The 106,097-nt window shown below is 48.2% G+C and carries 120 protein-coding genes, 1 tRNA gene and 1 pseudogene (1 of these 122 only partly in view); 81 read left to right on the top strand and 41 right to left on the bottom strand.

The annotated features are described in order from the left end of the window. The 3 genes in view from HAL07_RS05660 to HAL07_RS05670 are tightly spaced (at most 56 nt apart) and all read left to right on the top strand, a layout consistent with a single transcriptional unit that may run on beyond the window. Nucleotides 1–1,028: the 3' portion of a YifB family Mg chelatase-like AAA ATPase gene (locus tag HAL07_RS05660; protein ID WP_053945660.1), read on the top strand. 484 nt of this gene lie to the left of the window's left edge; 1,028 of the gene's 1,512 nt are visible here — the last part of the coding sequence; the start codon falls outside the window, past its left edge; its stop codon occupies nt 1,026–1,028. Nucleotides 1,029–1,030: 2 nt separating this feature from the next. Continuing rightward, entirely contained in the window at nt 1,031–3,082 is a 2,052-nt protein-coding gene (locus tag HAL07_RS05665) for a heavy metal translocating P-type ATPase (protein ID WP_053945421.1), read from the top strand. A gap of 56 nt (nt 3,083–3,138) precedes the next feature. Further along, nucleotides 3,139–3,603: a DUF1104 domain-containing protein gene (locus HAL07_RS05670; protein WP_053941259.1), complete on the top strand. Its 465-nt coding sequence runs from the start codon at nt 3,139–3,141 to the stop codon at nt 3,601–3,603. A gap of 15 nt (nt 3,604–3,618) precedes the next feature. Here the strand turns inward: HAL07_RS05670 and HAL07_RS05675 are convergent, their stop codons facing one another. Further along, nucleotides 3,619–4,068 (bottom strand): N6-threonylcarbamoyl adenosine t(6)A37 modification in tRNA, encoded by a 450-nt coding sequence (locus HAL07_RS05675; protein WP_202903483.1) that lies wholly within the window; start codon nt 4,066–4,068, stop codon nt 3,619–3,621. A gap of 109 nt (nt 4,069–4,177) precedes the next feature. Between HAL07_RS05675 and HAL07_RS05680 the strand changes: the two genes are divergently transcribed. From HAL07_RS05680 to gyrB, 4 genes are all read left to right on the top strand, one after another. Beyond that, on the top strand, nt 4,178–5,854 hold the full coding sequence (locus tag HAL07_RS05680) for a methyl-accepting chemotaxis protein (RefSeq protein WP_053945422.1): 1,677 nt from the start codon (nt 4,178–4,180) through the stop codon (nt 5,852–5,854). Between the two features lie 3 nt (nt 5,855–5,857). Then, nucleotides 5,858–6,319 carry a crossover junction endodeoxyribonuclease RuvC gene (gene ruvC / locus HAL07_RS05685; RefSeq protein ID WP_202903484.1) on the top strand — a complete coding sequence of 154 codons (462 nt, stop codon included), beginning with the start codon at nt 5,858–5,860 and terminating at the stop codon, nt 6,317–6,319. A gap of 2 nt (nt 6,320–6,321) precedes the next feature. Beyond that, nucleotides 6,322–7,623: a chromosomal replication initiator protein DnaA gene (gene dnaA, locus HAL07_RS05690; protein WP_053945424.1), complete on the top strand. Its 1,302-nt coding sequence runs from the start codon at nt 6,322–6,324 to the stop codon at nt 7,621–7,623. Between the two features lie 63 nt (nt 7,624–7,686). After that, complete coding sequence (gene gyrB, locus HAL07_RS05695; protein ID WP_197271590.1) at nt 7,687–9,990, top strand: DNA topoisomerase (ATP-hydrolyzing) subunit B; 2,304 nt, start codon at nt 7,687–7,689, stop codon at nt 9,988–9,990. 81 nt (nt 9,991–10,071) lie between these two features. On the opposite strand, the gene HAL07_RS05700 is transcribed toward gyrB, so the two are convergent. Together HAL07_RS05700 and HAL07_RS05705 are read right to left on the bottom strand one after the other, a co-directional pair. Continuing rightward, complete coding sequence (locus tag HAL07_RS05700; RefSeq protein WP_053941254.1) at nt 10,072–10,710, bottom strand: ABC transporter ATP-binding protein; 639 nt, start codon at nt 10,708–10,710, stop codon at nt 10,072–10,074. A 6-nt stretch (nt 10,711–10,716) separates the two neighbouring features. Then, a complete protein-coding gene (locus HAL07_RS05705) occupies nt 10,717–11,952 on the bottom strand; it encodes an apolipoprotein N-acyltransferase (RefSeq protein ID WP_231624706.1) in 1,236 nt (411 codons plus the stop codon). Nucleotides 11,953–12,095: 143 nt separating this feature from the next. Between HAL07_RS05705 and HAL07_RS05710 the strand changes: the two genes are divergently transcribed. The 10 genes from HAL07_RS05710 (at nt 12,096) to HAL07_RS05755 (ending at nt 21,701) form a co-directional block, all read left to right on the top strand. After that, nucleotides 12,096–12,680, top strand: a complete 585-nt coding sequence (locus tag HAL07_RS05710; protein WP_053941295.1) for a CvpA family protein — start codon at nt 12,096–12,098, stop codon at nt 12,678–12,680. A gap of 11 nt (nt 12,681–12,691) precedes the next feature. Further along, on the top strand, nt 12,692–14,188 hold the full coding sequence (gene lysS / locus HAL07_RS05715) for a lysine--tRNA ligase (RefSeq protein WP_053945425.1): 1,497 nt from the start codon (nt 12,692–12,694) through the stop codon (nt 14,186–14,188). Then, nucleotides 14,181–15,422 (top strand): serine hydroxymethyltransferase, encoded by a 1,242-nt coding sequence (locus HAL07_RS05720; RefSeq protein ID WP_053945426.1) that lies wholly within the window; start codon nt 14,181–14,183, stop codon nt 15,420–15,422. Before lysS ends, HAL07_RS05720 begins: the two co-directional genes overlap by 8 nt. 9 nt (nt 15,423–15,431) lie before the next feature. Next, the gene (locus HAL07_RS05725; protein ID WP_053941251.1) at nt 15,432–15,974 is read left to right on the top strand and encodes a DUF1882 domain-containing protein; all 543 of its coding nucleotides are present in this window, start codon (nt 15,432–15,434) and stop codon (nt 15,972–15,974) included. A 12-nt stretch (nt 15,975–15,986) separates the two neighbouring features. Next, entirely contained in the window at nt 15,987–16,922 is a 936-nt protein-coding gene (locus HAL07_RS05730; RefSeq protein ID WP_053945427.1) for an SPOR domain-containing protein, read from the top strand. Between the two features lie 80 nt (nt 16,923–17,002). Continuing rightward, nucleotides 17,003–17,380, top strand: coding sequence for a RidA family protein (locus tag HAL07_RS05735; RefSeq protein WP_197271589.1), 378 nt, complete (start codon nt 17,003–17,005; stop codon nt 17,378–17,380). A gap of 9 nt (nt 17,381–17,389) precedes the next feature. Next, on the top strand, nt 17,390–18,634 hold the full coding sequence (locus HAL07_RS05740; RefSeq protein ID WP_053941248.1) for an NAD(P)/FAD-dependent oxidoreductase: 1,245 nt from the start codon (nt 17,390–17,392) through the stop codon (nt 18,632–18,634). Nucleotides 18,635–18,657: 23 nt separating this feature from the next. Continuing rightward, nucleotides 18,658–20,019: an alanine/glycine:cation symporter family protein gene (locus HAL07_RS05745; protein WP_053941247.1), complete on the top strand. Its 1,362-nt coding sequence runs from the start codon at nt 18,658–18,660 to the stop codon at nt 20,017–20,019. Beyond that, nucleotides 19,994–21,127 (top strand): alanine racemase, encoded by a 1,134-nt coding sequence (gene alr / locus HAL07_RS05750; protein WP_104741377.1) that lies wholly within the window; start codon nt 19,994–19,996, stop codon nt 21,125–21,127. The genes HAL07_RS05745 and alr overlap by 26 nt, the downstream gene beginning before the upstream one ends. A gap of 346 nt (nt 21,128–21,473) precedes the next feature. Beyond that, a complete protein-coding gene (locus HAL07_RS05755) occupies nt 21,474–21,701 on the top strand; it encodes a GmrSD restriction endonuclease domain-containing protein (RefSeq protein WP_267892749.1) in 228 nt (75 codons plus the stop codon). Nucleotides 21,702–21,712: 11 nt separating this feature from the next. Here HAL07_RS05755 and HAL07_RS05760 read toward each other — a convergent pair whose 3' ends face one another. After that, the gene (locus HAL07_RS05760; protein WP_053945429.1) at nt 21,713–22,759 is read right to left on the bottom strand and encodes a YeiH family protein; all 1,047 of its coding nucleotides are present in this window, start codon (nt 22,757–22,759) and stop codon (nt 21,713–21,715) included. A gap of 19 nt (nt 22,760–22,778) precedes the next feature. Then, nucleotides 22,779–23,591 (bottom strand): glycosyltransferase family 25 protein, encoded by an 813-nt coding sequence (locus HAL07_RS05765; protein WP_053945663.1) that lies wholly within the window; start codon nt 23,589–23,591, stop codon nt 22,779–22,781. Between the two features lie 83 nt (nt 23,592–23,674). Here HAL07_RS05765 and HAL07_RS05770 point away from each other — a divergent pair, with 83 nt between their 5' ends. The 4 genes from HAL07_RS05770 to HAL07_RS05785 all read left to right on the top strand — a co-directional run bounded on the left by HAL07_RS05770 (nt 23,675) and on the right by HAL07_RS05785 (nt 26,836). Then, nucleotides 23,675–24,148, top strand: coding sequence for a KdsC family phosphatase (locus HAL07_RS05770; RefSeq protein ID WP_082346397.1), 474 nt, complete (start codon nt 23,675–23,677; stop codon nt 24,146–24,148). 6 nt (nt 24,149–24,154) lie between these two features. Next, nucleotides 24,155–25,177, top strand: coding sequence for a glycosyltransferase family 4 protein (locus tag HAL07_RS05775; RefSeq protein WP_053945430.1), 1,023 nt, complete (start codon nt 24,155–24,157; stop codon nt 25,175–25,177). Nucleotides 25,178–25,284: 107 nt separating this feature from the next. Beyond that, entirely contained in the window at nt 25,285–26,091 is an 807-nt protein-coding gene (locus HAL07_RS05780; protein WP_053941244.1) for a PIN domain-containing protein, read from the top strand. Continuing rightward, the gene (locus HAL07_RS05785) at nt 26,087–26,836 is read left to right on the top strand and encodes a glycosyltransferase family 2 protein (RefSeq protein ID WP_053945431.1); all 750 of its coding nucleotides are present in this window, start codon (nt 26,087–26,089) and stop codon (nt 26,834–26,836) included. The genes HAL07_RS05780 and HAL07_RS05785 overlap by 5 nt, the downstream gene beginning before the upstream one ends. A 13-nt stretch (nt 26,837–26,849) precedes the next feature. Here HAL07_RS05785 and HAL07_RS07970 read toward each other — a convergent pair whose 3' ends face one another. The 6 genes from HAL07_RS07970 to HAL07_RS05815 form a co-directional block, all read right to left on the bottom strand. After that, on the bottom strand, nt 26,850–27,686 hold the full coding sequence (locus HAL07_RS07970) for a tetratricopeptide repeat protein (protein ID WP_053945432.1): 837 nt from the start codon (nt 27,684–27,686) through the stop codon (nt 26,850–26,852). Beyond that, nucleotides 27,676–27,804 carry a hypothetical protein gene (locus HAL07_RS08310; protein WP_264828323.1) on the bottom strand — a complete coding sequence of 43 codons (129 nt, stop codon included), beginning with the start codon at nt 27,802–27,804 and terminating at the stop codon, nt 27,676–27,678. Before HAL07_RS08310 ends, HAL07_RS07970 begins: the two co-directional genes overlap by 11 nt. Before the next feature lie 282 nt (nt 27,805–28,086). After that, the gene (locus HAL07_RS05800) at nt 28,087–29,265 is read right to left on the bottom strand and encodes an SEL1-like repeat protein (RefSeq protein WP_053945434.1); all 1,179 of its coding nucleotides are present in this window, start codon (nt 29,263–29,265) and stop codon (nt 28,087–28,089) included. A 157-nt stretch (nt 29,266–29,422) separates the two neighbouring features. Then, nucleotides 29,423–30,331: a PDC sensor domain-containing protein gene (locus HAL07_RS05805; RefSeq protein ID WP_053945435.1), complete on the bottom strand. Its 909-nt coding sequence runs from the start codon at nt 30,329–30,331 to the stop codon at nt 29,423–29,425. Between the two features lie 8 nt (nt 30,332–30,339). Further along, nucleotides 30,340–30,981 carry a hypothetical protein gene (locus HAL07_RS05810; protein ID WP_053941237.1) on the bottom strand — a complete coding sequence of 214 codons (642 nt, stop codon included), beginning with the start codon at nt 30,979–30,981 and terminating at the stop codon, nt 30,340–30,342. A gap of 411 nt (nt 30,982–31,392) precedes the next feature. Next, nucleotides 31,393–31,740, bottom strand: a complete 348-nt coding sequence (locus tag HAL07_RS05815) for a winged helix-turn-helix transcriptional regulator (protein ID WP_053945436.1) — start codon at nt 31,738–31,740, stop codon at nt 31,393–31,395. Nucleotides 31,741–31,860: 120 nt separating this feature from the next. Between HAL07_RS05815 and HAL07_RS05820 the strand changes: the two genes are divergently transcribed. Then, nucleotides 31,861–32,850, top strand: a complete 990-nt coding sequence (locus tag HAL07_RS05820) for a zinc-dependent alcohol dehydrogenase family protein (protein ID WP_053945437.1) — start codon at nt 31,861–31,863, stop codon at nt 32,848–32,850. Nucleotides 32,851–32,864: 14 nt separating this feature from the next. Here the strand turns inward: HAL07_RS05820 and HAL07_RS05825 are convergent, their stop codons facing one another. The 4 genes from HAL07_RS05825 to HAL07_RS05840 are packed head-to-tail and all read right to left on the bottom strand — an operon-like array spanning nt 32,865 to nt 37,403. Beyond that, nucleotides 32,865–34,421, bottom strand: a complete 1,557-nt coding sequence (locus HAL07_RS05825) for a phospholipase D family protein (RefSeq protein ID WP_053945438.1) — start codon at nt 34,419–34,421, stop codon at nt 32,865–32,867. Nucleotides 34,422–34,429: 8 nt separating this feature from the next. Beyond that, the gene (locus tag HAL07_RS05830; RefSeq protein WP_202903485.1) at nt 34,430–35,677 is read right to left on the bottom strand and encodes an MFS transporter; all 1,248 of its coding nucleotides are present in this window, start codon (nt 35,675–35,677) and stop codon (nt 34,430–34,432) included. Then, a complete protein-coding gene (gene lpxD, locus HAL07_RS05835) occupies nt 35,677–36,693 on the bottom strand; it encodes a UDP-3-O-(3-hydroxymyristoyl)glucosamine N-acyltransferase (RefSeq protein WP_053941232.1) in 1,017 nt (338 codons plus the stop codon). The genes HAL07_RS05830 and lpxD overlap by 1 nt, the downstream gene beginning before the upstream one ends. Next, complete coding sequence (locus HAL07_RS05840) at nt 36,690–37,403, bottom strand: triose-phosphate isomerase (RefSeq protein ID WP_053941291.1); 714 nt, start codon at nt 37,401–37,403, stop codon at nt 36,690–36,692. Before HAL07_RS05840 ends, lpxD begins: the two co-directional genes overlap by 4 nt. A gap of 110 nt (nt 37,404–37,513) precedes the next feature. Between HAL07_RS05840 and HAL07_RS05845 the strand changes: the two genes are divergently transcribed. From HAL07_RS05845 to HAL07_RS05855, 3 genes are read left to right on the top strand one after another with little or no spacing between them, the layout of a single operon-like run. Next, nucleotides 37,514–38,281, top strand: coding sequence for a fumarate reductase cytochrome b subunit (locus tag HAL07_RS05845; RefSeq protein WP_053945440.1), 768 nt, complete (start codon nt 37,514–37,516; stop codon nt 38,279–38,281). A 9-nt stretch (nt 38,282–38,290) separates the two neighbouring features. Further along, nucleotides 38,291–40,354, top strand: a complete 2,064-nt coding sequence (locus HAL07_RS05850; protein WP_053945441.1) for a fumarate reductase flavoprotein subunit — start codon at nt 38,291–38,293, stop codon at nt 40,352–40,354. Next, on the top strand, nt 40,355–41,083 hold the full coding sequence (locus HAL07_RS05855; protein WP_053945442.1) for a fumarate reductase iron-sulfur subunit: 729 nt from the start codon (nt 40,355–40,357) through the stop codon (nt 41,081–41,083). It begins immediately after the preceding gene. On the opposite strand, the gene HAL07_RS05860 is transcribed toward HAL07_RS05855, so the two are convergent. Together HAL07_RS05860 and rpsO are read right to left on the bottom strand one after the other, a co-directional pair. After that, nucleotides 41,080–42,339: an O-antigen ligase family protein gene (locus HAL07_RS05860; protein ID WP_082355897.1), complete on the bottom strand. Its 1,260-nt coding sequence runs from the start codon at nt 42,337–42,339 to the stop codon at nt 41,080–41,082. The two genes, HAL07_RS05855 and HAL07_RS05860, sit on opposite strands and share 4 nt — an antisense overlap. A gap of 7 nt (nt 42,340–42,346) precedes the next feature. Further along, nucleotides 42,347–42,619, bottom strand: coding sequence for a 30S ribosomal protein S15 (gene rpsO / locus HAL07_RS05865; protein WP_053945443.1), 273 nt, complete (start codon nt 42,617–42,619; stop codon nt 42,347–42,349). A 105-nt stretch (nt 42,620–42,724) separates the two neighbouring features. Here rpsO and flhA point away from each other — a divergent pair, with 105 nt between their 5' ends. The 7 genes from flhA to HAL07_RS05900 are packed head-to-tail and all read left to right on the top strand — an operon-like array spanning nt 42,725 to nt 52,169. Then, the gene (gene flhA / locus HAL07_RS05870; protein ID WP_053941227.1) at nt 42,725–44,923 is read left to right on the top strand and encodes a flagellar biosynthesis protein FlhA; all 2,199 of its coding nucleotides are present in this window, start codon (nt 42,725–42,727) and stop codon (nt 44,921–44,923) included. A 9-nt stretch (nt 44,924–44,932) separates the two neighbouring features. Continuing rightward, nucleotides 44,933–46,018 carry a DHH family phosphoesterase gene (locus HAL07_RS05875; RefSeq protein WP_053945444.1) on the top strand — a complete coding sequence of 362 codons (1,086 nt, stop codon included), beginning with the start codon at nt 44,933–44,935 and terminating at the stop codon, nt 46,016–46,018. Between the two features lie 33 nt (nt 46,019–46,051). Continuing rightward, nucleotides 46,052–46,741 (top strand): hypothetical protein, encoded by a 690-nt coding sequence (locus HAL07_RS05880; protein WP_053941225.1) that lies wholly within the window; start codon nt 46,052–46,054, stop codon nt 46,739–46,741. Between the two features lie 10 nt (nt 46,742–46,751). Further along, nucleotides 46,752–47,744 carry a phenylalanine--tRNA ligase subunit alpha gene (pheS, locus tag HAL07_RS05885; RefSeq protein WP_053941224.1) on the top strand — a complete coding sequence of 331 codons (993 nt, stop codon included), beginning with the start codon at nt 46,752–46,754 and terminating at the stop codon, nt 47,742–47,744. Beyond that, nucleotides 47,744–50,032 carry a YtpR family tRNA-binding protein gene (ytpR, locus tag HAL07_RS05890; RefSeq protein ID WP_202903486.1) on the top strand — a complete coding sequence of 763 codons (2,289 nt, stop codon included), beginning with the start codon at nt 47,744–47,746 and terminating at the stop codon, nt 50,030–50,032. Before pheS ends, ytpR begins: the two co-directional genes overlap by 1 nt. After that, nucleotides 50,029–51,336 carry a 3-phosphoshikimate 1-carboxyvinyltransferase gene (gene aroA / locus HAL07_RS05895; RefSeq protein ID WP_053945445.1) on the top strand — a complete coding sequence of 436 codons (1,308 nt, stop codon included), beginning with the start codon at nt 50,029–50,031 and terminating at the stop codon, nt 51,334–51,336. Before ytpR ends, aroA begins: the two co-directional genes overlap by 4 nt. Before the next feature lie 8 nt (nt 51,337–51,344). After that, complete coding sequence (locus HAL07_RS05900) at nt 51,345–52,169, top strand: 4-hydroxy-3-methylbut-2-enyl diphosphate reductase (protein ID WP_053945446.1); 825 nt, start codon at nt 51,345–51,347, stop codon at nt 52,167–52,169. Nucleotides 52,170–52,332: 163 nt separating this feature from the next. On the opposite strand, the gene HAL07_RS05905 is transcribed toward HAL07_RS05900, so the two are convergent. Then, nucleotides 52,333–52,423 (bottom strand) — tRNA-Ser (locus tag HAL07_RS05905). 86 nt (nt 52,424–52,509) lie between these two features. Between HAL07_RS05905 and HAL07_RS05910 the strand changes: the two genes are divergently transcribed. Beyond that, nucleotides 52,510–53,226 (top strand): 5'-methylthioadenosine/adenosylhomocysteine nucleosidase, encoded by a 717-nt coding sequence (locus HAL07_RS05910; RefSeq protein ID WP_053945447.1) that lies wholly within the window; start codon nt 52,510–52,512, stop codon nt 53,224–53,226. A gap of 11 nt (nt 53,227–53,237) precedes the next feature. Here the strand turns inward: HAL07_RS05910 and HAL07_RS05915 are convergent, their stop codons facing one another. From HAL07_RS05915 to HAL07_RS05965, 11 genes are all read right to left on the bottom strand, one after another. Further along, complete coding sequence (locus HAL07_RS05915; RefSeq protein ID WP_053945448.1) at nt 53,238–54,389, bottom strand: glycosyltransferase family 10 domain-containing protein; 1,152 nt, start codon at nt 54,387–54,389, stop codon at nt 53,238–53,240. Between the two features lie 9 nt (nt 54,390–54,398). Next, the gene (locus tag HAL07_RS05920) at nt 54,399–55,775 is read right to left on the bottom strand and encodes a 4Fe-4S binding protein (protein WP_053945449.1); all 1,377 of its coding nucleotides are present in this window, start codon (nt 55,773–55,775) and stop codon (nt 54,399–54,401) included. Nucleotides 55,776–55,779: 4 nt separating this feature from the next. Next, nucleotides 55,780–56,784, bottom strand: coding sequence for a L,D-transpeptidase family protein (locus HAL07_RS05925; RefSeq protein ID WP_202903487.1), 1,005 nt, complete (start codon nt 56,782–56,784; stop codon nt 55,780–55,782). A gap of 36 nt (nt 56,785–56,820) precedes the next feature. Continuing rightward, the gene (gene era, locus HAL07_RS05930; RefSeq protein WP_053945450.1) at nt 56,821–57,714 is read right to left on the bottom strand and encodes a GTPase Era; all 894 of its coding nucleotides are present in this window, start codon (nt 57,712–57,714) and stop codon (nt 56,821–56,823) included. Then, entirely contained in the window at nt 57,711–59,051 is a 1,341-nt protein-coding gene (hslU, locus tag HAL07_RS05935; protein WP_053945451.1) for an ATP-dependent protease ATPase subunit HslU, read from the bottom strand. Before hslU ends, era begins: the two co-directional genes overlap by 4 nt. Continuing rightward, nucleotides 59,051–59,593, bottom strand: a complete 543-nt coding sequence (gene hslV / locus HAL07_RS05940; protein ID WP_053945452.1) for an ATP-dependent protease subunit HslV — start codon at nt 59,591–59,593, stop codon at nt 59,051–59,053. The genes hslU and hslV overlap by 1 nt, the downstream gene beginning before the upstream one ends. An 8-nt stretch (nt 59,594–59,601) precedes the next feature. After that, nucleotides 59,602–60,048, bottom strand: a complete 447-nt coding sequence (gene rplI / locus HAL07_RS05945; RefSeq protein ID WP_053941814.1) for a 50S ribosomal protein L9 — start codon at nt 60,046–60,048, stop codon at nt 59,602–59,604. A 62-nt stretch (nt 60,049–60,110) separates the two neighbouring features. Further along, entirely contained in the window at nt 60,111–61,196 is a 1,086-nt protein-coding gene (locus HAL07_RS05950; RefSeq protein WP_053945453.1) for a tetratricopeptide repeat protein, read from the bottom strand. A gap of 8 nt (nt 61,197–61,204) precedes the next feature. Beyond that, nucleotides 61,205–62,404 carry a 2,3,4,5-tetrahydropyridine-2,6-carboxylate N-succinyltransferase gene (locus tag HAL07_RS05955; protein WP_053945454.1) on the bottom strand — a complete coding sequence of 400 codons (1,200 nt, stop codon included), beginning with the start codon at nt 62,402–62,404 and terminating at the stop codon, nt 61,205–61,207. Continuing rightward, entirely contained in the window at nt 62,391–63,476 is a 1,086-nt protein-coding gene (ispG, locus tag HAL07_RS05960; protein ID WP_053945455.1) for a flavodoxin-dependent (E)-4-hydroxy-3-methylbut-2-enyl-diphosphate synthase, read from the bottom strand. The genes HAL07_RS05955 and ispG overlap by 14 nt, the downstream gene beginning before the upstream one ends. 52 nt (nt 63,477–63,528) lie before the next feature. Beyond that, nucleotides 63,529–64,596, bottom strand: coding sequence for an ATP-binding protein (locus tag HAL07_RS05965; RefSeq protein ID WP_053945667.1), 1,068 nt, complete (start codon nt 64,594–64,596; stop codon nt 63,529–63,531). A 128-nt stretch (nt 64,597–64,724) separates the two neighbouring features. Here HAL07_RS05965 and rpsJ point away from each other — a divergent pair, with 128 nt between their 5' ends. From rpsJ to HAL07_RS06120, 32 genes are all read left to right on the top strand, one after another. Continuing rightward, entirely contained in the window at nt 64,725–65,039 is a 315-nt protein-coding gene (gene rpsJ / locus HAL07_RS05970; protein WP_015106554.1) for a 30S ribosomal protein S10, read from the top strand. Nucleotides 65,040–65,070: 31 nt separating this feature from the next. Further along, nucleotides 65,071–65,655: a 50S ribosomal protein L3 gene (gene rplC, locus HAL07_RS05975; RefSeq protein WP_053945456.1), complete on the top strand. Its 585-nt coding sequence runs from the start codon at nt 65,071–65,073 to the stop codon at nt 65,653–65,655. Next, nucleotides 65,655–66,275, top strand: coding sequence for a 50S ribosomal protein L4 (gene rplD / locus HAL07_RS05980; RefSeq protein WP_053945457.1), 621 nt, complete (start codon nt 65,655–65,657; stop codon nt 66,273–66,275). Before rplC ends, rplD begins: the two co-directional genes overlap by 1 nt. Nucleotides 66,276–66,277: 2 nt before the next feature. After that, complete coding sequence (locus HAL07_RS05985; RefSeq protein WP_053829164.1) at nt 66,278–66,559, top strand: 50S ribosomal protein L23; 282 nt, start codon at nt 66,278–66,280, stop codon at nt 66,557–66,559. A gap of 9 nt (nt 66,560–66,568) precedes the next feature. Continuing rightward, entirely contained in the window at nt 66,569–67,399 is an 831-nt protein-coding gene (gene rplB / locus HAL07_RS05990; RefSeq protein WP_053941808.1) for a 50S ribosomal protein L2, read from the top strand. Then, nucleotides 67,399–67,680, top strand: coding sequence for a 30S ribosomal protein S19 (rpsS, locus tag HAL07_RS05995; protein ID WP_053941807.1), 282 nt, complete (start codon nt 67,399–67,401; stop codon nt 67,678–67,680). Before rplB ends, rpsS begins: the two co-directional genes overlap by 1 nt. 30 nt (nt 67,681–67,710) lie before the next feature. Next, complete coding sequence (gene rplV, locus HAL07_RS06000) at nt 67,711–68,037, top strand: 50S ribosomal protein L22 (protein ID WP_053830718.1); 327 nt, start codon at nt 67,711–67,713, stop codon at nt 68,035–68,037. Then, nucleotides 68,038–68,742: a 30S ribosomal protein S3 gene (gene rpsC / locus HAL07_RS06005; protein WP_053830719.1), complete on the top strand. Its 705-nt coding sequence runs from the start codon at nt 68,038–68,040 to the stop codon at nt 68,740–68,742. Nucleotides 68,743–68,744: 2 nt separating this feature from the next. Next, nucleotides 68,745–69,170, top strand: a complete 426-nt coding sequence (gene rplP / locus HAL07_RS06010) for a 50S ribosomal protein L16 (protein WP_053827986.1) — start codon at nt 68,745–68,747, stop codon at nt 69,168–69,170. Beyond that, nucleotides 69,157–69,345, top strand: coding sequence for a 50S ribosomal protein L29 (gene rpmC / locus HAL07_RS06015; protein ID WP_053945458.1), 189 nt, complete (start codon nt 69,157–69,159; stop codon nt 69,343–69,345). Before rplP ends, rpmC begins: the two co-directional genes overlap by 14 nt. Before the next feature lie 2 nt (nt 69,346–69,347). After that, nucleotides 69,348–69,608 (top strand): 30S ribosomal protein S17, encoded by a 261-nt coding sequence (gene rpsQ, locus HAL07_RS06020; protein WP_053945459.1) that lies wholly within the window; start codon nt 69,348–69,350, stop codon nt 69,606–69,608. Then, nucleotides 69,609–69,977 (top strand): 50S ribosomal protein L14, encoded by a 369-nt coding sequence (rplN, locus tag HAL07_RS06025; protein ID WP_015106543.1) that lies wholly within the window; start codon nt 69,609–69,611, stop codon nt 69,975–69,977. Beyond that, nucleotides 69,977–70,198, top strand: coding sequence for a 50S ribosomal protein L24 (rplX, locus tag HAL07_RS06030; RefSeq protein ID WP_053945460.1), 222 nt, complete (start codon nt 69,977–69,979; stop codon nt 70,196–70,198). Before rplN ends, rplX begins: the two co-directional genes overlap by 1 nt. 4 nt (nt 70,199–70,202) lie before the next feature. Next, on the top strand, nt 70,203–70,748 hold the full coding sequence (gene rplE, locus HAL07_RS06035) for a 50S ribosomal protein L5 (RefSeq protein ID WP_053941802.1): 546 nt from the start codon (nt 70,203–70,205) through the stop codon (nt 70,746–70,748). Next, nucleotides 70,748–70,933 (top strand): type Z 30S ribosomal protein S14, encoded by a 186-nt coding sequence (locus HAL07_RS06040; RefSeq protein ID WP_053827981.1) that lies wholly within the window; start codon nt 70,748–70,750, stop codon nt 70,931–70,933. Before rplE ends, HAL07_RS06040 begins: the two co-directional genes overlap by 1 nt. Nucleotides 70,934–70,942: 9 nt before the next feature. Continuing rightward, complete coding sequence (rpsH, locus tag HAL07_RS06045; RefSeq protein ID WP_053941801.1) at nt 70,943–71,338, top strand: 30S ribosomal protein S8; 396 nt, start codon at nt 70,943–70,945, stop codon at nt 71,336–71,338. A gap of 9 nt (nt 71,339–71,347) precedes the next feature. Further along, the gene (rplF, locus tag HAL07_RS06050; RefSeq protein WP_053945461.1) at nt 71,348–71,884 is read left to right on the top strand and encodes a 50S ribosomal protein L6; all 537 of its coding nucleotides are present in this window, start codon (nt 71,348–71,350) and stop codon (nt 71,882–71,884) included. Nucleotides 71,885–71,892: 8 nt separating this feature from the next. Continuing rightward, a complete protein-coding gene (rplR, locus tag HAL07_RS06055) occupies nt 71,893–72,249 on the top strand; it encodes a 50S ribosomal protein L18 (protein WP_053941799.1) in 357 nt (118 codons plus the stop codon). A 9-nt stretch (nt 72,250–72,258) separates the two neighbouring features. Beyond that, nucleotides 72,259–72,699 carry a 30S ribosomal protein S5 gene (rpsE, locus tag HAL07_RS06060; protein ID WP_015106535.1) on the top strand — a complete coding sequence of 147 codons (441 nt, stop codon included), beginning with the start codon at nt 72,259–72,261 and terminating at the stop codon, nt 72,697–72,699. Nucleotides 72,700–72,708: 9 nt separating this feature from the next. Beyond that, nucleotides 72,709–73,113, top strand: a complete 405-nt coding sequence (gene rplO / locus HAL07_RS06065; protein WP_053945462.1) for a 50S ribosomal protein L15 — start codon at nt 72,709–72,711, stop codon at nt 73,111–73,113. Beyond that, nucleotides 73,113–74,372, top strand: a complete 1,260-nt coding sequence (secY, locus tag HAL07_RS06070) for a preprotein translocase subunit SecY (RefSeq protein WP_053941797.1) — start codon at nt 73,113–73,115, stop codon at nt 74,370–74,372. The genes rplO and secY overlap by 1 nt, the downstream gene beginning before the upstream one ends. Next, on the top strand, nt 74,372–75,133 hold the full coding sequence (gene map, locus HAL07_RS06075; protein ID WP_053945463.1) for a type I methionyl aminopeptidase: 762 nt from the start codon (nt 74,372–74,374) through the stop codon (nt 75,131–75,133). Before secY ends, map begins: the two co-directional genes overlap by 1 nt. Before the next feature lies 1 nt (nt 75,134). Continuing rightward, nucleotides 75,135–75,353: a translation initiation factor IF-1 gene (gene infA, locus HAL07_RS06080; protein ID WP_013890401.1), complete on the top strand. Its 219-nt coding sequence runs from the start codon at nt 75,135–75,137 to the stop codon at nt 75,351–75,353. A gap of 57 nt (nt 75,354–75,410) precedes the next feature. After that, a complete protein-coding gene (gene rpmJ / locus HAL07_RS06085; protein WP_006016749.1) occupies nt 75,411–75,524 on the top strand; it encodes a 50S ribosomal protein L36 in 114 nt (37 codons plus the stop codon). A 3-nt stretch (nt 75,525–75,527) separates the two neighbouring features. Continuing rightward, complete coding sequence (gene rpsM / locus HAL07_RS06090) at nt 75,528–75,890, top strand: 30S ribosomal protein S13 (RefSeq protein WP_053829179.1); 363 nt, start codon at nt 75,528–75,530, stop codon at nt 75,888–75,890. 10 nt (nt 75,891–75,900) lie between these two features. After that, nucleotides 75,901–76,293, top strand: a complete 393-nt coding sequence (gene rpsK, locus HAL07_RS06095; protein ID WP_053941795.1) for a 30S ribosomal protein S11 — start codon at nt 75,901–75,903, stop codon at nt 76,291–76,293. 9 nt (nt 76,294–76,302) lie between these two features. Beyond that, entirely contained in the window at nt 76,303–76,929 is a 627-nt protein-coding gene (rpsD, locus tag HAL07_RS06100) for a 30S ribosomal protein S4 (RefSeq protein ID WP_053945464.1), read from the top strand. 8 nt (nt 76,930–76,937) lie between these two features. Beyond that, nucleotides 76,938–77,942: a DNA-directed RNA polymerase subunit alpha gene (locus tag HAL07_RS06105; RefSeq protein WP_053945465.1), complete on the top strand. Its 1,005-nt coding sequence runs from the start codon at nt 76,938–76,940 to the stop codon at nt 77,940–77,942. Further along, nucleotides 77,942–78,292 carry a 50S ribosomal protein L17 gene (rplQ, locus tag HAL07_RS06110; RefSeq protein ID WP_053941792.1) on the top strand — a complete coding sequence of 117 codons (351 nt, stop codon included), beginning with the start codon at nt 77,942–77,944 and terminating at the stop codon, nt 78,290–78,292. Before HAL07_RS06105 ends, rplQ begins: the two co-directional genes overlap by 1 nt. Beyond that, entirely contained in the window at nt 78,292–78,456 is a 165-nt protein-coding gene (locus HAL07_RS08080) for a hypothetical protein (protein WP_197271629.1), read from the top strand. The genes rplQ and HAL07_RS08080 overlap by 1 nt, the downstream gene beginning before the upstream one ends. Nucleotides 78,457–78,497: 41 nt before the next feature. After that, nucleotides 78,498–81,263 (top strand): hypothetical protein, encoded by a 2,766-nt coding sequence (locus HAL07_RS06115; protein WP_238374499.1) that lies wholly within the window; start codon nt 78,498–78,500, stop codon nt 81,261–81,263. Nucleotides 81,264–81,359: 96 nt separating this feature from the next. Continuing rightward, nucleotides 81,360–81,737 (top strand): hypothetical protein, encoded by a 378-nt coding sequence (locus HAL07_RS06120; protein ID WP_053945466.1) that lies wholly within the window; start codon nt 81,360–81,362, stop codon nt 81,735–81,737. 18 nt (nt 81,738–81,755) lie between these two features. On the opposite strand, the gene flgK is transcribed toward HAL07_RS06120, so the two are convergent. The 4 genes from flgK to HAL07_RS06140 form a co-directional block, all read right to left on the bottom strand. Beyond that, on the bottom strand, nt 81,756–83,579 hold the full coding sequence (flgK, locus tag HAL07_RS06125) for a flagellar hook-associated protein FlgK (protein WP_053945467.1): 1,824 nt from the start codon (nt 83,577–83,579) through the stop codon (nt 81,756–81,758). Between the two features lie 9 nt (nt 83,580–83,588). Beyond that, complete coding sequence (locus HAL07_RS06130; RefSeq protein WP_053941789.1) at nt 83,589–84,017, bottom strand: hypothetical protein; 429 nt, start codon at nt 84,015–84,017, stop codon at nt 83,589–83,591. 60 nt (nt 84,018–84,077) lie between these two features. Then, nucleotides 84,078–84,278, bottom strand: coding sequence for a flagellar biosynthesis anti-sigma factor FlgM (locus HAL07_RS06135; RefSeq protein ID WP_053941788.1), 201 nt, complete (start codon nt 84,276–84,278; stop codon nt 84,078–84,080). A 63-nt stretch (nt 84,279–84,341) separates the two neighbouring features. Next, entirely contained in the window at nt 84,342–84,539 is a 198-nt protein-coding gene (locus HAL07_RS06140; protein WP_053941787.1) for a hypothetical protein, read from the bottom strand. Between the two features lie 76 nt (nt 84,540–84,615). Here HAL07_RS06140 and HAL07_RS06145 point away from each other — a divergent pair, with 76 nt between their 5' ends. Genes HAL07_RS06145 through HAL07_RS06165 form a run of 5 tightly spaced genes read left to right on the top strand, consistent with a single transcriptional unit; the run spans nt 84,616 to nt 89,295 of the window. Beyond that, complete coding sequence (locus HAL07_RS06145; RefSeq protein ID WP_053945468.1) at nt 84,616–85,767, top strand: peptidoglycan DD-metalloendopeptidase family protein; 1,152 nt, start codon at nt 84,616–84,618, stop codon at nt 85,765–85,767. Beyond that, on the top strand, nt 85,767–86,366 hold the full coding sequence (locus HAL07_RS06150) for an NUDIX hydrolase (RefSeq protein WP_053941785.1): 600 nt from the start codon (nt 85,767–85,769) through the stop codon (nt 86,364–86,366). Before HAL07_RS06145 ends, HAL07_RS06150 begins: the two co-directional genes overlap by 1 nt. Then, entirely contained in the window at nt 86,359–87,438 is a 1,080-nt protein-coding gene (locus HAL07_RS06155; protein WP_053945469.1) for a plasminogen-binding N-terminal domain-containing protein, read from the top strand. The genes HAL07_RS06150 and HAL07_RS06155 overlap by 8 nt, the downstream gene beginning before the upstream one ends. Nucleotides 87,439–87,448: 10 nt before the next feature. Then, nucleotides 87,449–88,828 (top strand): glycolate oxidase subunit GlcD, encoded by a 1,380-nt coding sequence (gene glcD / locus HAL07_RS06160; protein ID WP_053945470.1) that lies wholly within the window; start codon nt 87,449–87,451, stop codon nt 88,826–88,828. Next, nucleotides 88,825–89,295 carry a methylated-DNA--[protein]-cysteine S-methyltransferase gene (locus HAL07_RS06165; RefSeq protein ID WP_053945471.1) on the top strand — a complete coding sequence of 157 codons (471 nt, stop codon included), beginning with the start codon at nt 88,825–88,827 and terminating at the stop codon, nt 89,293–89,295. Before glcD ends, HAL07_RS06165 begins: the two co-directional genes overlap by 4 nt. Nucleotides 89,296–89,472: 177 nt before the next feature. Here HAL07_RS06165 and purB read toward each other — a convergent pair. From purB to HAL07_RS06190, 5 genes and pseudogenes are all read right to left on the bottom strand, one after another. After that, nucleotides 89,473–90,785 (bottom strand): annotated as a pseudogene (gene purB, locus HAL07_RS06170) (adenylosuccinate lyase). Next, a complete protein-coding gene (locus tag HAL07_RS06175; RefSeq protein WP_053940834.1) occupies nt 90,785–91,729 on the bottom strand; it encodes a thiamine pyrophosphate-dependent enzyme in 945 nt (314 codons plus the stop codon). Before HAL07_RS06175 ends, purB begins: the two are co-directional and overlap by 1 nt. A 9-nt stretch (nt 91,730–91,738) precedes the next feature. Further along, entirely contained in the window at nt 91,739–92,962 is a 1,224-nt protein-coding gene (locus tag HAL07_RS06180; RefSeq protein WP_053940835.1) for a 2-oxoacid:ferredoxin oxidoreductase subunit alpha, read from the bottom strand. Beyond that, entirely contained in the window at nt 92,952–93,380 is a 429-nt protein-coding gene (locus tag HAL07_RS06185; RefSeq protein ID WP_053940836.1) for a 4Fe-4S dicluster-binding protein, read from the bottom strand. Before HAL07_RS06185 ends, HAL07_RS06180 begins: the two co-directional genes overlap by 11 nt. A 9-nt stretch (nt 93,381–93,389) precedes the next feature. Beyond that, nucleotides 93,390–93,950, bottom strand: coding sequence for a pyruvate flavodoxin oxidoreductase subunit gamma (locus HAL07_RS06190; RefSeq protein WP_053945472.1), 561 nt, complete (start codon nt 93,948–93,950; stop codon nt 93,390–93,392). Nucleotides 93,951–94,056: 106 nt separating this feature from the next. Here HAL07_RS06190 and HAL07_RS06195 point away from each other — a divergent pair, with 106 nt between their 5' ends. Further along, nucleotides 94,057–95,043, top strand: a complete 987-nt coding sequence (locus HAL07_RS06195) for a glycosyl transferase family 90 (RefSeq protein WP_053940838.1) — start codon at nt 94,057–94,059, stop codon at nt 95,041–95,043. A gap of 16 nt (nt 95,044–95,059) precedes the next feature. On the opposite strand, the gene HAL07_RS06200 is transcribed toward HAL07_RS06195, so the two are convergent. Further along, complete coding sequence (locus HAL07_RS06200; RefSeq protein WP_053940839.1) at nt 95,060–95,326, bottom strand: EscU/YscU/HrcU family type III secretion system export apparatus switch protein; 267 nt, start codon at nt 95,324–95,326, stop codon at nt 95,060–95,062. After that, nucleotides 95,326–95,940, bottom strand: coding sequence for a riboflavin synthase (gene ribE / locus HAL07_RS06205; protein ID WP_053940840.1), 615 nt, complete (start codon nt 95,938–95,940; stop codon nt 95,326–95,328). The genes HAL07_RS06200 and ribE overlap by 1 nt, the downstream gene beginning before the upstream one ends. Nucleotides 95,941–96,027: 87 nt before the next feature. On the opposite strand from ribE, the gene HAL07_RS06210 reads away from it, so the two are divergent. From HAL07_RS06210 to HAL07_RS06255, 10 genes are all read left to right on the top strand, one after another. Continuing rightward, complete coding sequence (locus tag HAL07_RS06210) at nt 96,028–96,792, top strand: TatD family hydrolase (protein WP_053940841.1); 765 nt, start codon at nt 96,028–96,030, stop codon at nt 96,790–96,792. Beyond that, a complete protein-coding gene (locus HAL07_RS06215) occupies nt 96,792–97,889 on the top strand; it encodes a lytic transglycosylase domain-containing protein (protein ID WP_082355902.1) in 1,098 nt (365 codons plus the stop codon). Before HAL07_RS06210 ends, HAL07_RS06215 begins: the two co-directional genes overlap by 1 nt. A 38-nt stretch (nt 97,890–97,927) precedes the next feature. After that, entirely contained in the window at nt 97,928–98,857 is a 930-nt protein-coding gene (locus HAL07_RS06220) for a septal ring lytic transglycosylase RlpA family protein (protein WP_053940851.1), read from the top strand. Then, nucleotides 98,858–99,430, top strand: coding sequence for a hypothetical protein (locus HAL07_RS06225; protein ID WP_053940842.1), 573 nt, complete (start codon nt 98,858–98,860; stop codon nt 99,428–99,430). Further along, nucleotides 99,427–99,951, top strand: coding sequence for a lipopolysaccharide transport periplasmic protein LptA (gene lptA / locus HAL07_RS06230; protein ID WP_370695965.1), 525 nt, complete (start codon nt 99,427–99,429; stop codon nt 99,949–99,951). The genes HAL07_RS06225 and lptA overlap by 4 nt, the downstream gene beginning before the upstream one ends. Beyond that, nucleotides 99,926–100,558, top strand: coding sequence for a ribosome biogenesis GTP-binding protein YihA/YsxC (gene yihA / locus HAL07_RS06235; RefSeq protein ID WP_082355905.1), 633 nt, complete (start codon nt 99,926–99,928; stop codon nt 100,556–100,558). Before lptA ends, yihA begins: the two co-directional genes overlap by 26 nt. Then, nucleotides 100,555–100,992: a hypothetical protein gene (locus tag HAL07_RS06240; RefSeq protein ID WP_053940845.1), complete on the top strand. Its 438-nt coding sequence runs from the start codon at nt 100,555–100,557 to the stop codon at nt 100,990–100,992. The genes yihA and HAL07_RS06240 overlap by 4 nt, the downstream gene beginning before the upstream one ends. Continuing rightward, on the top strand, nt 100,979–102,751 hold the full coding sequence (gene mrdA, locus HAL07_RS06245; RefSeq protein WP_053940846.1) for a penicillin-binding protein 2: 1,773 nt from the start codon (nt 100,979–100,981) through the stop codon (nt 102,749–102,751). The genes HAL07_RS06240 and mrdA overlap by 14 nt, the downstream gene beginning before the upstream one ends. 61 nt (nt 102,752–102,812) lie before the next feature. Continuing rightward, entirely contained in the window at nt 102,813–104,177 is a 1,365-nt protein-coding gene (locus HAL07_RS06250; protein ID WP_053945475.1) for a radical SAM/SPASM domain-containing protein, read from the top strand. Next, nucleotides 104,161–105,018 carry a DUF4097 family beta strand repeat-containing protein gene (locus tag HAL07_RS06255; RefSeq protein WP_053945476.1) on the top strand — a complete coding sequence of 286 codons (858 nt, stop codon included), beginning with the start codon at nt 104,161–104,163 and terminating at the stop codon, nt 105,016–105,018. The genes HAL07_RS06250 and HAL07_RS06255 overlap by 17 nt, the downstream gene beginning before the upstream one ends. Before the next feature lie 298 nt (nt 105,019–105,316). On the opposite strand, the gene serB is transcribed toward HAL07_RS06255, so the two are convergent. Further along, complete coding sequence (gene serB, locus HAL07_RS06260) at nt 105,317–105,937, bottom strand: phosphoserine phosphatase SerB (RefSeq protein ID WP_053945477.1); 621 nt, start codon at nt 105,935–105,937, stop codon at nt 105,317–105,319. Nucleotides 105,938–106,097 lie beyond the last annotated feature (160 nt).

The raw sequence follows: 106,097 nt of genomic DNA on the forward strand, positions 1-106,097 counted from the left end.
AAGTGCTAAAAAACCCGGCCACCATCCCTGCAAGACCCCCTTTAAACTTGCCCTTTGCTAGCCTAGAGCTTAACGGGCAACGTTACTACTACACCACAGATTTTGCCCTAGACTTTAAAGAGGTGCGGGGGCAAGAGGTGGCTAAAGAAGCGGCACTCGTTGCGGCAGCAGGGTTACACAATATTTTATTTGAGGGCAGTCCGGGCTGTGGCAAGAGCATGATCGCTAAACGCTTGCGCTACATTTTACCCCCAAGCACTCTAGCCGAAATGATCGAAGCGGTGAAGCTTAGAATTTTGAGCCAACAGGAGGGCAATTATAGCCCGCTAAGAAGCTTTAGAAGCCCGCACCAAAGCGCATCCAAGTCGAGTATTTTAGGCTCTACGCAGGGCAATGCCCCTAGCCCGGGTGAAATCGCGCTTGCGCACAATGGGGTTTTGTTCTTTGATGAGTTGCCCCACTTTAAAAGAGAGGTTTTAGAGGGCTTGAGAGAGCCGATGGAGAATCATAAATTGGTGATCTCAAGGGTGCATAGCAAGATCGAGTACAACACTTCGTTTTTGTTCGTGGGGGCGATGAACCCCTGCCCTTGTGGGAATTTAATGGATGTGTCTAAAGTCTGCCGCTGCCAAGAGAGAGAAATTTTGGCCTATAAAAACCGCCTAAGTGCGCCCTTTTTAGACCGCATCGATTTATTCGTGCAAATGGCCGTGATCCAAGAGGACGCAAAAAGCACGCTTAACTCAAAGGCCATGCACGAACAAGTGCTAGAGGCGTTTAAAATGCAAAAAATGCGCGGACAAGAAGTGCTCAATGGCAAATTGCAAGAGAGCGACATCACCACCTTTTGTCCGCTCGAGCCTGAGGCGCGGCATTTATTAGAGCAAGCCACCTTGCGCTTTGGCTTGTCTGAGCGGGCAGTGAGTAAGAGTAAAAAAGTCGCCCGCAGCATTGCGGATTTACAAAGGTGCGCTACCATCAACAAACGACACATGCTTAAAGCGTTGCAATTTAGAAAAGTGGGGTGAAAATGCAAAAATATTACTTCAAGGGGCTAGATTGCCCCGATTGCGCCAACAAATTAGAGGCGGAATTAAACAAACAAAGCTATGTCAAGGCGGCGCAGGTGTCTTTCAACACAAACACCCTGTATTTAGACTGCCAAGACTTTTCTAAAGCTTTGGCGTTGATCAAGCGTTTAGAGCCTGAAATGGTGCTCTTGACAGAGCAGGCTAAGGAGGAGCAGGTTTTAAGCCCCATACCCCTTGTGGCTTGCATTGTTTTATTTGTGCTGTCTGTGGGGGTGCTGCACTTTGTGGCAAGCCCCATTGTAAGGGATTTAGCCTATGTCCTTTTGGCGGGGGTGTATCTCTTTGCCGGTAAGGATGTGTTCTTAGGGGCGTTTAATGGCCTTAAAAATAAACGCTTTTTTGATGAGAACACGCTGATGCTCAGTGCCACCATTGCCGCCTTTTGCGTGGGGGCGTATGAAGAATCCGTGTCTGTGATGGTCTTTTACTCAGCGGGCGAGTTTTTACAAAAATTAGCCATCAAGCGGTCTAAAAAGTCCTTGCAGACTCTCTTAGATGTCGCTCCCAATTTAGCCTTCATCAAAAGAGAACATGGCCTAGAGCAGGTGCGCCCTGAGGAGCTAAAGATCGGCGACATTGTCGTGGTGAAGGTGGGCGAGAAAGTCCCCACAGATGGGGTCGTTTTGAGTGGAGAGAGCCTATTGGATCAAAAGCCCTTAACGGGTGAGTCCCTGCCGGTCAATGTGCGCGAAAACAGCCCCATTTTAGGCGGCAGCATCAACTTAAAAGCCGTGTTGGAGGTGAAGGTCAGCAAGATTTACAGCGACTCTTCTGTCGCTAAAATCGTGGATTTAGTGAGCAACGCCGTGAGCCAAAAATCCCAAACCGAAAAATTCATCACCACCTTTGCCAAATACTACACCCCCGCCGTCTTTGCCATCGCTCTAGCCATCGCCACAATCCCCCCCCTCTTAGGGCATGGCAGCTTTGACGAGTGGATTTATCGGGGGCTCATCGCTTTGATGGTGTCTTGCCCTTGTGCGCTGGTGATCTCTATCCCGCTGGGCTACTTTGGGGGCGTGGGGGCAGCAAGTCGGCTGGGGGTGTTGATTAAAAGCGTGCATACCTTAGAAACGCTCATCAAGGTTAAAAACATTGCCTTTGACAAAACGGGGACTTTAAGCAAGGGGGAATTTGAGGTCGTGGATGTGGTGAGCCAGCCTAATTTTAGCCGTGAAGATGTCTTGCGCTTTGCCAGCTGTGCGCAGATTTTATCCACCCACCCCATCGCTAAATCCATACAAAAGGCTTGCCAAAATCTATGCGAGCACCAAATCGAGGAATTTAACGAGATCGGCGGTATGGGCGTGCAGGCTAAATGCCACGCAAATTTAATCATAGCGGGCAACGAACAAATCTTGCATAAATACAACATCCCCCACCCTTGTTGCTCTTTAGAGGGGACCATTGTACATGTGGCGACAAATGGGGAATATGTCGGGTATATCGTGGTCGCCGACACGCTCAAAGAGGACGCTAAAGAGTGCCTACAAGCCCTTAAAAAAGAGGGGCTAGAGCACTTTTGCATCCTAAGCGGGGACAACGAATACGCCACAAAGAGTGTCGCCAAATCTCTAGATTGTACCTACAATGCCGGGTTATTACCCGAGCAAAAGGTGGTGGCTTTCCAAGATTTTAAAGCCAAGCACAGAGGGTTAAGTGCGTTTATCGGCGATGGAATCAACGATGCGCCCACTTTGGCAATGGCAGATGTGGGCGTGGGCATGGGCAGTGCCAGCCAAGTGAGCAAAGAGAGCGCGGACATTGTGATCACCAACAACGCCCTAAACTCCATTGTGCAGGTTTTTAAAATCGCCAAGAAAACACGGGGTATTGTGGTGCAAAACATCGTTTTTGCGCTCGGCATCAAAGCCATGTTTTTAATTTTAGGGGTTTTTGGGGAGGCGAGTCTTTGGGAAGCGGTCTTTGGGGATGTGGGTGTAACTTTGATTGCCCTAGCCAATTCTATGCGCACCATGCGCATTAAGTAATTGTTAGGTTTTTAAGGCTAGAATGAAGGCCTTTTATTTTTATACAAAGGATGCTTATGAAATTGTTACGCTTATTTGCCATGTCAGGGGTGCTTGTGGCCGCCCTCAATGCCCAAACCATTGGGCTTAATGTCTTCCCTGAATACCAAGCTAAACCCGACCAAGAAATGCTAGACATGGCGGGCAAAGTGGAGGCCAAAAAGGTGATCATCTATTTGAGCGAAATGAAAAACCGCTACAATAAAATGACTCCCAAGCACAAAGCGGAGTTTCAAAAACACTTCCAAGATGTGTTGGCCAAAAACATCTCTAAAATGAGCCCCTCTCAGCGCAAAAAAGAGCTCAACATGATTGAAAAGGCCTTGGTCACACGCGAGAACAACATCAAAAACCTAGAGTCAGAAATCCAAGAGGAGTATAGCTACATCGATCACTGGAAAAAGGTCTTGCAATCCGGCACTTTTTACGATGATCTGCAAAAAAACGGCTTTAATCTCCCCGCCGGTGCCAAGAAACACTAAGGGCGTGTGCGTTGGCTAGCGCAAACGCCTTTTATAGCTGCGCCCCAGCTTAATGATCTTGGAGGGGGAGCGGGCGGCAAGCCCGCGCCGATCTTCTATGATGGTGTCTGCTAAAGCGAAGGCGATCTTGGGGTCGTGGCTTTGTCCGCTTAAATTTGCCGAAGTGCTAAAGACGATCCCCAATCTTTTTAAAAAGACCAAAGTTTCAGGGTCTTGCACCACTCTAAAGGCTTGGCCTTTATAAATAAAGGTGGCTTTAAGTCGGCGCACCAAGCGGCGGTGTTTTGGTGGCACTCTAGGCAAGTCTTTAAAGCAGGCACCCACCCGCAAAAGGGGTTTGTTTTTAGGGCTGTTTTTGGCGCGGTTCAGCCGATCTTGATCGTGGCTAAAAAAGCCTACGGTGGTGTCGCTTTGGGCTAAAAGCACGCCTAAACGCGCGCTTAAATTTTCTTTGCTAGCTTGCATGTTGGTGCCCCTTTTTTCCCATTTTAGCTAAATCCCTTTTTAAAACTTTCAAAAAATTCATGTTAGAATGCAAGCTTGTTTATTTACCCCAACATTGGCGAGGAAGACCATGAATCTTGGAGCGAAGATTATAGGCGTTATTTTTTTGTCCCTCTTGATTTTGGGGAGCGCCGTGATATTGATCGCAAACCACAAGCAAAACAAGCTGATTCTTTCGATTTTAGACAGCCAAAAACGGGGGGATACCATCAGCCGCCAAAACGATTTGCGCTACATCACCCACTTACTAGAGCAGGGCATTTCTGGCTTTTATAAGGCCTTCCCTAAAGAGCAGGCGCAAAAAATGGCGTTGGAATACTTTGGAAAAATCAACGCCGATAAGGGCATGGTCTATATGGTTGTGGTGGATATGGAGGGCAAGGTGCTTTTCGATCCGGTCAATCCCACCACCGTAGGCAAGAGCGGGCTACACTTAATGAGTGTGGATAATGTCTGCTATGTGTGCGGTTACATCAAGCAAGCCAAGCTAGGAGGGGGCTACACCTACTATAAAATGCCTAAGTTTAATGGTGGCGTGCCTGAACCCAAGGTTGCTTATAGCCATTATGACCCTGTGAGCGATATGGTGATCGTATCCACGACCTACTTTAGCGACATTTTAAGCGCTTCCTTAAAAACACGCCAAGAAGTGCAGACAAAGGTGGTGAAAAACTCTAGTGTTTTGACGATGTGGATCGCCACGATCATGGCGATTTTAATTGTACTCACCACGATTTTCACTTTCTACACCATCGTCCGCCGCTTGAACCGGCTTGTGCAAAAGGTGCATGACTTTAGTCTAGGCGATCGGGACTTGACACAGCGCATCCGTGTCAGCCGCAGCAATGACGAGATAGGTAAAATCGGAAAGGGGATCAACCACTTTGTGGAGAATATCCAAGAGTTTTTTAACAACATCAAGTCAAACAGCCACAACAACAGCGAGGTCGTCCAGACCTTGCACTCTAACATCAATAGCGCCTTAGTGAGCATGCAAAGGCGCACAGAGATGCTAAAACAAATCCAAAACAGAAGCAACGACATTGGCATGGTTGTGAGCCAAACCGCTGAAGAGGCGGAAGAAAGCAAGAAAAGCCTAGCTGAAGTGCAAGAATCTATCCGCACTTCAGACAAGGCGGTGACTAATTTATTTGACCAAATCACGGAGGCTAGCCACACCGAAGAGGACTTGGCCAGCAAGGTCGAGCAACTCAGCAAAAACGCCGACAGCGTGAAGAGCATTTTACACATCATCAACGACATCGCCGATCAAACAAATTTATTGGCTTTAAACGCCGCCATTGAAGCGGCTAGAGCCGGGGAACACGGACGGGGCTTTGCGGTGGTGGCCGATGAAGTGCGTAACCTAGCCGCACGCACACAAAAAAGCCTAGCCGAGATCAACAGCACGATCGGGGTGATTGTGCAAGAGATCAACGATGTCAGCAGCCAAATGAACTTAAATTCTAAAAAGATCGAGCAACTTAGTGGTGTGAGCCTAGAGGTGCAGCAGCAATTTAAGGGCATGAGCGAGAACTTAGATGGGGTGATTGGGCGAGTCAATGCTTCGATTGAGCGCATCATTGAGACAAAAAAAGACATAGACAACATCAACAAAGACTTTGTAGAAATTGAGGCTATCAACAAAAAAACAACCCATGGAGCGAGCTTGATCATCGAGGCAGCCAACTCTCTTAGCAGTGCCACAGCCGAGCTGAACGACAAAATTAGGCAATTTAAATCCTAGGTGTTGGTCTTAGGCATCGATCCGGGGAGTCGCAAGTGCGGGTATGGAGTGATCGATTCGCACAAATCTAAGCTTGTGGGGGCGGGGTTTATCAAGGTGCAAAACGCGCCTTTACAAGAGCAAATTTTAGAGGTGGTGGCCGGCTTAGAGCTGGTCTTTAAGACCTATCCCATTGTTGAAGTGGCGATGGAGGATATTTTTTACGCCTACAACCCTAAAAGCGTGTTGAAGTTGGCGCAATTTCGCGGGGCGCTGGGGCTTAAAATCTTGCAAGAAAAGGGGCATTTTAGCGAATACACCCCCTTACAAATCAAAAAAGCGATCACAGGGCATGGCAAGGCGAGCAAGGAGCAAGTGGCGTTCATGGTAAAAAAAATCCTAGGCATTAAAAGCTCCCTAAAACCCCTAGACATCACGGACGCGATCGCCATTGCCCTAACCCACGCCCAACAGCGCAAAATTTAGGGATGTTAGAGGATTTGTTAGAAACGCTAAAGGGGCAAGTGAGTGCCTACGAGTACAAAACCTATATGCAAAACTTGCGCTTTGATGCGCATGCCTCAAAGGCGGATTTGGTTGTATTTTATGCTCCCAATATTTGGGTGTGTAATTACATTAAAACCCGCTACGGCGCGCTTTTAGAGCAAATTTTAAGCTCTAAGAAAAATTGTCCCGTGCAGGTGCAAATTGTCCCCCCCCAAGAAAAGCCCAAAGCCCCTCCAAAACCCTTAATAAGAGCCCATAAGAACCCGTCTTTAAACCCCGCTTTCACCTTTGACACCCTAGTCGTGGGGGCATGCAACCACATGGCCATCAAGGTCGCCTCCCAAGTGGCGCAAAAAAGCGGAGTGTATAACCCTGTGCTCTTCTTTGGGGGCGTGGGGCTTGGCAAAACCCACATTTTAAACGCCATCGGCAACTTGGCTTGTGATCGTTTGCAAAGCGTGCTCTATGTGACTGCCGAGCAGTTTTTAAACGACTATATTTTTCGCCTCGGCAACCACAGCATGGACAAATTCCAAGAAAAGTACCGCTCTTGCGATTATCTCTTGATCGATGATGTGCAGTTTTTTGGCGGTAAAGAGATGGTGCAAGAGGAGTTTTTCCACACTTTTAACACCTTGCACGCGCAGGGCAAACAAATTGTGATGAGTTCAGACAGACCCCCTAAACACATCAAAGGGCTAGCCGATCGCTTGCTCTCGCGTTTTGAAATGGGCATGATCGCCAGCATCCAAGCCCCTATGTTAGACACCAAGATCGCCATCATCACGCAAAAATGCCAACTCAACCACATTTGCATGGATAAAGAAGTTGTGGAATATCTAGCCAGCCACATCCACGAAAACATCCGTCAGCTCGAGGGCGCGCTCTTGCGGCTAAACGCCACAGCGACTTTAAGCGGGGAGGAGATCAGCCTGCGCATGGCGCAAGAAATCTTAAAAGACACCACCAAAGAGTGCTTGCACGAAGTGGGCCTAGAGGATATTTTAAGGGTCGTGGCGCAAACTTTAAATGTCAAACCCACGGACATCCGCAACAACTCGAGAAATCGCCAAGTCGCCCTCGCTAGAAAGATCATCATCTACCTAGCCCGCACTTTAACAGACCTATCCACGACCGCTTTAGCGCAATTTTTGGGCTTGAAAGATCACAGCGGGGTGAGCAAGGCGAGCAAGACCATTGCCCAAAGCATGGCCAAAGAAAACCACACCAAATTATTGGTCGAGGAAATGCAGGCCAAGATCAACAGCCCCAAGCCCGTTTAATCTAGTTTGTAGTATAATCCTTAAGGAAACTCCATACATTAAATCATGAAAAAAGAGGAAGCGATGCAGTCTTACATGGGCGATAAAATTAAAGTACTCAAGGGTTTAGAGGGGGTGCGCAAACGCCCGGGGATGTATATTGGGGACACCAACATTAATGGCCTGCACCACATGGTTTATGAAGTGGTGGATAACTCCATTGATGAAAGCATGGCAGGTTTTTGCACGCAAATTAAGATCACTTTAACGCAGTACGGCTCGTGCATTGTAGAGGACAATGGGCGGGGCATCCCTGTGGATATCCACTCCACAGAGGGCATCCCCGCTGCCACAGTCGCGCTCACGGTGCTGCACGCCGGTGGCAAGTTTGACAAAGAAACTTATAAAGTTTCAGGCGGGTTGCATGGCGTGGGGGTGAGTGTTGTCAATGCTTTATCTAAGAAGCTTTTAATGACCATTAAAAGAGAGGGCAAGATTTACACCCAAGAATTTGAAAAGGGCGTGCCCGTAGCCCCGCTTGCAGAAGTGGGCGACACCAAAGAGAGGGGGACCACCATTGAGTTTTTCCCCGATGAGAGCATCATGGAAGTTGTGGCCTTTGATGCGAAGATTTTAAAAAAACGCTTCCAAGAGATGGCGTATTTAAACCACAGCGTTACGATCACTTTCCACGACCAACCGGGCAACCTAAAAGAAGTCTATCATTACAAAGACGGCTTAAAGCAATTTATTTTAGACACCAACAAAGCCCCTTTAATCTCTAATGTCATCACCTTTGGTGGTGAGGGAGAGGACATGGAAGTGGAGATCGCCCTAGCTTACAATGAGGGTTACAGCGAGCAAATGTTTAGCTTTGTCAATAACATCCGCACGCCCGAGGGGGGCACGCACGAAACGGGTTTTCGCATGGGACTTAGCCGTGCCATTTTAAACTACATCCAAGAAAACGCCAATGCCAGAGAAAAAGAGGCGGGGGTGATCCAAGAGGACATTAAAGAGGGCTTGGTGGCGGTGGTGTCGGCTAAGGTTTTAGAGCCACAATTTGAGGGGCAGACCAAGGCAAAGCTTGGCAGCTCTTTTGTCCGCCCCATTGTGGCAAAGCTGGTGTATGAAAAAATGGCAAAATTCTTTGAGGAAAACCCCAGCGTGGCTAAGGCGATCATGCAAAAGGCGCTCTTGGCGGCTAGGGGCAGAGAGGCGGCTAAAAAGGCAAAAGAGCTCACCCGTAAAAAGGACAATTTGAGCGTGGGGACTTTGCCGGGCAAGCTAGCCGATTGCCAAAGCAAAGACCCCAAAGAGTGCGAAATCTATTTAGTGGAGGGAGATAGTGCGGGCGGCTCGGCCAAGCAGGGCAGGGACCGCGCCTTTCAAGCCATTTTGCCCTTAAGGGGCAAGATTTTAAATGTAGAGAAGTCGCATTTAAGTAAGATTTTAAAGTCTGAAGAGATCAAGAACATGATCACCGCTTTTGGGTGCGGCGTGGGCGAGGAGTTTAACCTAGAGAAACTGCGCTACCATAAAATCATCATCATGACCGATGCCGATGTGGATGGCAGCCACATCCAAACCCTATTGATGACCTTTTTTTACCGCTATTTAAAGCCTTTGATCAGCAACGGGCATGTCTATATCGCCCAACCCCCCCTTTATCGCTTTAAGAAAAAGAAGATTGAAAAATACTTAAAAGATGAAAAAGAGCTCAACCACTTTTTAATCGAGCATGGGATTGATAGCACTTCTATTGAGGGCATTGGGCGGGCGGATTTGCTCGCCTTGTTAAAGACTTTGAGTGCTTACCGATCGGTGTTGAAGGAATTAGAAAAACGCCCCTTGCTGTTTGAGGTGTTGCGCTATTTAGTGGAGTTGGCCGCCCGCCCCGCCTTTGAAACCCTAGCCAAAGATTTACGCACCTTTTTAGAAAGCATCTCTTGTCAGGTGTTGAGCCAAGAGATGATGGAGGGCGGCGTGCATTTCTTTGTGCGCACAAAATTAGGCCTAGCCGAGCTCTTGGTCGATGAAGCCTTGTTTAACGACCCCCTTTTTAAAGAAGCCCAAGATTTGGCAAACAAGATCAAAGAGTTTGACCTAAGCGTGTTGGGCATGGATGGCTTGGACTTTTTAGCCGACATCGAGGGGCGGGCCAAGCAGGGAGCCTACATCCAGCGCTACAAGGGACTAGGAGAGATGAACCCCGAGCAACTTTGGGAAACCACGATGTTTGCGAGCAACCGCAACTTGTTAAGGGTGGCCTTAGAAGATGAAGAGAGCGCGGATGCGGCGTTTAATTTACTCATGGGCGATGAAGTCGAGCCGCGCCGGGTATATATCCAAACCCACGCCAAGGATGTGAAAAATTTAGACATTTAAACGGCAGGTCTTGGCTTGTGGTTTAAGGCCCGCGCACCTCGCGCGTGGGTCAGTGTTTTGTGTCGGCGTTTTTAAAGCCAGCTAAAGTAAGCGCAAAGTTTGGTTTTCTAAAAGATAGGTGCGGGTGCAACCTCTGGCGATCTTTTCATCGTGGGTGGCTAGGATCAAAACCCCTTGTTGCTGGCAGATATAATCTTGCAACACCGCCATCACGGCTAGGGCGGTGGCGCTATCAAGGTTGCCCGTAGGCTCATCGGCAAAGATGATTTTAGGCTTCTTGGTTAAGACCCTTGCGATAGACAGCCTTTGTTGTTGCCCGCCACTGAGCTCCCCGATTTGTTGTTTTAAGGTGTGGGCAATGCCTAGTTGCTCTAAAAGTTTAGGATTGAGGGGCTGGCTGGTAAGGATCGAGGCCACTTGTAAATTCTCCAAAGCGTTAAAGCCTCTAAAGAGGTAGTGCGCTTGGAAAATGATCCCGATATCGTGCCGTCTAATGGCTAAAAGGGTCGTTAGGGGCAGGGCGTAAATGTCGGGGTGTTTAAATAGACGCACTTGCCCCTGCAAGGGTTTTAGCATGGTCGAGAGGTTGTTTAATAAACTTGACTTCCCGCTCCCGCTCACCCCCAAAAGCGCAATGGACTCGCCGGGGGTGGCGTGTAGGTGCAAGTCTTGATATAACCAGTTGTCAAATTTATGGCTTAAATGGGTGGCTTCTAGCATAGTACTTCACTGAAAAATTTGATCGCCAAAGAGCGTGGGGCTTAGGATATAGGCGGGGGATTGGTTGGTGCTGTGGATGATGGTTTTATGAAAGCGCCGCGCGTAGTACTTTAAAAGCGTGCGCTGTAAAAACGGCTCAATGCTGGGCACAAACCACGCATTGTTGCTTAGAACCACTAAATAAGGCGGGCTGTCTTTGTAGGCTTTGGCAGAAGTGCCCTCATAGCACACAAGGGGGCGGAAAGCTAGGGCGCTGGTGTGTGTGTCTGTAAAGTGGGTGGCATGCCCTAGCTTAAACACCTCAGCCCCAAAGAAAAAGCGATCTAGGGCGTTGGCGATGAAGTCTGGAAAAGGCATGCTCTCGCCAAAGGGGGCTAAAATGACCTTGTGGGCGTAGCTGTAACGCCCCTTGTCAAAAATATAAGTCGAATTGTAAATCGTGTTGCCCTCTTCATAGAGCGCGCCCGCAACGATGGTGATTTGTTGGCTTAGTTGCAAGAGCGGGAGGATTAAAGAGCTTTTGTTTAGAGCAATGGGGAAAGCGGTTTCAGGTAAAATCACGGCTTTTTGGTGTTTGCCAATCGCCTCATTAATGCGGGCAAAATTCGCATCAATGTTTAACTTCAGCTCGGCATTGCTCCACTTGTCTGCTTGATTAATGTGGGTGCTAATGGGCGTGATGTCTTTTAGTGGCAAAGTGGCTCTAGGCATTTGCAAACTGGATAAGAGCAACACTCCGGCAAAAATGCGGGCATAAAGGGGGCTTAAATGCCTCTCTAACAGGAGTGCAAGCGCACACAAAATGATCAAAAAGCTGAGTTTATCCACCCTAAAAAAAGAGTAGGCAAAGAAAGCGTCTGGCACAAACCAATCAAAACCAAAGGGGTGTATGTAGCTAGACAGCCACAAGGCGGGCACTCTATAAAGCAAAGATTGCCAAAAAAGCAAGAGATAAAACAACACGGCATAACAAAGCGCCACTAAAAGGGCAATAAGAGGGATCAAAAAGGGGTAGGGGTTGTAGCGAAAACTCAAAGCGCACCAATAAAACATGCCAAGACCCACAAACAGCCCGAATAAAAAGCGTTGTTTGGCTTTTAGGCGCAAACAGGCCCATAGACTTAAGGGAGCTAAAAAACTCTGTATGGTGGCTAAAACTTTAGGCGCACCGCTTAAAATTGCCCCCACATACAGAGGGGATAAAAACAGCACAGCCCAAAGAATCGGGGATCTGAGGGGCAAAAAAAGCGGGTGCTTCAGACTTAAGAAAAACAAAGAAACCTCTGATGTCGGCTATATTTTAAGTTTTGCATTGTAAAATACCTTATCTTAAAGATTGGATTATCCTTAGGGCTTCTGTTGAATTTTTTAAAAGATGGGTGTTGATGGGTTCTTATATCGACATTGCTTTATTGGTGTTTGTGGTTTTGGTTGGGATTCGGGGGTTTTATAATGGCTTTGTCGATGAAGTGGCCGGGTTGTTGGGCATCGTGGCGGGGGTGTTTTTAGCCTCCAGATGGGCACAGGCTGTGGGGACAAGCTTTGCAAACCACATCCACGCTTTTAAAGATTCTTCGATAAATGACTTGGTCGGCTTTGTGGTGGTGTTGGCGGGGGTGTGGATCGCCTTTTTAATCGTGGGGATTGTGGTGAGTAAGGCCATCACCCTTAGCAATTTGGGCGTGCTGGATAAAATTTTAGGCTTCATCTTTGCCTGCGCTAAGATGTTTTTAATCTTGTCTTTCTTGCTTTATGCCATCTCCCGCCTCGCCTTTATGAAAACCATAGACACTTACCTACACACCCATAGCCAAGTTTATCCTTACATGCACCGCGTGGCTTCGCACATTTTGCAAATTAAAGAAGTGCAAGAATTTGGAGAGATGATCCAGCAAAAAGCCCAAAACGCGAAAAAAGAGAGCACCCAACTTTTAGAAAAAGCGCAAAAAAACCTTGAACCAACCCATTAAAAGCGAAATTTATGTTTGACACCCCCTATATCCAACAACGCTTACAAAAAGCCCAAGCCCTGCGCCAAGCGCATAAAAACCCCTACGACAACCAAGTACAGCGCACCCTAGACAACGCCCACTTTTTAGACAAATTCAGCGACCTACACACCAAAGACGAACCCAAAGACCCAAATAGCACCCACGCTTTAGTGGGACGGGTGCGCTTTATCCGCCTGATGGGCAAGGCGTGCTTCATTAAGATTGAGGATCAAAGCGCCTTAGTGCAAGTGTATTTGTCGCAAAACGACTTAGGCAAAGAGAGCTTTGAGGATTTTAAAAAGTGCGTGGAGGTGGGCGACATTGTCAATGTCATCGGTTACCCCTTTGTCACCAAAACGGGGGAATTGAGCCTACATGCCAGTGCTTACAAAATCTTGACAAAGGCGATTGTGCCCTTGCCTGAGAAGTTCCATGGCTTAAGCGATATAGAGCTGCGCTACCGGCAACGCTATGTGGATTTAATCGCCAACCCCGAGGTCAAAGAGGTGTTTAAGACCCGCAGCAAAATTGTCGCGACCATCCGCCGTTTCTTTGAAGACAAGGGCTTTTTAGAGGTGGAAACCCCCATGATGCACCCCATCGCCGGCGGGGCCAATGCCCGCCCTTTCATCACCTACCACAACGCCCTAGAGGTACAGCGCTACCTAAGAATCGCCCCCGAATTGTATTTAAAACGCCTTGTGGTGGGCGGGTTTGAGGCAGTGTTTGAGATCAACCGCAATTTTAGAAACGAGGGGATGGACCACTCCCACAACCCCGAATTCACGATGTTAGAGTTTTATTGGGCGTACAAGACTTATGAGGATTTGATCACGCTCACCAAAGAGCTTTTTAGCACGCTCTTACACGCCCTAAATTTACCCACCATCATCTCCTATCAAGAACACCAAATTGATTTTAACACCGTGCGGGTGCTGGGCTTTAAAGAAGCGCTAGAGCAAGTGGGCGGGCTAGACAAAGACACCATCGACGACCCCGCTAAATTGCAAGCTTACTTAGAGAGTCAAGGCGTGCGCTTAGAGGGTTTAATCAGCCATGGCAAACTCTTGGCCGAAGCTTTTGATTTGTGTGTGGAGCATAAGCTCATCAACCCGACTTTTATCACAGAGTACCCCATTGAAATCAGCCCCCTAGCAAGGCGGAGCGACTCTAACCCTAAGATTGCCGATCGCTTTGAGCTGTTTATCGCCGGTAAAGAAATCGCCAATGGCTTTAGTGAGCTCAACGACCCCATCGACCAATACGGGCGCTTTGAGGAGCAGGTCAAAGCTAAAGAGAGCGGGGATGAAGAGGCGCAATTCATGGATACGGACTATGTGTGGGCTTTAGGGCATGGCATGCCTCCCACCGCCGGCGAGGGGATCGGCATCGATCGGCTCGTGATGTTGCTCACCAACTCTAAGACGATTAAAGATGTGATTTTATTCCCGGCGATGAAGCCTGAAAACAAGGACAGCCATGCCTGATTACTTTTTAGAGCAGAGCGACCCCGAGCTGTTTGGGCTGATTAAGGACGAGTGGGCGCGCCAAAACACCCATTTAGAAATGATTGCCAGCGAGAATTACACCTTTGAAAGTGTCATGGAGGCGATGGGAAGCGTTTTGACGAATAAATACGCTGAGGGCTACCCCCATAAGCGCTACTATGGGGGCTGTGAGGTGGTGGACAAAATTGAAAGCCTAGCCATTGAGCGGGCCAAGAAATTGTTTAATTGCGCCTTTGTCAATGTGCAACCCCACTCGGGCTCTCAGGCAAATATGGCGATCTACCACGCCTTGCTAAAACCCTACGACAAGATGTTGAGCATGGAACTTAGCAGTGGGGGGCATCTAACCCACGCTTCAAAAGCGAGCATGAGCGGGCAACACTTTCAGGGGTTTCATTATCAAGTCAATGCCAAGGGGTGGATCGATTACGAGGAAGTGGAAAAAATCGCCCAAATTGTGCGCCCTAAGCTCATCGTCTGTGGGTATTCGGCTTACCCTAGAGAGATCGATTTTAAGCGTTTTAGAGAAATTGCCGACTCGGTGGGGGCGTATTTAATGGGCGACATCGCCCACATCGCCGGACTGGTGGTGGCCGGTGAGCACCCCCACCCCCTGCCCCACTGCCACATCGTCAGCAGCACCACGCACAAGACCTTAAGAGGGCCTAGGGGCGGGTTGGTTTTCACCAACGATGAAGAAATCGCCGCTAAAGTCAATAAAGCCCTGTTTCCGGGCACGCAGGGCGGGCCCTTAATGCATGTCATCGCCGGCAAAGCAGCTGGATTTTTAGAAAACTTGAAGCCAGAGTGGCAAGCTTACGCCAAAGCCGTGAAAGCCAACGCGCAGGTTTTGGTGCAAGGGCTGTTGGAGCGGGGGTTTGATTTGGTGAGCGGGGGGAGCGATAATCATTTGCTGATGATGCGCTTTGAAGACTTTAGCGGCAAAGAGGCAGAAGAGGCACTAGGTAGGGCGGGGATCATTGTCAATAAAAACACGGTGCCCAATGAAAAGCGCAGCCCCTTTATCACAAGCGGGATCAGGCTAGGTACAGCCGCCCTGACAAGTAGGGGGCTGGATGCTAAGGCTTTTGCTTTTATCGCTGAAAAAATAGCCCAAGTGTTGCAAAACATCAAGGGCGATCAAAGTGTTGTTTGTAGAGAAATTGAAGCGTTTGCGCAAGGGTATAAAACTTATGCACACCCCATTTTTTAAGGAACACGCATGGTTGAAATGGATTTAAAATTAATCAAAATGCAAACAGGTTTTTACTACTCCCTAAAACCGGGCTTAGGGCAGAGAGTGACTCACATGGGGCGTTGCTATTACGATAAATTCGAAAGAGTCGAAGCCCCCCTCACTTCCATGCTCATCCAAAAGCACTGGAAAAAAGAGATCACCATCGCCCACGCTTTGGTGCTGCCTAACAACAAAGTTGAAAACATCGTGTTTGATTACAACGGGCGCAATCCCGAGCGCTTTTACCACAAGGCGCAGCTGCTCTTAAGAGAGGAGGGCTTTATCAATTTTACCGCCTACGAGAGCAAGACCCCCGGGCATTTGCACCTTTACATCCACAAGGGGCACACCCAGCTTAGTGAGGGGCAACACCTAGCCCGCACCCTGTCTATGAAGCTTGCGCAAAGCTTACCCAATGAGTGGCGCACTTTTCCAAACAACGATCTACCTCTTTACTTCAATATCTTGGTTTTGCCCTATAGAGTTTATGCCAAAGAGAGGGGCGCAAGCTGGGCACGGCATCTATAAGAAAGGATTACAATGGAAGACAAAAATAGATTTAATGAGCTCGAGCAGGGCTTGAATAAAAGGCTCAATGAAGTGGTGGAAGAGGAGCAAAAAAGTTCAGGGTTTAAAAAAATCTTACTCATTGTGGCCATCGCTCTCATCATCTTAGTGGTGGTGGTTGTGGTGTTTTACAAGAGCACAAGGGAGCCGGCCAAGAGCGCGTCTTTGCCCCCTGATAAAAACATGCAAAAAATTGGCAATGCCCGCGATTTTGAAAGCTTGACTTTAGAGCCGGCGGTGAAAAAGCCCGAGGAAGATCGCTTTGACAAAATCGTCAAAGACATCCAAAGCAAGCAAAACCAACCCCCCCTAGATACACAGAACAACCCAGAAAACAAACAACTAAACGCTTTGCCTGTAAGCCCTTTGGATAAGACCCGCGCGCCAAAAGACATTCCCGCAGAGCCCGCCCCCACACCCCCTCAACACCAAGCGCGCAAAGCAGAGCACCCCATCCACCAAGAAACCCACCAAGAGGCGCACAAAGCAGAGCATAAAGAGCGCAAGCAAGCGCATAAAGAAGCCCACGAAAAGAGCGCAAAAACCCACCAAGAGGCGCACAAAGCAGAGCATAAAGTTGCCCCCCACGCAGCGCACAAAACAGAACACCGCGAGGCCCCCAAGCCCCACACAGCACACAAAGCAGAGCACCCTGCCCCCTCTGCTAAGGCCAAACATCCGGCTAAAGCAGGTCTGCCTAAGGGCTTTTATTTGCAAGTGGGTGTGTTTAGCAAAACCCCAAATCCCAAGTTTTTAGAAGCCATTAAAGCTTATCCGCACAAGGTCCAAGACTTCCACGGGCAGAAACGCTACTTGATCGGCCCCTTTGAGAGCCAAGAAAAAGCCAATGAAGAGTTAGAAAAAGTGAGTCAGGATGTGGCTAAACCCGTGCATGTGCAGATTAAGTAGCCCCCCTATCAGCTCAAACACAGCTTGCATAGGGTATAGTCGCTAGTCTTTTTATTTTTTAATCTAAACAAAGGATGAGCATGAACGCTGTGCATTCTGAAAAGGCCCCTAAGGCCATTGGCCCTTATTCTCAAGCGATCGCCACGCAAAACCTTGTGTTTGTGTCCGGACAATTAGGCATCAACCCTGCGACAGGTGAGTTTGCCGGTGCAGACATCAAGGCGCAGACCACGCAGGCGATGGAAAACATCAAAGCCATTTTACACGCCGCCGGCCTTGGCATGGAATCCATTGCCAAAACCACCATTCTTTTAAAAAGTTTGGACGACTTTGCAGTGGTGAATGAGATTTACGGGAGCTACTTTAAAGAGCCCTACCCCGCGCGCGCCACTTTTCAAGTCGCAAAACTTCCTAAAGATGGCTTGGTAGAAATCGAAGCCATCGCCCAAAAAAAATAGGAGAGGTCTATGCAAAAAGATGCCGTTGTCATCGGCGGGGGCATAGTCGGCCTTAGTTGTGCCTATTCCTTACATAAGTTGGGCCGCAAGGTTACGGTGATTGAAAAGGGAGATGGAAGCAATGGGACATCCTTTGGCAATGCCGGATTAATATCCGCCTTTAAAAAATCTCCGCTCTCATGCCCGGGTGTGGTGAGCGATACGCTAAATCTCATGTTAAAGGGCCAAGCCCCTTTAAGCATCCACTGGGGCTTAAATGCCCAGCTTTACAAGTGGCTGTGTAAGTTCGTGAGAAGTGCAAACGCCAAAGCAACCATGCGCACGATGGCGCTTTTTGAGCGTTATGGGTGGTTAAGCATCGATGTTTATCACGAAATGCTGGCCGATGGCATGGATTTTTGGTATAAGGAAGACGGACTTTTGATGATCTACACCCTGCAAAGCAACTTCGAAAAAAAGGTCAAGTTGTGCCAAGATCACTACGACCCCAAGACCTACGAAGTCTTTGATGCCAAAAAAACCCTAGAGTACATGCCCGTGGCTAAAGAGGAAAACATCGCTGGGAGTGTTCTTTTGACCGAAAATGCCCATGTAGATGCTAGGGAAGTGATGGAGCACTTGCAAACTTATTTGCAAAATGTGGGCGTGGAGTTTTATTACAATGAGGAGGTGTTGGACTTTGAATTTAGCGGAAATAAAATCAATGGCATCATCACCACCGCTAACCGCATCCAAGCCGACACGATTGTTTTATCCACCGGCGCAAACCCTCACCTCATTAAAAAAACCGACAACGACTTTTTAATGATGGGCGCAAAGGGTTATAGCATCACCTTTGAAATGGAAGAGGAGCTCAAACCCAAAACCTCTTCTCTCTTTGCCGACATCTTCTTGGCAATGACTCCTAGAAGAAACACCGTGCGCATCACCTCTAAGTTGGAGTTAAACACCCTCGATCCGAGCATCACACCCGCGCAGATCGCCAACATGAAGAAAAACTTCACCACCTTTACCAAGCCCTTTGTGATGCGTAATCCCGTAGAGTGGAGCGGCTTTAGGCCCCTAACCCCTAATGACATCCCCTACTTAGGCTATGATAAAAAATATAAAAACCTCATCCACGCCACAGGGCTAGGCTGGTTAGGGATCACCTTTGGCCCCGCCGTTGGCCGTGTCATCGCCAATTTAACCACCAAGGGCACAAACGAGAAAAGCGCGGATATTATGCTTTTCTCTGCCTTTTTTAGGGATTAACATGCGCAACTCAAAGGAAAGCCATGGGTTATTTAAACTCTCTTTTAGACCTCATCAAGGAGTGGGTGTGGGGGTTGCCTCTGCTCATTTTGTTGGTGGGTACGGGTTTATTCTACACCGTGGTACTCAAGGGCTTACAATTTTCTAAAACTTTCCACGCCTTTAAAGTGCTTTGCACCCGCGACAAGCACTCTAAGGGCGACATTTCCCAGTTTTCTAGTTTAATGCTCTCCATCGGGGCGACTGTGGGCATTGGCAGCATCATCGGCGTGAGCGTGGCGATTGTCTCGGGCGGTCCGGGGAGCATTTTTTGGATGTGGGTGACGGGCATTGTGGGGATGGCGACTAAGTATGCCGAGGGTGTGCTCTCGCTCAAGTACCGCGAAGTGGGGCAGTTTGGCTACAAGGGTGGCCCGATGTATTACATCAAAAACGGCCTACACATGCCAAGACTTGCCTATTTCTTTGCCATTTTTACTTTGATCGCCTCTTTTGGCATCGGCAGCATGACCCAAGCCAACGCCGTGTCCTCGATCCTCTTGCACCACGCCTCCATGCCCGCCTGGCTTTCAGGGCTCATCATCTCAGGGATCACGGGGATCATTTTAATGGGCGGGATCAAATCCATCAGCAAGTTTAGCGACTACTTCGCCCCCTTTATGGTGTTGTTGTACGTCCTCACCACCCTTTACATCGTGGCGGCCCACTTTAGCCAGGCATGCAATGCCATTAAACTCATTGTGAACAGTGCCTTTGGCCCCAAAGAGGCGATCAGCGGGACAGCGGGGGGCGTGGCGCTTTTAACGATCGTGCAAATTGGGGTGTCTAAGGGGCTCTTTTCTAACGAGGCGGGCATGGGCTCTGCGGCCATTGTGGCCGCCGCCTCTAAAAGCGCGCACCCGGTCAAACAAGCCCTCATCACCATGCTCCAGCCTCTCATCATCACCTTAGTGGTTTGCACCTCCACCGCCTTGTTGGTGCTCATGGCCCCCGTGCATGAGACTTTTCACGATGCGAGTTTGCTCACCTATGAGAGTGTGCGCTATTTCTACCCCAATGGGGGTTGGATTGTCTTTGCCTCCACGATCTTTTTTGCCTACTCGACCATGGTGGGTTGGGCCTACTATGGGGAGCGCAGCATTGAATTTACCTTTGGCGGGGATTATATTTTCTACTACCGCATTTTGTATTTGGTGGGGATTTTTGTCGGCTCTGTAACGAAGTTAGACTTTGTGTGGAATTTCTCCGACATTGCCAACGCTTTAATGGCCATCCCTAATCTCATCGCCCTTTTATTGCTCTACAAAGTTGTTGTGGCCGAAACAAGGTCTTATTTTAACCCACCCAAAGAAGTCCGCCATGCCCAACCTACCCACGCGCGCTAGTTTTGTAGAGGTCAGCACCGCTGCCCTCGCGCATAATTTTTCTCTCATCCAAGAAGTTTGCGAAATGCCCTTAATGGCTGTGGTGAAAGCCAATGCCTATGGAGCAGGTGCGCTCGGGGCCAGCCGCGTGTTTATTGAGCAGGGTGCCATTTACCTAGGCGTGGCCACTTTGGATGAAGCCCTAGAATTGCGCCAAGAGTTTAAAGAGATTCCCATTTTGATCTTGGGATTTACCCCCGATCACATGGCAAGAACCTTAGTTGAGCAGCGCATCACCCAAACCATCTTTTCACACAAACAAGCCGAGCACTTTTCAAATGTGGCTTTGTCTTTAAACCAAAAACTCAAAGTACATATCAAAGTCGATACGGGCATGAGCCGTTTAGGCTTTTTACCCACTAAAGAAAACGCCCACGAGGTCGTGAAAATTGCCAAGCTTAAGGGGCTAGAAGTGGAGGGGATTTTCACCCACCACAGCAACGCCGATGCCTTGTTTAAAAACTACGCCCTAGGGCAAGCTGGGCGTTTTATGGACTTCTTAGATGAGCTCAAAAATTTAGGACTAGAGTTTAAATACCGCCACATGGCCAACAGCGCGTGCGCTCTATCTATGGATAATTATGGGCTGGATCTGGCCCGCGCCGGGCTTGCCCTTTATGGCCTACACCCCTCCATTTACACGCAAGATGCCTTGAATCAAAAGGGCCTAGAGTTGCAACACGCCATCACCCTGAAGGCCCAAATTGTGAGTTTAAAGACCATTGAGGCGGGACAGTTGGTGGGCTATGGAGAGGGGTATTATTGTTTAGAGCCTACAAGAGTGGGGGTTTTGCCCTTGGGCTATGGGGACGGGTGGTCTAAGATTTTAGGCAACAAGGCTTGGGGGCTTTTGCACGGGCAAAAAGTGCCCGTGATCGGGGGGGTGTGTATGGATCAATGCTTTGTGGATGTGGGGGGTGTGCCAACACAAGAGGGCGATGAGGTCATTTTGCTAGGCGATCCAAAGAGCGGGACAATGGGGGCTGGGGATGTCGCCAAAATCTTAGGCATCATCAATTACGAGGCGATCACCATGCTCACCCGCCGCCTGCCAAGGGTATATGTATAGGGGTTAGCAAGTCTTTATCTTTTTGTTAAATTTGGCTTTATTTTAATAAAGAATCGAACACATGGATTGCAACGGGTGCTCCTATGCCATTAAAAACGACACACTCTATAAACAAAACCACCTTAGACCCCAAACAAAAATATTTAAGGATGACCTAAAAACTCGAGAAAATACAAAACCCTAAGAAGCGGCTAAAAAAGAGAAGGCCAAAATTCCAGAAGTGGCAAGAAGCGAGCTTGTTGGCCATGTAAATACCCAAATACAGGCCAAAGGCGCTAGGCTGCAAGAGCTCATCAAAAACAGCCTAGAAAGCCACCTTGGCTAGCAAAGCATCGATGTCTTCACCTTGATTTGCCAAATAGGCAATATGGCATTGCTTGAAAAAGATTTAAATGCAGCCATGCGCAACAAAGCGTGGATAGATCAAAAGGAATGCTTGCGCAGTGAGCAAGATAACCTTCCTTGCACAACACAAGAAGTCTTGGATAGAGGACTTTGGGGTGCAGAAGAGATTGAGAAGCGGACAGAACGATTGACTCAAGAGTTTTTAGGCATTGTGCGCACCCTCTCTTAAGCTTTAGGGGGCTAACCTGCCAGCACCTTAACCAGCCCAAAGCCCCCAAAAACTAAGACCACAAACAGCACAAGGGCCAGCCCAAAAGCCCGCCCTCCTAGACTTAAAAACTTCTTTAGCTCCACTTGTAAGCCCAAAGCCCCCATCGCACACACCAAGCACACCACAGACCCAAAGCGCAAAATTTCTACCCCATGTTTTAGCGTATCGGGGGGCACAAAGCCGCCCAATAAAGGCTGCAGGTAGGAATGCACCACCACCATCCCTAAGAAAATAAAGGCAAACCAAGGCACTTGTAATTTGACCTTGTGCTTGTGCGCAGTGTTTGTACTTTTTAAATAAAAGGACACGGCTAAGAGCAGGGGGATGAGCATGATCACGCGCACCATTTTAATGGTTACGGCGACTTTCTCGGCTTCTAGTGAAATTCCACTAGCAGCTCCGGCGACATTGGCCACCTCGTGCAAAGTCGCCCCGATATACACGCCCTCAGAAAGCGGGCTTAAGGGCACTAGCCCTAAATGATAGACAAAGGGGTAAGCAAACATCGCCACAAGCCCAAAGACGATCACCGTGCCCACCGCCACCACGCCCTTAAAGGGAGGGGATTTAAGGACACTCTCTAAGGCCAAGACCGCCGCCGCCCCGCACACCGCGCTCCCACACGCCACGAGCATGCTTAAATCCCGATCTAGCCCCATCTTGCCCCCCAGCCACACCCCAAGCAAAAACACCCCCACGACCACGACCAAAGCGATGAATAGGGGGGTGTAGCCGTAGTGCAAAATGTCGTTGATCGTTACATTAAAGCCGTAAAGGATGATGCCTAAACGCAGAAGCTTTTTAGCGCTAAAATGCACGCCATAGTGTATCCATTGGGCGATTTTAGGGTAAATAAACGAACCTAAGAGCCCGAGCAAAACCGCCACTAAAAGGGGCGAAATGTGGTGCGTGGTTAAAAAGGGCAGGTGGGCGATTTGCAGCGACATAAAAGCTAAACCGCTGATGACACAAAGCCCTAAGAGGGTTCCTAATGCTAGGTTTTGGTGGTGGCGCATGTGTTTCCTTATCTTGGGATCACTTCCTAAATTTTTGCGCTAAACGCACATAATACGGGTGCAAGCGTCTAAAAATGCGTAAAAGCAAGGGATAGCTCACATCGCGATCCCTAGAAATATTGCCCTTTAAAGCGTTTTCAACATGCTCGCTGATGGCAAAGGGTTTAAAGACATAGTTTTTTACCCCATGTAAATAGGTGTTCTCCATCACAAAATCTACAGGCATCACCCAGTGTTTGCTCGCCTTGATAAACGCTTTGGCAGCGGTTGGGTCGATGATGTAGCCTTGTGTTCCGCTGCCCCAAGTGGGGTGGGGGATGGTAGAAATTTTAGGGGTTTGGGTTTGTGTGGCGTGGATTTGTTCGGGGAATAAATGCATTAAACGCACCCAGTGCAAGCTGTTTATGTGTTTTTCAATGTTCTCAAGGCTGTCAAAAAAATGGGATTCTAACAAAATGTCGTCTTCTAAAACGCAGATGGGCTCTTGCAAGTCTAAGCAGCGTTGCCACAACAAATAGTGGCTGGCAAAACACCCCAGCTCGCCAAGGCTCATGGGCATGCCCATTTGTTTGAGGGCATAGCAACAGGCTTGCAAATAGGTTTTTAATCTTTTGCGTACAGAGGTTTTTATGCTTGGATGGATAAAAAAGGGGGAGAGGTGGGCGGACACGAGGGGGTGCAAGCCCTCTTTAGTTCTAGAATAGATCGCCTCAAAAACCTCAACCGGGTGCTTGCCTTTGTCTAAGTCTTGGAGCAACGCCTCAATGTTGCGCTCTTTAAGCCCCCACTCTACACAAGTGGCTTTAGATAAATGGATCACAAAAATACGCATGCTCTCTCCCACAAGGCGCATTATAAGGGATTGTGCCTCAAGCTGTGCTAAAATGGGCCTTTAGTCCTAAAATAAGGATGGTGATGGCTGTAATTAAGGTCTTTTTGTGCGATTGTGATGGTACTTTAACAGATGGGGGGATGTATTATTTGGAAAGCGGGCAACAATTTAAAAAGTTCAGCGTGGCCGATGGAATCGGTTTTGAGCTCTTAAAAGAGGCGGGGATCAAAACGGGCATTTTAACGGGCGAGGTTACACCCATAGTCGAGCACCGCGCCAAGAGGTTAAAAATGGATTATTTGTATCAGGGGTGCAGACCGCAGGGCAAGCTAGAGGCCGTAAAAGAAATTTGCGCCAAAGAGCACATCAGCCTAGAAAATGTGGCCTATGTGGGCGATGACATCAACGATTTGCCCGTGCTAGAGTGTGTGGGCTTTAAGGGCTGCGTGGCCAACGCCCACCCCCGCTTAAAAGCCTTGAGCGGGATTGTGGTTTCATCTAACAAGGGCGGGGAGGGGGGCGTGCGCGCGCTCATTGATTTGATTTTAGGCAAGTGAGCTAGAGTGCTAGATTATTTCATTGTGTCGCCCGTGCCCTCCTTTTATAAGGTCAATCTCTACAATGCCCTAGCCGGGCGTTTAAAAATCTTTGTGGTGTTTCTTGCCAAGGACACTAAAGAAACCCGCGCGGGCGACTTCATCAGCTTAGAGGGGGCTAAGTTTGGCTATGCCCTGCTCTTTCACGGGGCTTTGCAAGTGCGCCCCACTTTTTCTAATGTGCTTAAACTTTCTAAATTACTGAAACAACACCCCCATAAGCGTTTGTTGCTTGGGGGATGGGATTGCGTGGAGTTTTGGGCGGGGTGGGCTTTAAGCGCTCGGGCTAAAAATGCGGTGGTTGTGGAGTCTAGCATTATGGAGAGCAAAACAAAGGGGCTCAAGGCTAGCTTAAAAAGGCTGTTTTTAAAGCGGGTGTCGATCGCCTTTGTGTGTGGGGATTTGCACGCCAAGCTCTTACACGCTTTGCACTTTAAGGGGGTGATAAAGACCATGTACGGGGTGGGAATCATCAATCCCCCCACTGCTAAAAGAGAGCCCAGGCCTTATAGCAAAAAGTTTATTTGCATCGCCCGCCTAACGGCGGTAAAAAATTTAGAGTTTTTGCTAGAAATCTTTAAAGAGTTGCCCCATTTAAGTTTGAGCCTTGTGGGCACGGGGGAGTTAGAATCCCAGTTAAAACAAATGGCTAGTGCTAATGTGTCTTTTTTAGGGGCGATGCCAAACGCGCAATTAAACGCCCTCTTATGCGCTCACGATGTGCTGATTTTGCCAAGCATTGCCGAGCCTTGGGGTTTGGTGGTGGAGGAAGCCTTAGCGGTGGGTTTGGTCGTTTTGGTGAGCCAAGCGTGTGGGGCGCGGGTGTTGGTGGAAAATGGGGTCAATGGGTTTGTGTTTGAGCCCACAGATGGGGGGGCTTTCAAAAGGCTTTTAGAGGGCCTAGAGAGCACTTACCCCACACTTTTGAAGGGGGCTCTTGCGTGGGATTTAGAGGCTAAAGATTCTAAGCAAGTGGAGGCGTATTTATGATTGTCCTTAACCTTGCGTTAGGAGGTTACAATAGTGCGTTTATGAAATGATTAAGGATAGAGTGTTAAAAGGGATAAGCCCATATTTATTTATTTTAAGGAGAGATCGTGCCTTTTACAGACAAAACAAAGCTGATTGTTTTTGTGGATTGGGAGTGTTTGCGGGGAGATTTTGAGTATTTGCAAAAGTTTTGCCCCGAGTTCAAGCCCCCGTATTTCAACTACAACAACATGCACCAGCTCATGGCGTTTTTTAAAGCCTTTATCCAACCCGATGAGGTGCTTTATCGCATGTACATTTATGTATCCGAGCCCTTTGTGGAGGCAGCCGCTAGGGCACGAGATGAGCTAAAGGCGCAAATTGAGGATTACAAGCGCGATTATCCCAAAGACTACGAGGGTAAGATAAGAAGGTCTAACAATGTGCAAGAGTTTAATCGCAATTTGACGCTATTTACCGACATGCCCAAAGAAGTGCGGGTGGGTAAGGCAAAGATCCTCTTTGAATATGTGCCTCGCATTGAAGAGGTGGATAAAATTAAAATGGAGAGCACGCGCAAGCAAATGTTCGTGCGCCAAAAGCAGGTGGATTTGCTTTTAGGGCTGGACATGGCGCATTTAGTGGATAATTTTTACCAAACTAACCAACACGGGCACATTTTGCTCTTTAGCCGCGATAGCGACTTTGTGCCCGCCCTAGAGTTTGCCAGAGGCCAACATGTCTTTAAAGCTTTCATTGGACGCATGGAGAAGTTTCCCCCCTTTCCTGATGAGCTTAAGGGGGCGTGCGATGGCGTGCGGACACTGAGCGTGGCGCAAGTTTTAGAAACCATCCCCCAACCCAAAGCCAAAGCCTATAAGCCCTACACCCCCCTAAATAACCCTTTTGAGAGCCTAAAGGGGGGGCATTATTAATATTTCTCTCATCACCCCCGTTTTAAACGGGGCCAAAACGATAGAAAAGAGCGTCAAGTCTGTGCTCGCGCAAAGCACGCCCCCAATGGAGCATTTGATCCTAGATGGGGGGAGTGTGGATGGCACGCTTGAAATATTAAAAACTTATCCGCATTTACAGGTTTTTAGTGGCCCAGATGAGGGGCTTTATGACGCGATGAATAAGGGCATTGCTTTAGCTAAGGGCGAGATCATAGGGATACTCAATAGCGATGATTGTTACACGGATTCTAGTGTGCTGGTGCAAGTGTGCGAGGCGTTTAAGGCGCACCCACAGGCGGACATGGTGTATGCCGACTTGGTGTATGTCAAAAACTCTAAGATCGTGCGCCACTATGTGAGCGGGCATTTTAGCAAGAGAGGGTTTTTTTATGGCAAAGTCCCGGCGCATCCAACCTTGTTCGTGCGTAGGGAAGTTTATGCCCGCTTTGGGGGTTATAAAATGGATTATAAAATTGCCGCCGATTATGAGTTTTTGTTGCGCACTCTCTATGTGGCCGGCTTAAAAGCGGTGTATGTGCCCTGCGTGTGGGTGCAAATGGGCGTGGGGGGGGTGAGCACTAGGGGGTTAAAGAGTTTGTGGCTTGCAAACAAAGAGAACTTAAGGGCGTGCAGAGAAAATGGCATTAAAGCCAACATGGCAACCATGCTTTTGAGGTATCCGTATAAAATTTGGGGGGTGTTAAAAAGCCGCTTAAGGGTTTAAACGCCCTTTAAAGCTACTGCCCCCCTGTCTTTTGCTGGTCTAAAAGGTGTTTGTAATGGGTGTAGTTCTTTTCATCTTTGAGGGCTTTGTAGGCGTTGGCTAAGTTTTCTAATAAAATGTCCGTGTAGGTGGCTTGCTCTTTGATTTTTAAACTTTGCTCGTAAAATTTAATGGCTTCTTGGTAGTGCTCTTCTTTATAAGCGCACTGCCCGGCCATATAAGAGCTAAAAGCGGGGCGGTATTTGATTTGAGCCAACCACTCAAAGCGCTCTTTAGCTTGCTTGTAGTTTTGTGCTGTGAAGAGCTCCATCGCATCGTGGAAGACTTGAACAGGATGTGCCCTGCGTTCTTCTTCTGCTTTTGCTTGGTTAAAGCTAACCCAACGCGCAATAAAGGAAAGAGCACCACACACAACAAACACTGTCACAAGCCAACCAAAACACCCCATAGATTTTTCGGGCTTTTCAGGCTCGGGTTCATTAATAATGACATTGGGATTCACTACATCGCCATAAGGATTAATCTCACATATTTGTTCCCCTTGTTTAACACGCACATAATCACTCGAAAAGCTCCACAACTCCCCGGACTTCTTAAAAAGTTCATTGCCCTCTTCATCATAAACACATACTTTGTTTCCCTTTTGCTCCACATGACCGATTTGTAAAATAAAATTAGGGTCCAATATATACCCGTAAGTATCAATTTTACATATCTTATTCCCCCGCCTTACGAGCACATAATTATCCACAAAGAACACCAACTCCCCGGACTTCTTAAAAAGTTCATTGCCCTCTTCATCATAGGCATGGACTTTAGTGCCCTTTTGTTCTACATGCTCAATTTGCATGAAATTCCTCCTCAAACTTCATCATGAATTTGTTGCAAAATCTCATGTTGATGTAATTTTGCAAAATCCCCTTGTCTAACACGCTATCAAAGGCTTGAAAGTTTGTTTGTTCGCTCATGCCTACACATGCCTTTGGGCAATATGAACGGGTGCATCAGCCACTTTCACAAAAGCAAGTCTTTTATTCTTTGAGGCTAACCGCATGGTGCAATAGGTCTTGCATTTAGTGGCACTAAAGTATTCGCCCATCTTTTGTAGTTCTTGGGCTTTGCTGTAAAAGCGCGCGGATAGACATGGAGGCTTTGAAACATTCTTCAAAATACCCACCCAAACCCAACACAAAAACTGCGACTTTAATTCCTGTTGTCATAGATCATATTTGACCTATTTTTCCTCATTTTTATTTGCTTAGTGTGGTGCAAGCTTTCTCATAGCCTTTATCGCAAGCCAATTGATAATATTTTGCAGCTTGTGCTTTATCCACCAACACACCCAATCCTTTAGCATACATGACCCCTAAATCCCAAAAAACCCTACCCCCCTCATCTGTTGCCTTCTCCAAGTACTCTCGGGCTTTGTCGTAGTCTTTGGGTACGCCCTCTCCATTGAGATACAATTCTCCCAAACTGGCATAAGCCCGATCATCCCCCCCATCGCTGGCTTTTTTAAAGAACTCTACGGCTTTGGCTAAGTCCTTAACCACGCCCTCCCCCTTGTAATACATGGTGCCCAAATAATAAGAAGCTTCAGCATCCCCTCCATCGCTGGCTTTTTGGAAATATTCTTTAGCCTTAGCGAAGTCTTTAGGCACGCCTTGTCCTCTAAAATACATTTTGCCTAGGACATCAAGGGCCATAGGATACCCCTTGTCGGCAGCTTTTTGGAAATATTCTTTAGCCTTAGCGAAGTCTTTAGGCACGCCCAGACCCTTAGCATAAAGGGCTCCAGCATCGTAAGCCCCCAGTGCGCTCCCCTTGCTCGCCGCCTTTTGGAAGTAGTCCATCGCTTTAGCGTAGTCTTTGGGGACACCACCGAAAAAATCTATTCCGCTTTTCCCGCGCAAATACATTTCACCTAAATTAGCAAGAGCTTCAACACTCCCCTTTTCCGCAGCGGTTTGGAAGTAGCCTATTGCATCGCTACGCCTATCTTCATCGCGACTCATAATGCCCATATAACGATAAGCCTCTGCACTGCCTTTTTTAGCGGCATCTTCGAATAAATTATAAACCTTATCTGGATCAATATAGGCATGGACGACATGATTTTTGTCTATATAAGATTTAGACAGTGCTGCCGAAGAAGGTTGATGGAGCATCTCTTGATACTTTTGAAACGCGAATTGGAAGAGATCGTCTGCCTTTTCAGATTTTGGCTTTTGCGCTTGCAGCCGTGCTTTTTCTTTTTGGGCCTGCTCTTGGGACGCTTTTTGTGATATAGCTCGTTGTTGTGCAACAAATTTGTCAAAAGCATCCGGCTGCTTTTTGGAGCTTAAACTTGAGAGCAAGCTTTCCCCACATCCACTAAACAAACACGCACACAAAGCCAACGACAAAGGTTTCATTAAAGAGAGGCTCATGAGATTCCCCCTAAAACGGGGATTAGAGAAGCAAGAGAATTAGAGAGTGTTACCCCCCCCCCCGCACAGGGTGCACAAGGTTAGAGACATAGTTGTCCTTTCTACAAAAAATAAAAGGTGCATTCTAGCGCATTAGGGTAAAAACAAGCTGAAGGGTTTAATTCTTGCCCCCCGACTCGTTGGCCGCCCCGTAGGCGAATTTGACATAAATGGCTAGGCTGATGAGCAAAGCCGACACCGCGCCGGCCAAATACACGGCATAAATGATTTTATTGGGCGCGCTGATACTAAATTTAAAGACCAACATCAAAGCCTCAATGGCTAAGGCGATGATGATCGAGCCTAAAAAGCGGATCATCGTGCGGTGGATGGCATGGTGGCTATCCCCGCTGTTCTTGCCTAGCACTTCCTCCTCAAAAATCGCTTTGACTAGATCCACGGTGGCTAAGGCTAAGGTCAAAAGCACAATGGGGTGAAAGACCTCTTTGACATCAAAACTGCTGAAGTGGGTTAAGGCACGATACAAACTAGACAAGCTCTTCACAAACAAGAGCAAGGACACGAGAGCTAGGGTTAAAGAAATGCCAAAATACATCACCACGCTGCCCTCTGCAAAGGTGGTGTAATGCTTGGACGAGGAGCTTAAAGCGATGGCGACTTTGAGCGGGATATGCATGCACACCACATAAAACAACTCGTCTTTATCGTTGTAGATGGGGTAAGCCGCTGTAACGACCAGCCCCCGATTGCTGCGCGTGGGGTAGGGGTTGGTCAAAACACAACGTCGCTCGGCGATGGCCTCATAAAAGTAGCCACGCTCCAAAGAGTTTTGCGCAAAAGAGTTTTTGACATTGCCCTCCCCATCGATTAAATTCCCATTAATGTCTAAAATAAAAATATCCTCTTTAATGCGGACTTCTTGTTTAATGCGCTCCATCGCTAGCTGTATGTATTTTAGGGTGGGTTCTTTGAGGTAGTTTTTAATGTTTTGGGTCAGCAGATAGGACACATAGGCGTAAAGCTCGCTTTTGACTTTGGAGTATTCGGTCACATCTTTGGATAGCATACACTCTCCTATTGGTTCAGTATAAAGGTTTGCCCCCCCGCTAAATCGTTTTGCAAAGCCTGCATGCTCTTGGTGAATAATTTATTGAGGGCGAGGTTTAGGGCGTGGTTGTAGTTGGCGTTGGGTCCGCTGCGCTCATTAGGGTCGCTATCCAGCGGGTTGGCGCGCAAAATGGGTTGTTTAATTTGTACACTGATGTGGCTTAGGCACTTTGGCGTGTCCTTAGCACATAGGCGCAAAGTAAGATCGCTCTTGGCCTCGAGCATTTGCAACACCCTAGAGGGGTCTAAAGAGTCGTTGTGGCTCTCTTTAAGCATTTTGGCGATGTCTTTTAAATCTTTGGGGGTGTTTTTAAAAGCTAGGCCGATTTGGGCTTGTAGGTTGGTGTTGTAGCCTTGTGGGCTTAGAGGGTAGCCTAGGTGCTGTAAGATCCCTATGGTTGCCTTTTGTAGGGCTTTAGTGAATTGCGCTTGGTCATATGCGGGCACAAACTCGGCGTTAAAGACGACATCCGGCGGGCTTAAAAAGAGGGGCTTTAAAGCGGGGTTTGGCTTAGAGGGGCTTAAAGGGTAGCTCAAATTGAGGCTAAAGGGCGAAAAAACGCTGTTGCATCCGCAAAAAAGCCCGATCAAAAACACCCAACGCCACATACAAACCCCTTTAAAAAATGGAGTTATTATAGCCTAAGAAGGGTTAATTGGTGGGTCATAAAAGCTCTATTTTAGCACAAAATGCACTCAAGGGGAGGTTGATTTATTTAGGCAAATCATAAATAATAGCGATGACAATAATATTTAACCAAAAAAAATAGGAATAACTAAAATGACAGCCGCCCTTAGTCAGGATACACGCCGCATTAATGATTGTGGATACACCCTTGTATGCAAGAACCCCCTTGTTAAACACAAATTGAATAACCAGCATGGATCAAACAAGAAACACGGCATGGCAAATGTTGCCAGTGAGTGTCTTAAGTTATAATAATCATCATCAAAGATTAAGGAATTTCGTGCTTTTAAAGCTCGCTTTTTCTAAGCTTAAGCCCACACGGGAAAACCCACTCAAGGTTTAAGCGTTACTGCCCACTGGTAAAGCGCATTGAGAGCGGGGATTAGGGTTTTGCCATTTTCATGGAGCGAGTATTCCACTGTCGGGGGGATTGTGGGGGTGTGTTTTCTAATGATGAGCTTATCGGCTTCTAGCTCACGCAGACACTTTGTTAGCATGGTTGCCGTGATGCCCACAACCTTTCGTTGCAATTCGTTGTAACGGATGGTTTGCATGGGTGCATCGGCAATGTACCATAAAATAGGCAACTTCCACTTTTGCCCTAGAATTTGCATGGCACGCAAAATGGGACACTCAGTTTCGTAGATATTTTGGTCTTTGGGTAAATTTAAATCTTGCATAGACACTCCTAAATAGCGTAATTATAGCAAAAATATATTAACTAAGAAAAAACTTCATACTTGTAAAAATATTGCGATTGGGCTATAATCCGCAACCTATCAAAATTTTAGGAGGTTCAAATGAGCAAACAAGTCCAAATTAACCGCGTGGGCGATTCGGATGTGTTGGAAATCGTGGATGTAGATGTACCCGCACCCAGCGCAAACGAGGTGCAAATTGCTTTTCAAGTGTTGGGTTTAAACCGCGCGGAGATCATGTACCGTCGTGGGCGTTATATCTACGCGCCACAATTCCCGTCTAAATTGGGTTATGAAGGGGCGGGCGTGGTGCGTGCTGTGGGTGCAAGCGTTCAAGGCATTCAGGTGGGCGATGCCGTGAGCGTGATCCCCAGCTTTTTACTCACCCAGTATGGCACTTACGCTGAGGTGGCAAACCTGCCCGCCCACGCCGTTGTCAAACACCCCAAAAATCTTTCTTTTGAAGAGGCGGCGGCAAGTTGGATGGCGTTTATTACAGTCTATGGCGCATTTGTGGAGTTGTGCCAAGTCAAGGCGGGGGATTTCGTGGTCTTGGGAGCCGCCACGAGCAGTGTAGGCCTGGCGGCGATCCAGTTTGCCAAAATGTTAGGTGCAACTGCCATCGCGCTCACACGCTCACACGCCAAAGGGGATATTTTAGTGGAGAAAGGCGCGGATTTTGTGCTCGCCACCCAAGAAGACGATCTAAGCGCCCGTTTAAAAGAGATCACAAACGGACGGGGTGTCAATCTCGTGTTTGATCCTGTGGGTGGTCCGGTGGCAAACACTCTTGTAAAAGCGATGGCCGACGATGCCTATTACAATCTTTATGGCGCACTCAACCACGAGGATATGGCTGTGCCTGTGGGGGACATGCTCTTTAAAAGACTCACTTTGCGCGGCTATCAATTGTTTGAACTCACAACAAACCCCGCAAGGCTAGAGAAGGCAAAGGCTTATGTCTATGAAGCCCTAGCCAGCCAAAAATTGCGCCCAGAGATCGATCGCGTTTTTGATTTTAAAGACATCGCCAAAGCCCACGACTACATGGAGGAGGGCACACAAATTGGTAAGGTGCTGATTAAGATTTAAAGGATTTTGTGTTTTTAAAGCTCACTCTCAGGCAAGATCTTAGACCAATTCTTAATGAAGCGCAAAAAGGGGGAAGTGTCGGGGGGTTTGCTGTAGCGCACCACCTGCCCATCTTCCACGCCCTCCCAAATCAATTGGGAGCGCAAAGCGTGCTTTTCTAAAATCAAGTGCCAGCTATCGCGCATTTGCTCTTGCATGCGGTGTTGCAAGTAAAGGGCGAAAGCGGGGTTGTCAAAGACCACCACCGACTCGGTGTTGATTTGCGCCGAGCGGGCATCTAAATTAAAGCTGCCAATCCAAGTTTTTTGACTATCAAAAATTAAAATCTTGCTGTGCAGTGAGTTTTTAAACCGCCCCTTGATTTTAAAGCGCACCCCCTTGCGGGTGTATTTGATGTAGCGGGACAAATCACTTTTGGTTTCATAGACATTGGCCCCCGCCTTGACGAGCTTTTTAGCGTATCTCTCCCACGCCCCATAAACCACAATCGCATCCGTGGAGGCGAGCGAATTTGTCAAAATGCTTAACTCTAGCCCTTCGCCCAGCTTTTTAATGAAGGTTTTTAATAGCGTGGGGCCGGGGATTAAATAGGAGGAGGCGATGTAGAGCGCATTTGTGGTTTGCTTTAAAATCTCTTGTAGGGCTTTGTTGATGGGAGAAGTCGGGCTTATAGCGTAGATTTTTTCAGGGCTATCGGCGATGAAAACAGCGTGCCCTAAGTAGGCTTTGTTTTGTCTGTTTAAGAATTTTTGGATAAAGGCTTGTACTTCTTTGTCGTAAGTGCTTTGGTCGTTTAATAAAAGTTTGGACAGGCTTTTTTCATAGGTTTTGGCGTATCTCTTTAATTTTCTATGGCTTGGAAGTAAATTAGCCGGGATGGCGCTTTTAAAGTTCCAATATTGTAAAAAACTCTTTTTGGCATCTAGACTCACCGCCCCCAAAAAGAGTGCATCAGTGTCTAAAAAGTTCTCTTCTAAATCGTTGTCAAAATAAACATCAGCGATGTTGCGCCCCCCAATGACAAGTGCCACATTATCCACAATGAATAATTTATTGTGCATGCGTTTTTTAATGCGGTCGTAACTTGCCATCATCTCCAAATAGCGTAGTCCCTTATTGCGGACATGGTATGGGTTAAAAATTTTGACATCAATATTAGGATGGGTGTTTAGCATGATGATGTCTGACATGTCCGAATCCAAGCCGTTATCATCGATCAAAAGGCGCACCTTCACCCCCCGATTGGCCGCTTTGTAAAGCTCAAACATCATCACCCGCGCGGAGATGTCGTTTTGGTATAGGTAGGTTTGGATGTCTATGTTGTGCGTGGCTAGGCGGATTAAAGCGATTCGTTGCAACAGGGCCTTATCCCCATCTTGCAAAATAAAGCCCAAACTTTGTTTGGGGTCTTTTGTGAGCGCGGGGGCATAAACCCGCCCTAGTGGGGTGTCTAGGGGTTGGTAGCTTTCTAAAATGTGGATGTGATCGGGGCGTTTTTTAGCGATTGTGGCTAAACAACCACTGAATAAAAGCACCAAAAGGGGCAGGCACGCACACAAAAAGCGTTGCAAAAAGCCCCCTAGTCAAGTACAGGTTTTTTAGGCAAACACATGGCAGCGATGAACATAAAGGCCATCATCACAGCTACATAAACAAAAAAGCCGTTTTCAAGGTTGGCGTGCTTAAATTGCAACGCCACATAGGGGGTAGATCCACCAAAAATGGCATTGCCTAGCGCAAAGCTAAAGCCTGTGCCAAGCGCGCGCACATGCTCGGGAAAGAGCGAGGCTTTAAAAATTCCAGACACCGAAGTGTAGAAGCTAAGGATTAAAAAGAGGGCGAGCACCGCTAAAAAGGCAATGGTGGTGTTGTGGGCATGCGTTGACATCACCCTAAAGAGCGGGGCAATGCCAAAGAAGGCGAGGACGCTAAAAGTGATGACTGCCCGCCTGTGGCTGATTTTATCGCCGATGTAGCCAAAAAGTGGCTGGACCAACATTAAAATCAACAGCGCAAAGACAAAAACATCATTCACCACAGGTTTAGCCATGCCGGCGTTTTCTAGGTAGGTCTTGGCGTAGGTGGTGATGGTGTAAAAGGCGAGCGACCCACCCGCACTGATGACAAATACGATGAAACAAGTCTTAAAGTGGGGCAAGAGTGCTTTCAAAGTCCCCCGATCTTGATGCTCTTCTAACTCGCTAGAGCTTTCATCCATTAAACGCCGTGCCAGCAAAGACCCAAGCGCTAAAACTCCGCCCAGCACAAATAAAATCCGCCACGCAAAGGCACTCACCTGTGCTAGGCTAAAGAACATCATCAAGACGCTGATGCTCGCCACCGCCAAGAACTGCCCCCCGATCAGCGTGCTGTATTGAAAGGAGCTGTAAAACCCCCGATTGCCCTTAGAACTGAGCTCAGATAAATAAGTTGCCACAATGCCATATTCCCCACCCACACTAAGCCCCTGCACCATGCGCGCAAGCAGCAAAAATAAAATTGCCAAGTCCCCCACGCTCTCTTTAGTCGGCAGGGCGGCGATCATAAAAGAGCCCATTGCCATTAAAACCACAGATAAAACCATGGACTTTTTGCGCCCGACTTTATCGGCCAGCGAGCCAAAAATCCAAGAGCCCAAAGGGCGCATGAAAAAACCCACCGCAAAAACCCCAAAAACCTGAATCTGCTGGATAATGGGGTTGCTCGACTCGCTAAAAGAGTGAGCAAAGTAAGTTGCACTGAAAGCGTAAATGTAAAAGTCAAACCATTCGACTAGATTCCCGCTTGCAGCGGCGATGATGGAGCGGATTTTTTTAGGCTGTTTCATTAGCGTTTCCACAAGCCTTTAGCTTTGTCGATCAAACTCGGCTTTTGCTTTTTCACAAACCGCCTAAGCGTGGCTAAAAAGTGGTGCCACTCGTGGATTTCCATCGCCGGGATTGCTCCAGCGTAGTTTGTGTGTGGGGGTAAATCTTTGCCCACCGCCCCCTTGCCCCCGATTTGGCTAAACTCCCCGATGTGCATATGCCCGCCTGTGCCCACCTGTCCGCCCAAAACCACATTGCGCCCCATAGTTGTAGAGCCAGACAACCCCACTTGTGAAACGATGATGGAGTGCTCGCCCAACACACAATTATGCCCCACCTGCACGAGGTTATCGATTTTCACGCCCTGTTTGATGTGAGTCTCCCCAAAGACTGCCCGATCGATTGTGGTGCTTGCCCCGATTTCTACAAAATCCTCGATGCGCACAATGCCCGTGTGCTCGATTTTAATGTGTGCGCCCAGCTCCGTGTGCGCGTAGCCAAAACCATCGCTGCCGATGACGCTATTGGCGTGGATGATCACTTCGTTGCCAATGATTGTGTTTTGGTAAATGGTCACATTGGGGTAAATCTTGCAATTTTGCCCGATTTTCACCCCATCGCCTAGCACCACATTGGCCATGATGGTGGTGTTGTCCCCAATTTCCACGCCTTCGCCCACCACGACATGGGGCATTAAAACCACATTCGCGCCCAGTTTTGGAGGGGTTTTGGTGCTAGGGGCTTTAAACATGTCAATTTTAAAGGCGTGCGAGATGCGGGCAAAGGCTAGGTGCGGGTTTGGTGTGATCAACGCTTGGCTTGTGGCAGGGACTTTGCTCGCATATTCGGCACGGATGAACACCCCTCCCGCTTTGGTGTCTTTGAGCTTCTTTAAATAAGATTTTTGATCCACATAGCTTAAGTGGTTGGGCGTGGCTAGCTCTAAAGGCGCGACCCCGACAATCTCAAAATCTTTAAAATTAGGCGGTAAGGTGGTGTCGATAGAATAGGTTTCTTTTAAGGCATTAAAGGTCATGCAAACTCCTTTGTACTGCTGATTCTAATGATGTCTAATAAGGCTTGTGGGTCTAGGCACGCCTTGCCGATAAGCACGCCATCGACTTCTTTGAGGCTTAAGATCGCATCGGCATTATCCACCTGCACGCTCCCCCCATAGACCACCCGCACGGGTGCTTTCAGGCTTGTTTTTAGCCCCCCTATGGTGCTGGCAATGTCGGCAATTTGAGCGCTCACCCCCGTGCCAATCGCCCAAATAGGCTCGTAAGCTAGAATGAGCTTAGGGTAATTTAAATCCAGCCCCTCAACTTGATCTAATAAATGATCTAGCACGGCTGACGCGCCTAAATCCCGCGTGGCTAAAGGCTCACCGATACAAAAGACGATTTGAAAGCCCTGATCCTTAAAAAATTCAAACTTTGCAAGGCAACATTTAGGGTCTTCTCCCAGCAACAAACGCCTTTCGCTATGCCCGATTAAAATGGATTGGATGCCCCGATCTTGCAAGGCTTGCAAAGTGATCTCGCCTGTAAAAGCCCCTTGTTTAGCGGGGTAGGCATTTTGTGCACCCAAAGCCACGCGAGAAGATTTGCACGCCCCAAGCTCAAGTAAGGGAGGAAAAAGGGTGAGAAAAGGGGCTAATTCTTTAGGTAAATTTTTTTCTAAATGCTCTAAATAGAGCAACAAATCAAGTGCGTAGGATTTAAAATTAGCCAATACAAATTTCACGCGAGCGCTCCAAAAGTTTCCCATATCTTAGCAAAACATGGCAAAAATCGCTAAAAAGTTACCATAATTTTGCTATCATTTTTCGATCGGATTACATTTAGGAGTGTTGGATGCAACAAGAGGAGATCATCGAGGGTTATTATGGTGTGGGGACAGAGCATAGGAAAAGCGGGATTTACGCCAAGCTGGACTTTTTACAGAGCGCAACCGGGCTTGTTTTGGCTTTGTTTATGATCGCGCACATGTTTTTAGTCAGCAGTATTTTAATCAGCGATAGGGCGATGTATGCCGTCACAAAATTCTTTGAGGGCAGTTTGTTTATCAAGGCGGGTGAGCCGGCCATTGTGAGCGCGGTGGCGGCTGCGGTGATCATTATCCTAGTCGCCCACGCCTTTTTAGCCTTGCGTAAATTCCCCATCAATTACCGGCAGTATAAGATTTTCCAAACCCATAAATACTTGATGAAGCACGGCGACACCAGTCTATGGATGGTGCAAGTGGGTACAGGTTTTGCGATGTTTTTCTTAGCCAGTGTGCATTTGTTTGTGATGCTCACCGCCCCGCACAGCATAGGGCCACACGCCTCCTCTTACCGCTTTGTGAGCCAACATTTTTGGTTGCTCTATATTTTCTTACTGATCGCTGTGGAGTTGCACGGCTCGATTGGGCTTTACCGCCTAGCCATTAAGTGGGGTTGGTTTAAAGACATGGGCATTGAGCAACTACGCAAAATCAAATGGGGGATGAGTGTATTTTTTATCGTGTTGGGCTTGCTCACGTATGGAGCCTACATTAAAAAGGGCATCACACAAAAAAATGCAGGCATTATGACCATGCAACAAGCCGTGCAAGCAGACGAACAACTCCATAAAGACTAAAGGATAACGATGAAAGTGGTTTATTGTGACGCGTTGGTTGTGGGTGGGGGGCTGGCGGGGTTACGCGCCAGCATCGCCTGCCGGCAGATGGGCTTAGATGTGATTGTGCTCTCTTTAGTGCCTGTTAGGCGCAGCCACTCTGCCGCCGCACAAGGGGGGATGCAGGCCAGCCTTGGCAATGCCAAAATGAGCGAGGGCGATAACGAGGATCTGCACTTTTTAGACACGGTGAAGGGCAGCGACTGGGGTTGCGACCAGCAAGTCGCGCGCATGTTTGTCACAACTGCCCCTAAAGCGATCCGCGAGCTTGCCAGCTGGGGCGTGCCCTGGACGCGCATTAAAAAGGGCGATCGCCCTGCGGTGATCAATGGCGAGCATGTCACGATCACCGAGAGAGAGGACAGACATGGCTATATCCTCAGCCGCGACTTTGGAGGGACGAAAAAATGGCGCACCTGTTTTACAGCGGACGCGACCGGGCACACCATGCTTTATGCTGTGGCTAATGAAGCCTTGCACCACAAGGTCAAAATTGAGGATCGCAAAGAGGTGATTGCTTTGATCCACCATGGCGGTAAATGTTACGGCGCGGTGGTGCGGGATTTAATCACCGGCGAGATTGCCGGCTATGTGGCTAAGGGCACGCTTTTAGCCACCGGGGGCTATGGGCGGGTGTATAAGCACACCACCAACGCCGTGATTTGCGATGGAGTGGGGATTGCCACCGCTTTAGAAACGGGCGTGGCAAAACTAGGCAACATGGAAGCCGTGCAATTCCACCCCACTGCCTTAGTGCCTAGTGGGATTTTGATGACAGAAGGCTGTCGAGGCGATGGAGGGATTTTGCGCGATAAATTTGGGCGCAGATTCATGCCCGCTTATGAGCCTGAGAAAAAAGAATTGGCTAGCCGTGATGTAGTGAGTCGCCGCATTTTAGAGCACATTAAAAAGGGCTATGGGGCTAATTCGCCCTATGGCGACCATGTGTGGCTAGACATTGCGATCTTAGGGCGTGCGCATGTGGAGAAAAACCTACGCGATGTCCACGACATCGCCCATACCTTTGCTGGTGTCGATGCGGCGGATGATAGCGTAGAAACGGAAGAAAACATGAAAGGCATGCCCACGGACGAGCCTGATTTTGGGCCCGGCGCGCCCAAACAAAAAGGCTGGGTGCCTATTAAACCCATGCAGCACTACTCTATGGGGGGTCTGCGCACCGACTACAAGGGGCATAGCCACCTAAAAGGGCTCTTTTGTGCAGGCGAGGCGGCGTGTTGGGATTTGCACGGCTTTAACCGCTTGGGGGGCAACTCCGTGAGCGAGGCGGTCGTGGCGGGCATGATCATTGGGGATTACTTCGCCGAGTATTGCAAGGGCGCAGAGTTAGACATTAGCACCCACATTGTGGAGCAATTCATCCAAAAAAGCCAGGAACATATCCAAAATTTATTACACAATGATGGGCAAGAAAATGTCTATGAAATCCGCGAGCGCATGCGCGAGATCATGGACGAGAAAGTGGGCGTGTTTAGAGATGGCAAAACCCTAGAGGAGGCTTTAAGCGAGCTAGAGGAGCTTTACAAACGCTCTAAAAATATCCATGTGAAAAACAAAAAAATACACAACAACCCCGAGCTCGAGGACGCTTACCGCACCCAAAGGATGCTTAAAATTGCCCTGTGTGTGACCAAAGGCGCGCTCGATCGCACCGAAAGCCGCGGCGCACACATGCGCACCGACCACCCTAAGCGCGACGATGCCAACTGGTTAAACCGCACCCTTGCGTCATGGCCAGATCCTAACCAAACTCTACCCACCTTAGAGTACGAGCCTTTAGACATCATGAAAATGGAGCTAAGTCCAGACTTTAGGGGTTATGGCGCGAAAGGTAACTTTATCCCACACCCACTCAAAGAACAAAGGGATGCCCAAATCAAAGAGATCACAGAGCAGGTACAAGCCCAAGGGGGGGATCGCTATGCTTTGCAAGAAGCACTGATGCCCTTTGATTTACAACCCAAATACAAGGCGCGCAATGTCCGCCTAGATGATCAAAGACAAGGAGAATAAATGGGACGGCAAATCACCATCCGCGCCTTAAAATTTGACCCCCAAAGCGCGGTTTCTAAACCCCACTTTAAAGACTACCAACTAGAGGAAATCCCATCGATGACTCTATTCATCGCTTTGGGGATGATCCGCGAACAATTAGATCCGGATTTAAGTTTTGACTTTGTGTGTCGGGCAGGTATTTGTGGCAGCTGTGCCATGATGGTCAATGGGAGGCCCCGTTTGGCGTGCAAAACCTTAACCTCGAGTTTTAGCGAAAATGTCATCACGCTCATGCCCATGCCCTCCTTCCCCTTAATCAAGGATTTAAGCGTGAATACGGGCGAGTGGTTTGCCGGCATGAATGCACGGGTGGAAAGCTGGGCGCATCATAAAAAGGAAGTGGACATCACCAAGCCTGAAGAGCGCATCGACCCGGATGAGGCGCAAAATGTTTTTGAGCTCGATCGTTGCATTGAGTGCGGGTGCTGCATTGCAGCTTGTGGGACGAAATTGATGCGTGAAAACTTCATTGGGGCGGCGGGAATGAATCGCGCCATGCGCTTTTTGATCGACTCACACGATGAGCGCAGCGATGACGATTTTTACGAATTGGTGGGCGATGACGATGGGGTCTTTGGGTGCATGAGTCTGATTGGTTGCCACGACACCTGCCCTAAACAAATCCCTTTACAAGGCACTTTAGCCGACTTACGCAATAAAATGGTGAAGGTGGGTAAAGCCCGCTAGATCGGGTCTTTGCTCGTTGTGGTGGGCGGTTGTGTTGTGGGCAATCGCTCTGCGATTGCTCCCATAACCACCATCCCCACAAGAAAACTCCCCTCAATAAAAAAATCAAAAGGATCAAAGCCGATTCCCACACTCACATAAAAGACCAGCATGGAGAGCATGAACACCCCGATGATGTCCTTTCGTTTAGCAAAAAAGCGCCACAGCACGCATAAAAACCACGCCAACGCCGCTAGCCCCAAGACTCCCCTATGCGCTAGGGTGTTGAAAAACTCATTGTCGTATTTCTCGGCACAATTGATTTGATCGGCCTTCCTATAAGAGTGCGATAGGGCTAAGATCTCATCTAGCCGCCGACACTTGGTGCTAAGACTCATGCCAATGAGAGGTGAAAGTTTAGCGATGGCTAGGGCTTCTTGCCAGCGAGCAAGGCGCAGACCAATGCTCGAATCGGGGTTTTTTTGGGCAAAGAGTCGCAGGTCTTGACTAAAGCTCTCGTCTTTAGTCCTTGCCGCGTGTAAAAGGGCGTGCTGCTCTAGAGTTTGATTTAAGGCAAACAGCCCACCAAAGCACAGCGCCATAAGTCCCATGTAACGCCATTGTTTCGTGCGCCTTAAAAACACACACAGAGCTAAAAAGGTGATGGCAAAGGCGATGGACGCGCTTCTTGTGGCGCTAAAGAGCACCACTAAAAACCCTGTCAGCATCGCCACGCTAAAGAGCCATTTTTCTTGGCGTTTGTCTGTGTGTAAGGCGTAGATAAAACACCCAAAGAGCGCCATAGAAGTGAGCGTAACAAAGCCCACAACCGTGCTAAAGCCCACCACCCGTCCCACGCCCAAAAACACCCTTTGCACAAAAGCCAACCCGCCATTAAAGAAACAAGCAAAAGCCATGCTGTAAAACAAAAAACGGGCATTGAGGCGGAAGGGCACATTGTGTAGGCACAAAAGCGCAACCACACCCAGCACATACACCGAGGGCATGTTGAGCGAGCGCAAATTGTAGTGCCACGCGTCCAAATCCCCTCCCACAAATAAATTTGGCCACACCACTAAAAACATCGCAAACATGGAGGCAATGAGCCATTTAAAGGGGGATAAGTGCATGGGGGGTTTGTGGGCTTTGTAGTAAAGCAGTCCCCCTAAAGCCAAGATCACCATTAAAATTTGCGCGCTAGGCTTTTTAAAAGAGAGGACAAAAAAAAGGGCAAAAAAGAGGGTTAAAACCTTGTGGCGATCGATCGAGAGCCACATAGAGGGCTTAACGATTCTTGATGCCTAACGCTTCAATGAGCTCGACATAGCGGTCGTGCTGTGTGTTTTTTAGGTATTTGAGTAGGTTTTTGCGATGCCCCACCAATTTTAACAACCCTAGACGGCTGGAGTGATCTTTGGGGTTGTCTTTTAAATGGACGGTCAAGTCCGCAATCCTTTGGCTCAAAAGGGCGATTTGCACCTCACATGAACCCGTGTCGTTATCTTGTCTGGCGAAGCGCTTAACGATCTCTTGCTTCTTCTCCGTACTTAAAGCCATAAAGACCTCCTAATAGGAAATTTACATAAGCCCGCATTATAACCTAAAAAGTCAAATTTTACATGAAAGATTGTAAAATGCAAAGACTTTAACGCAAGGTAGTTAGTGGCGCGCAACAAGCAAAAGAGCATTTTAAAACGGACTTTTCCCTTTTTAAGACAACTCACCCAGTCTAAAGACTTGACCGTTGTCGCCTTTGTGATCGCGATTTTAGCGATCATCATTGTGCCCTTGCCCCCCTTTTTACTCGACTTCTTGCTCACCATCTCTATTGCCTTGTCGGTGCTTATCATCTTGATCGGGCTTTACATCACTAAGCCCACAGATTTTAGCGCTTTCCCCACCTTGCTTTTGATCGTAACGCTTTATCGCCTTGCACTCAATGTCGCCACGACTCGTATGATTTTAACGCAAGGCTACAAGGGTCCTAGTGCGGTCAGCGACATCATCAGTGCTTTCGGCGAATTTACGGTGAGCGGCAACTATGTGATCGGGACGATCATTTTTAGCATTTTGGTTTTGGTGAATTTATTGGTGGTTACCAATGGCTCGACTCGTGTGACTGAAGTGCGCGCGCGTTTTGCTTTGGATGCCATGCCCGGTAAGCAAATGGCGATCGATGCGGATTTAAACTCGGGGCTGATCGACAATGAAGAAGCCAAAAAAAGGCGCGCCGCCCTAAGCCAAGAGGCGGATTTTTACGGCGCGATGGACGGGGCGAGCAAATTTGTCAAAGGCGATGCGATCGCCTCCATCATCATCACTTTAATCAACATCATCGGGGGGTTTTTAGTCGGGGTGTTTCAAAGGGACATGACGATGGCCTACAGCGCCTCGACTTTCACGGTTTTAACGATCGGCGATGGGCTGGTGAGCCAAATCCCGGCTCTCATCATCGCCACCGCTACGGGCATTGTCGCCACCCGCACCACCCAGCACGAGGAAGAAAACTTCGCCAGCAAACTCATTACGCAACTCACCGACAAGAGCAAAACCTTAATCATTGTGGGTTTTATTCTCTTGCTCTTTGCCAGCGTGCCCGGGCTGCCCACCTTTTCGCTCGCTTTTGTGGGGAGTTTGTTTTTATTCATCGCATGGCTCATCTCAAGGGAGGGCAAGGACAATTTATTTTCTAAATTTGAGGCGTGGCTGAGTAAAAAAACGGGCATTGATTTAAGCCACAAACAAGCTACCCCAGCCGATCAAGCCCCCACCACCCGCCCCCAAAAAAGCGCAGAGGAGATCAAAAAAGAGGAAGAGCAGGCCATTAACGAGGTGCTAAAAATCGAGTTTTTAGAATTGGCCCTAGGCTACCAGCTCATCTCGCTAGCCGATGTCAAGCAGGGAGGCGATTTGTTAGAGCGCATTAGAGGCATTAGAAAAAAGATCGCGAGTGATTACGGCTTTTTAATGCCCCAAATCCGCATCCGCGACAATTTACAACTCCCCCCCACGCACTACGAGATCAAATTAAAGGGGATCACCATTGGCGATGGGAGCGTGATGCCCGAGCGCTTTTTGGCCATGAATACAGGCTTTGCGGGCAAGGAGATCGAGGGCATCCCCACCAAAGAACCTGCCTTTGGCATGGACGCGCTGTGGATCGAACCCAAAGACAAGGAGGAGGCGATCATCCAAGGTTATACGATCATTGACCCCTCCACCGTGATCGCCACGCACACTAGCGAGCTTGTCAAAAACTACGCCGAAGAGTTCATCACCAAAGACGAGGTGAAATCTCTCTTAGAGCGGCTAGGCAATGACTACCCGGCCATTGTGGAGGAGGCCAAGAAAATCCCCACGGGGGTGATTCGCTCTGTGTTGCAAGAGTTGTTGCACGAGAAAATCCCCATTAAGGACATGCTCACAATCCTAGAAACCATCACCGACATCGCGCCCAGCGTGCAAAACGACATCACCATTTTAACCGAGCAGGTGCGCGCAAGGCTTTCACGGGTCATCACCAATATTTTTAAATCTGAGGATGGGAGCTTAAAATTACTCACCCTAGGCACCGCCACCGAGCAGTTTTTATTAAACAAGCTCAAAGACCAAGCTTCGGGTAAATTTTTATTGTTAAACGCGACTGAAATGCAACAACTCATTGAGCATGTGTCCGCGGAGTCGATGAAAATTTTACAAAGAGGGATCGCGCCCGTGATTTTGATTGTCGATCCTGAGTTGCGCCGCCCCCTCTCTACGAAAATGGAGCAGTTTAAGATCGACATTGTGGTTTTAAGCCACGCCGAATTAGACACGAATGCCAAATACGAAGTGCTTGGCACGATCAACATCAATTTTTAAGGACAAAAAATGCAAGTTTTCCATTTATCCCACATTGATTTAGACGGCTATGGTTGCCAATTCATCAGCCGCCATTTTTTTAAGGACATCAAGTTTTACAACGCCAACTATGGGCGGGAGGTCTCTGCAAGGCTACACGAAATTTTAGACGACATCAGCAAAGCCTTAGAGCCCAAGCGCAAAATCTTGATCCTCGTTACAGATTTAAACCTAACCCTGAACGAGGCGCAGTTCTTGCAAGAGCAAAGCGATGCCCTGCGCTTGCAAGGACTCGAGGTGCAGGTGTCGCTCTTAGATCACCACGCCACTGGCCAAGACGCGGCTAAAATCTATCATTGGTACCACCTAGACACCGAGCGCAGCGCGTCTAAAATCACCTTTGAAACTTTGCAAAAGTTGCACCAACCCCTAGAGAGCCTAGAGAGCCTAGCCCCCATGGTGGAGATGATCAACTCCATTGACATTTGGCAAGAGGGGGGGTTTGGCTTTGAATTTGGTAAGGTGTGCATGCGCATGATCGCAAGCACCCATGAGCTCAACCGCTTCATGTTTGATGAAGAGCACCGCGCCTATAAATTCGCCCTTTTAAAGAAAGTACCCGACTATCTGCACCAAGAAAGGGGAGAGGTTGCCTTTGACAACGATTTATTTAGGCTTAAAAAAATCGCTTTGGGGGGTAACCCGGATTTAGAAACGATGGACAACATCGCCTCCAATGCGCAGGTTGCCCTGCTCTCTAAGAAAAAAGAGGAGTGCAGCATCGAGTGCGAGGGCAAGAGGGGGTTTTTAAGTTACAGCATGGGGGGCATTAGCGTTTTAGCTAATCTATTTTTAGAGCAAAACCCCGAATTTGACTTTTACATGGATGTGAGTCCCAAGGGGTCTGTGAGCTTGCGCTCCAATGGAAAATGCGATGTGAGCAGTTTAAGCAAGCAGTATTTTAACGGGGGCGGGCACAAAAATGCCAGCGGGGGCAAAATTGAGGGTTTTAAAGAAAGTTTTAGTTACTATGACATCAGAGAGCAGTTGGAGAAGGTGTTTCACAAGGAAAAGGGGGCTGATTACGGCTTCTTTGGGAACCGCTTTGGATTTTAAGCCAACCCCGAAGAAAAGTTAAAAGGAGAGTCCATGAAAACCAAATCTATATCCTGTATCCTCGCTCTAAGTTTGCTCACAGGTTGTGTAACCTACCAAGTCAAACCTGAAAAGGTTACCAGCTACAACAACGGCATCCAAGTCCTCACCTCTGCTAAACCAAACTCTAAGGTCCAAATTGAAGTCGCCCAAAGAAAATTAAAAGGTTTAGACAACCCGCCCCTTGTGATCTATGTGGGTGCGCAGATTTTGAGTGGTGGCCCCTTGAATTTTGACACCTCCAACATATCCGCGAGCGAGGGGGGCAATGTCTTGTCTGTGTTGAGCTTCCAAGCGATGATGAAGTCCAGCTACGATTTTGAACCGGTGTTGCAGAAATTCAACATCGCCACCCCCAACAGCAACATTGTAGAAGATGGCATCGGCCCCTCGATGTTTTACTACGGGCAGGGCAGCTTTTTGGCCTATGACATGATGTTTGGCATGCCCTTCATGATGATGGACGATGTGCAAACCCAAGAGATCATGCAAGAGGAGAGACAGGCGTTTAAGATCATGGCCATCAACTATCTTAAACGCTCCACCCTAAAACCCAATGGCAAGGCCAAGGGAGGTTTTGTGGTGATCGATCCCAAACCCATTAAGCCGGGCACCCTCGTGGTGAAGGTGAATTTACACAACGAAATCCACACCTTTAAAATCGATATACAAAGCACACAATAGAAAGGCAGGCATGCAGGCACTACAGACGATCTTAGAAAAATTAGAGGGCGTGCAAGACTTGCACGCCCTAGAGGAAGTGCGCTTACTTGTGCTGGGCAAAAAGGGCCTGCTCACCCAAGAGTTTGCGGCACTTAAACATCTAGAGGGGCAGGCAAAAGCCCAAAAAGCCCAAGACCTCAACAACTTTAAGGAAAAATTCAGCACCCTGCACGCCCAAAAAAAGCAAACCTTGCAGGCTTTAAAGTTGCAAGAGCGTTTGCAATCTGAAAAGCTGGATATGAGCCTAGCCAACACCCACTTCAGCGGGAGTTTGGGCCATCCGCTAAACTATACCAAGGAGCGCATCATCGCCCACTTCACCCAACGGGGTTTTAAGTTGCACTTGGGCGCGCTTGTGGAGGATGATTTTCATAATTTTAGCGCGCTCAACATCCCCCCCCACCACCCGGCAAGGGCGATGCAAGACACTTTTTATTTTAAAGACCATAAGCTCTTGCGCACCCACACATCCCCCACCCAAATCCACGCCATGCAAGAGCAAAAACCCCCAATCAAAATGATCGCCGTGGGCCACACCTTTAGGCGCGATCACGACACCACCCACACGCCCATGTTTTCCCAAGTTGAGGGGCTGGTGGTGGATCAAAGCGTGCATTTTGGGCATCTTAAGCAGGTCTTAGAGGAGTTTTTACACGCCTTTTTTGGGAGCGTTAAGGTGCGCTGGCGCTCAAGCTTCTTTCCCTTCACCGAGCCTAGCGCAGAGGTGGATATTAGTTGCGCTTTTTGCGATCAAAAGGGGTGCAAAGTGTGTAAAAATACGGGTTGGCTCGAGGTTTTGGGCTCAGGGCTGGTGCATCCAGCGGTGTTTAAAAATGTCGGGCTAGAGGGTGTGCAAGGCTACGCTTTTGGCATGGGCATTGAGCGGCTTGCCATGCTCTCTTGTGAAATCAACGACCTGCGCAGTTTCTTTGAAACCGATTTACGCATGCTGGAGGCGTTTTAATGCTGCTACACACCGCCCATTTAGCACAATTTTTAGACATCTCTTGTTTATCTGTCCCAACCCTTTGTGCGGACTTAAGCCGTGTGGGCTTAGAAGTGGAGGGTGTGCATGCCTTTAATTTGCCAGCAGAGGTCGTGGTCGCTCAGGTTGTTTCTAAGAGCAAACACCCCAACGCCGAAAAATTAAGCCTCTGTGAGGTGGATAGTGGCAATGGGGTTTTACAAATTGTCTGCGGGGCAAAAAATGTAGAAGCGGGGCAGTTTGTGGCTTTAGCTTTAAAGGGGGCGTATTTGCCCGCTTGCAACTTACACATCAAACCCAGCACCCTAAGAGGCGTTGAGAGTTTTGGCATGCTCTGCTCTGCGCTTGAGCTGGGCTTGCCTAAACTCGAAGAGGGGATTTTGGTGCTAGATAGCAGCATCAACGCTTATAAACCCTTAAAGCTTGGCACACCTTTAAAAGAGTTAGTCTTTTTTGCCGGCACACTCTTAGACATCGGTTTAACCCCCAATCGGGGAGATTGTGCGAGTGTGTTGGGCATGGCTAGAGAAGTGGCCGCGCTTTATGGGTTAAAACTAACAACCCCAAGCGTGCAAGCTCCCGTCAAAGCCCCCACTTTAAACCTAGACAAAAGCGTAAAGCATCTAGCCCTAGCTTATGCCCGCTTAAACGCTCCCTCTCTAAGCTTGCCCCTAGAAGTGCGCCTAAGTCTAGCCTTGCAACACGCCTTAAGCAAAGACCCCCTAGACAACCTCTTGGCCTATGTAACCCACCTTAGCGGGGTCATCTTGCACGCTTACCCCACACCCCTAGAGCTTAAAGAGGACGATCTGGGCTTTGTGCGCGCCTATTCTCAAGGCATAGAACTTAGCAACATCGCCCTAGACCCCCCTAAAAATGCGGGCTTAAATGCCTTGATTGAGGCAAGCTTTTTAGACCCCACCTACACTGCCACCCGCTTAAACGCCCACTCCCCCAAACACGCCGCAGGTTTGACCCAGCGCACCACAAGAGGGAGCGAACCGCAGGTCTTGCTGGGTTTAGCCCTGTTGCAAGAAGTGCTAAAAACCCTAAACGCCCCCGCCTTGGAGCTTGAGAGCTTTTATAGCCAACTTGAGACCCAGAGCCTAGATTTTCATTTAACCGACATCACCAGCCTTTTAGGGCTTGAGTTATCTGTAAATAGAGTTAAAGACATCTTGGAGAGCTTGGGCTTTGAAGTAGAAGTTAAAAGGGATCGTTTTAGCGTGCAAGTACCCTTGTTTAGGCACGACATCGCCCAAATTGCCGACATTGCCGAAGAAATCTTGCGCTTCGTGGGGATAGAACACATCCCCCCTGTCTTGCTTGATTTAAACGAACAAACCAGCCACAACCCCCACTACACCCGCCACAGCTTTGAAAGAACCCTAGCTGCTAAAGCCCTAGCTTTGCAGTTTAAAGAAGTGGTGCATTATCTCTTTGCCAAAAAGGAGCATTTAGAACAGCTGGGCTACCCCACCTTGCAAGAAAATCTGGATTTGCAAAACCCCATTAGCAGCGATTTAAACACTTTGCGCACTTCTTTAATCCCCGGCTTGTTACAGGCCACTGCACACAATAAAAATTTAGGTTTTAAGAGCGTGGCGTTGTTTGAGCTAGGCAGTGTCTATAGCGCCAATAGGGAGGAAACCCAGCAACTCGCTTTCATCGCCAGCGGGCTAAAGAGTTTGCCCCACTACCCCCACCCTAAGGGCACAGAGTGGGATTTTTACGCCTTTGCCAATGCCTTGAGCCAAATTCTAGGCAACTTTAGCGTGCAATCCATCAGCCCACAAGAGCAAAAAGAACACCCCTATTTAAGCACCGCTTACCACCCCTATCAAAGCGCGTGGGTGCTTATGGGCGGGCAAAAGGTGGGGGTCATCGGGGCGATCAACCCTGTTTTAGTGCAAGAGTGGGATTTATTGGAGGGCTTTATGGCTGAAATTCAAGGCAACGCCTTAAAACCTAAACCCTACATTGCCCAAGAATTTTCAAAATTGCCGACCAGCTTTAGAGATTTGACCCTCATCTTAGACAAGAATTGCCCCTTTAGTGCCTTACAAGAGGCCTTGTTAGAGGCTAAAATCCCCGATTTAAAAGAGGTCCTAGCCCTAGATCTTTACCCTGAAAATGCCAACCAAGTCGCTTTAAGTGTGCGCTTAAAGATCCAATCGGCCAGTGCCCTAACGGATGCGCAGTTACAAGAGGTGGTGCAAAGGGCTTTAAGTGTGTTGGAAAGCCGCTTTAACGCACAACTCAAATGAATCTACACATCAGCCCTGCCAAGCCCTTTAATTTAGAATTAGAGGGGCTGCCTGCCGACAAGTCCTTAAGCCATCGTGCGCTCATTTTTGCGCTTTTGTGTGAAAAACCTTGTTTTGTGGAAAACTTATTAAAAGGGGCAGATTGCTTAAGTACGCTCAACATCGTTAAAACGCTCGGATTAAAAGTGCAAAAACACGGCGCGAACGGCCTAAAGCTCACCCCCCCTAAAAAATTTTTGCATTTTAATGAGCCCGCCAAGCCCCTAAATTGCAACAATTCAGGCACGAGCATGCGCCTTTTAAGTGGGCTTTTAAGCAGCAGCCAGTCCCAGCAAAACCACTATATTTTAATCGGGGACAAGTCTTTAAGCCAAAGACCGATGGGACGGGTGATCAAACCCTTGGCGCAAATGGGCGCGCAAATCCGCGCAAGGACGCAAAATTTAGCCCCTTTAAGTGTGCTAAGTGCCCCACTAAAGGGGCTCAATTACGCTAGCCCCATCGCATCAGCTCAGGTAAAAAGCGCGTTGCTTTTAGCCTCTTTGCAAGCCAAAGACCCCCTGCACTTTAGCGAGCCGCATTTAAGTCGCGATCACAGCGAAAGGGCGTTGTTGGCACTGGGTGCGCCCATTAAACTCACGCTGCCCAGCTTAACCCTAGAGCCCTTGCAAAAGCCCTTAGAGTCTTTTTCTTGGAGCATCCCTGCCGACCCATCCAGCGCCTTTTATTTTGCCCTAGCGGTGGTGTTAGTGCCCAATAGTTCCATTCTTTTAAAGGGCGTGTTGCTCAACCCTAGCCGCATAGAAGCCTTTAAAGTCTTGGAGCAAATGGGGGCAATTGTGTGCTATCAGCAAAGAGGACAGATGGGGGCTGAACCCATTGGAGACATTTACATCCAGCACAGCCCCCTAAAGGCGGTCAGCATTTCTACAAACATCGCAAGCTTGATCGATGAATTGCCCGCCTTAGCGGTGGCGATGAGCGTAGCCAAGGGGGTTAGTGTGGTGGCTAATGCTGAGGAATTGCGCTTTAAAGAGAGCGATCGCATCGCCACGACTTTAAGCAATCTAGCCAAAATGGGCATCAAATGCAAGCCACAGCCCGATGGCTTTAGCATCACAGGAGGTGGCTTCAAACGCCCCAAAGAGCCTTTAGAGAGTTTTAAAGATCACCGCATTGCCTTAAGTTTTGCAATGGCGTTACTTTCTTGTGGGGGGGATTTAAAGGGGTTGGAGTGCGTGGCGATCTCTTTTCCTCATTTTTTAGACCTATTAGAGTGCATCACGCACTTTAAAGAGATTTAAGGATTGTTATGCAAGTGAAAATGGCAAAGAATTATGGCTTTTGTTTTGGCGTGAAGCGGGCGATTGAGATCGCCCAAAAGAATAAAAATAGTTTGACGCTAGGCTCACTCATCCACAACCCTAAAGAGATCAAACGCCTAGCGCAAGATTACAATGTGCGGGTGCAAGAGGAGGTGGAGCGCATCGAACCACATAAAAGCGTGATCATCCGCACACACGGCATCCCCAAACATGATTTAGCTTTGCTCAAAGAGAAGAGAGCGCACATCATTGACGCGACTTGCCCATATGTGATCAAACCCCAGCAAATCGTTGAGAAAATGAGCGCAAAGGGGTATCAAATCGTCATCTTTGGGGACGCAAACCACCCTGAAGTCAAGGGCGTGATCAGCTACTCGAGCACCCCCCCTTTAATTGTAAATTCTTTAGAAGAGTTGCAAAATCAAAATCTATCTAAAAGGGTTGCCCTAGTGTCACAAACCACTAAACAAACCCCTAGACTCTTAGAGATTGCCAGCTTTCTCATCGCCCGCTGTGCTGAGGTACGTATTTTTAACACGATTTGCAACGCTACCTTTGACAACCAAGAGGCGGTGAGGGAATTGAGCCAAGAAGTGGATATTATGGTGATTGTGGGGGGCAAGACCTCATCAAACACCAAGCAACTTTTCAACATCGCTAAGGAGTTTTGCACCGATAGCTATTTAGTAGAGGATTTTAACGACCTCGAAGTGTCTTGGTTTAAGGGCAAAGCACTCTGTGGCATCAGCGCGGGAGCATCTACTCCCGGCTGGATCATTGAGGGGGTTAGGCAGAAAATTTTAGAGTTGTAGAGGGGTGCGTGGATAGCGTTGTTTTTAGACATTTGCGATTCTAACGGGGGCTTTTCAAGAGAGTCTAGACGCGTTATCCAAGCAACGAGAGTCTCAAGTTTTTAAATGCAGATTTTTGCGCTAGGAGCACAGGGAAGAATACGAATTTAAGGGAGACGGTGGGTGGCGGACAGGGAGGGATTCGAACCCTCGGTAACCTTACGGCTACGCATCCTTAGCAGGGATGTGGTTTCAGCCAACTCACCCACCTGTCCATAAACACAAAGTGCGATTCTAACCAAAAACAACTAAGGCCTAGCTTAATATGCTAAAATAAACAAATTCTAAACAAAGGATCGACATGCCACTCCTTAAAACAATCGGAGTCATGGGCGCGATGCCTGAGGAGATCGCCCCGCTTTTGGCTAAGTTTTCCCATCACACGAGCGAGAATATGGGCAACAACACCTACTACCGCTTAAAATTGCAAGATTTACACATCATTCTAGCTTACAGCAAAATAGGCAAGGTGCATGCCGCCACCACTGCCGCCACGCTGATTTTGCACCACAAGGTCCAAGCCTTGATTTTTAGCGGTGTGGCAGGCGGACTGGCCCCTGATTTGGCGATAAGCGATCTGCTCTTAGCCACCAAGCTTTGCCAAGCTGACATCGATTTAACCCCCTTTAACCACCCGCTAGGCTTCATCCCTGAAAGCAGCGTGTTTGTCGAGAGCGACCTAGAGTTAAACGCCCTAGCCAAAAGCGTGGCGCAAAATTTAAACCTCCCGCTCAAAGAGGGCATCATCGCCACTTGCGACCAGTTTGTGAGCGACCCTGCGCGCAAGCAATCTTTTGTGCAAAACTTTGGGGCAAGTGTCGTGGAAATGGAGGGGGCGAGTTTGGGCTTTGTGTGTAGAGATTTTAATGTCCCTTTTTGCGTGTTAAGGAGTGTGAGCGACACGGCAGATGGCGGCGCGCCTAAGGACTTTGACGCATTCTTGCACCAAAGCGCGCAGGTGAGCGCGGATTTTGTCTATGTGATGTTAGAAAAATTAGCCACAAGTAAAAGTCTTTAATGTTGTGAAACTTAGGCATTTGTGCGGGGGCGTTTAAACACCCGCTTAGTTTTGTCTAAGAGCTTTTTAAAAGCCATGGCTAGGTGTTGCCGCCCAGAGCATGCATAGACCTCCCCTTGTAGGTTGTAGATGGGGTTTGCCAAGTTGTTTTGTTCGTGATAAAGGTGCGGACACTCTATGGCGTTTTGTAAAAAGTTTAAGATTTTAGAAAAGCTCAAATCTTGATAAAATCTAGGCTTGCCCTCATAAGTGTTTAATGGGTGGGCATGCAGCATGTCTAAATAGGCGTTGTCGTGGGTGTCTAAATAGCGGATAAAGTCTAGGGCTTCTTTAAAGTCTTTAAAATCATGGACATTGACAAAACTCTTCGGGTTGAAATCTTTAGCCACTTCAGGATTGCCCCAGTAAATGGGGATGGTGTGGGCAAAGTAAGCGTCTATGATTTTTTCTGTGGTGTAACCTAAGCCTATTGAGTTTTCAAAGCACAGATTAAATTTATACCCGCTGATGAACTCGTGTTTGTTTTGCACCAAGTGCCCGATCGTGTTAAACACCCCCCCCCCCGCAACCGGTTTGTAGGTGTTTAATTCTTGATAAAAAGCATTGCGGATAGGTGCATTAGGATTAGAGGCCACAAAACTCGCAAATCCTCGTTTGAGTGGGTCGCTTTGTTCTCGTGCGAGGCTATCTATTTGGGGATGGACTTTTTGAAAGTCTGCCTTAGTGGGGTTTGTGGTTTCTAAATGAAAAGGGGTGTTTGTGTGTTTTAAAAGATTTGCATGCATCTGCCATAAGTTGAGATAATACAAAGGCACGCGTAAATAGCGATCGTTAAATTCAATCTCATCAAATCCCATGCCAAAGTCATAAACATTAAAATCGATGCGCTCGTTTTCGCCCATAAACGCAAGCCTCTTTGCTTGGATTCCAAGCGCTTGGGCTAAACCCTCTAAATAGCGGTGGTGCGCGCCTAAAAAGCAAGTGTAATTTTTGGAGTCTAATGTTAAGTCGTATTGGTGGCTTAAAATGTCGTAGAAAAACCACCCCTTAAAATCCTCTTCACTGCCGTACCATTGAATCCGTAAAGCTAGGGGTTTTTTAGTGGGTGGAGGTGGTGGCAAGTGGCTAGACTCGTTGAACGATTCTAACAATGGGGCAAACATCAATGGCCTTTAGCGCAAAATGGCGGATATATCTATAATGTCCTCAAGCATGACCTTCACCTTGCAATCGGCACACACATACAAGCTCGCGATCCGGCGTTTGTCGCCTTGAAAACGAGATTCCATGAACTTAGCAATCTTTAACACGCTCTTAGTCGTCCCCATTGCCTTGCCACACATACGACAGGAAAATAAAGTGTCCTCAGCCATGAGCCGGGGGGTAAAGTAGCTGGGATTTAGGGCGATCCCGTCCCTTTCTAACTCTAGGCACTTTTCAGGGCAGGTGGGTACGCAATAGCCGCAAGTGGTGCATAAAGACGGGTTAAAGAGCAGGCGGTAATTGTTGCCATCAATGCTTAGGGCGTTGGTGTTGCACGCTCCCACACACGCCAAACACAGGGTGCAACTCTCAAAAATCTTAATGTGCCCGTAGCGGATAAAATCCCCACAAGCCACTTGCCCGAAGTCGCCCTCTCCCACAATATGTGCCAGCCGTTTGGCAAAGAGATCGCGCTTGGTGTGTGTGGGCGTGGTGGGGGGGCTAAAGTGGGTGTACTCTAAGATTTGCGCTTGCTCTAGGCAGGTTTTGAGCTCGTCTAAATCAAAGGCGCACAAAACTGCTTTTTGCCGATAGATTTTTTCATAAATGCCATTAAGTAGCGCGATGCTTTCAAGTGTGCCGACACCTAGCTCTTTGGCATAGAGCACCACCTGCGCCCCGCTCTCTTGCAAGAGTGTGAGTAAATAGGTTTGCTCTAAGATGTTGGCATTGAGGCTTAAGGGCAACACCTCTTTTTTAAGCGGGGTGGTGGGCAGGTCTGTGTTCTTGTCTAACACTAAAGGGATATAACCCTTGTAAAGTTTGGCGATGGCTTGCATGCACTCTAGGCTCAAAGCGTTGTAGTGCAAACTCCCACTCGGGCACACGGCAATGCACTTGCCACAATCGATGCAATCTTGTTGCTTGATCTCTAAATGGCGGTTGTCTAGGCACTCCAACCCCTTAGATTTAGCAATTTCTGGGTCTAGTTTAATGATGGCAAGCGTGGGGCAAACCTCGCTGCATTTGCCACAACACTCCACGCGTCTTTGGTGGTACTGACAAATTTGGGAGTTGTAGTTAAAAATTTCTGTCGTGGTGGGGGCGAAGTCAAATTGCAGTCCATGCACTTCATAAAGCAAGGATAGACTACTGGCTAATTCCAAAGGGCTTTGTGCGCTGTTTTCAATGAGAAAATTGATCTCAACAGCGACCCTCCTTGCCCCATCTAAGGGCACATTGCTTGCCACGCAATCAACTGGCGCGGGAGCGTCTTGTACCACGATGTGATCGTGGGGGGCGATTAAAGGGTGCTTGGGGTCTTTGACATAGACAAATTCCAGCAAGGGGCTATTTTTCCACCACGATTTGCATTTTTTGGTCTTTTAAACGGACATAGAGTTCTTTAGGCCCGTGTGAGCTGTAAGTGAGCTTTTTATGCTTATAGGCCTCGTAGTCTTGGTTAAAGGCAATGCGGAAAAGCTTCGTCCCATCGCTCGTGGGGTAGGGGGTAACATTCACGCTTGAAATGCGGATGATTTTATCCTCGTTTTTGGCAAAGATTTTAGTTTTAAACTTTTCATAGTTCTTAATGCCCATGCCATTAGCGTGTTTGAAGTCGGGGGCGTAGAAGTCCAAATAAGACACTAAATTATTTTTCGCCCACGCTGCACGCCAAGCGTAGAGGTTGCTTAAAAGTGTAGCCAGCTCCTCTTTGCTCGCTTGGGGCAAATTGCCCTCATAGACGATTAAAAGCGATTTCTTGCCCTTAACGATTTTGTCATAATTTCGCAAAGCGTTGTTGTCAATAGCGATACAGCCGAGCGTGTTGTTGCCCCGCTTGCCATCTAGGGGCATGCCATGAATCCAAATCCCATGCCCCGTGCGTTTTAAGACCACATCTAGGGGATTGGGGTAGTTGGTGACAAGGGCTAGGGGGCCATAAAAAGCGCTAGGGGGGGTGATTTTCTTAATAATTTGATAAACCCCTATGGGTGTGGCCTTATCGCCCTCTGTGAGTTTCACCCCGATTTTAGAACCCACTAAGGCTTTCGTAGTATCTATTTTTGTGATTTTCTCCCCGCCCATTTGGTAAAGAGCCAACTTGGGATCGGCCTTGTTGATTAAAAAGAGATAGTCTAAATTCTCATAATAGCCATAGGCCGTGTCCTTAGTTTCGAGCAAATCCTCCCAAAACGCCCTTTGGCTCAAGTAAGATTGTAAAAGTCTTTCAATAGACTCGATGCCCTTTTCGTGATAGGCTTTGACAAAGCCCATTAAAGTGTCTGCCTGCGCCCCCACCACAAGAGTCATAGAAAAAAAAATAGAGTGCAAAAACGCTTTTGGTTTAAACATTGTAACCCCTAATGAGAAAATGACAAAGAGAAAGCCCTATTCTACCACATAGCCCATTTTTTTCAGCTGATTTTGTGTAGAAGTCCAGTTTTTCTGCACCACCACTTCTAGGCGCAAGAAGACCTTTTTTTGGATAAAGTCCTCGATTTTATGGCGCGCCTCCTGCCCGATTTTTTTCACCACCGCCCCGCCCTTGCCGATCACCATTTTTTGCTGACTCTCTTTGGCCACGATGATTTGCGCTTGGATTTTCTCTAGTTGCGCTTGCTCTTGCACGCTCTTAACCAAAACCGCACTCTCATAGGGGATTTCATCGCTTAGGAATTGAAAAATTTGCTCCCTGATGATCTCGGCATAAATCTCGCGCATTTGGATGTCGCCTAGCATGTCCGGGTCGTAGTAAAAGGGCGCATTTGGCAGAAGTTTGGCCACTTCATCAAGCAAGGCGTTTAAATTGCGCCCCTTTTGTGCGCTGATGGGGATCAACGCCTTAAAGTGCTGGCTATAGGGCGTATAGTCTTTGAGCTTGGCTAAGATTTGGGCGTTAGTGGCAGTGTCGGTTTTATTCAGCGCTAATAAATGCGGCTTGTGCCCGCTCCACTTTAAAAATTCTTCATAGGCTTTAAGGCTATCTTGCACGCTGGCGACAAACACCGCCAAATCGCAACTTTCAAAGGCGCTATGGCTCTGCGCCACCATTGCCCTATTTAAAAGTTTCTCTTGGGTGCATAGCCCGGGGGTGTCTAAAAACACCATTTGGCACTCTGTACTTTCTTTGTCTGTGTAGGGGATGATGGCTTTTAAGATTTTACGCGTGGCATTGGCCTTGTGCGAAGTTAAGGCTAAATGGGCCCCTAATAAGGCGTTGATCAAGGTGCTTTTGCCCGCATTAGGCCGGCCAATGAGTGCGATAAACCCGGCTTTAGTCATAGGATAAAGCGGGCTAAATCCACATCCTCCACAAGGTCTTTGAGCTTTTCGCTCACTTGTTCTTTAGACACCACGACCTGTTGCCCGCTGTAACTCGCGGCGTTAAAGCTGATGTCCTCTAGGACCTTTTCTAGCGTGGTGTGTAGCCGGCGTGCCCCGATGTCCTCTGTCTTTTGATTTGCCAAATACGAAAGGCGGGCTAACTCTCTTAAAGCCTCGGGCTCAAAAACCAAATCCACACCCTCCACTTGCAACAAGGCTTGGTATTGCTTGATGATCGAGCTTTTGGTGCGGGTTAAAATCTCATGCATGATCTCCTCGCTCAAACTCTCAAGCTCCACCCTTAAGGGGAAGCGCCCCTGCAACTCGGGGATCAAGTCGCTAGGCTTGCTTAAATGGAATGCCCCGGCAGCGATGAATAAAATATGATCCGTGCTGATCGCCCCGTATTTCGTCTGTATGGTGCTGCCCTCCACAATAGGGAGTAAATCCCTTTGCACGCCCTCTTTGCTTGGGTCTTGCCGCCCGCCCTCTTTGGTGCCAACAGCGATTTTATCGATCTCATCAATGAAAATCACCCCACACTGGCGCGCGCGCTCTAGCCCCTCTCTTTGCACTTTCTCCATGTCTAAAATGGCTTGAGACACATCGTGGCGCAAGGCTTCTTTGGCCTCTTTGATCGTCATCTCTTTAGTAACTTTCTCGGTGCCCCTGCTTAAAATTTTTGTCAAACTCTCTTGAACTTTAATGATCTCAGGCGGGACATTAAAATCCCCCTCGAGATTACGCTTGTCTAGCTCGATCTCAATCTTTTGGTTGTCTAGGGCGGTGCCGCGCACCTTTTCTTTGGTTTTTTCAAAGTTTAGGGCGTACTCCTCCTTTTTGGTGTCGCTCACACTGCTAGGCAGGGGGGGCAAGAGTTTTTTAGCAATGCGCTCGATCACCAAATCCTCGATCTTGCTTTGATTTTTCTGTTTTTCCTCAGTTTCGACCAAATGCACGCTCGCGGCGACCAAATCGCGCACCATCGACTCCACATCCCGCCCTACAAAGCCCACTTCGGTGTATTTGCTCGCCTCCACCTTGACAAAGGGTAGTCCCATCATCTTAGCCATGCGCCTAGCGATCTCGGTTTTACCTACACCCGTAGAGCCGATCATCAAAATATTTTTAGGCGTTACTTCCTCTTGCAATTCTTTAGAGAGTTGCAAACGCCGCCAACGGTTGCGCAAAGCAATGGCGATCATCTTTTTAGCGTCTTGTTGCTCAATAATGTAGCCATCCAAATACTCCACAATCTCTTGTGGGGTTAAGTTTAAGTTCTGTGGGTCTTGCATCAAAGCTCCAAGATTTTAATATTTTGGTTTGTGTAAATGCAAAGATTACCCGCGATTTTTAGCGACTCTTCGACCAAGGTTCTAGGGGGCAGGGTAGCAAATTTGTCTAAAGCCCGTGCAGCACTCAAGGCGTAGTTGCCCCCACTGCCAATAGCGGCGATCTTGCCATCTTCTGGCTCGACCACATCGCCCGTCCCACTCAAAATAAAAATGGATTGCTTGTTGAGCACGATCATCATCGCCTCTAGTCGGCGCAAAAACTTGTCCTTGCGCCACTCTTTGCTAAAATCCACAACACTTTTAAACAAATCCCCCTTTTTGCCCTCCAAAATGCGCTCAAACATGTCGAACAAACTAAAGGCATCGGCGGTGCTGCCGGCAAATCCGCTTAAAATTTGCCCGTGGTGCAAGGTGCGAATCTTCGTGGCATTGCCCTTAAGCACGCAATTATTGAAACTCACCTGCCCGTCTCCGCCGATGATGGCGTAGTCCTTGCCTTCAAAATGCGTTTTGTAGCCTAAAATCGTGGTGGCGTGAAACATCTATGCGCCTACTCAGCCACGACATCTACTTTTAGCACCCCATGCACGCCGTGTCCTAATTTCACCTCAATTTCGTAAATCCCCGTGCTTTTAATGGGGGTTTTGAGCTCTAAGGTCTTTTTGTCTAACTCAATGGGGTGGCTGGCGTGCAGGGCCTCAATGACTTCTTCTTTGGTGATGGAGCCAAAGAGCGCGCCATTGGCCCCGACTTTTTTAGTGATCTTAAGTGTGATGGCTTCTAATTTTTGAGCTAACTCTTGTTTGTCGGCTAAATCCTTCGCCTCTTGCTCGGCGCGTTTGTGGGCGTGGGCTTTGAATTGGCGGATCACATCAGAGGTAGCAAGTTTTGCTAAACCCTTAGCCAAGAGAAAGTTATTGCCATAGCCATCTTTCACGCGCACAACCTCCCCCGCCTTGCCTAAATTTTTCACATCTTTCAACAACAAAACTTGCATGAAAATCCTTTGAGTTTGGTTTAAAAAGCCCCCATTATAGAGCCACTAGGTTTAAAATGCCTTTAACGCAAGTTAGGGTCTAAGGGCAAAAACAAACGCCCGTAGTTGGGGTTTGTCTGCAAGAGCTTTTCTTTAAAAATCCCGTAGTTGTCGCACCCGGACTGCAAACCATAGCTACACACATACGAGAATAAATCCAAAGCCCTTTGATCGTTTTGTGGCACGCCTAAGCCCTTTTGGTAGAGCACACCTAAATTATTGCAACTAGAGAGATTGCCCCCCTCACAAGCTTTTTGGAAGTATTTGGCGGCGTAAAAATTATTCTTAGGCACGCCCCCCACGCCCTTGGTGTAAATCCAGCCCAAATTCGCGCACCCTTGAATATCCCCCGCATTGCAGGCTAAATAATTCAAGTCAGCATCGTTTAACTTCGCTTTATCAATGCCATAGATATTTTTGACATTGCTCATTAGCCCTAAGTTGTAGCAACCCAAATCGCTCCCATTTTCGCAAGCGTATTTGTAATAATCTAGGGCTTTGTAATAGTTTTTCGGCACGCCCACACCATTAGCATACATCCACGCCAAATTATTGCACGCGAGCACACTGCCCCCCGAGCAGCCCACGGCGTAGAGCTGGGCGGCTTTTTCTTTGTCATCGGGGGTGGGGTTTTGTTTATAGTCGTAAGTTTGGGCTAAATCCGCGCACGCGCTCGCATCGCCCCCAGAACAACCTAGTTCATAGTAGCGAGTCGCTTTTTCTGGGTCTGTCTGTATCCCCACGCCATTAGCATACATCGTGCCGACCGCAAAGCAGCCGGCGGGATTGCCCTGATCGCAGGATTTGACAAAGAGCCTAAAGGCACTTTTATAATCCGCCGCCTTGATCGCCGCTATGCCCGCACTCAATGCGTCCTGGGCGAGAGTGGGGGGGTTTAGGTGGTCGTTTATGGGAGATTGTTGCCGGGGCGCGTTTTGTGCACCGGGTGTGGTGGGGGCAAATTGTGTAGGTGGTTGGGCGCGTTGCAAGGGGGCTCCTTGCGCCCCTTGCTGGGTGGGGGCATTTTGGTTTGTAGGGGTGTTGGGGTTTCCAGCCGCCATTAAAAAGCCCAAAAGGCCAAAAAGCACAAAGAACAATCTAGCTAGCATAAAGCCCCCTAGTGGTGTAAATTCGTATTCAGCGGGATGTGCCGCTTGCTTGCCATCGCGCACATCTTGCCATTTTGGCTATTTTGCCTAAAGTGCAAGCCATTTAGCCCGGACAGCTCGACTCCTTTATAAAGCCCGCTCTCTTTAGGGCTAAAGCCGGGGTTGAGCTCTTGCAATTTTTCTAAGTCTTTGGGGGCGATTTCAAAGATTGTTCCGGCTAAAACCCCAATGCCGGCATCTAAGATACAGCCATCGCCAAGACTAATGCCTAACACTGAGTTTGCCCCAAGCAGGCAGTTTTTACCGATGCTGATGGGCTGGCTATTGCCCCCACTAAGTACACCTAAAACGCTCGCCCCTCCGCCTATGTCCGTGCCCTCGCCCACAATGACAGAAGAGCTGATCCGTCCCTCATTCATACAAGCCCCCTGTACGCCCGCATTAAAGTTAATGTAACTGGCCCCGGGCATTTGGGTGTAGCCGCCCTTGCCCAAATACGCCCCAAAGCGGGCTTTTGCCGTGTCTAGTAGGCGGATATTATCCACCGCAGGCAAAACTTGCATGAGATAGCGGGGGAATTTGTCTATAAAGTCAATGCAAGGGTAAGTCCCATGCACTTTTAAGGCGATTTCTTGCGTGCGTAAATACTCCAGCTCGTAAGCCATGTTGCCACTCCACGCCACATTAGGCAATAACCCAAAAATGCCCTCTAAATTTAAACTTCTTAAGGGGGCTTTGCCTAAAGATAGGGCTAAAAGTTTCATATAGGCACTCTCTAGGCTTTGGCAGGGCTTATCTTCATAAAGCACCACAAAATGGTAGTTATGCAGGCTTTCTTGTGTGGGGCTTTGGCTGTATAAGGGGGCGCGTTGCAATTCTAAGAGCACTTGGACATTGGGGTGCTTGTGTGCGCTTAGACTCTCGGCTAAAAAGGGCTTAAACAGCTCTAAGGCGTGTTGGATAAAGCCAGCATCGACCCCATAGATCGCCTCGCTAGCATTGGAGCTTAAAGGTGTGGCGTGCTTTAACGCGTGCATGAAAACCGCATAAGCCCCGAGCGCCTCGCCCCAGTTGAGCACGGGATAAGTGGCACTCAAGGGCTTGCCCGTGTGTTGCCCGTGCTGGATTTTGGCAATCCCAAAGGCTAGGGGTTTTTTGTAGTCGGGGGAGTTTTGGAAGTCGTCGACAAAGCGTTTAAAGTTTTGCATGGTTATCCTCGTTTTGGTGTTGTGTGGCCAATTCTTGCACTTCTTTCACAAAGGTTTCTAAGAGCTGGTCTTCGGGGAGTTTGTGGATCACTTGCCCTTTTTTGATGATGAGTCCGCTTTTTTTGCCAAAGGCGATGGCAATGTCGGCGTGCTTGGCTTCGCCTAAAGCATTCACGACACAGCCCATCACGCTCACATCTAGGGGGATTTTAATGTGGGCGAGCTTTTGCTCCACTTGTGCCATTAAAGCGACTAAATTAGACTCAATCCGCCCACAAGTCGGGCATGAGATGAAAGTGATGCCTTCTTTTTGCCGTCCGCTGTAACGTAAAATCGCCTTAGCCACTTTAATTTCTTCTTCAAGCTCCCCTGTGATCGACACGCGCATGGTATCCCCGATCCCCTCTCGCAACAAATGCCCCAAAGCCATCGCGCTTTTAATGCTAGAGTGAAACAAACTCCCGGCTTCTGTAACGCCTAAGTGGAAAGGGTAGGGCGTTAGGGGGCGTAATTGCTCGTAGGCTTGTATGGTGCGCTCTACATCGCTGGCTTTCAAAGAGATTTTGATATTGCTAAAGCCCACATCCTCTAAAAGTTTAATGTTATAAAGGGCAGATTGCACCATGCCCTCAGGCGTTGCGCCGTATTTGAGATCAAATTGCTTTTCTAAGCTCCCTCCATTGACTCCGATTCGAATCGGCAAATTGCGCGCATTGCACGCCTTAGCGACTGCTTTAATGTTTTCCACCGAGCCGATATTGCCCGGATTGATGCGGATCGCATCCACACTCTCCGCGGCGATGAGGGCTAAATGGTGGTGGAAGTGGATGTCGGCGATTAAAGGCAGGCTGGCGACCTTTTTGAGCTCTTTTAGGGCGTTTGCGTCCTTTTTATGACGCACCGCCACCCGCACAAAATCCGCCCCAGCGAGTTTCAAGCGGTCAATTTGCGCCTTTGTGGCCTCTATGTCGCAGGTTTGGCTATAGGCCATGCTCTGTGTGCTGATGGGCGCATTGCCCCCTATGGGAGTAGAGCCGATGAAAATTTGCTTTGTGGCAAAACGAGGGCGCATCTAAAGTCCTTTGCATAAAGGACGAGTCTAACCTAAAATGCATGAGATGGAGCTAAAGGGTGGGGAGCACTTGTAGGCAAAAGTCGCCAAAACCACAAGCTTGCCAAGCGTGCTTGCCACAAGCCCCCTTTAAGGCGGTGTTGATCGTAACAATCCACACTTGAATATTTGCTGCCATGCCTTTTAAAAGCAGAGGCAGGGTGTGCTTTAGTTGCTCTGGGGTGGGAAAGGGGCTGGGGATACATAAATGCCGATTAGCGGCTAAAAAGGCGTTAAAATGGCAAGCAATTTTAGACACCCCAAAGTGGCGGATTAATTCTAAAGCGAGCATGTTTTCAAACACGGGAGGCAGGGGGTGGGTGTAGCTGAAGGCATAGGGCAAAGAGAAGTCGTAAAAATAGAGTTTAGGCCGTGTTGCCTTTAGGCTAGCTAGGCTTAAAAGGGTTTGGCTCTCTTGTAAAAAGGCGATGAAAGCGTAAAGGCTGTCTTTGGAGATTTTTAGGGTTTTTTTAAGCTGGGTATAAAGGTGGTGGGTGCTAAGACTTCTAGCTTGGTAGGGCAGCAGGGCTTTAAATAGGGGGGCTTTGTCTTTAAAGGCGAGGGCGTAAAGGGCTTGTTTTTTTAGAGCGATTTCGCTAGCGGGACAAAAGAGCAGTTCGGGCAAATTACCCTCTTTTAAAAAACGCGCTAAGAGCGTGCTGGGCTCTTTTTTGTGTAAAGCCACAAACTCGGCAAAGTTTAAGGGCAAAATGGCCTCAGTCTTAAAACCTTTGGGGGTGTTTTTGGGCGTGCTTTGGGTGATGAAAGTGGGCAAATTTAAAAGGGGAAAGTCTAGGGGCGGGTGTTTTAAAATGAGTAAATCCACGCCCTTATCTTGGCAAAAGAGGGGCAGGGCTTTGGCAAGCTGGGCTAAGTTTAAACGCGCATCGGTGCCATCCACAAACACGGGGCGTTTGTAGGTGCTGGCGTGCAGCAGAGCCGTAGAGATTTTGCCCGCCCTAGCCCCGCCATAAAAGAGGGTGGAGGGCTTAAAGTGGTAGTTTCTGGGTCTAAGATTTTTGCTCTGCGCCAAAGAGTTTTCTAAGATGTTGTTTAATAGCCCCAAATCCATAGCACACATTTTAGGCAATTTATCCTTATAAGAAGGATAAAATAAAAAGTGTAAGTTACGCTAAATGGGCGTTTTAGCCTTGACTTAGGGCGTTTTTTAGCATATAATCAAGGTTTTTAAATTTGCTAAGGATTTTAATGGAAAAGATACGACTCAAGCTCAAAGCCTACGATCATAGGGTTTTGGATCGTTCGGTGGTGGCGATTGTGGAGGCAGTAAAACGCTCTGGCTCAGAGATCAGAGGCCCCATCCCCCTACCCACAAGAAACAGGCGTTACACGGTGCTACGCTCCCCCCACATCAACAAAGACTCAAGGGAGCAATTTGAAATACGGGTACATAGCCGTTTGATCGACATCATGGCAGCCACCCCTGAAACCGTGGATAGCTTGATGAAATTAGATTTAGCCCCTGAAGTGGATGTAGAAGTGACTTCAATGGAGGCGAAGTAGCGCTTCAAACGCAATTTTTATTGGAGAGTAAATGGAATACCTAGTGCAGAAAATTGGAATGAGTCGTGTTGTGGGTGCAAACAGCACGCCCGTAACCTTGCTAAAAATCTTAGAAAGCAAGGTGTGCGAGTTCAAAGAGGGCGGACAACTTTTAGTTGCCTACCCCTTGCATAAAACCCACAACAAAGCCATTGCCGGGCAACAAAAAAAGTACAATTTGAGCGCAGAGTTTAATCACTTTGCGACTTTACAAGGGCAAGCGCAAGAGTTGGGCGATTTGAGCTTGGAGCCTTTAGAAAACGCCGCGCGCATTAAAGCCACTTTTTACACCAAAGGGCGCGGCTTCGCTGGTGCCATGAAACGGTGGAATTTTCAAGGCGGACCAGCCGCACATGGCAGCCGCTTCCACCGCCGTTTGGGCTCGATCGGGAATAGAGAGTGGCCCGGACGGGTGCAAAAAGGCAAGAAAATGGCAGGGCATTATGGCAATGAAAAGGTAACATGCCACAACGAAGTCCTGTCTTTCGACAAAGAGAGCAAAATTTTGGTGCTGAAAGGTTCTGTGGCCGGCTACAGCGGGGCTTATGGCAGGATCAGCATCCAGAAAGGGAAGTAATGAAAGCAAGAGTCTTAGACCAGCAGTGTCAAGAAGTCGGGCAATTAGATTTACCCGCCCACTTCAAGGACATTAAAGAACACAATCTTTATTTATACATCAAGCACTACCGCGCCCTAGCCCGGGCCAACACCGCGAAAAGCAAAAATCGGGGCGAAGTGAGTGGGGGCGGGCGCAAGCCGTGGAGTCAAAAAGGCGGTGGGCGTGCACGAGCGGGGAGCATCACTTCTCCCGTGTTTGTAGGCGGGGGTGTGAGCCACGGGGCGACTAATAAGCGCAACTACGACCTAAAAATCAACAAAAAGCAAAAACGGCTCGCTTTAGAATACGCCCTAGCCCAAAAAGCGTTAAACAGCCGTCTTGTGGTGGTGGATCAAATCGACATCCCTAGCAAAAAAACCAAAGACGCGCACGCTTTTATCAAAAACCTCGGCTTTAGGGATGTGTTGTTGGTTACGCGGGCTTTAGATGAAGGCAACTATCTAGCTTTTAGGAATTTGCAGAATTGCTATTTGCTAGAAACAAGCGAAGTCAATGCCTATTGGATCGCCGCTTTTGGGGCAGTGGTGGTGGAAAAAGCCGCCTTTGAGGCGCTCATCAAAGCACATGAAGGAGAATGAGAATGGCAGACATCACAGACATCAAATCCATTCTTTACACCGAAAAATCCCTATCCATGCAAGAAAATGGGGTGATTGTGGTGCAAACCACAATGGGTGTCAGCAAAAACCAGCTCAAGGCGATCTTCAAAGATTACTTTGGTTTCGTGCCTTTAAAAATCAATTCACTCAGGCAAGAGGGCAAGGTGAAACGCTTTAAGGGCAGAATGGGACAACGCACTGGCTATAAAAAGTTCTATGTCAAAGTCCCCAAAGACGCAAACATCACCGCTTTGAGCGCATAAGGACGAAACATGGCAATTAAAACTTACAAACCCTACACCCCCAGCCGCCGTTTTATGAGCGGCTTAAGCTCGAGCGACATCACCGCAAAAGCGAGCGTCAAAAAACTTTTGGTGAAACTCCCCGTGCATGCCGGACGCAACAACCAAGGGCGCATCACCAGCCGCCACAAAGAAGCGGGGGCGAAAAAGCTTTATCGAATCATTGACTTCAAACGCAATAAATTCGGCGTTGAGGGCAAAGTGGCAGCAATTGAGTACGACCCTTACCGCAACTCAAGGATTGCGCTCATCGTGTATCCAGACGGCGACAAACGCTACATTTTACAGCCCAGTGGCTTGAAAGTGGGCGACATTGTGATCGCAGCTGAGGGCGGGTTAGACATCAAACCCGGCTTTGCCATGAAGCTTAGAAGTATCCCCATTGGTACCATCGTGCATAACATTGAAATGCACCCCGGGGCTGGCGGACAGCTGGCTAGAAGTGCGGGCATGAGCGCACAAATCATGGGGCGGGAGGACAAATACACCATCTTGCGCATGCCAAGCGGAGAGATGCGCTACATTTTGGGCGAGTGCATGGCAAGCATCGGCGTGGTGGGCAATGAAGACTTCATCAACACCAACATTGGTAAGGCGGGGCGCAACCGCCATAGAGGCATTAGACCGCAGACACGCGGTAGTGCCATGAACCCCGTAGATCACCCACACGGCGGTGGTGAGGGTAAAACCGGCTCTAGCGGACACCCTGTATCCCCTTGGGGCACTCCAGCTAAAGGCTATAAGACTAGACGCAAAAAAGCAAGCGATCGCTTGATCATTTCACGCAAGAAAGGCAAATAATGGGAAGGTCAATTAAAAAAGGTCCCTTTATTGACAAGCATTTAATGGACAAAACGCTCAAACACAAAGCCAAAAAAGACAATCGCCCCATTAAAACATGGTCTCGAAGAAGCACCATTCTCCCCGACATGATTGGGCTCACCTACAATGTGCATAATGGGCGCATTTTTATCCCCGTTTACATCACAGAAAACCATGTGGGTTATAAACTCGGCGAGTTTGCCCCCACAAGGACTTTTAAGGGGCATAAAGGCACCGTGCAAAAAAAGATAGGTAAATAACATGGCACAACAACACACAAAGGAAAGCAAATGAGTAGGGCAACCCTTAGATACACCCGACTATCCCCCACCAAGGCAAGGCTGCTCGCTAGACAAGTGCAAGGCATGAACGCCGAAGTGGCGATCGCCCGTTTAGAATTTACCCCCAACAAAGCCGCCCGCATGCTCTCAAGGGTGATCAGCGCAGCGGTTTATAATGGTGGGCATGACTCCAAAGAAGTGGAAGTTTTAAGCTGCCGTGTGGATGCAGGTCCCGTGTTAAGAAGACACATGCCAAGAGCTAGGGGGCGTGCCACCTCCATTAGAAAGCCCACCGCACACATTTTAGTCGAAGTGGGCAAGGGAGGGCAAAACTAAATGGGACAAAAGGTCAATCCTATCGGCTTAAGACTAGGCATTAACCGCAACTGGACTTCTCGCTGGTTTCCTAGCAGCAATGTGGCGGTGGCAAACATTGAAGAAGACTACCGCATCCGCAAATTCCTTAAAAAAGAGCTTTACTATGCTGGCGTGAGTGAGATTTTGATCGAAAGGGCAGCGAAAAAATTACGCATCACCGTGGTGGCGGCGCGCCCGGGGCTCATCATTGGCAAAAAGGGCGTGGATATTGAGAAAATCAAAACTTCTTTGAAAAATTTGATTAAGAAAGAGATTGCGGTCAATATCAAAGAGGTTAAACGCCCCCAAGCGGACGCACAACTTTGCGCCGAGAATGTGGCGACACAATTAGAAAAACGGGTCGCCTTTAGACGCGCCATGAAAAAAGTTATGCAAACCGCGATGAAGTCGGGAGCTAGGGGGATTAAAGTGAGGGTGTCTGGGCGTTTAGCTGGGGCAGAGATCGCGCGCACCGAGTGGTATATGGAGGGACGCGTCCCCCTACACACTCTAAGGGCTAAAATTGACTACGGCTTTGCCGAAGCTTTCACCGTGTATGGCAATATAGGCGTGAAAGTGTGGATCTTTAAAGGCGAAGTTTTACACAAGGGCATCCAAGCCGAAAAACGCGAAGAAAATGAAGAACGCGCCCCTAGAGCGCGCACTAGAAGAGGGAGAGAATAGCCATGTTGATGCCTAAAAAGACCAAATACCGCAAACAAATGAAAGGGCGCAACCGGGGCAAGTCTTATCGCGGTGCAAGCCTTGCCTTTGGCGACATCGGCATTAAAGCCATCGAGCATGGGCGCATCGATTCCCGCCAAATTGAAGCCGCACGGGTGGCGATGACCCGCCACACCAAAAGAGCGGGCAAAGTGTGGATCCGCGTTTTCCCCGATAAGCCTTTGACCGCTAAACCCCTAGAAACGAGAATGGGTAAGGGTAAGGGCTCTGTGGAAAAATGGGTGATGAACATCAAACCCGGACGCATTGTCTATGAAATGCTAGGCATTGAAGAAGGCTTGGCACGAGAGGCTTTGACTTTGGCGCAAAGGAAGTTGCCTTTCAAAACTAAAATTGTGACTAGAGAGAGTGAAAATGAAGTTTACTGAGTTGAAAGACAAGGATACAAAGCAATTACAAGAGTTGCTGAAATCCAAGAAGTTGGAGCTTTTTGAATTGCGGGTGAAGTTGAAGACCATGCAGCTCAACAAGCCTAGTGAAATCCGTGCGGTGCGTAAAGACATTGCCCGCATTTCTACGGCTTTGAGCGCCCTTAAGGCTTAATGATGGAACAGAAACAAGCCCATAAGCGCACCATACAGGGCAAAGTGGTGCGCCGCATCGATACCTGTAGTGCGGTGATTTTGGTGGAACGCAAAGTCGTGCACCAAAAATACCATAAGATTGTGAAGCGTTTTAAGAAATACACCATTGACGACCGCCAAAACAAGGCTGAAGTGGGGGATTTTGTGAGCGCGATTGAGTGTAAGCCGGTGTCTAAAACCAAAACCTTTGCACTCAAAGAAATCATCATTAAGGGAGTGTAAATGATTCAAAGTTTCACGAGGTTAGTGGTGGCAGACAACAGCGGTGGCAAGGAGATCATGTGCATTAAAGTTTTGGGGGGCAGCCATAGGCGTTATGCCAGCGTGGGCGATGTGATCGTGGCTTCTGTGAAAAAAGCGATCCCCAATGGCAAGGTGAAAAAAGGGCAAGTGGTGAAAGCCGTGATTGTCCGCACCAAAAAAGAGGTGCAACGCCCCAATGGCTCACTGATTCGCTTTGACGACAATGCGGCGGTGATCTTGGATGCCAAAAAAGATCCCATCGGCACACGCATTTTTGGCCCCGTGAGCCGGGAAGTGCGTTACGCAAATTTCATGAAAATCATTTCTTTGGCTCCGGAGGTGCTTTAATGCGGATTAAAAAAGGCGACTCGGTCAAGGTCATCGCTGGCGATGACAAGGGCAAGATAGGCAAGGTTTTGGCGGTTTATCCTAAAAAATCTATGGTGGTTGTGGAGGGGTGCAAAATTGTGAAAAAAAGCATGAAGCCTACGGACGACAACCCCAAAGGCGGGTATCTCTCTAAAGAAATGCCCATGCACATTTCGAATGTGAAAAAAGAAGAGGAGTAGGCGTATGTATGGCTTAAAGAGCTTCTATGAAAAAGAAGTGAAGAGTAAGTTAGCCCAAGAGCTCAACATTAAAAACCCCATGTTGCTCCCCAAACTTGAAAAAATCGTTTTGAGTGTGGGGGCGGGGGCTTATGCCAAAGACATGAAAATCATGCAAAACATCGCCCAAACCCTTTCTTTGATCGCCGGGCAAAAAGCCGTCATCACGATGGCAAAAAAATCCGTGGCTGGGTTTAAAATCCGTGAGCGCATGGCTGTGGGGGTGAAAGTTACCCTACGCAACAAAGTCATGTATAACTTCTTAGAAAAGTTGATTGTGATTGCTCTGCCTAGGGTGAAAGACTTTAGGGGTGTGTCTAGAAGCGGCTTTGATGGGCGGGGCAATTACGGCTTTGGCTTAAACGAACAGCTCATTTTCCCCGAAGTGGTCTATGATGACATCATGGTGACACACGGGCTTAACATCGCCATCATCACTTCTACAAACAGCGACAAGGAGGCATTTAAGTTGTTAGAATTACTTGGAATGCCATTTGCGAAAGGACGCTAATGGCTAAAAAATCAATCATTGCAAAAACCCGCCGCAAACCAAAGTTTAAAGTGAGGGCTTACACCCGTTGCAACATTTGTGGGCGTTCTCACTCGGTTTATAGAGATTTTGGCTTGTGTCGGGTGTGTTTACGCAAAATGGGCAATGAGGGCTTGATCCCCGGCCTTAGAAAAGCTAGTTGGTAAGGGGGTTACATGGTTAATGACATTGTAGCAGATTCTCTAACACGCATCCGCAATGCGAGCATGCGCCGTTTGGAGGTGACGGAGCTTTATTACGCCAAAATCGTGGTGTCTATCTTGGAGATTTTTAAGGCAAGAGGCTTCATCACAAACTTCCACACGGTGGAAAAAAAAGGCAAACCTTTTATCTCTGTAGAGCTCGCCTATGATGAAAAAGGCAGGGCGGTCATCAATGAGATCAAACGCTTAAGCAAGCCCGGGCGTCGGGTCTATCGCCAATCTAAAGAGTTGAAACGCTTTAAAAATGGCTATGGTGTGGTGGTGGTGAGCACAAGCAAAGGGGTCATCACCAATGAAGAAGCCTACAAACAAAATGTGGGCGGCGAAGTGCTTTGCAGCATTTGGTAGGGAGAGTGCATGTCAAGAATTGGTAAAAAAATCATCAACATCCCTAGCGGGGTGCAAGTGAGCGTGGAACACACCCGCCTTGTGTTTAAAAACCAAAAGAGCAGCCAAGAGCTCGAAACGCACGGGCGGGTGAAAATCATCCTGGAAGGCAACGCTCTCCGTTTTGAGCCTGTGGGTGAAAACGCCCAAGATAAAGCCTTTTGGGGGACTTATGGGGCTTTGGCAAGCAACATCGTAACCGGCCTAGACAAGGGCTTTAGCAAGGTGCTAGAAGTCAATGGTGTGGGTTATAAAGTGGCTTTGGGGCATAAGGTTTTAGAGCTAAGTTTAGGCTTTAGCCACCCGATCAAATACCCCATCCCTGAGGGCGTGGAAATGGTCGTGGATAAGAACACCATCACCATCAAGGGGAGCAATAAACAACAAATCGGGCAGATCGCCGCCGATATCCGGGCTTTCCGCCCCCCCGAACCTTACAAAGGCAAGGGCATTAAATACAAAGACGAAGTGATCATCCGCAAAGCCGGTAAGACCGCTAAGAAATAGGGGATAGCATGACTAAAAATGTGTTAGAAAAGAAAAAAGCCCAACGGGCAAAGCGCAAAATGCGGGTGCGCTCTAAGGTGTTTGGCACACAGCAACGCCCCCGCGTGAGCGTCTTTAAATCCAACAAACACCTCTACGCCCAAGCGATTGACGACAACAACCACGCGACTTTAGCCCATGTCGATGGCAAAAAGCTAGGTTTGGGTAAAAACATGGAAGACAGCAAGAAAATTGCCGCGGCTTTTGCCGAAAACTTGAAGGCTAAGGGCATCACGCAAGTGGTCTTTGATCGCAACGGGTATTTATACCACGGCGTGGTGGCGGCGTTTGCCGAAACTTTGCGTGAAAACAACATCGCCCTTTAAAGGATAACTATGGAGATTAATCGAGAAGAATTCCAAGAAGTGGTCGTCAATATCGGGCGGGTGACTAAGGTGGTTAAAGGCGGGCGGCGTTTCCGCTTTAATGCTTTGGTGGTGGTTGGCAATAAAAACGGGCTTGTGGGTTTTGGGCTTGGCAAGGCTAGAGAAGTGCCGGACGCGATTAAAAAAGCCGTGGATGACGCTTTTAAAAACATCATTGAAGTGAAAATCAAAGGCACGACCATCGCGCACGACATCGAGCAAAAATACAATGCGAGCAAAATCCTTTTAAAGCCCGCAAGTGAAGGTACGGGCATCATCGCCGGTGGTTCTACCCGCCCGATGATTGAGCTTGCCGGCATTAAAGACATTTTGACAAAGTCTTTGGGGTCTAACAACCCTTACAATGTGGTCCGGGCGACTTTTGACGCTTTGGCTAGAATCAAGGGTTAAGGAGTTTTCATGGCATTAGAAAATTTACGCCCCGCTAAGGGGAGTGTGAAAAACATTAAGCGAGTCGGCAGGGGTCAGGGCTCTGGCATGGGCAAGACCTCTACGCGGGGGGGCAAGGGACAAACCGCGCGCACCGGCTACAAGCAAAAACGCGGCTTTGAAGGCGGACAACAACCCTTGCAACGCCGTTTGCCTAAAGTGGGCTTTAAGAGCCGCACAAAGGGGCTCACCTACAGCATTAACATTGGCAAACACCCCGAGATTTTAAAGCTAGAAACCTTGAGTTTGGAGCTGATTAAAAAAGTCCATCCTTTCCCTAGCTACATTGAAAAAGTGAAGTTGATCGGCATTGGGGCAAAAGATCTAGCCTCTAAAATCCAAGACGAGAGAATCGCCACTAGCGGACAAAAATAATGACAAAAGCCATTGCCACTAAGATTTTCATCACACTGGGCTATCTCTTCCTTTATCGGGTTTTAGCCTATGTCCCTATCCCGGGAGTGGATTTGGCAGCCATTAAATCTTTTTTTGACAGCAATTCAAGCAACGCTTTAGGGCTTTTTAATATGTTTAGCGGCAATGCTGTGAGCCGCCTTAGCATCATCTCGCTAGGCATCATGCCCTACATCACCTCTTCGATCATCATGGAGCTACTAAGCGCAACTTTTCCTAATTTAGCCAAAATGAAAAAAGAGCGCGATGGCATGCAAAAATACATGCAAATCGTGCGTTACGCCACCATAGGCATTACGGTTATCCAAGCTGTGAGCGTGTCCTTTGGCTTGCGTTCTATCGGGCACGGGCACAATGGGGCGATCATGGTGCCTATGCAAACTTTCTTGCTGATCGCCACTTTCTCTATGCTTACAGGCACCATGCTTTTAATGTGGATCGGCGAGCAGATCACACAGCGGGGCGTGGGTAATGGCATCAGCCTCATCATCTTTGCTGGGATTGTTTCCGGCATCCCGCACGCCATTGCTGGGACTTTTAATCTCGTCAATACCGGGGTGATCAATGTCTTGGTGTTGATTGGGATTGTGCTCATCATCCTAGCTACAATTTTTTCGATCATTTATGTGGAACTCGCCGAAAGGCGTATCCCCATTTCTTACGCTAGAAAAGTGGTGTTGCAAAACCAAAACAAGCGGATCATGAACTACATCCCCATTAAGTTAAACTTAAGCGGGGTGATCCCCCCCATTTTTGCCTCCGCTCTCTTGGTGTTCCCCTCCACGATTTTACAAGCCTCTTCTAATAAGATTTTGCAAGCCATCGCCGACTTTCTAAACCCCCATGGCTATGCTTACAACATCTTAATGTTCTTGCTCATCATCTTCTTTGCCTACTTTTATTCCTCCATTGTGTTTAACGCCAAAGACATTGCCGACAACTTAAAACGCAATGGGGGCTTCATTGCGGGTTTGCGCCCCGGGGAGGGCACGGCGAATTTCTTAAACACCGTGGCAAGCCGGCTCACCTTTTGGGGCTCTTTGTATCTAGCCCTCATCTCTACCTTGCCTTGGATTTTAGTTAAAGCCATGGGCGTGCCTTTCTACTTTGGGGGCACGGCGGTGCTCATCGTGGTGCAAGTGGCGATCGACACCATGAAAAAGATCGAAGCGCAGGTGTATATGAGTAAATACAAAACCCTAAGTGCTGTGGGCTTTTAATGGCAATCAGCCTTAAAAACCCTAAAGAGATTGCCCTTTTAGCCAAAGCCGGGCAAGTGGTGGGGCAGACTTTAAAACTCTTAGAAGAAAAAGCCCAGGTCGGAGTGAGCTTACTAGAGCTGGACGCTTTGGCGGAAGAAAACATTTACAAAATGGGAGGCAAGCCGGCGTTTAAGGGGTTGTATGGCTTTCCTAATAGCCTTTGTGTGTCGCTCAATGAAGTGGTGATCCACGGCATTCCTACAGAGTATCAACTCCAAGAAGGCGACATTGTGGGGCTGGACTTGGGCGCGTCTGTCAATGGCTACTTTGCAGATGCGGCCATAACTCTAGCCATCGGGCAGGCGAGCGACACCGACCAAAAACTCATCGCTTGCGCTAAAGAGAGTTTATACGCCGCAATTTCCAAGCTCAAAGTGGGCATGCACTTTAAAGAAGTGAGCGCGCTTTTAGAGCAAGAAATTCGAGGACGGGGGTTTGTGCCCTTGCTGGATTTTTGCGGGCATGGGATCGGCAAGAGACCGCATGAAGAGCCCCAAATCCCCAACTACCTAGCCCCACAGGCAAACCCCAAGAGTGGCCCTAAGATCAAAGAGGGCATGGTCTTTTGCCTTGAGCCGATGGTGTGCCAAAAAGAGGGCAGTCCTAAAATCTTGAAAGACAAATGGAGCGTGGTTTCCACAGATGGGTTAAACACGAGCCATTACGAACACACCATCGCGATGGTGGGTCAAAAAGCGCAAATTTTAACGGAGGCTTAAAGTGGCAAAAGACGATGTGATTGAGGTGGATGGACGGGTGATCGAGTGTTTGCCTAACGCCACCTTTAAAGTGGAGTTGGAAAACAAGCATATCGTGTTGTGCCGGATTTCGGGCAAAATGCGGATGCACTATATCCGCATTGCCCTAGGCGATCGGGTGCGCTTGGAGCTCACCCCCTATAGTTTGGATAAAGGGCGGATCACTTTCCGCTACAAGTGATTAAGTTAGTTCTAACCAAAGATGGCTAGAATAGAAGTTTTGCTTAAGGAGATTTCAATGAAAGTTAGACCTTCTGTAAAGAAAATGTGCGACAAATGCAAGGTCATTAAAAGGCGGGGCGTGATCCGCGTGATTTGCGTAACCCCTAAACATAAACAAAGACAAGGATAGACAATGGCGCGCATTGCTGGGGTAGATTTACCCAAAAAGAAACGGGTTGAATACGCTTTGACCTACATTTACGGCGTGGGCTTGAAAAGCTCTAGAGATATTCTTGCCAAAGTGCAAATCTCTTTGGATAAAAGGGTGCATGAATTGAGTGAGGACGAAATCTCTAGCATCACTAAAGAAATCCAAGCCAACTATGTTGTGGAAGGGGATTTGCGTAAAAAGGTGCAAATGGACATCAAGGCGTTGATGGATTTAGGCAGTTATCGGGGGATTCGGCATCGCAAAGGCCTACCCGTGCGCGGACAAACCACAAAAAACAACGCCCGCACCCGTAAAGGCAAGAAAAAAACCGTGGGCAGTAAATAAGGGAGCTTGAATGGCGAAACGAGTTGGGACAAAAAAACGGGTTGTTAAAAAGAACATCGCTAAAGGTGTGGTTTATATTTGCGCTTCCTTCAACAACACGAACATCACCATCACCGATGAGATGGGCAATGTGGTTTGTTGGGCGACTGCGGGGGGCTTGGGCTTTAGGGGGTCTAAAAAATCCACCCCTTACGCCGCCCAACAAGCCGTAGAGAGCGCGATGATGAAAGCCAAAGAACATGGGCTTAAAGAAGTGGGGATCAAGGTGCAAGGTCCGGGCTCTGGCCGTGAAACCGCCATCAAGAGTGTGGGGAGTGTGGAGGGCATTAAAGTCCTTTGGATCAAAGACATCACCCCACTACCCCACAATGGCTGCCGCCCCCCTAAGAGAAGAAGAGTGTAAGGAGCAACTATGGCAAGATACAGAGGTGCAGTTGAGAAGTTAGAGCGCCGTTTTGGGATTTCTTTAGCCCTAAAGGGCGAGCGCCGTTTGAGCGGCAAGAGTGCGTTAGACAAGCGCGCCTATGGTCCGGGCCAGCACGGGCAAAGACGGGGCAAAATCTCGGATTACGGCTTGCAACTGAGAGAAAAACAAAAAGCCAAGGCCATGTATGGGATTTCTGAAAAGCAATTCCGCTCCATTTTTAAAGAGGCCAATCGCATGGAGGGCAACACAGGGGAGAACTTAGTCCGCTTGTTGGAGCGCCGCTTAGATAATGTGGTCTATCGCATGGGCTTTGCCACCACCCGCTCTTTTGCTAGGCAACTAGTAACACACGGGCATATTTTAGTCGATGGCAAACGCATGGACATCCCCTCGGCTTTCATCAAGCACGGGCAAAAAATCGAATTGATTGAAAAAAGCAAAGAAAATCCCCAAATTGTGCGCTCCATTGAACTCAGCAAACAAACGGGGATGGTGGCTTGGATGGATGTGGATCAGGATAAAAAATTTGGGATTTTCACCCGCTACCCTGAGAGAGATGAAGTGGCAATCCCCATTGAAGAACGCCTGATTGTTGAACTTTACTCAAAATAGGGGCTAGCATGAAAGTGATTAAAACAGCGCCTCATGTCCCCACGGACATCAGCGTTGAGAAAATCAGCGACCGGCAGATCCGTGTGAGCGTGTCCGCCTTTGAAAGCGGCTACGCCATCACTTTAGCACACCCCATCCGCCGCTTTCTTCTGCAAAGCTCTGTGGGGTATGCGCCCATCGGCATTAAAATTGAAAATGTCGCCCACGAGTTTGACTCCGTGCGGGGCATGGCTGAGGATGCCGCCCTTTTCATCGCCAACCTTAAAAACATCCGCCTAGTCGGGCGGGCTAAAAACCCAGACGAACAACTTGTGGTGCATTACTCTTTCAAGGGCCCAGCGAAGTTGTGCGGGAAACACTTAGAAAACGAAGGCGTGGGCGTGGTGGATAAAGAAGCCTATTTAGCCACGATCAACGAGGATGTGCAACTAGACTTTGCCCTCATCATCCAAAGGGGCATGGGCTATGTGCCTAGTGAGAGCATTAGAGGGCTGATTCCTAGCGATTACATCCCTTTAGATGCCTACTTCACGCCCATTAAAAAGGTGGTCTATAACATTGAAAACATGCTCGTGGATGGCAACCCGAATTTTGAAAGGGTGGTGTTTGACATTGAGAGCGATGGGCAGATCGATCCCCAGCACGCTTTCCAAGAGGCAGTAAAGACCATGCACGCACAGATGCATATTTTCAGCACCAGCATGGCGCACTCCAAAGCCTACGCCCTAGAAGACAGCCTAGAGATCAAAGACCTTGTGCGTAAAGTCGAGGACTTAGACCTAAGCGCGCGTTGCTTTAATTGTCTAGATAAAATCGGGATCAAGTACATCGGGGAATTGGTGCTCATGGACGCTTACGAGCTTAAAGGCATTAAAAACTTAGGCAAAAAGTCCTACGATGAGATCGCCGAAAAATTAGAACAACTCAAATACCCCGTGGGCCAAGAGCTCTCCCCTGAGTTCAAGGCCTCTTTAAAAGCACGGATTGAAAAATTAAAAAGCGAGGAAAGTTAATGCGCCACCAAAATCGTTTTAGAAAACTGGGCCGCACCAGCGCCCACAGGAAGGCACTTTTAAAAAACCTAGCCATCGCCCTCATTGAGCATGGCAAAATTGAAACGGGGGTTTGCAAGGCCAAGGAATTGCAAAGCTACATTGAAAAGCTGGTAACAACCGCCCGTAAGGGGGATTTTAATGCCCACCGCTATGTCTTTGCCTATTTGCAAAATAAAGAAGCCACGCACAAACTTGTAACCGAGCTTGCGCCCAAATACGCCGAGCGCAAGGGGGGCTACACCCGTATCCACAGAAGCGCCATCCGCCGAGGGGACGCGTCCGTGCTCGCCCAAATCGCCTTTGTTTAATGGAATTTTTAGGCTTTCTAGCCACTTTGAGCGTGGTGGGGGTTTTACTTTTTAAGCCCACCCTGGAAAAGCTTGCTTTCTCTATCTTTGTGGGGGCGTGGCTCGTGGAGCTTGCCATGTTTGTTGCCCACACTTCTACACTCTTACCGAATATGAACTTATAAACCCTCCCCAACCTTTTGTTAAGTGCCAAGTAAGGATCCTCATGGACTTCTTAAGCTTACCCGAAGAGCCCCTAAAAAACGCCATAAGAGAGCACTACTTTAAGGGCTTTATCTGCAGTGGGGATAAAATCGATTTTCGAATCAGTACCTCCCCAACAGATCTCTTTAACAAAGAGCTCACCCCTTTACTTTGGGCAGAAGCCAAGGCGGGCACTTACGATCTCAACAAAGCCCTCACGCAATTAGTGCTTACGATTTTAAAGCACCAGCACGAAACTTTGCCCCCCTTTTTAGGGGCGTTTAATGGGGCGTGTTTTGGCGTGCTAGAAATCCAAAAATTAGAGCCCCTACTCAAAGAACTCTCTAAAAAGACCTACAAAGAAGCCCCGAGTAACCATAATTCTAAAGAGTTTAAGGAAGTGGAAAGTCTTTTAAGCCCCCTTTTAAAGGCACACCTTGTGATTTTTGCCTACCAACAACACACAAAAGAACTTAAAGACTTCATCCAGTCCTTACACTCCAAGCCTGCCCTACAAACCCAAATCACTAGAGAGAACTTTAAAGACATTTTCGATAAATGGCTGATCTGTGTCAAACCCTCCATCAACCTTGATTGGGAGCAAGCCCAAAAGGTGGATATTTTAGAAGCGGATTTTTATTTGGCAGACTTGTTGAGCCAAGACAACCACACCCTCTTGGACTTGAGCACGCTTTTAAGGGGCGACCATTACGAATTTAACGAAAAAGTCAATCCCCTCACCAAAGCCCTCAATGTCGATAAAACGGGCTTTAACGACCACCAAGAAGCCCACAAAGCCTTTTGGAAACTTTATAAACGCCCGCCCGAGAAAGAATACCGCCACCGCATCACCAACAGACGAGACTTGCTGGTGGGCAAACGGGAGTTTCGGGGGGCGTTTTACACCCCTAGAATTTGGGCGGACAAGTCTAAAAAATATTTAAAGGCAATCTTGGGCCAAGACTATGAAAATGATTATATCCTTTGGGATTTGGCCGCGGGCACGGGCAATTTATTGGTGGGCTTAGACAACCCCTATAAAGTCTATGCCAGCACGATAGACCCCAGCGACATTAAAATCATGAAAGTTAGAGCCAAAGACCCCAGCGACCCCTTAAAAATTGCCCCAGAGAATATTTTCCGCTTTGACTTTTTAAGACATGGGTTTTTTGGCAAATCCACAGACCAAGACCCCAAATTGCCCGAAAGCCTGCAAGCGATCTTAAAAGACCCCAAGCAACTCTCTAAACTCATCATTTACATCAACCCCCCTTACGCCGAAGCCGGGAGCAAAACCCAAATGAGCGGCACGGGCGCAAATAAGGACGGCGTAGCCGGCTCAGAAATAGCGACAAAATACGCCCAAGAATTAGGCAAAGCCAAAAACGAAGTTTTTGCCCAATTTTTCATGCGGATTATCAAGGAAATCGCCGGGGGAGCACAAAGCGAAGAAAAGCAAGGCAACGAAACGCTATGCGAAGAAAAGCTATGCGAAGAAAAGCTATGCTTTTCTCCCCAAAAGGGCAAACCCAACCAAAAGGAACCCCCCCTACAAGAGGGGGCGGGCTCTTACCAGCGTTGGTACCACACAAATTTAAGCCCCCTAAAAGAGAGCTTAATGTATAATACTCGCTTAGAGCCCTTACCATGTTTAGACATGGGTGGCTCCTTGGAAGGAAGTTTGCCCCTTTCACAGGGGCGGTTGTACTCTACCCAAACTCCCCTTAAACCCTATGGCCCCATCCTAGCCAGTTTCTCTACGCTCAAGTACCTCAACTCTAGCAATTTTAAAGCGTTTAGAGAGCACTTTAACGCCCGCTTTTTGGGCGGCTTTATGTGCCCGGGAAACAGCTTTGACAATGTCAAGGGAGAGTTTCCCATTGGGTTTCTCTGTTGGGATTTGGGCGCTAAAGAGCCCATCGAAGAGGTCAGGCTAGACATTTACAACGCCAGCGGAGAGCGCCTAGGGATGAAAGAGTTTCGGGCGTGGGACAATATGCCTAGCATCAACCAATGGATACGCCACTTTACAAAAGTCCAAGAACCGCATTTGGGCTACCTTATCACGCTAGGCGTGGATTTTCAAAACAACAACAAAGTTTGTATGACTAACAAACGCAATAACGGGCACGATATGCACCTTGTCATCACCCCCCATAACCTAATCCCCCTCAGTGTCTATTTTTCCGTCCGCCATTGCACCCTCCACACATGGATTAACCACAATGACCAATTTTATGCACCCTACAACGACACATGGCAGGCCGACACCGACTTTTTAGGCTCTTGCTTGGTGTTTATGTTGTTTCATGGCAAAAACCGCATTTCTACCCAGTACGGAGCAAATCATTTCATCCCTTTTACGGAAAAAGAAGTCAATCCCAAGGGGAGTTACATCCACCACACGCTCTTAAATTTTCTAAGCGGCAAAGATAAAGCCTTGTTAAGCGGGGTGTTGCCCCCATCGCCACAAAAAAAGCTTTTCGCCCAGCCCACGCCAGCCCCCATGCAGGCTTGCCCGACTTTTACCGCAGCCACCCAATCTGTGCTAGAAGCCGGACGCAAACTCTACCGCCACTACCACAGCCAAGAGCGCTCTAATCCCAACGCCAGCCTTTACGACATCAAGGAATTTTTTAGCGGACGGGATGGCAGTGGCAAGCTCAACCCCCCACACAAGGCCAAAGACCCCCACTATAAAGAGCTTTACGCCACGCTCAAGGTAAGTTTAGACACATTAGCTCAAGAATTACAGCCTAAAGTCTATGCATACGGGTTTTTGCGCTAAAAAAGCCAAAGGCTTTTTACAAGTTTAAACGCTGTTTAACCCCATTTAAGGCCACCGATAAAAGAGGGCAATGTCATCAACACCGCCCAGCTCAAGGTGATTAAGGACACAAAGGGGTTACTAGAAGATCGCTACTTAGAGGCGGGGGTGGATTTGCGCATGCCCTATGAGGATTACAAACACCATAAAGAAAACCTAGAAAAAATGGTCGCAAAGGGCGGAGATGAAGCGCAGAAGGCGCAGAAGGTCCTAGATAAACTCAACGCTAATAACACGACTAACCGCTGGATATGCGAAAACCCTAGAGTCAGCGCGTTGATTTTAACCAGCGGGGTGGTGTGGGAAATCAAGGACGCGTACGCCAAGCACCCCATAGATACGGATACCTCTGGCGGTACGCTCTCCACTAAAAATATGCAGGATGTGCAAAAAACGCTTGAAAACCCTAACCGCACGGGCAAATTGCGTTGGTAGCTTAAAAGCACCAAGCCCCTATTGTTTCATCTCCAGCAAGGTTTCAATCATGCGATCGACCGCTGTAACGACTTTGGCATTAGCGGCGTAACCGCTTTGAAACTTAATGAGATTCACCATCTCTTCATCGGTGCTGACCCCTGAGATCGCTTGTTGTTCTTTTTTGATGACATGTAAAATCGCATCCTTGCTCTCTAGGGTCTTTTTGGCGTGTTCGGCTTGAGTATGCACTTGACCCACAAGAAATTCGTAGTAGTTCTCGATTGTCATGGGTTTGTTGTCTAGCTTATTGTCTTTGTAAAAATCCACTTTATCGTACTGGAGTTGTTGCATCATGTTGGCGACATCAAAATTGCCATCAATGGGGGCAAGCCACGGGCGCAAAGCGGTGGGCTCTTTGCGGTAGGTGTCGTTGATTTTAATGTCTCTGGCACTATCTCCTTCAAAGAAGGTGTTTAAGCCCAGCGCACCTGTCAAGTTTGTGCCATGGTCTTTAAGCGACACAAACAGCCCTTGAGAAGAGTTTTTGGGCTGGATGGTGAATTGTTTGGCATCGTTGTCGTAGTGCGCCACGAAGTAGTCGTTAAAATCGTTGGTGGTGTTGTTGTCGTGGTTGTCGTCCGTGTCGGCGTTGATTTGGGCGATCACATCGTTCATAGTGGTGATGGGGGTGATGTTGATCGTTTTTTTGGCGATCACTTGCCCATTGGTGTTGTAGGCGAGCAGGTCAAACGAGCCCGTTTTGATGTTGTGGTTGGTGTCTTTTAAGGCTTCATCGCCTTGAAAGTCCATGATGTGCCCCTCGATGTTGTGCGCGGCGCTTTGGGCGTAGATGGCGTTGGTGGCTTGAATCAACCCCTTGGCAAAAGTGTCTAGGCGGTCGATGTAGGTTTGCAATTTGCCCTTTCTTGTGCCATGCGAGCCGTCATTATACACGCCCATCAACGCCCCGACTTTGCCCTGATCGATCTTGTCGGTGATATTGACGACCTTAAAATCATCGCCCCTAAAGTAGATTTGGGCAAGTTGGTTTTCATTTTTGTTTTGTTCAACCACTAGGGGGTGAAAGATGGCCCCATCCACGATGTTAAACCCATACCCCACATTGAAAACATAGCCATCGTCAAAGTCGGCGGTTTTAATGTCGTTTAAGGAGTAGGTTTGGATGTGGTTTTTCGTTACATTACCCCCGATGAGTTCTTTTAAGTGAAACTCGAGTTGGTCGCGTCTGTCGCGCAATTCGTTGGCTTGCTTGAGGGTTTTAGCGTCCTCCATTTCTTTAAGGTGCTTGTTGATGTTGGCAATTTCTCTGCCGAGGCGATTGACCTCTGTGATGGTGCTGGTGAGCTCATGGCTAGCCTTTTTCTGCAAATTAACAAGGCGCGCGCGGGCATCGTGGATGCTTCGAGTGAGGGTCTTGGTTTTTTGCACGAGGGCTTGCTTGGTGGCAGGAGATTTTGCGTCCTTGGCTAAATCTTTCCACGCGTTGAAGTAGTCTTGCAAATCTGTATGCACGCCCACTTCGTCCATGTCAGGGAAGTAAGAGGAGGCTTCGCGCAAATTGTCAAACTGGGTGCTGTAATAAGCTTGTTCTTGTTTGGCATGCGCGTAGCGGGCAAAGACAAATTCATCGTGTGTGCGCTGGATGCTTTGGACATTCACCCCCATGTTCATGTTGCGGTTGGTGTACATGAGGGTGCTTTGGGGCGTGGCGATCACACGCTGGCGGCTGTAAAATTCATCGTTGGCATTGGAGATGTTGTTGCCCGTCACATCTACCATGACTTGGTGGGCTTGTAAGCCCGTGTAAGAAGTGTTTAAAGTCGCAAAAATTCCGCCCATAAAACCCCCTTAAGCCTGTACTTGTAAAAAGCTGCTATTGACGGTCTTTTGGTTGTAATAGCCTGTGCTCTCGTGCGGCACAATTTGTTGCATGAGCTTAGAGTAAAAATCCGACACTGCAAAGACGATGCGGGCGTAGTCGGCGTTGATCTCTTTAAGCTGGGTTAAGAGCTGGCGCATTTCTTTTAAAAGGCGTGAGCCACGCTCATCTAGCAAGTTGGCTAAAGGCGTGCCGGGGTTTTTTTCCATCAAGACCAACATCTCTTGGTCAAAAAGGGCTTTGCAGTTTTCAAAAGAAGCGATGCGCTCTTTCTTAAGGCCGTTGCGGGTAAAAACCGCCTCGTGGTTGGCTTCTTTAATGTCTTCTAAGTCTTGGGAGGTGAGTTGGATGAGAGTTTGCAAATCCTGCACAGACTGCTCAAGATAGCTGTAAAGCATGCGCACCCTTTAAATGGCTTCATACCAAGCTACCTCTTAAATCAAACGCTCGGTATCGCCTTAGCCAAGCAAATCCTGTGCCATTTTGTGGGCCGTTTTATCCATATCAACCTTGTAATGCCCATCTTCCACGGCCTTTTTGATTTGGGCGACCCGATCGGCTTCATGGGCTTGGGTGGCGGCGGTGTGGGCGGTGTGGCGGGAGCCGTGTGAAGGGCCGATGTGGCTAAAAGAAGGGGCTGTTCCTACGGGCTTGACCATGGAAAATCCTTTCTAAAATTTCGGGCTATATCGGCTAAAAGACAGATTTTTAAACAACTGCGATCAACGCATCCTTTTTGACAATTCTTGGCGCAACTCTTTTGCGCTCGTGGGGGCTTTTCTAGCATTGTCTAAAGTCGAAAACATAGATTGCGAATTGCTGAAAGTATAGACCAATAACAGCAACAACGCACAACAAAAAAGCAGAAAAGTGACGGTCGGCACTAACCAAACATGCAGTCTAAACCGCGTTTTTTTCATTGTGCTCTCCGTAAAAGTTTTATTTATAAGCTATTCTATACTACAATCCAGTTTTTTTCAATAAGGACAATGCGCGATGATTCGACTCGTTTTAGTGTGGCTGTTTTGTGTGAATCTTGGCACGGCGGCTGTGGGGCAAAGGTTAATTTGGGAAAATGGCATGACTTTATTAGGGTTTTTCAACAAACACCACATAGACCCTAAAATTTATTACAATCTATCCTACCAAGACAAGGAATTAGGCACAGAGATTAGAGCGGGCGTGCCCTACTATGTGTTAAAAGACGACAATAACCAACTTTTACAGGTGTTAGTGCCTGTGGGCGAGTCTGTGCAGCTGCGCCTTTACAAAGACTCAAGCGGGCAATATAACCTAGACTTCATCCCCATCATTTACAGCAGTGCGCAAAAGACTTTAACGATGCGCATCAAACACTCCCCCTACCACGACATTTTAAAGGCCACCGGGGACGCTAAACTTGCCAAAGAGTTCATTGGGATTTATAAAAAAACCTTAAATCTCAAAAGAGCGGTCATTAAGGACGACCAATTAAACCTGATCTACACCCGCAAATACCGCCTAAACCAACCCTTTGGCTACCCCAGCATTAAAGCCGCCATGTTGCAGACGCATAGGCGCAACCACTATGTTTTTGCTTACAGGGGCAAGTATTACGATGAAATGGGGCGCGAAGTTGTGGAATTTTTGCTAGAAACCCCCGTGCGCTACACCCGCATTTCTTCTCGCTTTTCGCTAGGGCGCATGCACCCCATTTTAAAGCAAGTCCGCCCCCATTTTGGCGTGGATTTTGCCGCCAAAAAAGGGAGTTTGATCCACGCTGCCACGGACGGCTACATCGTTTCTATGGGGCGTAAAGGTGGGTATGGCAACGCCATAGAGATCAAGCATGGGCAGGATTTACGCATGGTCTATGCCCACATGAGCGCCTTTGCTAGAGGCTTGCACATGCACAGCTATGTCAAAAGGGGGCAGGTGATTGGCAGGGTTGGCAGCACAGGGCTTAGTACAGGGCCGCATTTGCACTTTGGGGTCTATCGCAACGACCGCCCCATTGACCCTCTCGGGCGTATCCGCACGGCTAAAAGCCAACTTAGCGGGCATGAAAAGCAATTATTCAGCCAAGCCATCAAGCCCTACTTAAAAAGCCTAGAGGACATGACTTCCTTTGAATATGCCCAAAAAGAAAACACAAAGAACACAGATTAATGATTGCCTACGACAATATTCAAATCATTGATTGCCCTGCCTCTGCCTACTTCAAACCCAAGCGCATTTTATACGAGGAAGACGGGGTGCGTAAAAGCTGGGACATGGTGCGTGTGCACGACAGCGTTTCGATCTTGCTCTACCACATAGAAAAGCAAAGTTTTGTGTTGGTCAAGCAATTTAGACCCCCCGTGTTTGTGAGTGCGTGTCTGTATGGCGGGCAAAGCGTGGATGGTTACACTTATGAACTGTGCGCGGGGCTGGTGGATAAAGCCCATAAGAGCGTGGAGCAAATCGCTTGTGAAGAGGTGCTAGAAGAGTGCGGTTATGCCCTCGTGCCTGAAATGTTACAAAAAATTGGAGTGTTTTACGGCTCCACGGGCATTAGCGGGAGCAGGCAAACCATGTTTTTTGCCCGTATCAGCCAAAACCAACGCGCCCACCAAGGCGGAGGGATCGACACCGAAGACATAGAGATCATTTACTTGCCCTTAGAAGAAGTGGATGGCTTTATGGCAAACGAGCAATTTTGTAAAAGTGTGGGGCTAGGCTATGCTTTGGCGTGGTTTCAACAACATTTTAAGGACGGGCATGCTTAAGTGGTTTTTAGCAATTTTGGGGCTGTGTGGGCTGTTGCACGCCAAAGACTGGAGCGCACCTTTAAAGATCAACATCGATGGGGTGGATACGGCTAGAAAGGTCGTGCGGTTTCAAGCCTACGATTTAAAAGTGGGGGAGAGTGGCTACATTTTGTCTAAGCTCACCGATTACAATGTCATTGTTGCAAGCCTTGAAGTGCTTTCTATCCAAAATGGCGTGGCTTATGCCAAATACGCCCCCTATAAGGTGATGAAACAAAAGCATCTACCCACCCCCCGCATGGTGCCTAAAAAGGGCAATTTAGCGATTTTTAGGGAGTTTAACAACCAAGCCTTTTTAATCGCTCCGGATTTACACACCTATGAGCAAGTCAAGGACGACTACCCCGATGCGACCTTCATTAACTCCGATTTGTTAGTGGCCTTTTTAAACGGGTTCGATCCCACAGCAAAAACCTTAAGGCGGGCTTGCGACATTTACAGCGTGGGGTTGGTCTATCTTGTCAGCACGAATCGCTTAAATATTTTAGATTGCCAAAGTTTTGCGATTTTAGAAACGCAGCCTTTAGACACCACGAAAGTGGGGCGCACTTTCTCACCCTTTTTCTCCCGTGTAGAGGGCGTGGATCGGGGCACTTTTGGTAAGTTAGTCGCTGGAGGCAAGGCCAGACATTATTTTACCTACTACGACAATTTGTTGCGCAAGGAGTCTGAGAAAAAGCTAGCTGGGGAAATCAAGGCAGAGGATAAAAGAGAGCTTAAAAAAGACATCAAACACGCCAAGAGTCAAAAGCAAAAACAAGCTTTAGAGAAAGAATACAACGAGGAGATCAACGAAGAGAAGCAATTGATCGCCCCTAAGCTCTCTAAAGAGCAAAAGGCCGAGGAACAAGCCCTAGACAAGGCGACCAGCAAAGAGAGGGCTAAGGAGGCCAAAGAGGCGAAAAAAAGGCGCAAAAAAGAATTAGCCAAAGAAAGGTTAGAGGAAAAGGCAGAAAGGAAGGCTAAAAAAGCAGAGAAAAAAAGAGAAAAGGCGGAGGAAAAGCGGATACGCCAAGAAGAAAAACAATAGGAGGCAACCTATGCTAAACCCCGAACATGCCAAGGCCTTAAGTGCATTTGTGGGGGAGGATAATTTTTTCACAGACCCCGCGCACTTGAGCGCCTACGCCTACGATGCGACTAGAGAGCGCCACCTGCCCGAGGGCGTGATTTTCCCTAAAAACGAACAAGAGATCAGTCAGATTTTAGCCTATTGCAACCAGCATCAGATCATCGTTGTGCCTAGAGGGGCGGGCAGTGGCTTTACAGGCGGGGCCTTGGGGGTGAGTGGGGGGCTGATTTTAAGCGTAGAAAAGCACTTAGACAAAATCCTAGAGATCGACACCAAAAACTTAATCGCAAGGGTGCAACCGGGCGTGATCAATAAGCACTTCCAAAACGAAGTGGAGAAACTAGGGCTCTTCTACCCGCCCGATCCAGCCAGCCAAGATCAAAGCACTTTGGGCGGCAATGTGAGCGAAAACGCGGGGGGCATGCGTGCGGCTAAATACGGGATCACTAAAGACTATGTGATGGCTTTACGGGCGGTGTTGCCTAATGGGGACATTATCCGTGCGGGCAAGAAAACGATTAAAGATGTGGCGGGCTTTAATGTCGCCGGGATACTCATTGCCAGCGAGGGGTGTTTAGCCGTGATTAGCGAGATCACTTTAAAACTTCTAGCTAAACCTAAATTACGCCAATCGGCAATGGGTGTGTTTCACACCATCCAAGAGGCGATGGAGGCGGTGTATCAAACCATGGCCAGTGGAGTTACACCCGTGGCGATGGAGTTTTTAGACAACCTCACCATTAGAGCAGTGGAAGAGCGTTTTAACAAAGGGCTGCCCATAGAAGCGGGGGCGATTTTAATCACCCAAGTGGATGGGAGCGTGCCCGAGCAAATCACTTGGCAGTTAAACGCCATTGAGGGGCATTTTAAGGCGTGTGGGTGCGTGGATTTTAAGGCAGCGCAAAACCCCCAAGAGGAAGAAGACCTTTGGTTTTCACGGCGCAACGCCTCGCAGAGCATCAGCGTCTATGGCAAGAAAAAATTAAACGAAGATGTGACGGTGCCCCGGGCGAGCCTACCTGCCTTGCTTGAAGAAGTGGGGCGTATCTCAAAGGCCTACAACTTGCCCATCCCCTGTTTTGGGCACACCGGCGATGGCAATGTGCATGTGAATATCATGCTTGAAGACCCTAAGACCCAGCTAGAGCAAGGGCAAAGGGCGATGGAGGAAATCTTTAAATGCGCCATTGCTTTAGAGGGGACTTTAAGCGGGGAGCATGGCATCGGGCTGTCTAAGGCAAAGTTCATGCCCCTAGCCTTTAGCCCTGAAGAAATGGGTTTGTTTCGGGCGATTAAAAAAGCCTTTGACCCAAATAACATTTTAAACCCTTTTAAAATGGGGCTGTGATTTTAGCCTTTTTCAAACCCCCTAAGAGCTTTCCTAGCCCCTATTTGGCTTTACGCACGGATAGCAAGGGCTTAGTGAGCGTGGATTTTGTAACACAAAGACAGAGTGTCTTAAAACCCGATGCCTTAATGCAAGCCGTGTTAGAGAGTTTAGAGAGCTATTTTAGGGGCCAGCTTTTTAGTTTTAACCTGCCCTTGAGCTTGTCGGCAAGCCCCTTTAGCTTGCAAGTGTGGCAGGCTTTACAAAATATCCCCTATGCTAAAACCCAAACCTACCAAGAAATCGCCCACGCCCTAAACAATCCTAGAGCGTGCCGGGCCGTGGGCAACGCTAACCACAACAACCCTTGTCCCATTGTGATCCCCTGCCATAGAGTGGTTTTAAAAAGCGGCAATTTGGGGGGCTATGGGGGCGGGGTGGAAATTAAAAAATGGCTTCTGGAGCACGAACAACGCCACAAACGCTAAATCAAACACACCTTTAAAAGCTCTGTGCCGACACAGCCTACTTTTTTGAGGCCTCAAGATGGAAGTTTAAAAGATCGAAGCTTGAGGGATTTTAAGACCTAGCGGGCTAAAAAATAGCCCACAAAGCTAACTCATGAAAGGAACTTTGACGGTAGTGTATTCTTGCTTAAAATCGGCTTATTCTATAAAGACTCGTTTAAAAATTTGGTCTGTGTGTTGCAGGTAATGCGCCATGTCAAAGCAGGCTTTGAGTTTGGCGGGATTTACCTTTTTTAGGCGGGGGTCGGCGAGCAGAGCGTTTAAAAAACCCTCTTTGTGGTGCTTGTCCTCTTGCAAATCTTGCCACACCTTGGCGGCATTTTCCTGCACGATGGCATAACTCTCCTCTTTGCTAAAGCCAAGCCTAGGCAACTCCAAAAGCACCTTTTGCGAATAGACCAGTCCGCCCGTGCGCTCTAAATTCGCGCGCATGTTTTGAGGATACACCACAAGGGTTTTTAGCAGGTTGCTTAAGCGGTGCAACATAAAATCCGTGGTGCTGAAAATGTCAGGGAAAACAAAGCGCTCCACGGAGCTATGGCTAATGTCGCGCTCGTGCCATAGGGCGACACTCTCTAGCATGGGAGTGGCATAACCTCTCTGATGACCCGACACAGCCCCGTGATGTTTTCGCTTAAAACGGGGTTGCGCTTATGCGGCATGGCCGAGCTGCCCTTTTGCCCCACGCTAAAATATTCCTCTGCCTCATAAACTTCGGTGCGCTGGTAGTGGCGGACATTGATGGCGATTTTTTCGCAACTGCTGGCTAGCACGGCTAAGGCGTTGATGACCTTAGCGTGGCGATCCCTTGAGATGACTTGGTTTGTGATTAAAGCAGGTTTTAGCCCTAAAATTGCACAAGTTTTTTCCTCTAGCTCTAGGGGGATATGCGCCATATTCCCCATCGCTCCGCTCACCATCCCCACGCCAATTTCTTCTAACACCCCTTCTAAAGATTTCACATGGCGGCGCATTTCTTCAAACCACAACGCCCACACCAGCCCAAAGCTCATCGGCTCGCCGTGAATCCCGTGGCTGCGCCCGATGATGGGGGTGTCTTTAAACTCAAGCGCCCGGGTTTTTAGCACCCCTAAAAGCTCTTGCAAGTCTTTTAAAATGATCTCTAGGCTTTCTTTTAGAATTAAGGCTAAAGCGGTGTCTATGCAGTCGCTAGAAGTGATGCCGTAGTGAAAAAAGCGTTTCTCCTCCCCTAAATTCTCGCAAACGGCGTTGATAAAGGCGATGAGGTCGTGCTTTGTGGTTTGCTCGATTTCATAAACCCGTTTTAAATCAAAACCCACTTTTTGGATTTTTTGGCAACTTTGAGCATCTATGATGCCCAAAGCGTGCCACGCCTGCACGATGGCCTTTTCAACTTTTAGATAAGTGTCAAACTTGTTTTGGGCGCTCCAAAGGTGCGCCATCCCCTCCAAAGAGTAACGATCGATCATTAAACCTTGGCTTCCTCCCGCCGCTGCAAGTATTCCCAACGGGCATCGACATCCTTTTGCAAGGCTTCGATGATGTGTTCGTTTTCTTTTTTAAAGAGGTGGGCAAAGCGTTTTTGCACACCCAAGTAATCGCGCACGGGCAAAACATTGCGGGGGCGGTAGGTGATTTTGAGCTCTTGCCCGTGAAAAATTTCAAACAAAGGAAAGATCAAGCAATCCACGGCCAAATCTGTCATCTCAATCGCCAAAGAAGAGTGGTATTTCCACTCAGTCGGGCATGGGCTAAGGGCGTTGATAAAACAAGGCCCTTCCGTGTCTAGGGCGGTTTTGATCTTTTTATTCATGTCCTTCCACTTATTGGGGGCGATTTGGGCGGTGTAGGGGATGCCATGCGCTGCCATGATAAGGGGTAAATCTTTTTTACGCTCTTTTTTGCCAAAGCTCACTTTGCCCGCGGGCGTGGTGCTGGTGCTTGCCCCCATAGGCGTGCTTCCGCTTCTTTGCCCCCCCGTGTTGGCGTAGTTCTCATTGTCTAGGCAGATGTAGGTCATGTCATGCCCGCGCTCCAAGCACCCGCTGATGAATTGAAAGCCGATGTCATAGGTCGCGCCATCACCTCCAAAGGCGACAAACTTGGGGCGTTGGCCTGTGTATTTGCCTTTGCGCTCTAAGGCTTTATACATGCTCTCCACGCCGCAAACCGCCGTAGAGCCGTTTTCAAACCCAATGTGAATCCAAGGCACATCCCAAGAAGTGTGCGGATACACCGCCGAGCACACCTCTAAACAGCCTGTGGAGTTGCCTAAAACGATGGGGCCATCTACGGCATTCAACACTTCCCTAATGATGATGCCATGCCCACAGCCCGGACAAAGTAAGTGCGAACCTTCGAATTTTTCCGCCGATTGGCTAAAGCTTTTGAGTGTTTTGACTTCTCTAACCATGTATTCTCCTTAAAAATAAGACAACTTGGGTCCGTTGAGCCCAATGAATTGTTGGGTGGGGTGGGTGAGCGCGCCTTTTTGGGCATCTTGACTCAACTCTTCAAAAATGCCGTCTAAGTCTGCTTGGGTCAAGTCGCGCCCGCCTAGCCCATAAATGTAGTTACTCAGCACCGGGTGGCGTGAGCCCTGCACTTGATAGAGGCTTGCGGCCACTTCGTTAAAGAGCGCGCCCAGCGCACCCGAGGGCGAGCTTTTATCCATGATAGCCACCGCCTTTGCCTTTTTAAAAATTTCACCCAAAGCCACAAAGGGGAAGGGGCGCAATAAGTGGGTGGTGACCACACCCGCTTTAATGCCCTTTTCTCTGGCTTTTTTGGCCGCCACAATCGCAGACTCCCAAGTGGTGCCGAGCGCAAAAATCGCCACTTCAGCATCCTCCATGTCAAAGGTTTCTAAAACATTGTATTGCCGTCCAGTGATCTTAGCAAAGTCCTTAAAGATTTCCTCAAGCACCGCGCTAGACTCCATGATGGCGTGGTGCAATTTGGCTTTATGCTCAAAGTGCCACTCTTCTTCAGCCTGCGCCCCATAACTTACGGGTTTGTCAAAGTCAAGCATGGGATGCACGGGGACATAATCGCCCACAAATTTATAAGCGACATGGTCGGCCAGGGGGCGGACATTTTGCACGGTGTGTGAAGACAAAAACCCGTCTTGATGCACCATCACAGGCACTCTAACCCCCGTGTGTTCGGCCAACTTAAACGCCATTAAAGTGAAGTCATAAACTTCTTGGGGGTTGCAGGTACAAAGGCTGATCCAACCGCTATCACGCCCTAAATACATGTCTGAGTGATCGCAGTGGATGTTTAAGGGTGAAGCCAAAGCGCGGTTAGCCACATTGAGCACAATGGGCAAGCGCATGCCGGCGGCTTGATAAAGCACTTCCACCATGAGGGCAAAGCCTTGCGAGCTTGTGGCGGTGCTAACCCTTCCGCCCGCCGCTGCCGCGCCCACGCACGCACTCATCGCCGCGTGCTCGGACTCGACTAAAACAAATTCGCCATCGATGTAGCCATTGTCTTTAAAAGAGCCGTAATTTTGGATGATGGGGGTGGAGGGGGTGATGGGGTAAGCGGCCACGACATCCACTTGTGCCTGCCTTAGGGCGTGTGCGCTGGCTGTGCAGCCATCCCACGCCTCCACGCCGTTTAAATGGTAACTAGAAGCCATTATAACCCCCTTCTGTGCGGTAGCTTTTCTTTTTAAGCCCCTCGGCTTTTTGTGGCCACTTGGTGAGCGCCTCTTCTACGGGCTCTAAATTGTCAAACATCAAGAGAGATTTAGGGTTAGTGGGGCAGACATCCACACACACCCCGCAACCCTTGCAGTGTTCGTAATCGATGCCGCTCATCTTGCCCTCGCGGGACAAAATCGAAGCATCGGGGCAATAAACCCAACAATTAAAACAATTAATGCAAACATCTTTGTTGTGCACGGGTTTTTCCACGCGCCAGTTAGCCACGCTGGCCGTAAAGGAGCTGTCTGTGGTGTAGGCGCGCTCGTTGTTGTGTTTGCCAAGTTCCTCTTGCCCTTGTTTTTCAAAGGGGAAGAGCACCGCCCCCATTTCAAATTCTTGCCAATTTTTCATGTCTGTCCTTTATTGCACTTGGGCGTAGGCGTGGTCGATGGCGAGCATGTTTGCATCGATCAAAGCTTGGGGCATTTTTTTACCCAGCACTTCTTTAAAAGCGTTTTTAAAAAACTCCAACTCCAACATGCCAGACACCTTCATTAAAGCCCCGAGCATGGGGGTGTTGGGGATGGGGCGCTTGATCGTGTCCATCGCAATTTTAATGCAATTTAGGGTGAAAACCTTTTTGCTCGCCAACTCGGGTTTTTTTTCAAACAACTCGTCCTTGCTTAAATGCGTGGTGATGATGTAAGTTGTGTCGGGTTTTTCATTTTCCGTGATGTCGGTGATGAAAGTAAGCCCCGGATCGATCACCAATACATAATCGGGGTTCATAAACTTTTCGTGGTTTAAAATGGGTTCAGAGTCGATGCGGTTGTAGGCCGTCATCGCCGCCCCCCTTTTAGCCGACCCATAGACCGCAAAGCCTTGTACTTCTTTTCCTGTGGTGGTGAGCACATCGGCTAGGCCCTTTGCGCCCGTAACCGCACCCTGACCAGCGCGTGCGTGCCATCGAATTTCTAGCATTTTTCTCCTTTTCGATAGACAAAAGATAGTAGAGATAGTCTATCATTAAGGGGGCAATTATACAAGATTTTGGGTAAACTTATGCAAAATCAGGGAGATTTTAAGAATGCGAACCAAGCAAAGCGCCTTTTTCTATAATCTCAAATCTCTAGCCCTTTGCTTGCAACCGCTCCTGCCCGGTCAAAAGGGGCGCATCAAAAGGCGTTTAGCCCAATTGGCAAGCTTGCCCCTATCTAGCTTGGAATCGATCAAAGATCGGGTGAATAAGGCCTGCGCTCTGCCCCCGCATCAAAGCGTGCAAAACCCACCCCTAGGGCTTTTTAAAGGCTTGTCTTTGGGAAGTCGGTATTTTTACGATTTCATGGCGTATTTTAGGTTTTTCGATCAAAGTTTGCGCTACCAGCTTGAGTACGGCGATGTCAATTACAATTTATTGACCCCCACGCTGTGTAAAAGCCGCCCCATTCCCCAAATCCCCCACTCAAACAATGTGCTTTTGCCCCTAGACAAGCGCCGCCACTTCAAGCACATTTTTCCCCCATGCCCGATGCCCTTTGAGGCCAAACAAAACAAACTTTTCTTTAGGGGGGCGTGTTTTCAGCCCCACCGCCTAGATTTTTTAAAACACTATTTCAAGCACCCCTTAATGGATTTAGGCCATGTGGGGGCGCTTACCCCCGCTTTAAGCCCCTTTAGCAAACCTAGAGCGAGCATTGCCCAGCACTTGGAGCATAAATTTATCTTGTCTTTGGAGGGCTTTGATGTGGCGAGCAATTTAAAATGGATTTTAAGCTCAAATTCGGTGGCAATGATGCCCCCGCCTAAATTTGAGAGTTTCTTTTTAGAAAGCCAACTTGTCCCCTATATCCACTACATCCCTTTAAAGCCTGATTACAGCGATACCCCCGCCCAGATAGAGTTTTTTAGCGCCCGTCCCAAGGATTGTTTGGAGATGATTTGTCATGCCAACACGTATGTCAAAAGTTTTCTCACTCCCCTAGAAGAGTGGACTGCTTTCTTGGTGTTGAGAAAATATTTTTATTACACGGGACAAGTTGAGCCCTTAGAGATTGAAAAGGCCCTTTTTAACTAAAAAGGGCGCTATTTGTCTAGCTCATTTGTGCCCCATTTTCAGCCGATTGCAACCAAATAAAGACTTCCACCACGCTCGCATAAAGCTCGGGCGGGATGGGTGTGTCTAGGCGCACATCTAAGAGCGAATTGACCAAAGCTTCGTTGCAAAAAAGGGGAACATCAAAGGCTTTGGCCTTTTCCATGATTGCTCTTGCAATTTGCCCCACCCCACTAGCCACGACTTTAGGTGCATTGTCTTGCCCGATGTTATAAGCTAGGGCTACGGCTTTAGGCATCCCCATTAATAGCCCATCACCAAGCCATCGTAAAAAGACCACGAAAGGGATTTTTGGCGTTTATTAAAGTGCGCCACCGCCCTTACTAGCATGTCGCTTTCAATATTCACCCGCCGCCCCGGCTTGTAAGCGTTAAAAAGGGTGTTGTTAAAAGTGTGGGGGATGATGACTAGAGAAAAGCCATCACTATGTATGCCTGCTAAGGTCAAGCTCACCCCATCGATGGCGATCGAGCCTTTGGGGATACACAGCTCTAAAATGGAGGGTGGGGCTTTAACGCCCACTTCTACTTGGCTTGTCCCTTTTAAGATTTGATTTACAACCCCCACCCCGTCTATATGCCCTTGAACAAAATGCCCATCAAAACGATCGCCAGCTCTAAGCGCGGGCTCGACATGCACAAGTTGCCCCGCTTGGTAATTCTCTAAAGCGATTTGTGTCTGTGTGTGTGCGCTCATTTGCACGCTAAAGCCGCCCTTAAAAAGAGAAACCACTGTCAAGCACGCCCCATTAACCGCGATGCTCTCGCCTATTTTGGGGCGGTGCTTGCTTTTTAAGCTCAAAACCCCGCCTTTAAAGCTAAGGATGGGGCTTAATTCTTGGATCAATCCGCTAAACATAAACGCCTTTTAAATGGATTTTAGGGTATCAACCCCCTAAATTATAGTACAATGGAACTTTTTTACTTTGTGATTGTAGGGAGCTAAATGTTAGAACTGATCGACACCCATTGCCATTTAGACCACTCTTTATACCAAGCCGATGTGCTCGAGGTTTTAAGCAATGCGCAAAAAGTTGGGGTCAGCACCGCCATTATCCCCGCTGCTAGCCCTAAGGACTTGGCCCGCGCCATCGCGCTTTGTGAAAGCCGGGCAAACCTTTACTTCGCCGTGGGTACACACCCGCTAGACTTGCAAGACTTTAATTTAGACTTTTTAAAGGCACACATCAACCACCCTAAATGCGTGGCGGTGGGCGAATGCGGGCTAGATTACCACTACAAAAACGACACAGCCACCAAAGCCGCCCAAAAAGAAGCTTTTAAAGCCCAAATCGCTTTAGCTTTAGAGTACAACAAACCTTTAATCGTGCATATTAGAGAAGCCAGCACAGATGCACACGCTCTTTTAAAAGAATACCCTAACCTTAAAGGCGTGTTGCATTGTTTCAATGGAGATGCGCTTTTATTAGAGTTAGCACACAATTTTTACTATGGCATCGGGGGGGTGGCGACCTTTAAAAATGCCAAAACTCTAGTAGAAATTTTGCCCAAAATCCCCCTAGAGCGCTTGCTTTTAGAAACCGATGCACCCTATTTGACCCCTCACCCTTTTAGAGGCAGCCGCAACGAGCCTAAATACATCCCCCTCATTGCTGAAAAACTGGCCAAGGTGCGCCAAATGCGTTTAGAAGATTTGGCCCAAAACACCACGGCCAACGCCCATACACTCTTTAACTTAAAGGTATCTTAATGATAAAATCCTTGCTAAAATCCTTGAGCTTTTCTTGCTTACTTGGTTTGCCCTTGTGCGCCACGCCCCCCACGATCGACAGCGCCAGCCTAAAGACTTTAAACGCCTTTGGGGTGGATGGGGTGTTTTTAGCTAGTAGTGCCAACGCCAACACCTTAGAGAGCGTGCAACAAACCTTTGATAAACTGCTCCAACACTACGATGCCAATGGAGTGTTTATCCCCACGATTAAAAGCATGTTGATACAGGCGAATATCCCCGTAGAGTTTTTGTTTTTAGCGATGGCAGAGTCTAAGTTTTCTGTTAGGGCTTACAGCGTGAAAAAGGCGGTGGGCATTTGGCAATTCATGCCAGAAACCGCCAAAATGCTTGGCCTAAAGGTCAATGCCCTCGTGGATGAGCGGCGCGACCCGATTAAAAGCACACAAGCGGCGATCACCTACTTTAAAATGCTCTACAAGCAAACCCACCAATGGTATTTGGTGGCGATGGCTTACAACTATGGGCTAAGACGGGTGTTAGAGGCGATCCAAGCCGCCGGCACAGACAACATCAATGTCTTGCTCGATGATGATAAAAAATACCTGCCCCAAGAAACCCGCCACTACATCCGCTCTATTTTAAGCCTAGCCATCGCCTTTAATAATTTAGACACACAGGACAATAAGGCTTATTTGCTCAATAGAGGGGCCCGCCAAACTCTAGCCAGCGTGTCCGTTAAAGGCGGGACTTTACTAAGCCAAGTTGCCACGAGTGCGCATTTATCTGTGTCTAAGGTTAGGGCTTATAACCACCAATTTAGATACAACTTTTTACCCACTGGCGCGCCTAGCATGGTCTATATCCCCTATGAAAACCTCGCCTATTTTAGACAACACTACAAGCCCAGAGGCTTTATTGTGCGAGTCATCAATTATAGGGTCAAACCCAGAGAAACCCTTTACTCCATTGCCAAAAAATTTCACAGCTCTGTAGCGCTTTTAAGATACACGAACAATCTCAAAGGTTCTTACTTGAGTCGCAGACAAAAACTCATTGTTCCGGTTTTAAGCCACCAAGCCCACCACTTTAAAGTGGCGCAAAACGAGGTTTTATGAAGTTGTATTGCCAAGTCGTTTTAGCCAGTTTAGCGTTTATGGGGTGCGCTAAGGACACGGGGGGACAAACCACCAACCATTTTGTCTTTAACCAGCACGAGAGCCTGCGCGCTTATGAGGACGCTAGGGATTTTGACGGCACCATCCCTCCCAAAAGACACTTCTCCCTTTTCCACCACCACAAGAACAAACAGCCCACAGGCAAACCCTATAATGCCCGCGTGTCTAAGAGCAGTTTAACCGCTGGCATGATCGACTCAGAAGCCATGCAAAGGGCAACCATGCGCCCTTACAGAGTGGGGGGCAAGACCTATTACCCTACACAAGTCAAAATCGGACAGACTTTTGACGGGTATGCGAGTTGGTATGGCCCCAACTTCCATGCTAAAAAAACCAGCAATGGCGAAACCTACAATATGTACGCCCACACTGCCGCCAATAAAACTCTACCGATGAACACTATCCTTAAAGTTACCAATAAGGACAACAACAGAAGTACCATTGTGCGCATCAACGATAGGGGCCCCTTTGTGAAAAACCGCATCATTGACCTATCCAACATCGCCGCGCACGACATCGCCATGGTGGGTAAGGGCGTGGCCCCTGTGCGCTTAGAGGTGATTGGCTTTGGGGGGGTGGTGGCCAAACAATACGCCCCATCTTTGCAACAAAGCAAGCAGGCCAAATCTTTGCAAAAAGAATTTAAAGTGGGCGAGAGCCAAAAAAGTTACAGCGGGGGCAACTTCTCCTTACAAATAGGGGCGTTTTTCAGCAAAGAGGGGGCCATGCACGCCAAAGCCGCCCTAGAGCCTCGCTTAAAAAACACCAACTATTCTAGTGCCGTTGTGCAGGGGGTTAAGGACGATAAGCCCATTTATCGAGTCTTTATCCGCGGGTTTCAAAGCCAAGAAGAAGCCAGCGACTACGCCAAGAGTCTCAACAAATCTAGCTTTTTGGTGCGTGAGTAGGTGCGTACTAACCCCGTTTGGCTCTTTTTTGTCGGTTTGGCAGGGGCAATGGCGGGGTTGATTTTGTTTTTCTTGCGCCCCCATGAAAAAGCCATCGTGCCCGGAGGTGATTTTGCCAAGATCGAGTTACACAATTTTAGTGCCTTTGAGAGCAACTCTACCAGTACGGATTTAAACATCAAGGGCAGTCGGGCTTTGCAATTTAGCGACCACGAAACCCTTTATGATTTCACTTTGAGTAAATTTGATGCAAATAGTCAGGTTTTAGAACACGCTAGGGGAGAGGTTTTGGTGCGCCGCAACGATTTGTATTTTTTTCCTAAGGGGGTGCTTTACACGACCAGCAACCATGAGAGTTTTTGGAGTCAAAAAGGGGTTTATGACCACAGCAAACAGATCTTTCAAGGGGAGGGTAATTTTTTACTCAACGCCCCAGAAGGGCATGTGAGCGGGCAAAACATCGCCTACAACCACAAAACCCAAGTCTTGCAAGCCAAAGACATCCACGCCATCATTAATTTGGCTGAGGCACAGCACCCCAAAGGGCGGCGCACACGGAGTTTTAAATTTTGAAAAAGCTAGGTTTGTTGTTGCTTTGTGGCCTGTTGCACGCCTTGCCTCTCAAAGAAACTTTAGAGATCACGGCGGATAAATTCCTTGCCAATGATCAAAAGAAAACCACCATCATTCAGGGCAATGTCCATATCAAAAAAGGCAAGGACACCCTAACGGCTAATGAGGTCATCATCCACACCAACGACAAGCGCAAACCCACCAAATACGAAGCCATTGGCAATGTACATTTCCACTTATTTACAGAGGATGGGCGCGAGGTTAAGGGGCACTCAGATCGCCTCGTTTACGATGCGATTAAGCAAGAATACCGCTTGTTGCAAAACGCTGTGGTGGATGAAGTGGGCAAGGTCAATTCCGTCAAAGGCGAAGAGATCATTTTAAGCAAAGAGCACGGCTATGCGGATGTGATCGGGGGCAAGGACAAGCCCGCAACCTTTGTTTTTGACATGGAAGACATCCAAGAGACGCAAAAAAAGCAAAAGGCAAAACAACATGCTAAACAACAGCACAAGCCTTAGGGTTTTAGAAAGCCATTTTGTGTGTGCGGCTGCTAGCATGGCGCACTGCCCCCCAGCTAGCCTGCCCGAAGTGGCGTTTTTAGGGCGCAGCAATGTGGGCAAAAGCACCTTCATTAACCAACTTTTGGGGCACAAAATCGCCAAAAGCTCGGCCACCCCGGGCAAAACCCAAACAGCTAATTTTTTTGTCACCACTTGGCAATTAGGGCTAGAAAAAGTCGCTTTTGGGTGCATAGATTTACCCGGATTTGGGTATGCCAAAGTGTCTAAAAGTTTGCAAGAAGAGTGGGGGGTGTTTTTATGCACCCTTTTAAAACAGCGCCCCAGCATTAAATTATTCCTCCACCTCATCGATGCCAGACACCCACATTTAAGCCTAGACACCAAAGTACAAGAATTTTTACAAAGTTTTATCAAGCTAGATCAGCGCATCCAGTGCATTTACACGAAATTTGACAAACTCACCAGCCACGCCCAGCACTCCCTAGTGCAAGAAAATCCCAGTGCTTTAGTGAGCGTGCTAAAACCATCTACCCTTAAGCCCAAATTCGGCTCTTTGCAAAACCTCCAAAAAACTTTATTAAACGCTTTGTTAGGGCGCACATGAGCTTGACCTACACGAGGTGCGCCTGTTATGTGCTCAGTTTTTATCTTTACAGCAACCTACAAGCCCTGTACCCCATTTTGCCCCCCCTCATTAGTTTCTTCTTTATTCTTTACAAAACTAGGGAAGATGAGCGGTTGCAAGATCGCTATATCCTTTGCATTTTTACCTGTTTGTTGTTTTTAGAAGCCATCAACCAAGAACCGCTAGGGTTTTTAATTTTGCTCTTCATCCTCTATGAAAAGTTGGTTTTACAATTTGTGTTAAGGACATTCGAAGAGCGTATCCTTTGGGACGCTTTTCACATGCTCGCCATTTACGTGCTCTACACCCTCTTGCTCTCCGCCTTGCACGCCACCCCTCTAGCCTCTTGGGATCGGCTCTTGATCTACACCGCTCTTGAGTTCATTTTGTGGAGAGTCTATGGAAGGCGTTAGATTCCGCTTCATTTTTGGCTTTTTGGCGTTGGTTTGGGCGATTTTGCTCTTGAGGATTTTCATTTTAACCATCAAGACAAACGACTACTTTGAACAACTCGCCCTGCGCAACATGACTAAAAAAGAAATCTTAGTCCCCACAAGGGGGTTGATCATGGATCGCAACCACCAACTGCTCGCCATGAACGAGCTGGGTTTTAGCATTTCTCTAGCCCCCTCCCTTAAAAAAACCCAACTGCAACGGCAATTAGAGTTTTTAAAACGCTATTTTCCCACCCTAGACACCCAAGCAGCCATAGACAACTACCGCAAACAAAACTCCGCCTACAACCACAGCGCGATACAAATCCTAGACTTCATCCCCTACGATCAAATGCAAACCCTGTATGCTAAATTAATCCTCAATCCCAAAATCACCATCACCCCGGCCAATAAACGCCACTACCCGGGCAACACCCTAGCCGCGCATGTTTTGGGCTACTTGGGCGCAGCCGACACTAAAGACATGCAAAACGACCCTAAGAGCCAATACACCCACACCATCGGCAAAACAGGTTTAGAAAAAGAATACAACGACTTTTTACAAGGGGAAATGGGCTATAAGATCGTGAGCGTGGATGCGCTCAACCAAGAATTAAAAGTTGTGGAGGAAAAACAACCCCAAACCAACAATGACCTCGTTTTGACTCTAGATAAACGCCTCCAAGAGAAAGCCGATGCCCTTTTTGTGGGTAAAGTGGGGGCTATTGTGGTGATGGACGCGCGCTCGGGGGCGATTTTAGCGGCGGGCAGTTACCCCGAATACGACCTAAACGACTTCATTGGCGGGATCAGCGTGACGCACTGGAAACAACTCCAAGAAAATATCAACAATCCCCTATTAAATCGACTCATCAATGGGCTTTACCCCCCCGGCTCTGTGGTGAAAATGGGCTCGGCTTTAAGTTTTCTAGAATACCTACCCATTACAGAGCAAACGGAAGTTTTTGCCCCCGGTTACATCGAAGTGGGCAAGCGCAAATTTAGAGATTGGAAGCCCGGCGGGCATGGCAAAACCAATTTATACAAGGCGATCAAAGAGTCCGTAGATGTGTATTTTTATAAATTCGCCCAAGACATTTCCATCGATAACTTAACCAAGACTTTTCGTCAAATGGGCTTTGGACAAAAAACAGGCGTGGATTTACCCAATGAGTTTATCGGCATCTTGCCCGACCCGGGCTGGAAGATGAAGCGCTTTGGAGACATTTGGAACACCGGCGACACGCTCATCACTTCAATAGGGCAAGGCTCGTTTCTAACCACACCCCTACAAGTGGCCAATTACACGGCTTTAATCGCTTCGGGCAAACTACCCACCCCCCATTTTGCGCTCAAAGGGGATTTTAAAGTCAAGGATGTCTTGGATGCCTTCCAAAAATCCAAACTCCCCGCTTTGCGTCAGGGCATGTATGAGGCATGCAGTACACAAGGGGGCACGGGCTATTACAGCACGAAGGGGGTGAAAGTTGCTTTGGCATGCAAGACAGGCACAGCGCAAGTCGTGGGGATCGACCAAGACACAATCAAGCGCATTAAAGAAGATCAAATGGAGTATTTTCACCGCTCGCACGCGTGGATGACCGCCTTTTTGCCTTTTAAAAACCCCAAGTATGTCATCACCGTCTTGATCGAACACGGCGAGGGGGGGAGCAAAAACGGCCCCATTGTCAAGGCGATGGCCAACGCCCTTGTGGATTTGGGCTATGTCAAGCCCTAGCTTCTCTTGTTAATCAAAACATGCTAGATTGTGGCATTTATTTTAATTTTAAAGGATTTCAATGCGCCTGCACCAACTGCTCAAACAAGTGAGCGTTTTAGATAATCGGGGGGGGGGGGGGGGACCTNNGGGGGGGGGGGGGGGGGAACTCTACCTTTATAATTGGTTCAATGACATTGGCGTTTCCATTGAGCCAAGATACATTGCAGAGCTAACCAAGCACCAAATCGCCTTTACTGAAGACTTCCCCGCCCAGCACCTCGAATTTTTAAGCCAAAATGCTTTTCTAGTCGATGAAGCCTTTTTAAAGGGCTTTTACCAAAGAGAATTTGATAAGCAGATTCAAAAAGAACAGAATGAGTTGCACTTGATCTTGCTCCCAGCTGGGGATGCGTGCAATTTTCGCTGTGTCTATTGTTATGAAAACCACGAGGACACCGCCAGATTCAAACAGCTCCACAGCGATAAAATTTTTGATCTCATCGCGCATAACCAAGACAAACGCATCCGCATCGAATACTTCGGGGGCGAACCGCTTTTAAACCTCAAGTGGATTTTAGCGTTTCAAGGGAGAATCGCCCACATCCCCCACAGCGCATCCATGACGACCAATGGCTATCTTTTGAGTCAAGAGAACATGCAAGCGTTGGTGCAACGCAATGTCAAGGCTTTTCAGATCACCCTAGACGGGCTCAAAGAGCAGCACGACAAAATGCGCCCTAAATGCGGCGGGGGCGGGAGTTATGATCAGATCATGGGCAATATCAAGGCGATCAGCGCGCTTAAAGAGCGCTTTCGCATCATGTTGAGGTGTAACTTCAACCAACACAGCTCTAGCCTAGAGCAGAGGGCACAATTTTTTAAAAATCTTGACTTTATCAAGGGAGATCACCGCTTTGCCCTACTCTTTAGACCCATCGGCTTGTATTCTGAGGGCAATAACACCACTACACAAGAGCGCATTGAGGCGTGCCACAGCGGTGCACCAGATATGCAGCGTACTTGGGAGAGGGAGGCGCAAGAACAGGGCTTTTTGCTAGGCGATTTAGGCATGCTCACCCAAATTGCCGGATCGGTGTGCTACGCCTCCAAATCCTCAAACCTCACCATCAACCCCAGTTTAGAGGTTTTAAAATGCACCATTGCGCTCAACCAAGAGCATAATAAATTTGGCAATTTGCAAAATGGGTTAAAGCTAGAGACACATAAGCTAGAGGCATGGGAGGAGCACATCCAATTTGACCCCGCTTGTAAGGATTGTTTCTTTTTCTTCCAGTGCATGGGGCGATCTTGTGTGCTCAAAAACTATCTAAGCAAATCTAAGAAATGCCCTATTGTCCCAAAAAATGCGCCCTTTTTAGTGGAAAAAATCCGCAAACAAAAGGAAATCTTAAGAAAGGCAGTGAGCGATGGAAAAAACATTTGAGTTTAAGACGAACGACTTAGAAGTGAAGTTTGGCTTAAAGATGGAGATTGAAGTCTTTCCCACTGATAAAAAGGACGCTTATGCGGTCTTTACTAGCGATGCCAATGAGGCGGATTTATTGATCCAGCACAGCGAGCACAGCCTTTACATCACCACCCCAGATCAAGGTTTAGATGCGGATTTGGCAGAGGGCATTAAGGGGATACACAGCATAGGCGATGCCTTTGCTCTGCTCATTAAAAAGGGCTTGCAAACGAACAGCAAAATTAGCGGGAGTGCTAAAATTTATCTGCCCGCCGACCACTTAGCCCTATATTTATCTGCCAACAACGCCAAAGTGGCGGTAGATGCGCCCATGCAAGATTTAGAGCTCAAACTCAATAATGGCAGCGTTAGCGTGAAGGGCGCGTTAAAAAACCTGAAAGCGAAGCTGAACTCGGGGGATTTGTTTGTGCACACCCCCCTAGACACTTGCCAAATTAAGGCGAACAACGCCACACTGGAGATAGGGGCTAAGGTGCGGGATTTGGAGATCAAAACCAACAATGGGAATGTCCAACTCAATGCCCCCAAAGAGAGCCTAGAAACCTGCCAAATCAAAGCCAACAACACCCGCCTAGATTTACAAACCCTCATTGAGGATTTGGATTTGAGCCTCAACAATGGGGGCGTGAAACTTTATGCCCACGACCATGTCAAGTCGTGGAATGTCCAAGCCAATGGGGCAAATATTACCCTTAAAAAGAATGGGGTCAATATTGCCCTTGAGGATTCTAGAGGCTCTATTGGATCGGGCAGAGTGCGCTTTAAAACAAGCGGTTTTGTGAATATTGTGGATTAATTTAATTTTACATAAAGGAGAAGATGATGCAAATTGATGAGAGTATGGAGAGTCTTTTGGCTGTGGCATTGCCCGAAGTTTTCAATATTTTATGTAGTTGCAATGGTGCTGCCTGCGATTAACCTATATAAAGTCTAAAGAAAGGAGAAAACATGCAAATTGATCTAAGTATTGCAAGTCTTTGGTCTGAGTGTAGTGGGGATATTATGTGCCAGTGTGGCGATCTCTTGTGTAGCTGTGGTTTTTAGGCGATCCTTTTTAATCTAGCCTTATGCTAGATTTTTGTTAGGCAACGCGCCTAAGCCTTGAGATAGTTTAAAATCTCCCTCAAATCTAGGCTTTGGGCGACAAAGGTGGCGGCTTTTTTGGTGATCTCTTTGGCGTTAAACGCCACGCTAAGATCGGCAAGTTTAAACATGCCAATGTCATTGGCCCCATCGCCTATGGCTAGAGTGTGTTTAGGTTTTAGCAAACTTTGTAAACTGGCTAAAATCTCCGCCTTAGAATCCCCTCGCATTAAGGGCCCGCTCACTTGCCCGGTTAAAAACCCATCGCGCACATGCAAGGTGTTGCTAAAATCCGCGTCTAAGCCCAGCTTTTCTTTAAAATATCCAGTCGCCCACTTAAAACCCCCGCTAAGGCAAACGACCTTATAGCCCAAAGCGTGCAAGCCCTGCACCACTTCTAGCGCGCCCAAGTGCAGGGGCAAATTTTGGCAAATTGCCTCAGCCCACATGGCGTCCATGCCCTTAAGCAAGCTTGCGCGGCTAAGTAGGCTCGTGTAAAAGTCTGCCTTGCCTGCCATCGCCAGCTCTGTGGCGTTTTCTACGGCTTGCCCCACACCATAATTTTGGGCTAAAACCTCGATGGTTTCGGCATCCACTAAAGTCGAATCAAAATCAAAAACGGCCAATTTCATGTATGTGTCCTTTATGAGGATATTTTAGCGCAAAAGTTTATTTGGAGTTAATATTTTTTTGTTAGGATGGGGGTCCTTAAACAACATTGATGGAGTTCTTATGATTAGCCCGCGCACACCGCTTTTACAGGGGGGGGGGGGGGGAAACTTTTTTTTCCCC

It is taken from the genome of Helicobacter ailurogastricus (assembly GCF_001282945.1).
In the GTDB taxonomy this organism is placed as follows: Bacteria; Campylobacterota; Campylobacteria; order Campylobacterales; family Helicobacteraceae; genus Helicobacter; species Helicobacter ailurogastricus.

What these genes read in the sequence shown, in the direction of transcription:
- HAL07_RS05740 (WP_053941248.1), top strand. Translation starts at nt 17,390, where the DNA reads ATGCAAAAAGATGCCGTTGTCATCGGCGGGGGCATAGTCGGCCTTAGT.
- HAL07_RS05710 (WP_053941295.1), top strand. Translation starts at nt 12,096, where the DNA reads ATGGGTTCTTATATCGACATTGCTTTATTGGTGTTTGTGGTTTTGGTT.
- HAL07_RS05820 (WP_053945437.1), top strand. Translation starts at nt 31,861, where the DNA reads ATGAGCAAACAAGTCCAAATTAACCGCGTGGGCGATTCGGATGTGTTG.
- HAL07_RS05665 (WP_053945421.1), top strand. Translation starts at nt 1,031, where the DNA reads ATGCAAAAATATTACTTCAAGGGGCTAGATTGCCCCGATTGCGCCAAC.
- HAL07_RS06195 (WP_053940838.1), top strand. Translation starts at nt 94,057, where the DNA reads ATGCGAACCAAGCAAAGCGCCTTTTTCTATAATCTCAAATCTCTAGCC.
- HAL07_RS05700 (WP_053941254.1), bottom strand. Translation starts at nt 10,710, where the DNA reads ATGCTAGAAGCCACCCATTTAAGCCATAAATTTGACAACTGGTTATAT.
- HAL07_RS08080 (WP_197271629.1), top strand. Translation starts at nt 78,292, where the DNA reads ATGGAATTTTTAGGCTTTCTAGCCACTTTGAGCGTGGTGGGGGTTTTA.
- HAL07_RS05965 (WP_053945667.1), bottom strand. Translation starts at nt 64,596, where the DNA reads ATGTGTGCTATGGATTTGGGGCTATTAAACAACATCTTAGAAAACTCT.
- rplR (WP_053941799.1), top strand. Translation starts at nt 71,893, where the DNA reads ATGACTAAAAATGTGTTAGAAAAGAAAAAAGCCCAACGGGCAAAGCGC.
- HAL07_RS05765 (WP_053945663.1), bottom strand. Translation starts at nt 23,591, where the DNA reads ATGCGTATTTTTGTGATCCATTTATCTAAAGCCACTTGTGTAGAGTGG.
- HAL07_RS06135 (WP_053941788.1), bottom strand. Translation starts at nt 84,278, where the DNA reads ATGGTCAAGCCCGTAGGAACAGCCCCTTCTTTTAGCCACATCGGCCCT.
- HAL07_RS05815 (WP_053945436.1), bottom strand. Translation starts at nt 31,740, where the DNA reads ATGCAAGATTTAAATTTACCCAAAGACCAAAATATCTACGAAACTGAG.
- rpsM (WP_053829179.1), top strand. Translation starts at nt 75,528, where the DNA reads ATGGCGCGCATTGCTGGGGTAGATTTACCCAAAAAGAAACGGGTTGAA.
- HAL07_RS06190 (WP_053945472.1), bottom strand. Translation starts at nt 93,950, where the DNA reads ATGCTAGAAATTCGATGGCACGCACGCGCTGGTCAGGGTGCGGTTACG.
- hslV (WP_053945452.1), bottom strand. Translation starts at nt 59,593, where the DNA reads ATGTTTCACGCCACCACGATTTTAGGCTACAAAACGCATTTTGAAGGC.
- rpsS (WP_053941807.1), top strand. Translation starts at nt 67,399, where the DNA reads ATGGGAAGGTCAATTAAAAAAGGTCCCTTTATTGACAAGCATTTAATG.
- HAL07_RS05860 (WP_082355897.1), bottom strand. Translation starts at nt 42,339, where the DNA reads ATGTGGCTCTCGATCGATCGCCACAAGGTTTTAACCCTCTTTTTTGCC.
- rplD (WP_053945457.1), top strand. Translation starts at nt 65,655, where the DNA reads ATGAAAGCAAGAGTCTTAGACCAGCAGTGTCAAGAAGTCGGGCAATTA.
- HAL07_RS06150 (WP_053941785.1), top strand. Translation starts at nt 85,767, where the DNA reads ATGATTGCCTACGACAATATTCAAATCATTGATTGCCCTGCCTCTGCC.
- dnaA (WP_053945424.1), top strand. Translation starts at nt 6,322, where the DNA reads ATGTTAGAGGATTTGTTAGAAACGCTAAAGGGGCAAGTGAGTGCCTAC.
- HAL07_RS05805 (WP_053945435.1), bottom strand. Translation starts at nt 30,331, where the DNA reads ATGCTATCCAAAGATGTGACCGAATACTCCAAAGTCAAAAGCGAGCTT.
- rplV (WP_053830718.1), top strand. Translation starts at nt 67,711, where the DNA reads ATGAGTAGGGCAACCCTTAGATACACCCGACTATCCCCCACCAAGGCA.
- era (WP_053945450.1), bottom strand. Translation starts at nt 57,714, where the DNA reads ATGACTAAAGCCGGGTTTATCGCACTCATTGGCCGGCCTAATGCGGGC.
- HAL07_RS06215 (WP_082355902.1), top strand. Translation starts at nt 96,792, where the DNA reads ATGATAAAATCCTTGCTAAAATCCTTGAGCTTTTCTTGCTTACTTGGT.
- glcD (WP_053945470.1), top strand. Translation starts at nt 87,449, where the DNA reads ATGCTAAACCCCGAACATGCCAAGGCCTTAAGTGCATTTGTGGGGGAG.
- ytpR (WP_202903486.1), top strand. Translation starts at nt 47,744, where the DNA reads ATGCTGCTACACACCGCCCATTTAGCACAATTTTTAGACATCTCTTGT.
- gyrB (WP_197271590.1), top strand. Translation starts at nt 7,687, where the DNA reads ATGCAGTCTTACATGGGCGATAAAATTAAAGTACTCAAGGGTTTAGAG.
- HAL07_RS06155 (WP_053945469.1), top strand. Translation starts at nt 86,359, where the DNA reads ATGCTTAAGTGGTTTTTAGCAATTTTGGGGCTGTGTGGGCTGTTGCAC.
- HAL07_RS05830 (WP_202903485.1), bottom strand. Translation starts at nt 35,677, where the DNA reads ATGAAACAGCCTAAAAAAATCCGCTCCATCATCGCCGCTGCAAGCGGG.
- serB (WP_053945477.1), bottom strand. Translation starts at nt 105,937, where the DNA reads ATGAAATTGGCCGTTTTTGATTTTGATTCGACTTTAGTGGATGCCGAA.
- rpsC (WP_053830719.1), top strand. Translation starts at nt 68,038, where the DNA reads ATGGGACAAAAGGTCAATCCTATCGGCTTAAGACTAGGCATTAACCGC.
- HAL07_RS05955 (WP_053945454.1), bottom strand. Translation starts at nt 62,404, where the DNA reads ATGCAAAACTTTAAACGCTTTGTCGACGACTTCCAAAACTCCCCCGAC.
- HAL07_RS05900 (WP_053945446.1), top strand. Translation starts at nt 51,345, where the DNA reads ATGCAAGTGAAAATGGCAAAGAATTATGGCTTTTGTTTTGGCGTGAAG.
- aroA (WP_053945445.1), top strand. Translation starts at nt 50,029, where the DNA reads ATGAATCTACACATCAGCCCTGCCAAGCCCTTTAATTTAGAATTAGAG.
- rpsE (WP_015106535.1), top strand. Translation starts at nt 72,259, where the DNA reads ATGGAGATTAATCGAGAAGAATTCCAAGAAGTGGTCGTCAATATCGGG.
- HAL07_RS06115 (WP_238374499.1), top strand. Translation starts at nt 78,498, where the DNA reads ATGGACTTCTTAAGCTTACCCGAAGAGCCCCTAAAAAACGCCATAAGA.
- HAL07_RS06255 (WP_053945476.1), top strand. Translation starts at nt 104,161, where the DNA reads ATGGAAAAAACATTTGAGTTTAAGACGAACGACTTAGAAGTGAAGTTT.
- rplO (WP_053945462.1), top strand. Translation starts at nt 72,709, where the DNA reads ATGGCATTAGAAAATTTACGCCCCGCTAAGGGGAGTGTGAAAAACATT.
- rpsD (WP_053945464.1), top strand. Translation starts at nt 76,303, where the DNA reads ATGGCAAGATACAGAGGTGCAGTTGAGAAGTTAGAGCGCCGTTTTGGG.
- HAL07_RS05735 (WP_197271589.1), top strand. Translation starts at nt 17,003, where the DNA reads ATGAACGCTGTGCATTCTGAAAAGGCCCCTAAGGCCATTGGCCCTTAT.
- rpsK (WP_053941795.1), top strand. Translation starts at nt 75,901, where the DNA reads ATGGCGAAACGAGTTGGGACAAAAAAACGGGTTGTTAAAAAGAACATC.
- rpsO (WP_053945443.1), bottom strand. Translation starts at nt 42,619, where the DNA reads ATGGCTTTAAGTACGGAGAAGAAGCAAGAGATCGTTAAGCGCTTCGCC.
- HAL07_RS05875 (WP_053945444.1), top strand. Translation starts at nt 44,933, where the DNA reads ATGCAAGTTTTCCATTTATCCCACATTGATTTAGACGGCTATGGTTGC.
- yihA (WP_082355905.1), top strand. Translation starts at nt 99,926, where the DNA reads ATGCTAAACAACAGCACAAGCCTTAGGGTTTTAGAAAGCCATTTTGTG.
- rpmJ (WP_006016749.1), top strand. Translation starts at nt 75,411, where the DNA reads ATGAAAGTTAGACCTTCTGTAAAGAAAATGTGCGACAAATGCAAGGTC.
- lysS (WP_053945425.1), top strand. Translation starts at nt 12,692, where the DNA reads ATGTTTGACACCCCCTATATCCAACAACGCTTACAAAAAGCCCAAGCC.
- rplP (WP_053827986.1), top strand. Translation starts at nt 68,745, where the DNA reads ATGTTGATGCCTAAAAAGACCAAATACCGCAAACAAATGAAAGGGCGC.
- HAL07_RS06040 (WP_053827981.1), top strand. Translation starts at nt 70,748, where the DNA reads ATGGCTAAAAAATCAATCATTGCAAAAACCCGCCGCAAACCAAAGTTT.
- mrdA (WP_053940846.1), top strand. Translation starts at nt 100,979, where the DNA reads ATGGAAGGCGTTAGATTCCGCTTCATTTTTGGCTTTTTGGCGTTGGTT.
- HAL07_RS06180 (WP_053940835.1), bottom strand. Translation starts at nt 92,962, where the DNA reads ATGGCTTCTAGTTACCATTTAAACGGCGTGGAGGCGTGGGATGGCTGC.
- HAL07_RS05810 (WP_053941237.1), bottom strand. Translation starts at nt 30,981, where the DNA reads ATGTGGCGTTGGGTGTTTTTGATCGGGCTTTTTTGCGGATGCAACAGC.
- HAL07_RS05855 (WP_053945442.1), top strand. Translation starts at nt 40,355, where the DNA reads ATGGGACGGCAAATCACCATCCGCGCCTTAAAATTTGACCCCCAAAGC.
- HAL07_RS05880 (WP_053941225.1), top strand. Translation starts at nt 46,052, where the DNA reads ATGAAAACCAAATCTATATCCTGTATCCTCGCTCTAAGTTTGCTCACA.
- rplF (WP_053945461.1), top strand. Translation starts at nt 71,348, where the DNA reads ATGTCAAGAATTGGTAAAAAAATCATCAACATCCCTAGCGGGGTGCAA.
- rpsH (WP_053941801.1), top strand. Translation starts at nt 70,943, where the DNA reads ATGGTTAATGACATTGTAGCAGATTCTCTAACACGCATCCGCAATGCG.
- rplX (WP_053945460.1), top strand. Translation starts at nt 69,977, where the DNA reads ATGCGGATTAAAAAAGGCGACTCGGTCAAGGTCATCGCTGGCGATGAC.
- HAL07_RS05720 (WP_053945426.1), top strand. Translation starts at nt 14,181, where the DNA reads ATGCCTGATTACTTTTTAGAGCAGAGCGACCCCGAGCTGTTTGGGCTG.
- HAL07_RS05950 (WP_053945453.1), bottom strand. Translation starts at nt 61,196, where the DNA reads ATGCTAGCTAGATTGTTCTTTGTGCTTTTTGGCCTTTTGGGCTTTTTA.
- HAL07_RS07970 (WP_053945432.1), bottom strand. Translation starts at nt 27,686, where the DNA reads ATGCAAATTGAGCATGTAGAACAAAAGGGCACTAAAGTCCATGCCTAT.
- rplQ (WP_053941792.1), top strand. Translation starts at nt 77,942, where the DNA reads ATGCGCCACCAAAATCGTTTTAGAAAACTGGGCCGCACCAGCGCCCAC.
- HAL07_RS05850 (WP_053945441.1), top strand. Translation starts at nt 38,291, where the DNA reads ATGAAAGTGGTTTATTGTGACGCGTTGGTTGTGGGTGGGGGGCTGGCG.
- HAL07_RS06105 (WP_053945465.1), top strand. Translation starts at nt 76,938, where the DNA reads ATGAAAGTGATTAAAACAGCGCCTCATGTCCCCACGGACATCAGCGTT.
- secY (WP_053941797.1), top strand. Translation starts at nt 73,113, where the DNA reads ATGACAAAAGCCATTGCCACTAAGATTTTCATCACACTGGGCTATCTC.
- HAL07_RS06240 (WP_053940845.1), top strand. Translation starts at nt 100,555, where the DNA reads ATGAGCTTGACCTACACGAGGTGCGCCTGTTATGTGCTCAGTTTTTAT.
- HAL07_RS05760 (WP_053945429.1), bottom strand. Translation starts at nt 22,759, where the DNA reads ATGCGCCACCACCAAAACCTAGCATTAGGAACCCTCTTAGGGCTTTGT.
- HAL07_RS08310 (WP_264828323.1), bottom strand. Translation starts at nt 27,804, where the DNA reads ATGAGCGAACAAACAAACTTTCAAGCCTTTGATAGCGTGTTAGACAAG.
- rplI (WP_053941814.1), bottom strand. Translation starts at nt 60,048, where the DNA reads ATGCAAGTTTTGTTGTTGAAAGATGTGAAAAATTTAGGCAAGGCGGGG.
- HAL07_RS05725 (WP_053941251.1), top strand. Translation starts at nt 15,432, where the DNA reads ATGGTTGAAATGGATTTAAAATTAATCAAAATGCAAACAGGTTTTTAC.
- HAL07_RS06220 (WP_053940851.1), top strand. Translation starts at nt 97,928, where the DNA reads ATGGGGTGCGCTAAGGACACGGGGGGACAAACCACCAACCATTTTGTC.
- HAL07_RS05915 (WP_053945448.1), bottom strand. Translation starts at nt 54,389, where the DNA reads ATGTTTGCCCCATTGTTAGAATCGTTCAACGAGTCTAGCCACTTGCCA.
- HAL07_RS05985 (WP_053829164.1), top strand. Translation starts at nt 66,278, where the DNA reads ATGGCAGACATCACAGACATCAAATCCATTCTTTACACCGAAAAATCC.
- rplC (WP_053945456.1), top strand. Translation starts at nt 65,071, where the DNA reads ATGGAATACCTAGTGCAGAAAATTGGAATGAGTCGTGTTGTGGGTGCA.
- HAL07_RS05925 (WP_202903487.1), bottom strand. Translation starts at nt 56,784, where the DNA reads ATGTTTAAACCAAAAGCGTTTTTGCACTCTATTTTTTTTTCTATGACT.
- rpsJ (WP_015106554.1), top strand. Translation starts at nt 64,725, where the DNA reads ATGGAAAAGATACGACTCAAGCTCAAAGCCTACGATCATAGGGTTTTG.
- HAL07_RS06200 (WP_053940839.1), bottom strand. Translation starts at nt 95,326, where the DNA reads ATGGGGATGCCTAAAGCCGTAGCCCTAGCTTATAACATCGGGCAAGAC.
- HAL07_RS05910 (WP_053945447.1), top strand. Translation starts at nt 52,510, where the DNA reads ATGCCACTCCTTAAAACAATCGGAGTCATGGGCGCGATGCCTGAGGAG.
- HAL07_RS05675 (WP_202903483.1), bottom strand. Translation starts at nt 4,068, where the DNA reads ATGCAAGCTAGCAAAGAAAATTTAAGCGCGCGTTTAGGCGTGCTTTTA.
- ribE (WP_053940840.1), bottom strand. Translation starts at nt 95,940, where the DNA reads ATGTTTAGCGGATTGATCCAAGAATTAAGCCCCATCCTTAGCTTTAAA.
- hslU (WP_053945451.1), bottom strand. Translation starts at nt 59,051, where the DNA reads ATGCAAGACCCACAGAACTTAAACTTAACCCCACAAGAGATTGTGGAG.
- HAL07_RS05745 (WP_053941247.1), top strand. Translation starts at nt 18,658, where the DNA reads ATGGGTTATTTAAACTCTCTTTTAGACCTCATCAAGGAGTGGGTGTGG.
- flgK (WP_053945467.1), bottom strand. Translation starts at nt 83,579, where the DNA reads ATGGGCGGAATTTTTGCGACTTTAAACACTTCTTACACGGGCTTACAA.
- HAL07_RS05800 (WP_053945434.1), bottom strand. Translation starts at nt 29,265, where the DNA reads ATGAGCCTCTCTTTAATGAAACCTTTGTCGTTGGCTTTGTGTGCGTGT.
- rplB (WP_053941808.1), top strand. Translation starts at nt 66,569, where the DNA reads ATGGCAATTAAAACTTACAAACCCTACACCCCCAGCCGCCGTTTTATG.
- HAL07_RS06185 (WP_053940836.1), bottom strand. Translation starts at nt 93,380, where the DNA reads ATGAAAAATTGGCAAGAATTTGAAATGGGGGCGGTGCTCTTCCCCTTT.
- map (WP_053945463.1), top strand. Translation starts at nt 74,372, where the DNA reads ATGGCAATCAGCCTTAAAAACCCTAAAGAGATTGCCCTTTTAGCCAAA.
- pheS (WP_053941224.1), top strand. Translation starts at nt 46,752, where the DNA reads ATGCAGGCACTACAGACGATCTTAGAAAAATTAGAGGGCGTGCAAGAC.
- rpmC (WP_053945458.1), top strand. Translation starts at nt 69,157, where the DNA reads ATGAAGTTTACTGAGTTGAAAGACAAGGATACAAAGCAATTACAAGAG.
- rplE (WP_053941802.1), top strand. Translation starts at nt 70,203, where the DNA reads ATGTATGGCTTAAAGAGCTTCTATGAAAAAGAAGTGAAGAGTAAGTTA.
- ispG (WP_053945455.1), bottom strand. Translation starts at nt 63,476, where the DNA reads ATGCGCCCTCGTTTTGCCACAAAGCAAATTTTCATCGGCTCTACTCCC.
- HAL07_RS06175 (WP_053940834.1), bottom strand. Translation starts at nt 91,729, where the DNA reads ATGGTTAGAGAAGTCAAAACACTCAAAAGCTTTAGCCAATCGGCGGAA.
- rpsQ (WP_053945459.1), top strand. Translation starts at nt 69,348, where the DNA reads ATGGAACAGAAACAAGCCCATAAGCGCACCATACAGGGCAAAGTGGTG.
- HAL07_RS05680 (WP_053945422.1), top strand. Translation starts at nt 4,178, where the DNA reads ATGAATCTTGGAGCGAAGATTATAGGCGTTATTTTTTTGTCCCTCTTG.
- HAL07_RS06145 (WP_053945468.1), top strand. Translation starts at nt 84,616, where the DNA reads ATGATTCGACTCGTTTTAGTGTGGCTGTTTTGTGTGAATCTTGGCACG.
- HAL07_RS06210 (WP_053940841.1), top strand. Translation starts at nt 96,028, where the DNA reads ATGTTAGAACTGATCGACACCCATTGCCATTTAGACCACTCTTTATAC.
- HAL07_RS06130 (WP_053941789.1), bottom strand. Translation starts at nt 84,017, where the DNA reads ATGCTTTACAGCTATCTTGAGCAGTCTGTGCAGGATTTGCAAACTCTC.
- HAL07_RS05770 (WP_082346397.1), top strand. Translation starts at nt 23,675, where the DNA reads ATGGCTGTAATTAAGGTCTTTTTGTGCGATTGTGATGGTACTTTAACA.
- rplN (WP_015106543.1), top strand. Translation starts at nt 69,609, where the DNA reads ATGATTCAAAGTTTCACGAGGTTAGTGGTGGCAGACAACAGCGGTGGC.
- HAL07_RS06140 (WP_053941787.1), bottom strand. Translation starts at nt 84,539, where the DNA reads ATGAAAAAAACGCGGTTTAGACTGCATGTTTGGTTAGTGCCGACCGTC.
- lpxD (WP_053941232.1), bottom strand. Translation starts at nt 36,693, where the DNA reads ATGACCTTTAATGCCTTAAAAGAAACCTATTCTATCGACACCACCTTA.
- HAL07_RS05845 (WP_053945440.1), top strand. Translation starts at nt 37,514, where the DNA reads ATGCAACAAGAGGAGATCATCGAGGGTTATTATGGTGTGGGGACAGAG.
- HAL07_RS05730 (WP_053945427.1), top strand. Translation starts at nt 15,987, where the DNA reads ATGGAAGACAAAAATAGATTTAATGAGCTCGAGCAGGGCTTGAATAAA.
- alr (WP_104741377.1), top strand. Translation starts at nt 19,994, where the DNA reads ATGCCCAACCTACCCACGCGCGCTAGTTTTGTAGAGGTCAGCACCGCT.
- HAL07_RS05670 (WP_053941259.1), top strand. Translation starts at nt 3,139, where the DNA reads ATGAAATTGTTACGCTTATTTGCCATGTCAGGGGTGCTTGTGGCCGCC.